Here is a 113,503-nt window from a genome sequence, read left to right on the forward strand (position 1 = left end):
GGCGTTTGCCCGTCTACTTCGAAGCCGCGATCTGACAGTTGCCGCTGGCCGCCACCTTGTAGTACGCCCGTGCGCTCTGGCAGGATTTCATCGCCATGGCCTCTGCCGCCTTTTGCGACGAGGCGTTGTAGTGGGCGCCACACAGGACGTAACCGTCCCTGACCCGCACGAAAGACGTCGTGGCGTATGCCGAATGGTCGCTTGCAGCGACATAGGCCTTGTAGGCCTTGGTGCACTCGTCCTTGGCGCTGCCAGGCAGAAGTGGTGAAAAGCGCTTGTCGCCTTCGCTTCCGGCCAGCGATCCCGCCGCGCCAGTGCCTGGCGCAACTAATATAAGTAACCCCGAAAGTATTGCGGCAGTAGTTTTCTGGAAAAGTTGCTGTTTCACCTTCGCCCAAGCCCCATTGACGTTGAAAAACAGCTATAGCCGCAATTTTTCTGTATGGCCAGTTGGATGACTGAAAATGGGTCTGCAGATTTCTCATGGCTGTGGATCACGCTTTGCCGAGTGCGGCAACGACCCGCTGATACAATTCGGCCGTCGGCTCGTCGAAGCAGCAGAAAATGACGGTTTCCGGAACGATGTTCTGGCCGATGAAGGCGCTCACGGTCCCGACAGCAATTTGCGTCGCCTGATCCTTTGGGTAGCGGTAGGCCCCGGTCGAGATCGCTGGAAACGCCACCGTCCGGCAGTCCTTTGCGGCGGCGATTTCGAGCGACCGGCGATAGCAGGAGGCGAGCAGTTCGGCTTCTCCTTTGCTGCCACCTTGCCAGACCGGCCCGACCGTATGAATGACGTAGCGCGCGGGCAGCCTGTAGCCCTTGGTGATTTTTGCGTCTCCGACCTTGCAGCCATGCAAGGTCCGGCATTCTGCCACAAGCTCGGGGCCGGCCGCGCGGTGGATAGCGCCGTCGACGCCGCCGCCTCCGAGAAGAGAGGTGTTGGCGGCGTTGACGATGGCATCGACCGCCAGCTTCGTGATGTCGCCGGTTTGAATGCGAATCCTCTGGCCGATTTCGCTCATCTCACATCCTGAACACGCCGAACCTTGTCTCTTCGATCTCGGCGTTGAGCGCGGCCGAAAGGCTGAGCGCCAGCACCTCGCGGGTCTTGGCCGGGTCGATGATGCCGTCGTCCCAGAGCCTTGCCGACGAATAGAGCGGGTGGCCTTCATGCTCGTATTTCATCAGGATCGGCTTCTTGAATTTCGCCTCCTCCTCGGCGCTCCATTCCCCGCCCTTGCGCTCGATGCCTTCGCGCTTGACCACGGCCAGCACCGTTGCAGCCTGCTCGCCGCCCATCACCGAAATGCGGGCATTCGGCCACATCCACAGGAAGCGTGGCGAATAGGCGCGTCCGCACATACCGTAATTGCCGGCGCCGAACGAGCCGCCGATGATCACGGTCATCTTCGGCACCTTGGCCGTTGCGACCGCCATGACCAGCTTGGCGCCGTCCTTGGCGATGCCGCCGGCCTCGTATTTCCGCCCGACCATGAAGCCGGTGATGTTCTGCAGGAAAATCAGCGGGATCCTGCGCTGGCAGCACAGCTCGATGAAATGCGCGCCCTTTAGCGCGCTTTCCGAAAACAGCACGCCATTGTTGGCGATGATGCCGACCGGCATGCCGCTGAGATGGGCAAAACCGGTGACCAGCGTGGTGCCATAATTCTGCTTGAACTCATCGAATTCGGAGCCGTCGACTGTGCGGGCGATTACCTCGCGTACGTCGTAGGGCTGGCGCAGATCCGTCGGCACGATGCCGTAGAGTTCATGTGGATCGTGAAGCGGCGGAACCGATTTCTGTAAGGCAAGGCTTACAGTCTTGTTCCGATTCAGGTTTTTGACGATACGCCGGCATATGGCCAGCGCATGCTCGTCGTCGAGCGTATAGTGGTCGGCAACGCCGGAAAGCCTTGTGTGCACGTCGGCGCCACCGAGGTCCTCGGCGGTGACGTCCTCGCCGGTGGCCGCCTTCACCAGCGGCGGGCCGCCGAGAAAGATGGTTGCCTGGTTGCGCACCATGATTGTCTCGTCCGACATCGCAGGCACATAGGCGCCGCCGGCAGTGCACGACCCCATGACGCAGGCGATCTGCGGAATGCCGGCGGCCGACATGTTGGCCTGGTTATAGAAGATGCGGCCGAAATGATCGCGGTCGGGAAACACCTCGTCCTGATTGGGCAGATTGGCGCCGCCGCTGTCGACCAGATAGACGCAAGGCAGATTGTTCTGCAGCGCGATTTCCTGTGCACGCAGATGCTTCTTCACTGTCAGCGGATAATAGGTGCCGCCCTTCACCGTGGCGTCGTTGACGACGACCATCACTTCGGTGCCTTCGACGCGCCCGATGCCGGCGATGAGACCGGCCGACGGGATGTCCTCGCCATACATCGACCATGCCGCGAACTGGCCGATTTCGAGGAAGGGCGAGCCGGTATCGAGCAATTGGGCGAGGCGTTGCCGCGGCAGGAGCTTGCCGCGGGAGACGTGCCGCTCGCGCGCCTCTTCCGAGCCGCCGCGTTCGACCGTGGCCGCTTTCTCAGCAATATCGGCGACCAGCGCCCGCATGCGCTCGGCATTGGCGCGGAAAATATCGGAGGCGGGCGAGATCTGCGAGGTGAGGGGGGCCATGGCGCTACCGGATCAGCTCGATCTTGCAGCCGACATCGAGGTCGCTCCAATCGCGATCAGCGGTGACGGCAATGGCGTTCTCGCGAATAGCCAGCGCGAGGCAGGCCCGATCGCCCAACGACAGGCCGCGATGCCGCGTCAGTTGGCGAAGCTGCCCGGCGGCGATGCCCATCGCTTCGTCGAAAACGGCGATCGGCATGCCGAGACTGGCGAGGTCGTCCGCGGCCTGTTCCATGCTGCGTCCCTTGTCGATCAGCTTGGCAATGATTTCGGCCGCATTGACCGAACTGCATTGTGCATCCGGCGCGAACCCCAAAGCACTATCGGTGCCTTGCTCGTTGAGCAGGATTGCGAGTGCCGCCGAACTGTCCATGACGTAGGGCTTCATTTCGCCCGCTTTCCTGTCGTCCCTTCGGCGTGAAGCCGGTCGAGACGCTTGTCGCTTCGACGCTGCTCTTCCCGCCGCTCCTTCAGAAATTCGTCGACGACGCTTTCACCGGGCTGTTTCAGCGCCGACAATTCGGCCTGGACGCGCCGCAGATTCTGCAGCCACGATCTTACCCGCAGCTCGCCGTTTTCGACATGCAGGATCATCTCCTCGCCAGGCTTCACGCCCATCTCCTCGCGCATCGCAGCAGGGATGACGAAGCGCCCGCCCTCGCCAAGCTTGACACGCTCGCGTTTCGCCGGAACCCTAAGCGGCGTTTTGCGAGCGCTGGCATCGAACTGTGCTTGCTGATCTTCGTCAAATCCGGACTTTCCCGTTCTGCCCGCCATGGTTCGTCTCGCTAGGATTGTGGCACATAGTCCGAAATATGCCACATCGCATGGCTTCTGGCAAAAGTTCAAAAGGATGCCATTAGGCGCTCTCCGCCATGATTTCCCGCCCGATCAGCCAACGGCGGATTTCGCTGGTGCCGGCGCCGATCTCGTAGAGCTTGGCGTCGCGCAGCAGCCGGCCGGTCGGGTAGTCGTTGATGTAGCCATTGCCGCCCAAAAGCTGGATGGCCTCGAGCGCCATCAGCGTCGCCTTTTCGGCGGCGAAGAGAATACAGGCGGCAGCATCCTTGCGGGCCGTCTCACCGCGATCGCAGGCGGCGGCCACGGCATAGACGTAGGCGCGCGCCGCGTTCATCGTCGCATACATGTCGGCGAGCTTGCCTTGCACGAGCTGGAATTCGCCGATTGGCTGGCCGAACTGCTTGCGCTCGTGCACGTAAGGTATCGCTACATCGAGGCACGCAGCCATCAGCCCGATCGGCCCGCCGGCCAGCACGGCGCGTTCGTAGTCGAGGCCCGACATCAGCACCTCGACACCGCGCCCTTCCTCGTGCAGCACATTGTCGAACGGCACTTCGACATTCTCAAACACCAGCTCGCCGGTGTTCGAGCCGCGCATGCCGAGCTTGTCGAGCTTTTGCGCCACGGAAAAACCGGCAAAGGCTTTTTCGACGATGAAGGCGGTGATGCCGCGCGAATTGAGTTCCGGATCGGTCTTGGCGTAGACGACCAGCGTCTCGGCATCCGGTCCGTTGGTGATCCACATTTTGGTGCCGTTGAGCACATAGCGGTCGTTGCGCTTTTCGGCGCGCAGGCGCAGCGACACCACATCGGAACCGGCACCCGATTCCGACATCGCCAGTGCGCCGACCTTTTCGCCGCTGCAGAGCGAAGGCAGATATTTTTCCTTCTGCGCCTGCGTCGCCCAGCGATTGATCTGGTTGACGCAGAGGTTGGAATGGGCGCCGTAGGAGAGGCCGACCGAGGCCGAGGCGCGCGAAATCTCCTCCATCGCCACAACATGGGCGAGATAGCCCATGCCGCTGCCGCCGAAATCAGGATCGGCGGTGATGCCGAGCAGGCCGAGCCCGCCGAGCTCCACCCACAAATGCGCCGGGAATTCGTTCGTGCGGTCGATCTCGGCGGCGATTGGCGCGATTTTCTCCTGGGCGAAGCGCCGCACCAGGTCGCGCAGCGCCTCGATGTCTTCGTCAAACCCGAAGTTGAGCGTATGCGTGTACATGCCGTTCCTCCCGGCGCACGACCCCGAAAATCGGGATCATGCGCGAAATCAAAGTGCTAGAGCGTCCTTTGCGCGCTCGAATGGACGCACAGTGCCGTGGCTCGTCCTCGCGCCATCGCTCTTTGCTCCGACAAGCCGCATTGTCATTGCTAGATATGTAGCGGTGACTTCGGCGATCGACAGCCGTTCGCCCGGCCGGAACCAGACGATGACGCCGGTCATCATCTGGATCAACGCCATGGCGGTGAGCCCGGTGTCTTCGATGCTGAACAGGCCCGCTTCGACGCCGTCGCGCAGGATGGTGCGCAGTTCCTTCTCGTAGGCCGTGCGCATGCGCAGGATCTGCGTGAGTTTTTCGTGTGACAGGCTGCGCAGCTCCATGTTCGAAACATGGGTGGAATGGCGGCGTTCGATATGGAAAGCGATGTGGTTTTCGACATAGGCGGCGAGCCGCGCTGCCGGATCGGCGCCGACAGGGCGTGTTGCGCGCCACGCCTCGATCAAGCCTTCCATATGCTCATGCATCAGCGTGAACAGAAGATCCTGCTTGGTCGGGAAGTAGCGGTAAAGCGCCGCTGCCTGGACGCCAACCTCGGCCGCCAGCTGGCGCATCGACATCGCCTCGTAGCCGAGACGCGCAATCAGGCTGACCGCCGCCTCGCGGACCGCAGCTTCGGTCTTTTCTCCGTGGGAGCCGGTCGTACGCGCCATGACGCAAAGCAATAAAACAAACGTTCAATTAATTCAAGGGCGGAGGCATGTGCGGCAGTAGCTTCAGGTTTGCTCTATCTGCACCCGGGAATTTTGTGCGATGGAAGCGAATGAGCAGGATCGTGCTTTGCTAGGCAACAATCCTGAATCCCGCGGACGTGTTGCGTGCCTCGAGGTCCTCGACATCGACCTTCGAAACTGCTGCCCCTGGCGGCCCTTGCCAAAGCCGTTCGATCATTGTCGAGACCGCCGCACCGGTCCCGGCAATCAAGGCTGTCACCGAGCCGTCAACTTCGTTGCGCACCCACCCGGCGAGGCCAAGCGCCGACGCCTCGCGCCGCGCCCAGACCCGGTAGCTGACGCCTTGCACCTTGCCATATATGCGTACCTGTACAGTGCGGTCGGTCATCGCGCTCTCCATCCTCTGAGTCGAGTCTGGTGCATCGCCGTGCAAATTCAACCACGCTGCCGCCAGTCAGCCACATAGGGCGAAGGCTCTTCAGTTCCCCCGTGCTGCCGCCAGTGCGCCGGGCAGTTCCTCGGCAAAAATGTCGAGCTCATGGTCGAGGCCGACGCTGACCCGGATGCAGCGATCGAGCACCGGCACCATCGGCTTGCGGATGAACACGTCGCGCGCCAACAGCGCCTGCAGCACCTTCAGCGCGAAAGCACCGTCGCGGCCGCAGTCGATGGTGACGAAATTGGTCGCCGAAGCCAGCGGCTTCAGCCCGTTCGCCTCGGCTATTCCGGCGATGCGCCGGCGGCCGGAGGCGACCCGCGCCACCACGCTTTCCAGCCAGGCCTGATCGGCAAGCGCCTCGACGCCGGCGATCTGCGCCATGCGGCTGACGCCGTAGTGGTTGCGGATCTTTTCGAAGTCGCGAATCACTTGGGCCTCGGCCACTGCATAGCCGCAGCGCATGCCGGCCAGCCCATAGGCCTTGGAGAAGGTGCGCATGCGGATGACGTTCGGCCGCGCGGTATCGATCGGCGGCAGCGCCGAGGCCGGTGCCAATTCGCCATAGGCCTCGTCGAGCACCAGCATTGTGGTTTCCGGCAACGCCTCGATGAAGCGGCCGAGTTCGGCGGCTTCCCACCAGCTGCCCATCGGATTGTCCGGATTGGACAGGTAGACAAGCGGCGCCTTTTCCCTGGCGACCGTCGCCAGCAGGCCGTCGAGGTTTTCCCGATCGTTCTCGTAGGGCACTGCGACCAATCGGCCGCCGACGCCGGCAACATGAAAGTTGAAGGTCGGATAGGCGCCGAGCGAGGTCACCACCGCGTCGCCGGGCGCCACATACATGCGCGCAACCAGGCTGAGCAGCCCGTCTATGCCTTCGCCGATGACGACGTTTTCGGCGCCGACGCCGAGATGCCTGGCTGCGGCTACCTTCAAATCGTGATTGTCGGGGTCGCAATACATCCACATGTCGCCGGCAATCCCGGCCATGCGGGCGACGACGCGCGGCGAGGGACCAAAGCTGCTCTCATTGGCGCCGATGCGGGCGCGGAAGGCGCGGCCGCGATCACGCTCCTGCGCCTCCGGGCCGACAAACGGCACCGTGGAGGGAAGCGCACTGATGATTGGCGTGAGGGGAGGGCGCTGGCGCATGGCAAAGGCTCGTTCGAAAAGGGCCTTCTTGCTAGCGCGGCGCAGTTGGCCGCGCAAGCTCCCGCCTTGGCTGCAACCAGCATGCTGGATTCCCCCCGCTCTTTTTGCTAGCGAGATATTATGAACAATCGACTCCCGCCTGCTTGGTCAAAGCACATCAAGCCGGGACCCGCGCCGAAAGCGAAGGTGCCGATAGCGAAGCCTTTAGCGAGCCCGCAGAAAGGAAACGCCCAATCGCGTGCGCAGGCCGACGACGCGCTGCTGAAACAGGCATATGCCCTTCAGCAGGCTAAGCGGCTCGACGAGGCTCAGGACCTGTGCCTTCGGGTTCTGGCGCGCACGCCGAACCATCCGCTCGCCTTGTACATTTTGGGGACCTTATATCTTGGTTATGATGATGAGAGGGCCTTGCGATGTTTCGCACGGGCGGTCGGCGAGGAGCCTAAAAACCCTTACTACCACCTCAGCCTGGGCGAGGCCTATGCCAAGGTCAGCGAGTATTCGCCCGCAATCAGGCATATGCAGTATGCGTTGGAACTGCAGCCCGGCCTTATCGAAGCACTTTGTGCATTGGGGCGCACTTACACGGCGTTTGACAAACCCGACATGGCTTTACCGCTTTACGAGAAGGCGCTGAAAATCAACCGCGATCATCCCAAGGTGCGAGCCGGGCTGGCCAGCGCGCTCAGCGGCCTGGGGCGTATGGATGAAGCCGCCGTCTATCTGAAAGAAGCGATCGATCGGCGTATTGGGGTGCCGGCTGCCTACAACGACCTTGTACAGACACGAAAGTTCACCGAGGAGCCCGAGGAGCTCCAATCCATCCTTCGTGAACTCGGTAATCCGAAGCTTGGTTCGGAAGGCGCGCAGCAACTCCATCACGCCGCCGGCAAGGTGCTAAACGACCTCAAGCGCTATGATGAAGCATTCGACCATTTCAACAGGGCGAAACAGGCCTCCGGCTACAAATTCGATATCGACTTTTATCGTCGGTGGATCGATTCGATGATTGAAATCTTCACGCCGGACTTTTTGGCTGCCAGGGCCGGCTATGGAAATCCTTCCGAAGTGCCCGTGTTTGTGGTTGGCATGCCCCGCTCGGGGACGACGCTCACCGAGCAGATTTGCGCCAGCCATCCCGATGTCCATGGTGCAGGGGAGCTTAGCAAACTGAGGCGGGTCGCGAATGCGATCGGCCTCAAGACATCATCGGCTGGAGATTTGAACCAGGCAGTGATGTCGATCACGGAAGTCCTGTCCAGAACGCTGGCCGAAGAGCATCTGTCCTATTTGCGGGAGCGGGCGCCTGCCGCGCTTCGCGTCGTGGATAAGACGCCACACAATTTCGAACTGATCGGCCTTATCGGCCTTCTCTTCCCCAACGCACGCATCATTCATTGCCGTCGTGACGCCATCGACAATTGCGTCTCCTGCTTTGTCCTCAACTTCAGCGAGGCACACAGCTATAATACCGACTTGCGAACACTAGGCCTGTACTATCGCGAATATGACCGCCTGATGCGGCATTGGAACGAGATTTTTCCGGGCCTTATCTTCGAAAACCGCTACGAAACGCTGGTTGAGGACCAGGAAGCGCAGTCACGCCGCCTCATAGATTACCTCGGGCTGCCGTGGGATGACGCCTGCTTGCGCTTTTTCGAGAGGAATGGTTCGGTCAACACGCCCAGTCGCTGGCAGGTTCGTCAACCGATTTATAAATCGTCGGTCAAGCGCTGGAAGAATTATGAAAACGAAATTCAGCCGCTGATACAGTCGTTGGGGGATCTTGCAGAGATTTGACTTGAGGATGGCGGTCCGCAGTGCGTGGGCGCGCAAGCGCATAGGCTTAGCCGATCTTCAGCCTGCCGGACATCTCCCCCACGAGGGGGAGATTGGTGTCATTGCGGCTTTCGCCAGTCTCCGACGTTGATGAACAGGCGCTGTCAGCGGAGCTGCCGATCTCTCTCCTTGTGGGGGAGATGCCACCATTTTGGCAAAGAGGGGCAGGACAGAGGGGGGCGCGAAGGATCGCTGCTGCTTTCATTCTGCGCAGCCGATCGGCTTCCAACCTGTCAAAAATCACAGACCGAGATCCAGCACAGAACGACCATGGCCAGCATTGGCGGCGCCATGCATCACTCAGCTTGGCACCCCACCCCCATACGAAAAAACCCGGCGGTTGCCCGCCGGGTTCAATATTGGTCAGGTCGAACTTGTTAGAACGAGCGCTGGAAGCGGAGGAGGCCGCCAATGCTGTCCTTCTTGTCCGCACTGGTCCAGTTGACGTTGGTGTAGCTGGCCGGATCGTTAAACCGCCCGTAGTGGTCCCAGTCAACTTCGGCGGTGATCGTCAGGCCCGGAACGATGTCGTAGGCGATGTTCGCCGCGACGGCATAGTTCTTGTCGTCATCAGCCGAAGCCTGCACGTTGAACGAGGTCTTCTCGTTGATCTTGTAGGTGCCGCCACCCCAAACCGCCCAGTTGCCGCCCCACTGCTTGTAGAAGCCGCGGCCGAAGGCGTCGATGGCGTTACCTGGGTCATTGAGATTGTCGTCGGTGCCGTAGCCGGCCATGATGAACAGCGAAAGCGCGTCGGTCGCGTTCACGTCGAGGCGAACCTTACCGGCAACTTCTTCGTAGTTGCTGTCGTAGGCGATGACGCCGGTGATCGCACCCCAGCCCTGCGTCCACTTCAGGCCGCCGACGACATGCGGAACGTAGCTGTCGATGGTCCCAACGCGGCCCGCGCCCTGCTCGAGCGAAGCCACGGCCGAGAAGCCGTTGCCGAAATCGAAGTAGTACTGGACGACGTTGGTGTCGAAATCACCGTAAGGAACCAGCGTATCCTGGATGACGCTGCCGGCGTAGCCGATGAACGTGTTGAAGGCCGATTCGTCCTTACCGACGCGCAGACCACCGAGCTGAATCCAGGCGAAGTTCAGCGAAACGCCCTTGTTTTCGGCGTCATTGTTGACAGTGACCGTCTCACCTGGCAGCGGGGGCAGCGGACCCGGGCCGTCCGGATCGGGACCGGGGACGTATGTGCTGCTGACGTGTCGGTTCCGGTTGCCGAAGTTGAACCGGGTCTCGGTGTAGGTCTTCAAGGTGCCGAGCTCGGTTTCCTGGCCGGTCCAGGTCTTCAGGTTGAAGCGGGCGTTCTTGGAGTAGGTGTCCTGGATATCGCCATCTTCGTGATCGAAATTCTCAGCACCGTCGAACGAGCCGACGTCGCCGATGCCGATGTCGTAGCGGACATAGCCGCCGATGCGCAGGCAGGTTTCGGTGCCGGGGATGTAGAAGTAGCCAGCGCCGTAGACGTCGCAGATCTTGACGTATTCTGCGGGTTCCGGCTCGGCGACGACGACGGCGTCGGCGGCGCGAGCACCGGATACTGCGATCAGCGCCGCAGCGGAGCCGAGAAGCAGGCTCTTGATGTTCATTTTCTGACCTCCAGTCAAAAGTTAAAAAACGGGTCTGGGTATTCTTTGCTGAAGGACAGCGTTCCCTGCCCCATCCCCACTACCGAAAAAGATGCGCACCGCGCCGCTCCTTCAAACCCGACATTACCCATGAGGCGGCGTCGTTCAACCACGATCGTACCGGCAAAAGGTTTGTGGTGGCGCTATCGCCGAGCGTTGTTGCACAAATGACACGATTTGGCCTCACTCCGAAAGCTCCCATTAACTATCAGGCCCCATGCAACCCCGCATTCCAGCCAATTCCGGCAATGGCCCGCCCAAACTGTGACCATGGACCGACTCAACAGCCAGGGAATTGCCGCAGAATCGCCTCAAGCCACAGGTGGCACTTTGGCGGAGGCCCGATTTTTCGACGATAGTGACACCAGCTTGTTGATTGTGGCGGCGCTTTTCTTTATCCACCGGCGCAACGGAGAGGTGGCCGAGTGGTCGAAGGCGCTCCCCTGCTAAGGGAGTAGAGGTCAAAAGCTTCTCGTGGGTTCGAATCCCATCCTCTCCGCCATCGCTCAACTCGGTGCAGCACTGCCCAATAAATTCCTCAGTTCTCGAGCGTTACTTCGCGCCAGTCCCGCCGCTCCGCCCGATCGAAAAAAACCAGCGATGCTGCCCGGCAGGCTGCCGGTCTCCAGAAACGGTGCATGCCCCTGGCCGTCGGCAGTGATCGTCTCGATATCGGTATGGCGCGTCTGCATCTGCTCGAGCGTTTCGGCGGACAGCAGCTTCGAGTTGGCGCCGCGTATCACGAGCATCGGGACCGCCGCCAGCGCGTCGAACTGCGGCCACAGATCGGGCAGCGGCCGGCTGGGATCGAGGCCCGTTAGCGTCTCGACCAGTTTCGGATCAAAATCGGGCAAAAACCCCTCCTTGGTCTCGCGGTAGAGGGCTGACGCCATCCGCTCCCAATCCGCATCGGTCAGCGCCGGAAAATCCGCGCCATGGGTGCCGCGCAGGCTGCGGACCACCTCTGCGTACGCCCTTGGCCTGGGCGTGGGGTCGAGATAGGAGCGGATATGGGCGAGACCTTGCGCCTCGATCACCGGGCCGATGTCGTTGAGGACGATGGCCTTCAGCACGGCCGGCCGCATCGCCGCGAGCACATGGATGATCAGTCCGCCGCGCGACGTGCCGATGAAGGCAGCCTCCTCGATGCTCAGCGCCGCCAGCCCGGCGAGAATATCACCCGCTTCGATGCCGACATTGTAGTGGCCGATATCGGCATCGTAGGCGGACTGCCCGCGCCCGCGATAGTCGAAAGCGACGACCTTGCGCTTCGCCTGCACTGATAGAAAAAGCGCCAGCTCATGAAAATCACGGCAATTGCGGGTCAGGCCGGGCAGGCAAACGACTGGCCAATGGCCGGAATTCGCTTCGCCGTAGATGCGGGCGTGCAGGGACAGCCCGTCCGGCGCGGCGTAGAAGAAATCGGAAAAACCCTGCTCGATTGCCATATGGACCGCTTCCTCGCAGTTGCCGGATCGTTCCCGACTGCTACAGGCGAGGGCAGAGACGGTCAAATCGAAGCGTCGGCGCTGAGAATCTTCGAGATGTCGGCGGGACAGCGCCCCCTCTGTCCTGCCGGACAGCGCCCCCTCTGTCCTGCCGGACATCTCCCCCTCAAAGGACCCTCAAAGGGGGGAGATCGGCCATCATCTCCGTTTTCGATAACATCCCAAGTTGCAGAAAAGTACCCCTCAGCGAAGCTGCCAATCTCCCTACTAGAGGGGGAGATGTCCGGCAGGACAGAGGGGGGCGCGAAGGATCGCAGCCTGACTTGGCTTGAAGCCCGGCCGTCACCCCCGGCCGTTCACCAGATCCCCGACAATGTCGTATTTGCCGGAAATGCGCATCTTGTAAACCTCGTAATTCTCCATCACGCGCTGGACGTAACTTCTTGTTTCCGTATAGGGAATTCGCTCGATCCAGTCGACGATGGCGTCGACGTCCTTGCCGCGCGGATCGCCGTATTTCGCCACCCACTGGGCGGCGCGGGTGGGGCCGGCATTGTAGCCTGCGAAGGTCAGCACGTAGGAGCCATCGAAACGGCCGAGCTGCTCGCCGAGAAAGGCAGCGCCCAGCGTTGCATTGTAGCCGGCATCGGTGGTCAGCCGGGCCTGAGAAAATGTCATCCCGGCCTTCTTCGCCAATTGCTTGGCGGTGCCCGGCATCAGCTGCAGCAGTCCGCGCGCGCCGGCGCTGGAGACGGCGCCGATGTTGAATTCGCTTTCCTGCCGGGCAATCGCATAGGCCAGCGCCTTGCCCGAGCCGGAGACGTTGGCGGTGTCGGGAATTACGCCGAGCGGATGTGACAGCGCGCCGACGTCGATGCCGCGGGCGCCGGCGATCTTGCCGACCTTCAGCGCCATGAAATGGTTGCCTTGTCTTTCCGCCAGCGCCGCAAGCAGCGCAAGTTCGCCGGGGCTGTTCAGCTGCCCGGCAAGGTCGCGGTAGAGCGTTTCGGCGTAGCGGTCATAGCCGGCCTCCTGCAGCCGCTTGATGGCGCTGACCGCCTCGCGGGTGGCAAAATTCCGGCGGTCGGCGGCACTTGGCTGGGGGTAGACGATGTTGAGGGTCTGCCGACCGACGCGCTCGCCGGCGAGCTGGCCGTAAAAGGTCGTGCCGTAGCTGGCGGCGCGGCTGAAATAATCCTTGGCATTGCCGGGCCCGCCGACTTCAGCGGCGCGGCCGAGCCAGTAATAGGCGCGCGACAGCGACATCGGCCCCTGGGCGAGCTCCGCGATTCGCGCAAAATGCTTGGCGGCGGTGCCGGGATCGTTGAGGCCGCGCAGCGCGTACCAGCCGGCGTGGAATTCCGCCTCGGCGGCATTGGCGGCACTTTCGGCGGCGTGCGCGGCGACTATTCTGTAGGCGGTCTTCATGTCGCCCTGGTCGACCAGCTCGCGCGACAGCACCCGGCGCTCGACCCACCAGGCGTCCGGATCGACCAGCGCGTCACGGTCGCCCGGCGCTTTCATCACCAGCGCGGCGGCGTCGGAAAATTTCTGCTGCTTGCGCAGATATTCGGCTTCGGCAAAGAGATAGCCGGCCGCCCGCTGCGCTGTCGGCACCGCCTTCAGCAGCTTGGCCGCGTTCTTGTCGCCTTTGGTGACTGCCGCCCAGGCGTCGGCCAATTGCTGGGCGCCGGCGAGACCGGCGACGCGCAGCGCCGAAGCGACCCGGTCGGCATAGAACATGCGCTCCATGCGGAAGCGATGGTCGGCGGCCGGGATCAGCGCGCCGAACTCGCGGATGACCGCCGCCTCGTCCCTGGCTTCGAGCTTTTCGGTGCGCCAGAATGGCGACAGCACCGAGCGCGCCGCCTTCGTATCGCCCAGCGCTACATAGGAGCGGGCCAGGATCACCACGCCCTCGAAGGTCAGCGGCTGGCTGCCATCGAACGCCCGCACCACGACATGTGGCGCGGGGTTCTCGCGATAGAGCGCGCGCTCGCTGTTCTTGCGCAAGGCGATCGTGCCTGGCCAGTTCGGCAGCATCTTCGCGGCATCGGCGATGTCGCCGCTCGGCACCTGGTCGCCACCATAGAGCGCTATCGCCCAGGCAAGGATGTGCCGATCGAGCGATTTGGCCGGCAGCGCCTCGCGCACCTGGCGCGCGCGCTGAATGTCGTTTGCCGCCAGCGCGTCGAGACCGCTCTTCAGCACCGCAACGCTGGCGGAGGGCGACGGGGACTGCGGCAGCGCATCGTTGTCCGGCGCCGTCATCGGGATCGCCGACGTGACCCGCATATCGACGCTGCCGCCGATCGCCGCGCCGGGTATCAGCGCGACGATCGCGCCGAAAAGCGCGAAAAGATGAGGCCGCCTGGCCGGCATGGATCTGGTCATTTCCTGTTCTTCGACGTTACAACAGGCACAGTTGAACCGAAGCCTATTCGTCGGTGGTGAAGGGCCCGTAAAGAAACTTTGTCGAGGTCGTTCGAATTGCGATTGCCGGCGCAATGCTTGCCGCGCAACAATGTCGAGACTATGGTGCGCCGCTTCGCTTTCGGCTAGAAGGCGCGCACGACAAAACCCGAAAGGCCCCAAGGAGTTGGACGACATGCTGAGAGGCTCGCTGACCGCGCTCGTTACACCGTTCGAAAAGAGCGGCCGTTTCGACGAGAAAGCCTTTCGCGCGTTCATCGCGTGGCAGATCGCCGAAGGCACGACGGGCGTGGTCCCGGTCGGCACCACCGGCGAGTCGCCGACGCTGTCGCATGACGAGCACCGCCAAGTCGTCAAGGTTTGCATCGAGGTCGCCAAGGGCCGGGTTCCGGTCGTCGCCGGCGCCGGCTCCAACAACACCGAAGAGGCGGTCGGCCTGGTTCAGTATGCCGAGAAGGCGGGCGCCGACGCGGCCCTTGTCGTCACGCCCTATTACAACAGGCCGACGCAGCGCGGCCTCTATGCGCATTTCGCCGCCGTCGCCAAGGCGACCAGCCTGCCGATCATCATCTACAACATTCCACCGCGCTCGGTGGTCGACATGAGCCCGGAGACGATGGGGCAATTGGTACACGACTTCAAGAACATCGTCGGCGTCAAGGATGCTACCGGCAAGGTCGAGCGGGTTTCAGAGCAGCGCGCCACTTGCGGTAAGGATTTCATCCAGCTCTCCGGCGAAGACGCCTCGGCACTCGGCTTCAACGCGCATGGCGGTGTCGGTTGCATCTCGGTGACAGCAAATGTCGCGCCCAGGCTCTGCGCCGAATTCCAGGAGGCAACGCTTTCCGGCGACAGCGCCAAGGCGCTCGACCTGCAGGACCGTCTGTTACCGCTGCATAAGGCGATTTTCATGGAGCCCGGCGTTTCCGGCGCGAAATATGCGCTGTCGAAGCTGGGCAAGGTCGAAAACGTGCTGCGCTCGCCGCTAATGACGGTCGAGCCGTCGACCGCCGAGAAGATCGACGCGGCGATGAAGCACGCCGGCTTGATAAACTAGGGATGAGGCGCCACCTCTCCGCATCATGAATCAAGTCAGAAAAGCCGATCCCAACAACAAGACCGTTGCGGAAAACCGCAAGGCGCGGTTTTCCTATGAGGTGCTCGACACGATCGAGGCCGGCCTGGTGCTGACCGGTACCGAAGTGAAATCGCTGCGCCAGGGCCAGGCCAACATCCAGGACAGCTACGCCTCGGTCGAGGGCGGCGAGATCTGGCTGATCAACTCCTATCTGCCGGAATACCTGCAGGCCAACCGCTTCAACCACGAGCCACGCCGCCGCCGCAAACTCCTGCTCAACAAGCGCGAGATGGCCAAGCTGTCGCAGAGCGTCGACCGCGAAGGCATGACGCTGGTGCCGCTGAAGATCTACTTCAACGACCAGGGCCGTGCCAAGCTGCTGCTCGCCGTTGGCCGTGGCAAGAAATTGCACGACAAGCGCGAGACCGAAAAGCAGCGCGACTGGTCGCGCGAGAAGGGCCGGCTGCTGAAAGAGCGAGGGTGAGGGGCGGTCCGAAGCGGAGGAAAGCCAATGATTTGGCTTTTCGAGCGACGAACGCCCGGAGCCATAGCGGCGGGCAGGGCGGACCAATGGGGATAGGTCTCTGTTGAAAAACCGGATCGTCTTGTGGGGTGCTGCCGGTCTGCTCATGGCGGGCCTCATCCTGGCCGGCGGCTATACCTACTTTCAGACGTTTTCTCCGGATCGCGGCAAATATCCGATCAGGGGCATCGACGTTTCCCACCATCAGCGGCAGATCGACTGGCGGCGTGTTGCCGCCGACGATGTCGCCTTCGCCGTTATCAAGGCAACTGAAGGCGGCGACCATGTCGATGATGCCTTCGCGGGCAATTTGCGTGCGGCCCGCGCCGCCGGCCTTGCCGTCGGCGCCTATCACTTTTTCACCTTCTGCAGGCCCGGTGCCGATCAGGCACGCAACTTCATCTCGGTGGTGCCGCGCGATCAGCCTTTGCTGCCGCCGGTGGTAGACATCGAGTTCGGCGGCAATTGCCCGCAGCGCCCAACTCCCGAACAGCTGAGCGCCGAACTCTCAGCCTTCCTCGGCCCGGTCGAAGCAGCGTTCGGCAAGACGGCGATCCTCTATGTGACCGACGAGGCCGCGCAAGCCTATGCCGGGCAGGTAGCCGGCCGCCCGCGCTGGCTGCGTTCGCTGGCGCTGCGGCCAGGCCATGACGACTGGATTTACTGGCAGTACCACAACCGGGGCCGCGTCGACGGGATCAGCGGCGACGTCGACCTGAATGTCCTCCAAGGCGGGCCGGCGACGCTGGCCGCGTTGTTTGCCGCAGAGCCTGAAGCGACGGCATCGGATTGACGCTATTCCTGTCCGCCCGAAAGCACCCTCAAAGGCGCGATGACGGGAACGACGAAGCCTTCGCCAATTCATATCGCAGGTGGCGCTGTGCTAAGTACATTTGATGCCGGAGCGCCCTTCATCAACCAATGACAGCAACGCCCCGCCTGCTGCGACGGACGGCGGCGATCCCCGCCTGGCATTTGTCTACGCGGAGGCAGTGCGTGGCCTCCAACACCAGCAGGGCGTGGCTGAAAGTCTCAATACGCGCGCCGGCAATCTGATTTTTGCAACTGCGTTCGCGAGTTCTCTCCTTGGAGGCAGGGCGCTCCTGGATGGCGTAGGGCCTTGGGACTGGCTGGCACTGACATTGCTTTTTCTTATCGGACTGCTGGTCGCGATTATGGTGTGGCCGTATTATAACTATACGTTCCGTTTCGATCCAGAGAAGCTGCTCCACGACTTCGTCGATCAGCACCCTCCCGCAACCCTGGACGGGATGCACCGAGCGCTTGCGCCGCGCATCAAATCCGACATGGCCAGCAATTGGCGGATCATCCAACGCCTGCGCGTCGCGCTGCAGCTCGCACTGTTTCTGTGGTTGCTGGATCTCCTGGCCTGGTTGTTCGCGATCGCCCGAATCTAGGGCTCGTGCTCTGGCAGGCGTCGTCCGACTCTATGTCTTCAGAAAAGCTTCTATCTCACTGAAGACGTCGACGAACATCGCTTCCGTCAACACGCCGGTATTGGTGTTGTAGCGCGAGCAATGATAGCTGGAAAACAGCGTGATGCCATTGGCCTGCTGCTGCCCACCATGCCGGAACGGATAGGCGGCAACGCGTTGGCCGAGCGCCCGCACGGTCGACTGGTGCGCGATCGAGCCCAGCGCCAGCACAGCGCGCAGATTTGGAAACCGCGCGATCGTCGGCACCAGGAACGTCCGGCAGGTCGCTATCTCGGCGCCAACCGGCTTGTTATCCGGCGGCACGCAGCGCACCGCATTGGTAATCGCCGTACCGACAAGCTCCAGCCCGTCATCTGGTCGCGCTTTGAATTCGCCGCGCGCAAAGCCGTGCGCGATCAGCGTGTTGTAGAGCAGGTCGCCGGCAAAATCGCCGGTGAAGGGGCGCCCCGTCCTGTTCGCCCCGCGCAAGCCAGGCGCCAGGCCGACGATCAGCAAGCGCACCGCGTCCTCGCCCTCCGGCGGCAAAAAGGTCGGCACCGGCGCGTTGAACCAGGACGGCTCGCGCCGCCGCCACTCGGCGATGAAGTCGTGCAGCCGCGGGCAGAGCGGGCAATCGCGATCGGGTTCGGGCGAGACGACCAGGGGCGCGGTCAAGGCAACGACCGTCAATAGTCTTCCTCGTCGACTTCGGCCGGTTCGGGCCGACGCACCGGCCGCTCCGACGGATCGCGGCCGACTTCGTTCTTGAGTGTCATCAGGTCAATGAAATGGTCGGCCTGGCGGCGCAGATCGTCGGAGATCATCGGCGGCTGCGAAGCCATCGTCGAGACGATCGACACCTTGCGCCCGCGCCGCTGCAGCGCCTCGACCAGCGTACGGAAATCGCCGTCGCCTGAGAAGATGACATAATGATCGACGACGTCGGCAAGCTCCAGCGCATCGACGGTCAGCTCGATATCCATATTGCCCTTGATCTTGCGCCGGCCGGTCGAGTCGGTGAATTCCTTGGCCGGCTTGGTCACCACCTTGAAGCCGTTATAATCGAGCCAGTCGATCAGCGGACGTATCGAGGAGTATTCCTGATCCTCGACCAGCGCGGTGTAGTAATAGGCGCGCAGCAGATAGCCGCGTTTCTGGAAGCTCGACAAAAGTTTGCGGTAGTCGATGTCAAAGCCCAGCGCGCGCGAGGTCGCGTAGAGATTTGCACCGTCGATAAAGAGAGCGATTTTTTCACGAGGATCGAACATGGAAAAATGTCCTTTTTCGAAATAAGCGATCGTCTAAATGCGTGGCGACTATCGGCCGGTCTGATAATAGACCTGTTGGCCTTCATCGTTCGAGATAACGCCAGTTTTACGGCAATCCAAGGCACCATGCCGCACTGCAAGCAATTGTGATCGGCGCTGTGTCGTCGCAGGCGGCCCGCGTCGGAGCTGCGCACCGCCATAAAAGCTTGTATTTTGGCGGCGTTCGGGTTATGGACCGCGCCTGTTTTCCATCAAATCCAGGCATGAAAGGGGCAACTCATGGCCCGCGTAACCGTTGAAGATTGCATCGACAAGGTCGACAACCGCTTCGAGCTGGTGCTCCTGGCCGGCCACCGCGCCCGTCAGATCAGCCAGGGCGCGCAGATCACCGTGCCGCGCGACAACGACAAGAACCCGGTCGTTGCGCTCCGCGAAATCGCCGAAGAGACGCTGTCGCCGGACGACCTCAAGGAAGATCTCATCCATTCGCTGCAGAAGCATGTCGAGGTCGATGAGCCGGAAGCCGATGGCGAGGCGATTGCCGACCAGACCGGCAGCGCCGTTGCGGCCACCGATGCCGACGACGCCGAGGACAACGTCACCTTCGATCGCATGACCGAAGAAGACCTGTTGGCCGGCATCGAAGGTCTGGTGCCGCCGGAAAAAAGCGACGATTATTGATCTTAGCGACAACTGCCGACACTTTCCCGTCGGCGGTTTCGTGGCTATCTATGACATGCGCCGTACGCCAGTGCGGCGCATGATTCATTTCAGCATTGCGAGATCCCGCCCATGATGCGTCAGTATGAGCTTGTCGAGCGCGTCCAGCGCTACAAGCCTGACGTCAACGAGGCGCTGCTCAACAAGGCCTATGTCTACGCCATGCAGAAGCATGGCCACCAGAAGCGCGCTTCCGGCGACCCCTATTTCTCGCATCCGCTCGAAGTCGCCGCCATCCTCACCGAAATGCATATGGACGAGGCGACGATCGCCGTTGCCTTGCTGCATGACACGATCGAGGACACCACGGCGACCAGGGCCGAGATCGACGAATTGTTCGGCCCGGAAATGGGCAAGCTGGTCGAAGGCTTGACCAAGCTGAAGAAGCTCGACCTCGTCTCCAAAAAGGCCGAGCAGGCGGAGAACCTACGTAAGCTGTTGCTGGCGATCTCGGAAGACGTTCGCGTGCTGCTCGTCAAGCTCGCCGACCGCCTGCACAACATGCGCACGCTCGACCATGTGCCGGAAGCCAAGCGCCTGCGCATCGCCGAGGAAACGATGGATATCTATGCGCCGCTGGCCGGGCGCATGGGCATGCAAGGCATGCGCGAGGAGCTCGAGGAGATCGCCTTCCGCTTCATCAATCCGGAAGCCTACCGCGCCGTCACCGCACGGCTGGCCGAAATTTTCGAGCGCAACAAGGGCGTGCTGTCCGAAATCGAGAAGGCGCTCTCCACGCTGTTCGACAAATATTCGATCAAGGCCGAGGTCAAGAGCCGGCAGAAGAAGCCGTGGTCGGTGTTCCGCAAGATGGAAGCCAAGGCGTTGTCGTTCGAGCAGCTGTCCGACATCTTCGGCTTTCGCGTCGTCGTCGATACGGTCGAGGACTGCTACCGGGCGCTCGGCGCCATCCACACCACCTGGTCGATGGTGCCCGGCCGCTTCAAGGACTACATCTCCACGCCGAAGCAGAACGACTACCGCTCGATCCACACCACCATCGTCGGCCCGTCGCGCCAGCGCGTCGAATTGCAGATCCGCACCTACCAGATGAACAAGATCGCCGAATACGGCGTCGCCGCTCATTCGATCTATAAGGATACCGGCGGCAAGATGAATGGTGCCGCCCATGCGATCTCGAAGGAAACCAATGCCTATGCCTGGCTGCGGCGCACCATCGAGCAGCTTGCCGAAGGCGACAACCCCGAGGACTTCCTCGAAAACACCAAGCTGGAACTGTTCCAGGACCAGGTGTTCTGCTTTACGCCGAAGGGCATGCTGATCGCGCTGCCGCGCGGCGCCACGCCGATCGACTTTGCCTATGCCGTCCACACCGATGTCGGCGACACTTGCGTCGGCGCCAAGGTCAATGGCCGCATCATGCCGCTGATGACGGAGCTGAAGAACGGCGACGAGGTCGAGATCATCCGCTCGAAGGCGCAGGTGCCGCCTGCGGCATGGGAATCGGTGGTGGTTACCGGCAAGGCGCGGTCGGCCATCCGCCGCGCCACCAAGAACGCTATTCGAAAGCAATATTCAGGTCTCGGTATCCGCATTCTGGAGCGCGCCTTCGAACGGTCCGGCAAGACCTTCACCAAGGAAAGCCTGAAGCCGGTGCTGCACCGGCTGGCGCGCAAGGACATCGAAGATGTGCTGGCCGCGGTCGGCCGAGGCGAAGTTGCCTCCACCGATGTCATGAAGGCGGTGTTTCCCGACTACAAGGACGAGCGCGTCACGCTGGTCGCGCCCAAGCAGCGCGAGGAGGGCTGGTCGAAGATCCGCAACGCCGCCGGCATGCTGTTCCAGATTCCGGGCCGCGCCGCGCGCAAGGACAAGAACCAGCCGCGCGACGATGCGGTGCCGATCCGCGGCGTGCGCGGCGATTTGCCGGTGCGCTTCGCGCCGGAAGGGGCAGTGCCAGGCGATCGCATCGTCGGCATCGTGCAGCCGGGAACCGGTATCACCATCTATCCGATCCAGTCGCCGGCATTGCAGGCCTTTGACGACCAGCCCGAGCGCTGGATCGACGTGCGCTGGGATATTGACGAGCGCACCAAGGAGCGGTTCCCGGCGCGCGTCTCGGTCACCGCCATCAACGCGCCGGGTTCGCTAGCCGACATTGCGCAAGTCGTCGCATCCAACGATGCCAACATCCACACTTTGTCGATGGTGCGCACCGCGCCCGATTTCACCGAAATGCTGATCGATCTCGAAGTATGGGACCTCAAGCACTTGAACCGGCTGCTGTCGCAGCTAAAGGACAATTCGAGCGTCAGCGACGCGCGACGCGTCAACGGCTAGACCACCAACTTTGTTGGAAGAGGCAGAAGATGAACACCGACGAAGTGCTGGGCATTTTCCGCGAGGCCGGCGCCGTTCTTGAAGGGCATTTCATCCTGACGTCCGGCCTGCGCAGCCCGGTCTTCCTGCAGAAGGCGCGCGTTTTCATGCATGCCGACAAGACCGAGCGCTTGTGCAAGGCGCTCGCCGAAAAGATCCGCACTGGCGTGCCCGGCAGGATCGACTACGTCGTCGGCCCGGCGATCGGCGGGCTGATCCCGGCCTATGAGACCTCGCGCCATCTTGGTGTGCCGGCGATCTGGGTCGAGCGGGAAGGGGGCGAATTCAGGCTGCGCCGCTTCGAGATCGCCAAGGGATCGCGCGTCGTCATTGTCGAGGACATCGTCACCACCGGCCTGTCGATCCGCGAGACCATCGACTGTCTGCGCGCACTTGGCACCAATGTCGTTGCCGCTGCGTGCATCATCGACCGCTCGGCCGGTAAGAGCGATGTCGGCGTGCCGTTGATCGCGCTCGCCGAATACGAGGTTCCGGCCTATCCGGCCGACAGGCTGCCGCCCGAGCTTGCCGCCATACCGGCGATCAAGCCGGGCAGCCGCAATATCTAATGCATGTCGCCCAAAGCTTGTCCTCGGGCTTGAACCGAGGATGTGCAGCGGTTTTGGGACAAAGAAATGCATAAAACAAGTCAAGAGGCGCTGCCGTGATTGCCGGTATCGACCATTTCGTGCTGACGGTTCGCTCCGTTGAAGACACCTGCGCCTTCTATCAGCGCGTGCTCGGCTTCAAGCGCCTCGACGAGCCGAACCGGCCGACGGCGCTGCTGTTTGGAACGCAAAAGATCAATGTGCATGAGGTCGGGCACACCTTCGAGCCGAAGGCCAAGGCGCCGACGCCGGGCTCCGGGGATTTCTGCTTGATTGCCGCCCGGCCGCTCGCCGAGATATGTGCCAACCTCGCCGCCAATGGCGTGGTGATAGAGGTCGGCCCGGTCGAGCGTGCCGGCGCTCGTGGCGCGATGATGTCGGTCTATTTTCGTGACCCGGACGGCAACCTCGTCGAGGTCAGCGAATATCGACCCTAAGTGGCGCTCCTTAAATTCGCCGCGATCATGCCCTGTTCAGAACGGCGATGCCCAAGGCTGGCGCGACCGGCCACCGAGCGGATGCCCTCGGCCTCGTTGTTCTTCGGCCAGCGCATCGCTATATCAAAGTCGTAGTTGCTTTTCGGCGACCGCAGAGCGCAGCATGGGGCTGTCGCGCCCGGCTGGAGGCGTGAAGCTATTGACGGAACTAGGAACAGGAACAGAGTGCTTTTTCGACGGCGCAAGCCTGATGGTTTCTTAGAGCGGGTGCGTACTTATTTGTGGCCGCGCCGCTCGTTCTCGCGCTCGCTGCGGTATTTTTCCAAGCGCATCCTGCGGCTTAGAGCCACGCCGCATGCCGTGGCCGCCGGTGTTGCGGCGGGCGTATTCGCGTCGTTTTTCCCGCTTGGCTTCCACTTCATCATTGCCGCCATCCTGTGCTGGCTGATCGCCGGCAATCTGGTTGCCGCAGCACTCGGCACGGTCTTCGGCAACCCCCTTACCTTTCCGCTGCTATGGGCCGCCTCCTGGGAGGTCGGCAAGCTGATCCTGCATGAACACCTGCCGGCACACGGACCGCCTGCCCATCTCGGCGACATGCTGCACAATCTTTCCTTCGCGCAATTGTGGGGACCGGTGCTGAAGCCGATGACGGTTGGCGCAATACCGCTCGGCCTGGTTTTCGGGCTGCTGTTTTACGGCATCACCCGCTGGGGCATGGTCACTTTCCAGGAGCAGCGCCGCAAGCGTCTGGCCGAAAGAGCGGCAAAGGCTGGAAAAACCGGGCCGGAAGTTCCTGCCGAATGATTATCGGTATCGGCAGCGATCTCATCGACATCAGACGCATCGAGAAGTCGTTGGAACGTCACGGTCAGCGCTTCATCCAACGCATCTACACCGAGATCGAACAGGCGCGCTCCGAAAACCGCGCGGCGCGTGCGGCCTCCTACGCCAAGCGTTTCGCCGCCAAGGAGGCCTGCGCCAAGGCGTTGGGCACCGGTCTTGCGCAGGGTGTGTTCTGGCGTGACATGGGGGTCGTCAACCTGGCCAGCGGCAAGCCGACCATGGCGCTCACCAACGGGGCGGCAGCGCGGCTGGACGAAATCCTGCCTGAAAGGCACCGAGCCGTGATCCACCTCACCATAACCGATGATTTTCCGCTCGCTCAAGCCTTTGTGATCATTGAAGCGTTGCCGGTCGAAGAAGCGCCACATTGATTGCATCTGACCACCGGCATGACGTTGCCCAGCGCGCGCCGAGACTCTATACCATCCAACCCACAATCGAGGACGACATGAGCGTGGCTGAAAAAACCCAGAAGAAATCCGGTGGACTTGGCGAAACCGTCAGCGTCATCGTCCAGGCGCTGCTGCTTGCGCTGGTCATCCGCACGCTCCTGTTCCAGCCGTTCTCGATCCCGTCCGGGTCGATGCGGCCGACTTTGCTCGAAGGCGACTATCTCTTCGTAACCAAATGGTCCTACGGCTTCTCCCGCTATTCACTGCCATTCGGGCCGAACATCTTTTCGGGCCGCATCTGGGGCTCAGAGCCGAAGCGCGGCGACGTGGTGGTGTTCAAGTTTCCGCCGGATCCTTCTGTCGATTATATCAAGCGCGTCGTCGGCCTGCCGGGCGACAAGATCCAGGTCAAGGATGGCCAGCTCTTCATCAACGACGTGGGCGTGCCGCGCGTCAAGGTCGGGCAGATCGACAACCGCGACATCACCGAGGAGAACGGGCCGGTCGATGTCTATCGCGAGACGCTGCCGAACGGCGTCAGCTACGACACGCTCGACCTGACGCAGGCTTCGATCGGCGACAATACCAAAGAGTTCAAGGTGCCGCCCGGTCACTATTTCATGATGGGCGACAATCGCGACAACTCGTCGGACAGCCGCTTCACCGTCGGCTTCGTGCCGGACGAGAATTTGGTCGGCCGCGCCAACCTCATTTTCTTCTCGATCGGCGGCAGCGCCAGCCCGCTCGAAATCTGGAAATGGCCGTCGCAGATGCGCGCCTCGCGCCTGTTCCATTTCGTCAATTAGGACCATGGCGGCGACGAAACGGCTGACCGCCGATGCGCTCGCCGAGGCGCTCAAGGAGCGCACCGGCCACAGTTTTGGCGACCACCAGCGCCTGCAGCGGGCGCTGACCCATGCCAGTGCTCGCGGCAGTCATGCCGGCGTCGACTACGAACGTTTCGAATTCCTGGGCGACCGTGTTCTCGGCCTTGTCGTTGCCGATATGCTGCTGGCGGCATTTCCCGACGCTGCCGAGGGTGAGCTGTCGCTCAGACTGAACGCCCTGGTCAACGCCGAGGCCCTGGCGGAAATCGCCGATGAGATCGGCCTGCCGGAACTCATTCGCGCCGGTTCGGACGTACGCGGCCTCGATGGGCGCAAGCGCGTCAATCTGCGCGCCGATGCATTGGAATCGCTGATCGCCGTGCTCTATCTCGACGGCGGGTTGGAAGCGGCCCGTGCCTTTATCCACAGATACTGGCAGCCGCGCTCGCAAGCCATTGACGCCGCCCGTCGCGATGCGAAAACCGAACTTCAGGAATGGGCGCATCAGGCGGCGGGCGCAGTGCCGGTTTACATAATCGACAGCCGCGAGGGACCGGACCACGATCCGCTGTTCACCGTCAGTGTGAAGGTCGGCGCCTATCCGCCGGCGACCGGTAGCGGGCGCTCCAAGCGCGAAGCGGAGCAGGCTGCAGCCGCGGCACTTCTGCAGCGGGAAGGCGTCTGGCTCGATCAAGGGAGTGCCGCATGACCGCCACCGAAGCTCCCGCAACAGAAGCGCCCGCTACCCGCTCCGGCTTCGTCGCGCTGATTGGCGCGCCCAATGCGGGGAAATCGACGCTGGTCAACCAATTGGTCGGCGCCAAGGTGTCGATCGTGACACACAAGGTGCAGACCACGCGCGCCATCGTGCGCGGCATTGCCACCCACAACAACGCGCAAATCGTCTTCGTCGACACGCCGGGCATATTCAAGCCGAAGCGCCGGCTGGACACCGCGATGGTGACCACAGCCTGGGGCGGTGCCAAGGACGCCGATATCGTGCTGCTCTTGATCGATGCCGAGCGCGGCATCCGGGGCGATGCAGATGCCATCCTCGAGCGGCTGAAGGATGTCCGGCAGCCGATGGTGTTGATCCTCAACAAGGTCGATCGGGTCAAGCACGAGACGTTGCTTGCATTGTCGGCGGCAGCCAACGAAAGGGTGCCGTTCAAGCGCACCTTCATGGTTTCGGCGCTGACGGGGTCCGGCTGCAAGGACCTGCTCGACTATCTCGCCGAGACCCTGCCGGCCGGACCCTGGTACTACCCTGAAGACCAGATCTCCGACCTTCCGATGCGCCAGCTCGCAGCCGAGATCACCCGCGAAAAGCTCTACCTCAGGCTGCATCAGGAACTGCCTTATTCCTCCCACATCGAGACAGAGAAATGGGAAGAGAAGAAGGACGGGTCGGTGCGCATCGACCAGACAATCTATGTCGAGCGCGACAGCCAGAAGAAGATCGTGCTCGGCCATAAGGGCGAGACGATCCGCGCCATCGGCCAGGCCGCGCGTATGGAGATCGCAGGCATCCTCGAGCAGAAGGTGCACCTCTTCCTGTTCGTCAAGGTGCGCGAGAACTGGGGCGACGATCCCGAGCGCTACCGCGAGATGGGGCTCGAATTTCCGCACTGAGCTATCCAAAGATTTGGCCGATCGGTCGAGCTGTCTGTTGGTCGTCTCAGGATTCTGAGCGGTCCCCAAGTGCCAACGACACACCGTTGGCAAGATGCTCGGCGTCGGACGCGTTTTCGAACGGGATGCCCGTTCTTGCATAGTCGAGCGGTGAGAAATCGGAGCCGTCGGCGTTGATCAGCGCAGCCTGGCGCCTTGCCGCCTGCATGTCGCCGAACTGAGCGTAACAGGCGGCAAGCCGGGTGCGGATCCACGGCGTCGGTAACGTCGCCAGCTCCAGCGCCTCGGCAGCCGTGCGGTATTCGCCCAGCATGTATAGCGCGAGCGCGCGATCGTACTGATACCAATGAGGGTGCAGCGGGTTGATGCGGATAGCGCGCGCCAGCCAGGCGAGCGCGTCGAGCGGCCGGCCGCGCATCGTCAACAGATGCCCCATCTGCTCGATACAGTCTGCGTCGCCCGGATTGAGCTCGAGCGCGATGCGCAAATGATGCTCGGCCGCCTCGTGGTCGCGCATATTGAGCCGCACCAGCGACTGGATGCGGTGTGCCGTTGCCTGGTCCGGCGACAATGCGATGCCCCGGTCGGCCAGGTCGCGGGCCTTCGTCAGCACGGCGTCGCTGCTCGGTCCGAATTCGCTGTTAAGCACATGCGACAGCGCCAGATAGGTGTAGGCGAGGCCATAGGCCGGGTCCCTGACGATAGCAGCCTCGAAAAACGCTGCTGCTTGTTTCAGTTCGCTTTGCGCCGGATCGCGCAGCAAGGCGACGCCGCGCAGCACCAGTTCATGGGCGGCGAGGCTGGCTACCGGCTGCCGCGAGGCACGTTGCAGGCCGGCATTGTTCACCCGAACCACCAGCCGGCCGACGATCTTTTCGACGATCTCCTGCTGGATGGCGGACAGCCCGGCGTAATCGGCCTGGTAGCGATCGCCCCAGAGCTGGGAAGCGCTGGCTGCGTCAACGAGATTGACCGCACAGACGATGCTGTCTGCCTGCCGCCGGACCGAGCCCTCGACGACATAGTCGGCGCCGATGCATGAACGCACGACAGGCCATTCGCCAGGCGAATAGGAGGCAAACGAGAAGCTCGAGTTGCGCGCCAGCACCGTCAACGTGCCGAAGCGGGCGAGGCCATTGATAATGTCTTCGGCAATACCATCGACGATCACTTCGTCGGCCGGATCGGCGCCGTCATTGCGGAATCTGAGCACCGCCACGATCGGCTGGGCGCCGAGTTCGGGCACCGGCTCGATTTCAGGGATCAGCATGTAGCCGCGCTTCGATACGGTCCGTATCGTTTCCTCGCCGAGCACCTTGCGGATCTCGCGAATCGACTGCGTCAGCGAATCCTCGGTGACGAAAACACCCGGCCAGACCGCATCCATCAATTCCGACTTCGGCACCACACGGCCGATGTGGCGGGCGAGATGCGTCAGCAATGCGTAGGCTTTCGGCCGCAGGAAGGCCGGCTGTCCGGCCCGGCCGAGCGTACCTTTGCCCAGATCGAGCGTGAAACCGCCAAACTGAAAAACCTGCTCAGTGGCCGAAACCGCCATCGAAACGGCCCGCTCCCTGCAGCCGTGCCTGTATTGGCCTACGGCTGGAGGGCTTGGTCAAGGTCTGTCGCCGCCGAAAGCGGCGCTTTGGATTTGGACGGCGCCAGCAAGGGCGGGCTGCGTTGCCGGCCTGCGGACGAAGCTCTCGGTGCCGTAGACGGCAACGATCGCGATCGCAGCCACCGCCCAGATCGCAACACCGGTCCATTGCTGCTGCACATGGTCGGCGTCGATGAACGCCTTGCCCAGGAAGCGCACGCTGTTCTGATGGGTGACATGCATCAGAATGGCGAGAAGCACACTGCCGGTGTTCTGATAGAGCCAGGTGAACACCACTGCCGCCAGCACGACGTTGATCGTGCTGTAGAGGCTGAGATCGCCGACCAGGCCGAGCGGAAAATGCCAGATCGCCCAGATCGCGCCGAGGATCAGGCTTCCGACCAGCGCCGAATGCCTTGGCCAACAGACGCGGTGTCGCAAAGCCGCGCCATCCCGGCTCTTCGCCAAGCGGGCCGCTGAAGACCGCATAGAGCGCGATGATCGGCAGTATCTCAGTGACGGCTGGAATGTTGCCCCAGGCCGGCGTCGCCGAGCCGAACAGCGGATTGACCAGGATCGAGGCAAGCTGCGTGCCCAATGGCAGGCCGAATGCCACCAGATACCAGAGCGGAGATACCCGCCACTTCACCATGGAAGCGAGAATGGCCTTGACCGAAGCCCAGCCTCCGGAAAGGGCTGCGATGACGAATCCGGACGCCATCGGGCCGAAGGTAAACCAGGGAATGCTATCGCCATTCGACAGGTAGAATGGGATGAAGGCAAACCAGGTCAGGGCAAGCGCCAACGAAAAGAAGGCAGCCAACTGATGCTGCCGCACCAGGCGCAGGAAAGAAGTCATGTCGGGCCTCTCACGGGCAGATGACAATGAGAGGTCGCCGGGCTGCCCAATCGGTCGACTTGCATTTTGAACAGCCGGCCGAATCATTCCGGGAGGCTATGCGCCGACCACCTCGGTCGACCCGTTTCTTATTGGCACCGGCGCTACGCGAAATCCTGAGCGGGTTCTGAGAAATTTCCGATATTTCATGCAGAACCGGCCAGTCAGACCGGTTGGAACGCCTGCCGACACTGCGGTCGTCCAGCGTTCCCGTTCGTCGTCTCTCCGTCATACACCCTGCCTATAGGCTGTGCGAAGACCCGCTTCCGAGCAAAACCGGGACGGGTAGGCAAACAGCCAGATCAGGACATGACCGGGACTTGGAATCGCATCGACCCCATCCGTCAGGCCGAGTTTGCAAATGCCGTCGCCGTTGAGATCGAGCGCGTGCTGGCGCGGCAAGGCAAGGTCGCGAACAGCGATGCGATCGTAGCGGCAGGTAAGGTCGCCGCCGCCGTTGCCGCCGCCGTCGCTTTGCTTGCGCCGACTGACATCAGGGCAATCGACACCATGCAGGAGACATTGCCCGGCATCGCGTCGCAGTTCGTGCGGATATTGGCTGCCGAAGCTGCGGAACGCAGTGCCCGGACGCGTCTGTCGAGCGCGCACGGAGGCCAAAGGACGGACGTCCAGCCGGCTGGAAGCGGCGACCTCGACGCGATGCGGGTCGAGGACTGGGCCGGTCGGGTCGCCGGGTCGACGTTCCTGCAGCAAAATCTCGGCATATCGCGTTCGACCCTGCATCGCTGGCAGCGGAGCGGCACGGTCGTTGCGTTGCGCACCGGTGGCCGCAAACATGTATTTCCTTTGGCGCAGTTCGTCGACGGCAGGCCCGCGCCGGGTATCAAGGAGGTGTCGTCCGCGATGCCCGATCCGCGGCGTGCCTGGGCGTGGCTGATCGGCCCCGCGCCCGGCCTCGCCGGACGTATTCCCATTGAACTGCTCAAACAGGATCTGGTGTCGGAAGTCGTTCTTGCCGCACAGAACGCAGCGATGGCGAAGTTGGCTTGATCTAGCTGCCAAACGTTAGAAGTCTATTCCAAAAAAGAACACGTAAAAGGAATGTCTGTCGGATTTTCGATCGGTTTGCCGGCTAACGGCATAAGTATATTTTCGTACAATTGTGACAATGTCTCGTTTGTGCCGAGGGAAAATGTGAAGAAAATATGAAGTGATGTTTGTGCAACATTGATTTATTCTGTTATGCAAACATCGATTATTTTTGGAAATGGTCATTGAGACTGGAATGCAGATGAGTATGTTCGCCGCCTGAAGAGGGGGTGCGGTGCGCGCCTTTTTCGACGTGGGTGAGGCGTTCAGCCGTTCAACCATGAATCCAAGCCATTTTAACTTTGACTGGAGAGGTCAGAAAATGAATATCAAGAGCCTTCTTCTCGGCTCAGCCGCGGCATTCGTCGCGGTCTCCGGCGCGCGCGCCGCCGACGCCGTTGTCGTCGCCGAGCCGGAACCCGCTGAATACGTCAAAATTTGCGACGTCTACGGCGCCGGCTACTTCTATATCCCGGGCACCGAGACCTGCCTGCGCATCGGCGGCTATGTCCGCTATGATATCGGCGTCGGCGATGCCGGCTCGCTCGATGGCGTCAACCATGTCCCTGACCATCAAGGCGACGACACTCATTCGACCTACTACAAGAACGCCCGCTTTACGCTGAAGACCTGGACCGGTCAGGAGACTGAGTTCGGTACGCTCAAGACCTACACCGAGACCCGCTTCAACTTCGGCAACAGCAGCGGCGACTACCTTAATCAAAAAGCCTCCAGTGCCAACGACTGGCAGGGCCGCAACAAGTCTCTTTCGCTGCGTTACGCCTGGATTCAGCTCGGCGGCCTGCGTGTCGGCAAGGACGATACGGCTTTCGATACGTTCATCGGTTATGCCGGCGCCGTCATCCAGGATACGCTGATTCCGTATGGCGGCCAGGAGAGCAACGTCGTTCAGTATTACTTCGACGCGGGCAACGGCTTCTCGGGGTTGGTCTCGCTCGAAGAAGGCGCCGGCAGCGTCGGCACCATCGACAGCTATATTCCGCATGTCGTCGGCGGCTTGAAGTACAAGGGCGACTGGGGTGCGATCACCGGCGTCGTCGCTTATGACAGCAATTACGAGGAAGTGGCCGGCAAAGTTCGTTTGGACGTAAAGGCCACCGACGAACTGTCGCTGTTCATCATGGGTGGTTACGGCACGGACGACAACCTCAACGACAATGCAGGCAACGCCATTGATGCGAGCGGTCGTGGCTTCTACAAGCAGTGGGGCGGCAATTGGGCAGTCTGGGGCGGCGGCACCTACAAGTTCAACGAAAAGACTTCGTTCAACGCCCAGGTCTCTTACGACGACTGGAAGAACCTCGGCATCGCCGCTAACGTTGCTTATACCGTTGTGCCCGGCTTTACGGTCACGGCTGAAGTCGATTACCTCAATGCTGGAAAGTTCGACGACGCAGACTTCAACAACTGGACCAAGGCCAACAAGAAGAGCAGCGTCGGCGGCATTCTCCGCTTCCAGCGCTCGTTCTGATCAGCTGAAGATTTGACAGGCGGCCCGCGGCGCAAATGCTGCGGGCCATTCTGTTTTCTGGCAGGACGATTCGGGCATCTGACGACCTAATCTTGATTTCGCCATCCAACCGGTGACAAGCTCTCGTCATGGAATGGCGCGACGAGGGAATCATTCTGGGCACCCGCAAGCATGGCGAAACCAGCGCCATTCTCGAGGTGATGACGCGCGTGCATGGCCGCCATCTCGGCCTCGTGCGCGGCGGCCGTTCGCGCAAACAGCAGCCGGTCTTGCAGCCCGGCAATCGCGTCGACCTGTTGTGGCGGGCGCGGCTCGACGAGCATCTCGGCACCTTCCAGGTCGAGGCGATCGAGATGAACGCCGCCCGGTTGATGGACAGCGCCGTTGCCGTCTACGGCCTGCAGACGATGGCCGCACATCTGCGTCTTCTGCCCGAGCGTGACGCCCATGGCGGCCTTTACGAGACGCTTGCGGTGATGATCGCTCATCTCGACGATGCCGATGCCGCCGGCGAGTTGGTGGCCCGCTTCGAGCTGCTGGTCCTCGACGAACTCGGTTTTGGCCTCGATCTCAGCCAGTGTGCGGCGACCGGCACCAGGCAGGACCTTGCCTATGTCTCGCCGAAATCCGGCCGCGCCGTGTCGCGCGCGGCGGGCGCGCCGTGGCGCGACAAGATGCTGGCGCTGCCTGCCTTCCTGCAGCGCGGCTCCGGGTTGCGCGCCGATCCGGCGGCGATCGAGGACGCCTTCCGGCTGACCGGCTTCTTTTTGACCCGCCATGTCTACGAACCGCGCGGCATCGAGCCTCCCGGCGCCCGCGCCGGGTTTCTCGCCGCCTTGCGCAGGCATCAATCACCCGGCCATGAATCCGGCAAGGCGAGCGCCGCAGAAACCGCCGGGGAGACCACCAGATGAGCGACGTTGAACCTTGTCCCGGCAACGTTTCGCCGCTCGGCCTTGGCACAAGGGCGGCACGCTGGCGGTTTCGGAAGCGGCGCTGAAGGATGTCAACGGCAAGCTGCTGGCTTTGGGCGCTGAAACATGCTCGATCTTTCCGGCGGCCAATCTGGTGGCACGTTGAATGGACCGGCCGTTTGGCCGCCGCATTTGAATGTCACTGAACATTGAGTGTCAGTGACAACTGGCCTGGTTTGGGGGAACCGCCATGTTTGAAAGCCTGATTGGCCTCGTCGCCATCATCGCGCTGTTCGTCATCATTTCACGCCAGCAGAGCCGTATCGGCCTGATCGAGCGCGAGCTTGGCGCCTTGCGCAGCCTTGTGCTTTCGGGCACGCCTGCGCTGCCGCCGCAAGCCAAGGAACCGGCTGCAAACGACAGCAAACCGGCGGATGCCGCAATACCGCTTGCGGCCGCAGCCGACCTGGCATCGCCAGGGACCGCAGCGGTCGCATCAGCCACAGAGGCCGAGGCCGATACCGCGGCGCCATCCGCGCCGGAGTCGGCGCAACCGGCGGCCGCGGCGAAGCCAGCTCGCCAGTCCGACGTCGAAACGGCTCTCGGTACTCGCTGGGCGGTCTGGGTCGGCGGCATCGCGCTGGCGCTGGGCGGCCTGTTCCTGATCCGCTACACCATCGAGGCCGGCATTTTCGGGCCACGCGTGCGGCTCGCCATGGCGGCGGCACTCGGGCTGGTGCTGGTCGCCGGCGGCGAGTTCATCCGGCGCACCGGCTTCAGGGTGCCGGTGCAAGGTGCCGCCGGTGCCTATATCCCGGCAATCCTGACGGCGGCCGGCGCCTTCATTTTGTTCGGTACCGTCTACGCCGCGTACAGCATTTACGGCTTTATCGGCCCGACGCTCGCTTTCACGCTGCTCGGCGCCATCGGGGTGGCGACGATCGCGGCAAGCCTGGTTCACGGTCAGGCGCTGGCCGGCGTCGGCCTGCTCGGTGCCATGGTGACGCCGCTGCTGGTCGCCTCGCAGGCGCCCAATCCGTGGGCGCTGTTCGGCTATCTGGCGATCGTGCTCGTCACCGCCGGCGTCATCGCCCGTATCCGCGACTGGAGGCTTTTGATGGCCGCAGCCTTCGTCGCCACCGGCATCTGGACCATCTTCTACATGACCGAAGCACCGGGGACGAACCTTTCCGTCATCCTTTTTATCGACGGGGTGACACTGGCCGTGCTCGCCTTCGTCTGGCTTGGCCGCCGCGACGAAGCGGTCGCCGGCAGCGGCTTCGATTGGCCGTCGATCGCGCCGGGCTTCTTCGTCGGGCTTTCGGCGCTGGCCCTGTTCGTCGATCCGGCCTTCGCCGCCATCCGCGGTGCATTGCCGGGTGCCGCCCTTGTCGCAGCCCTGGTGGCGGTGGCGCTCTATCGGCCGCGGGCGCTGGCACTGCTGCACGCCGCCGGGCTGGCGACTGTGCTGGTCTATCTCGGCATCATTCCGCCGACCACGATCGCTTCCGATTTTTCGGGCGGCGCTCTTAGCGTCGACGGCATGCCGGTTGTGGCGTCCGATGCCTTGATGCTCAGGGTCGGCATCGTTCTCGGCCTGGTCTTCATCGGCATCGGCTTTTGGGCAGCGCGCCGTTTTGCGGCCCATGGCTGGCTGCGCGCCGCCACGTGGGCGGCCTGGAGCGCTGTCGCGCCACTGGTCATCCTGCTGGCGCTCTGGTCTACCTTCGGCAATCTCGACCGTGACCTTGCTTATGCGGCGGTTGCAGCCGTATTGGTCGGGGTCTTCGCTGCCGGCGGCGAATGGATAGCACGCGGCGAAGCGCCGCCGCTGACCGGCGGCGCTGCCGTCTCCTTCGCGCTCGGCGGGGCGGCGATTGCCGGCCTGCTGATGCTGCACATGGCCTTTGGTTCGGGCTGGACAACCATCCTGCTCGGAGCAGCCGCCGCCGTGCCAGCGCTGGCGACGCGCTGGCGTAGCTATCCGGTGCTTGGATGGATTTCCGTTGGTGCGGTGATTGCAGTGCTTGGTCGCGCTGCCTTCGACCCGACCATCGTCGGTGCCGAGTTCCTGTCGAAGACGCCGGTGTTCAACTGGCTGCTGCTTGGATATGGGGTGCCGGCGCTCGCTTTCGGTTTTGCCGCCTGGCAGCTTGCCCGAACCACCAATGGCCGACCGCGCCTTGCCATGGAGGCCGGCGCCGCGCTGTTTTGCCTGCTCACCGTCGCCATGCTGGTGCGCCATGCCATGCATGGCGGCGTCATCGATACGGCTGCTGCGACGCTGGCCGAACAGGCGATCTACACGCTGATCGCCATCGGTGCCGGTGCCATCCTGGTCGCTATCGACATGCGCTCGCCAAGTCAGGTGCTGCGTTACGGCTCGATTGCAGCGGGCGTGGTCTCGGTCGCCTTCATCGTCCTCCAGCATTTTCTGGCGTTGAACCCGTTGCTGACCGATGAATCGACCGGCAGCATTCCGGTGTTCAACCTTCTGTTCCTCGCCTACCTCTTGCCGGCGGTCGCGGCAGGCGCACTGGCACTCCATTGCCGTGACAAGCGGCCGCAATGGTATGCGGCGATGCTGGCGGTGGTGGCGGCGGTGCTCGCTTTTGCCTATGCCACGCTGTCGGTCAGGCGCCTGTTCAAGGGTGAGTTCATCGGGCTGTGGAGCGGTCTCGGCCAGCTTGAGACCTATACCTATTCGGCACTGTGGCTGGTAATCGGCGTGGTGCTGCTCACCGCCGGTGTCTGGCTGAAGTCCCAGGTGCTGCGCATAGCGTCGGCAGCGCTGATCTCGATCGCCGTGCTCAAAGTCTTCATCTTCGACATGTCGGAACTGGAAGGCGTGTTGCGGGCGCTGTCCTTCATCGGCCTCGGCGCGGTGCTCATCGGCATCGGCCTGTTTTATCAGCGGCTGCTGACAAGGGCGGCGAGAGAGGTAAATTAGGTCGTCCACTGCAAGAAGGTCCAGCCTGGAGGACAGCGCGTTGCTCATAAACGACATAGCTACGATCGGCATCATCACGGCAGGCCCTGGGGGACCAATCGAAGGCTTCAAGGAGGGGCTGAGAGAACTGGGATTTGCCGAAGGCCGGAGCATTCGGTTTGAGCAGCGATCGGCCAATGGTGATTTGGGCAGGCTTCCCACCCTGGCGACGGAACTGGTTAGGCTGAACGTCGACCTTATCGCCGTGATCGGGGCGGTGACCGCGCGTGCGGTCCAAAAGGCGACAACGGAGCTCCCCGTCGTTTATTCTGTCGTCGTCGATCCGGTCAGTGATGGCCTCGCCGCAAGCCTGGAGAAGCCCGGCGGCAACATGACAGGAGTAACCAGCTTCGATCCAAACCAGGCGCGGACGCATGTCGAGTTGTTGCGAGCCGTCTTACCAGCGCTCTCCCGCATCGCGATCTTGAGCGATCAGGGGGTGTCCGATTGCCTGTCAGCCTCCAATGCTGGGGCAATACAAGAATTTGGGCTGAACCCGCAGGTTCTCCGCATTATAGGGCCTCAGCCCGATCTTGACGGCGCTTTTGCAGCGATGGATCGCGAGCTGGTCGAAGCGCTCATCGTCCTCGAGGAGCCGATCATTGCAGCACTCCGCGCAAGAATCGCGGAGCTTGCCCTTGCGCGTCGCTTGCCAACCATCTTCGCGCGGGAGCAGATCGATGCGGGAGGTCTGTTCTGCTACGGCACCAGCTTGCGAAGCGCAACATATCACATGGCGCTGTGCGCGAAGAAGATTCTTGATGGCAAGAGCCCCCGCGACATACCAATTCAGACTTTGTCCCAGCACGAATTGGTGGTGAACTTGCAGACCGCGAGAAAGCTCGGTCTAACGGTGCCTTCAAATATAGTAAATAGAGCGGTGCGTGTGATTGAATAGTACTGCGGCCGCTGACCCGCAGCAAGGGAGACATAGGATCAAATGGCACTCTATATACGAGGCCCCGAAGTGGATGCTTCAGCGACTATGTTGCAGCGCCAGACGGACGCTCCAAGCAAAACGGAGGCGGTGCGGACCGCGCTTTGCACGAACTCGAACGCAGTCGCACCAATGTGTCGCTTCGCGACCGGATTGCCAGGCTGCAAGCCGAGGCGGTGAGGATGGGCCTGCCCAATCCTGACTTCGATATGAAGAAATTCACAGCCGAGATGCGGGAAGACTGACGTTTGTCGACGCGCCGCTATTCGTCACCACGCATTTCTTTCAACTTTCGGATGCAACCCGGGAATAAACCTGCCACCGGCAGCGTTATTCAGTTGCTTGGGTGACCGGGGCGGCGGACCGCTTCGCGCTGGCCGCTTGCGCCGCGCTGCAAAGGCGCGTTCAATCACCACGGACAGGGGCTCCAGAACCAGCGGTCATGGACGAAAAGAAGGCAGCAATCCTGGGTGAAATACCGCGTCTGCGCCGCTATGCACGCTCGCTGTTGCGCGACCGCGATTCCGCCGACGATCTCGTCCAGGATTGTCTCGAGCGGGCGCTTGTGCGGCTCGACAATTGGCAGACAGGAGAAAGCCCCAGGAGGTGGCTGTTTACGATCATGCACCATTTGTTCATCGACCAGATGCGCAAGGTGAACCGGCGCGGCGAGGCGGCGATGCTGCCGCTCGAGACAAGCGAGGCGCAGGCAGCACCCGCCGAGCAGGTCGAGAGCATCGCCTCGCGCGAGATCGTCGACGCGCTGCAGGCGATCAGCCCTGACCGGCGCGCGGCACTTGTGATGGTCGCCATCGAAGGGTTTTCCTATGCCGAAGCCGCCAACATCCTTGGAGTGCCCGCCGGCACTTTGATGTCGCGCATCGCGCGCGGACGTGACGAACTGCGAGCGCTGCTGGATGATACCGCGCGCCGCCGCTCGATAAGGATCGTTGAGAAATGAGCCGGCGCGATTTCTCCGAACGCGACATCCACATGGCTCTCGATGGCGAGTTGCCGGGCGACGAGCGGACGGCCTATGAGGCATGGCTCGAGGCCAATGCCGAGATGAAGGCCAAGAGCGCACGCTACGCCGCCGACCGGGAAGCGTTGCGCGCAGCCTTTAATGGCGTGCTGGACGAACCCGTGCCGGTGCGGTTGAGCAAGGTGGTGCTTGGCGAGGCGCCGGTGGTCAGAGTATCGCCGTCGCGCTCGCGTTGGTGGCTTGCGGCCGCGGCTGCCGCCATCCTGGCGATTGGCGGTGCTGGCGGCTACCTTGCCGGCATCGGCCGCCTCGGCCTGGAAAATACCGCCGAGGACCAGCTTGCCGAAGAGGCGATCGCCGCCCACGTCATCTATGCCGCCGAAACGCGGCATGCGGTGGAAGTGCCGGCAAGCGACAAGGATCATTTGCAGAGTTGGTTGTCGAACCAGGTGGGTCTGAAGCTCGTCGCGCCGGATCTGGCGGCGCAAGGATTCCAACTGGTCGGTGGCCGGCTGCTGCCCGCCGGCCAGGGCAAGGCCGCGATGCTGCTTTACGAGGACGTCAAGGGCGAGCGCATATCGCTCTTCGTCACCGCCGAATCGGCAGCCAAGGCCAAGGGCACCTATGGGGAGGACGATGGTCCTGAGGCCGTCTATTGGCTGGACAAGGGTTATGGCTGCGCCGTCGTCGGCTCGCTGCCGCGCGAGCAACTGGCCGCAGTGGCCAAGAGCGCCTATAGCCAGCTTTTGGCGGGCTTGCAAAGCTGAGCAGGCTCTCGCTCTTCCGGAGCCGCGCCGTTGCCTAAACACGGAGGTCGTTCAAAGCCTTTGCGCGACCTGCCTGCCGTCAAAACTGTCACAATTCGGCCCTAATCGAGGTGCGATAGCGCTTGCTGAATGCTGGCACTTCGGCTGGTGTGACCGATGTTTAGACTAGGGCCGTTTCCACAACCCAATCGAGGTTTTCTGAGCCCGCATGCCTGCCGAGATTCGCAAGGCCCGCGCGTCCGACGTCGATGACCTCGCCGCCATCGAAAAAGCCGTTTTCTCGAGCGATCGCATTTCTCGCCGCTCCTTTCGCCAACTGATCGAACGCGACACCGCCGAGCTGCTGGTTGGCGAAAGCGATGGCCGCGTCGCCGGCTATGCAGTCGTGCTGTTTCGCAAGGGCAGCGGCGTCGCGAGGCTTTATTCGATCGCCGTTGGTCCATTTTTCGGCGGCCGTGGCGTTGGCCGGCTGCTGCTGGAAGAGGCCGAGGCCGCCGCTTTCGAGCACGGCCGCATGATGCTTCGTTTGGAAGTCCGCGAGGACAACCCGCGCGCGATCCAGATCTACGAGCAGAGCGGCTACCGCAAGATCGGCCGCGAGCCGGACTATTACGAGGATGGCGCCACGGCGCTGCGCTATGAAAAGACCTTGCGCGGCGACATTCCGGTGGCCACCGAAGTGCCGTTTTATCAGCAAACTTGCGAATTCACTTGCGGACCATGCTGCCTGATGATGGCGATGGCTTACTTCGGCCCCGGATTCGTGCCGGATCCGGTGATGGAAATCAGGCTGTGGCGTGAGGCGACGACCGTTTTCATGATGTCGGGGCCGGGCGGCTGCGAACCGTTCGGGCTTGCCGTCGCCGGCTATGAGAGCGGGCTTGCTGCTGAGATCTATGTCTCCTTCTACGGCGCGCTGTTCCTGCAGTCGGTGCGCAGCGAGGACAAGCGCCGCGTCATGGAGCTGGCGCAGGTCGACTTTCGCCGCCGCGCGGAACTTTACAGCATCCCGGTGAATTACCGTTCATTCGGGCTTGACGACATTCGCACCGCGATCGCAGAGGGAAAACTGGTGCTGGTCCTGATCAGCGGCTTCCTGATGTTCGGCAAGAAGGTTCCGCACTGGGTATTGGCCATCGGTGACGACGGCGATCATATCCTGATCCACGACCCCTGGGTCGAGGACGAGCGGCAGGAGACGATCCTCGATGCTGCCAACATTCCCGTGCCTTACGGCATCTTCATGAACATGGCGCAATTCGGCCGCGACGGATTGCGCGCCGCCATCACTCTCGGAAAGCGCGATAGCCAATGACCTGGGTCATCCTTACCGGCCGGCAGAACGATCTCGACCAAGTGGCGACGCCGCACAAGATCATCACCAATCGCGACTACCTTGCCCATCCGGCACTGTTTCGCGGTCAGCGGCCGAAGGTCATCAACCTGTCGAACAATTACGGCTACCAGAGCCGCGGCTATTACGCGTCGCTGCTTGCTGGTTCGCGCGGCCATAAGGTCATCCCGACGGTCGAAACGATGATCGACCTGTCGGAGCGCAAGCTCTATGAGCACGCGTTGCCGGAACTCGAACTCGCACTCAACAAGTGCCGCAAGGACCTGGGTGGCGCTTTTCCCCAGAAGGTCTGCATCTTCTTCGGCATCGGACCATCCAGGATCTGGGACCGCTTCGCAAAACTTCTGTTCGACTGGTTCCGTGCCCCGGCGCTCGAGGTCCACATCAGGGACAGCGCCGAATGGGCCTCGATCCGCAAGATCGGGTTCCATCCCCTGGCCAGGATGACCGAGGACGAGGAAACGCACTTTCTCCAGTGCCTGGAGACCTACACCAACCGCGAGTGGCGCGACACCAAGGGCCGCACGCCGGCGCGCTACACTTTCGCCACTCTGGTCGATCCGCATGAGGAACTGCCACCGTCGGAGATTTCGTCGCTGCGCCACTGGGCCAAGATCGCTGAAAAGATGGGCGTCGAAATCGAGCCGATCACCAAGCGGGATCTGGCCAAGCTCGCCAACTACGACGCGCTGTTCATCCGCGAGACCACCTCGATCTCCAACCACACCTACCGCTTTGCCCGCCGCGCCCAGCAGGAAGGCATGCCGGTCATCGACGATCCGCTGTCGATGATCCGCTGCACCAACAAGGTCTATCTCAACGAGCTGATGACCTACAACAAGGTACCGGTGCCGCCAACGGTGATGATAGCCGGCACCTCGGACCTGGAACTTGCGGCGCAGACGCTGGGCTTCCCGCTGGTGCTGAAGATCCCGGACTCCTCGTTTTCGCGCGGCGTCAAGAAATGCGGCACTTTCGAAGAGTTGAAGTCGCTTGCAACCGAATGGCTGGAGGATTCCGACCTCCTGATCGCGCAAAAATTCATTCCGACGGAATATGACTGGCGCGTCGGCGTCCTCGGCGGCCAGCCCTTGTTTGCCGTCCATTATCTGATGGCCAAGAAACATTGGCAGATCGTCAATCACAAGGCCAACGGCAAGCCCGACCAGGGCGGCATCAAGACCTTCACCCTGAAGGAAGCGCCGGCCCATGTCGTCGAGACGGCGGTGAGCGCGGCGCGTTGCATCGGCGACGGCCTCTACGGCGTCGACCTCAAGGAAACCAGGGACGGCGTCTTCGTCATCGAGGTCAACGACAACCCCAACCTCGACCACGGCTGGGAAGACTCCGGCGAAAAGGACGAGGTCTGGGTGCGGCTGACGCAGTGGTTCCTGGAGCGGCTGGACCGGCCGGGCCGATAATATCCGAACTGAGGGGAAAAAGATGCTGTTCTTCGTAACCGAGGATTTTCGCGGCTGCGACCGCAAGGAGATCTACCGCCGTTTCCGCGACCAGGGCCGCCTGAAGCCGGACGCGCTTCTCGTGCACCACAGCTGGATCGCAGCGGATATGAGCCGCTGCTTCCTGCTGGTGGAGGCCGATGACATCACGCTCCTGCAGCGGTGGGTTATCGAATGGGCCGATCTGGTCGAATTCGAGATTGTTCCTGTGGCGACGAACAAGGATATGGTTGAGGCTTTGAGCGGGCACCTCTGACCCGGCAAGGAACCTCCTGGTTCGCCACACCTGAATGCCGCCTTCTCTATCAAGGAATTAACACGCGAATCGAGCGTCATCTCAAGGAGATCTAAGCCGGTTGCCCGCGCTTCCGCGAGACTGTCGCACTTAGCCGGACTGCCGGATCGTCGCGCTCGACTTCAGCAGCCGATTGATGTCCGACGCCTTTGACGGCACGCCGATCAAATAGCCCTGGGCCTCGACACAACCCTCCTTTTGCAGGAATTCAAGCTGCGCTTCGGTCTCGACACCTTCGGCGGTGACGGTGATGCCCAGCTGTGCGCCAAGCCCGATGATGGTGCGCACGATCGCCGCGGTATCGCGACTGTCGATGTCACGGGTGAAAGAGCGATCGATCTTGATCTTGTCGACGGGAAAGCGCCTGAGGTAGCCCAACGACGAATAGCCGGTGCCGAAATCGTCCAGCGCGATGCGGACGCCCAGATCGCGTAGCTGCCTGAGTGTCTTGAGCACCAGATCGCTCTCGTCCATCAGCACCGTTTCGGTGATTTCCAGTTCAAGTCGGTTGGCCGGCACGCCCGAGAATGCCAGTGCCGAAATGACGCTGCGGGCAAAGATACCGCTTTTGATCTGCACGGCGGAGACATTGACTGCGATGCGCCAAGCCGCCCAGCCTGCCGCGGTCGTGCAGGCTTTTCGTAGCGCCCATTCTCCGAGCGGCACGATCAGCCCGGTCTCCTCGGCGGCCGGAATGAAGTCGTCCGGCCGCACCAGGCCGCGCACCGGCGATCGCCAGCGCATCAAGGCTTCGGCACCGACGATTTCGCCGGAGGCGATGTTCATGATCGGCTGGAAATCCAGCTCGAATTCCCGGCGCGACAGCGCTGCCCTGAGATCGATTTCGAGCGCCCGGCGGGCCCGCACCATCGCGTCCATGGCCGGTTCGAAGAAGCGGTAGAGGTTGCGCCCTTCGCTCTTTGCCCGATAGAGCGCCATATCGGCATTTTTCAGCAAAGTCTCGGCGTCCTTGCCGTCATTTGGAAACAGCGCGATGCCGAGACTGATGCCGACACGCATGTCGTGTCTTTTGTCGCGAAACGGCTTTCCGATGATCTCGACGATGCGTTTGGCCAGCTTTTCCGCGTCGCCCGGGCTTTTGAGATTGAACAGGATGATGACGAATTCGTCGCCGCCGAAGCGGGAGACAACGTCCGTTTCATTGCGCAGGCACCGTTGCAGCCGTTCGGCCACGCATTTCAGCAGCCAGTCGCCGGCGGGGTGACCCCAAGTATCATTGACTGCCTTGAAGTGATCGAGGTCGAGCGAGAATATCGCCAGCGATCCGTCTCTCGTCTCGCTCAGGGCTTGGTCGAGCCGTTCGCGAAGCATCGAGCGATTGGGCAGGTTGGTGAGTGTGTCGTGGTGCGCAAGATGGGTCATGCGCTCTTCCACACGCCTGCGCTCGGTGACGTCGTCGAACGTCGCGACCCAGCCGCCGCCGCTCATCGGCCGGCGCGCAACCAGCAGCGTCCTGCCGTCGGCGAGATGACGATGCGTTACGTGTGTTTTCCCCGCCCGCAGGCAGGCTTCGATTTGCGAGATTTCGCTGTCGGGGTCGAGCTTTGTATAAATGCCCAGTTCCAGCAGCCGCTTGAACGCATCACGGTGGCTCATACCGAGCGGGAAGTCGGCGGGCCTGACATGATAAAGTTCCAGGAAACGTTCGTTGCGCACGATCAGCTTGCCGTCCGCATCGTACATCAAAAGGCCTTGCGACATGTTGGCAAGTGCTGCGTCGAAACGGCGGTGCTGCTCTTTCAACTCCTGCTCGGCGCGCCGTTGCTCGGTGATGTCCTCGTAGATCGAGACCCAGCCACCTGACGCCAGCGGCCGGTGCGAAATGTTGACGATGCGCCCGTCTGCAAGCGTTTCCTCATAGGTGGAAGGCTTTGCCTGGTCGATATAGGGCTTGCGGATGGCATAGAGTTGCTCGGCGCTTTGCGAGGCGATGCCGATATCCACGCTGTGCTGGAGGATGTCGAAAAACCGGATGCCGGGCCGCACCACTTCGGCGTCGAGGCGAAAGATGCTGATGTAGTTCCTGTTGCAGATGATCATCCGCTCATCGGCATCGAACATGCACAGGCCATGCGACATGTTCTCGATCGCTGCCGAAAAACGCTCGTTCTGTTCGCGCAGCTCGTCTTCGATCCGTCGCGGCAGACCAACGCCTTTGGCCCTCCGTCCGCGGACGGATGAACCAGCCTTGATACCGGCAACGGGCATGAGGCAAGCCTATGGACCATGGTTAACCACGGCACTGTTGTCCCTGCCGGTTAATTTACCGTTTTCAGCCGGCTGGAACGGCAGTCTGGCGTCGCGACTTTTCGATTGCCGCAAACCGTTTGAGAAAGGCATTCTGCGCCCAGGTCACCGAGCGCGGCGTGACATCGAAGCGCTCGGCGTTGAAACCGCGCGGCCTGCCGAAGAACTCGGTCGCCTCTGCCGTCGAAAAACCCGCAAGCAGCGTTGCTTCGAAATAAGCGGCGATCTGATCCGCTCGCTTGATTTCCTTGCGCAGCCCCGCGTCGAGTTCGGCCGGCAGTGAAAAGCGCAGATGGATGGCGCGCTGCAGCCTGATCTCGCAATCCCTGTAGCTGCCGCCCATCACGGATTTGAACGGCGAGATCATATCGCCGATGACGTATTCCGGCGCGTCGTGCAGCAGCGCCGCCAACCGCGCGTCGGCGTCGGCATCCGGCATCAGTTCGCCGACAAGTGTTTCGACCAGCAGTGAATGCTGGGCGACCGAAAAGGCGTGATCGCCTCTGGTCTGGCCGTTCCAGCGTGCGACGCGGGCAAGGCCATGGGCAATATCGGAGATCTCGATGTCGAGCGGCGAGGGATCGAGCAGGTCGAGCCGGCGGCCGGACAGCATACGTTGCCAGGCACGCGGCGGCGCCCCGGCGCGGTCGGCCGCCATCAGGCGTCCTCCGCGCCAACGGCTTCCTGCGGAAAGCTGAATTTCGCCCAGGACGGGATGGCGAGCGACACGGCGACGTCGTCAGCCAGGATCGGCAGGCCGGCGTCGAGCGCTGCCTTGACCCGGTCGATGCGGGCAATGGCAAGGCCTGTCGTGCCGGCGGTCGAGCCAAGCGTGCCGACTGGTCGCCCCGCCACGGCCAACTCTGCGCGCGAAGTGGGCAGGGGGCGTTCGGCCGAGACGATCAACACCCGGCGCCTGGCAGTGCCGCGATGCTGCATGCGCGAGACGACCTCCTGGCCGACGTAGCAGCCTTTCTTGAAGCCGACGCCACCGATCTCGTCGAGCAGCACATCATGCGGAAACGCGTCGCCGAGCTGATAGTCGCTGCCGCTTTCGGCAATGCCATTGGCGATGCGAAAGGCTTGCCATGCGGCAAGGTCGCCGCTGTCTGCGGCGCCACCATAGAAGCGCGTGACGATAGCATCGACAAACCGCGCATCGGCAAACGGTGCGGATTCAAATTGCGAGGCAGTTGAATGGCTTTCCCATACGACGGTCACAACCGACCGATCTGCCTTGGCAATTTCGACTTTGGCGCGCAACTTGTAGAGCGTCAGCCGGCGCATGAAGTCATCGATGGTCTCAGCACGGCATTCGAGCCGGAAAATATTTTCGTCAGCGCGCGAGATCAGGAAGTCGAAAAGGATCTTGCCTTGCGGCGTCAGTAAGGCGCCGGGCTTTGCTTCGCCGCGGCCGAGCGCGTCTAGGTCGGTGGTCAGGATGTTCTGCAAAAAGTGTTCGGCATCCGGTCCGGATACGGAAACGAGTGCGCGATCTCTGAGCGAGGCAAAGGGCATGGTGGGAAAACGAGCCTGATCTTGCAAAACTATCGGTCATTACGTAAGCCGCTGGCACTTCCCCCGCAAGAGACCGGATCCGCATGGCCCCCCTCTACGATCTCATCCTGACAGGCGGCACCGTGGTCAATCACGACGGCGAGGGTTTTCGCGACGTCGGTATCAATGGTGGGCGCATCGCTGCCATCGGCGACCTCCGCCAGGCATCGGCGGGCGAGACGATCGACTGCCACGGGCTCCATATCCTGCCGGGCGTCGTCGACAGTCAGGTGCATTTCCGCGAGCCGGGACTGGAGCACAAGGAAGATTTGGAGACGGGCTCCCGCGCAGCGGTGCTTGGCGGCGTCACCGCCGTCTTCGAGATGCCGAACACCAATCCGCTGACCACCAGCGAGACAACCCTTGTCGACAAGGTGCGGCGTGCCACCGGCCGCATGCATTGCGACTTTGCCTTCTGGGTCGGCGGGACCCGCGACAATGCAAAAGACGTTGGCGATCTCGAGCGGCTGCCGGGTGCGGCCGGCATAAAAGTGTTCATGGGCTCGTCCACCGGCGACCTGCTGGTCGAGGACGACGAAGGCGTTGCCTCGATCCTGAGGAACACACGCCGCCGCGCCGCCTTTCATTCCGAGGACGAGTTCCGGCTGCGCGAGCGGCTTGGCGAGCGTATCGCGGGCGATCCGTCCTCACATCCGGTGTGGCGCGACGAGATCGCTGCATTGCGCTGCACAGAGCGCCTTGTGCGTATCGCGCGCCAGGTTCGCGCCCGGATCCATGTGCTGCACATCTCGACCGCCGAGGAGATAGGCTTCCTCGAACAGCATAAGGATGTCGCGACCTGCGAGGCGACGCCGCATCATTTGACGCTGAGCGCCGATGACTATGCGCAGCTCGGTACGTTGATCCAGATGAACCCGCCGGTGCGCGCCACGCGTCATCGCGAGGGGATCTGGCAGGGCATTGCGCAAGGCGTTGTCGATGTCCTCGGCTCCGACCATGCGCCGCACACGCTGGCCGAGAAGGCAAAACCTTATCCGGCGTCGCCGTCCGGTATGACCGGCGTGCAGACTTTGGTGCCGATCATGCTGGACCATCTCAACGCCGGCCGGCTGACCTTGCAGCGCTTTGTCGACCTGACCAGCCACGGCCCGCAGCGTATTTTCGGCATCGCCAGGAAAGGCCGTATTGCCGCCGGCTACGATGCCGATCTGACCATCGTCGATCTGAAGCGCCGCGAGACCATCGCCAACGCCCAGCAAGGCTCCAAGGCCGGCTGGACGCCTTATGACGGCAGGCAGGTGACCGGCTGGCCGGTCGGCACCATCGTTCGCGGCCGGCGCGTGATGTGGGAAGGCGAGATCGTCGCGCCGAGCCAGGGCAGGGCGGTGGAGTTTTGCGAGGCGTTGGCGGGCTAAGCTCCCTGCCTCATAAGGGCCAGGCTAAGCCACTCAATCCCCAGCAACGAAGAACGTCCATTGTCCGGTCGGCGTGATGCCGACTCGATAGAAGATGTACGCACCGAACTGCTTCATATCGTCATAGTCGCTGGCGGTGACGATCTTGAACAGCTCGACCCGCTGCCTGGCATCGAGTTTGTCCAGCGGCAGGGCGAAGAAATAGGGCCAGACATAGAGATCCTGCGGCGTGCCGGCATCGACATGGACATAACCGGCACTGAGCACCTCTTCCAGGATGGCGAGGATCTCCTGGCCTTCCGTATCGCCCGAAAGGCCCTTCAGGAAGGCGATCGGGTCGCCCTCGATGTCACCCAGCGACAATTGGGTCATCATGTCTCCCGTGCCGATCAGCGGCCGAAGCTTTTCGATGTCGCCGCTTTTGCACGCCTCGACGATCAGATCGTGCATGCGCCTCACCGGTTCCGGCAACTTGGCCAGGTCGTAGACGACTTCGGGCACAGGCGCGTCCGGATCGACATGCGGATTGGCCATCCCGCCATCGTCCGTTGGCCCTTTCGGTTCGGTTTGCTCTGGCTCCTCGGACGGAGTCGGCTGGCGGGCTGGAGGTGGTACCGTGCCGAGTGGGCCGGGCATCGGGACGGTACTTCCAGACGGCGACATGTCGCCGTCCGGCGGCGGCGTCACCGGCGAGGGCAGGTCTTCGCGTTTGATCTCGCTGAGGGCGTGAGCGGGACTGCTCGCAAGAAACAGTGCAAGGGGAATTGTGGCGCAGGAAGCAGTAAGCCAAATGCCGAGGACCAGGCCGCGTGGCTTGCCTGATATCGAAAAATTCACCGCCTGCTACTCCCTGGTTCCAGCCCATCCATGTGCCCGGACATGATGTCCGGCGGCGCGCCGTCGTCAAAGAACCGGGATCAGTGCCGCAGTCTTTCGGGCTCGAAGGCCCCGGCAATCACCTTTTCACGCATGCGATCGAGCAGGGCAAGCGCCGAGGTCTCGCCATTGGCGCGCAGCATTTCGCCGAATGCCGTTTCGAGGGCTGCCTCGGCGATGATTTCAGGCTCGATCCCCGCCGACAATCCTTCTGCCCAGGCTTCGCTGTGGCTTTCCACGGCAGTCAGGCGCTTTTCTTCCCTGACCAGCGCGTCGATGTCGTTGACGCCATGTTCCATTGCGATGTCCACCCTTTCAAGCGGTGATCCGTTGGACAGGGATCAAGCTTGAGTTGTCCCTTTTACACGCAGGCGCAAGTAAGTATCTGTAAATGCGACATTTTTTTGGTCGCTGTCTACAAATTCCGTCGCGTCTAGCAAACCTGCATCCGATCCGTCTCAAACTTAGCCGATTAGGTCGGCCAAGGGGACGGAAACCTTCAGTTTGAGTTAATTTCACATCTGCGCGCTAACGTTTCGTTAACATAGTTGCAAAAGTGCAACATTAGGTTTGCACCAAGACCTCAGTCGAGGCAAGCGGGGAAGTGTCGAACGCGTCCACCGCGACGGCGCCGACCCTTGATGCGGCTTTTCCGGAAAGCGGCTGCCGTCGTCAGTTTCCGTAGCGCGAAGCGATGTCGCGAGACAGCGTCTCGCCTTCCTTCATGTAGCGGCTGATGGCTTCCGTCGCCGAGGCGGTGCATTGCGTATAAGTGCCGCCGAACGACCGGTAGCCGCGGTTGAAGCTGGCGATGAAGCGGGCGCGCCGCTCCGGGTTCGGATTTTCCGATGCGATCAGTTTTTCCATCTCGGCTCGCCACCGATCGCCCTTCTCGCCACACAGATTACGCAGGAAATGCAGCGAGCCGAGCACTTCCGCCAGCCGCATCAGCCCGGGCTCGAACGGTGCTTCGGCGGCAATCGCCGGGCGCGCACCGACGACCACACTGACGGCGAGGCATGCGGCGAGAAACGAAGACGTGCGGCTCATGAGGCTTTGTGCTGGAACAATTTGTCGCCTGCAAGGCGATTCTCTGGCTCACGTCTCGCCGTCTTTTTTGGGACCGAGTAGATCGTCGGCAATTTCAAACACTGCATCGGCGAGCGGCATCGCCATCATTTCGGCCAGCGTATAGAAAGCCGCGGTTTCGGCGTCGTCGCTGGCAACCGCCTCGCCGCCGGCATAATCGGCCCCAAACACCGTCAGCCAGTAGTCGACCGGATGTCCGTCCCCGCTGCCGTCGATGTGGATTTCCCGCAGCGGCCGGTAGCTGCGCGCCTGCAATCCGGTCTCTTCCAGCAATTCGCGCCGTGCTGCCTGTTCCAGCGTCTCGCCGGCTTCGACCTTGCCGCCGGGAAAGGCATAGAGGCCTTGCGAGGGCGGCCTGGCCCGCTTGACCAGCAGCACCGTGTTCTCGCGCACGACGCAGGCCGAGACTGCCGGAATGATCTTGCGTGCTTCCATGGCTCCGGATCGCTCGATTGGCACAGCCCGTTGTGGACCGACCGTCGGCGAACAGCTTTAGCGGTTGCGAAAGGCAGGTTCCATGGCCACTTTCATACGCCACCAATCGAAAGCTGAATTCATGTGCGGACGCTTTGCTTTGACAGCCACTCCGGACCAGACCGCCGCCTTTCTCGGCCTGGCGGAACTTGAGGAGTTTCCGGCCCGCTACAATATCGCGCCGACGCAGCCGGTGCTGATGGCGCTCGCCGGATTGACGCAGGCGCCGGGCTCGAACCTGCCCGACCGCCGCTCGATTCTGGTGCGCTGGGGCCTGATCCCTGCTTGGGTGAAGGATACGCGTAACTTCCCGCTGCTGTTCAACGCGCGTTCCGAGGGGGCTTCGGAAAAGGTGTTGTTTCGCGCTGCCATGCGCCATCGCCGCGCCCTGGTGCCGGCTTCGGGATTCTACGAATGGCACCAGACCGGTGGCAGAAGAGGGCAGCCCTATTGGGTGCGGCCAAGACAGGGCGGGCTTGTCGCCTTCGCCGGGCTGATTGAGACCTATGCCGAGCCGGGCGGCTCGGAAATGGACACCGGCGCCATTCTGACCGCCCACGCCAACGCCGATACTGCCCATATCCACGACCGCATGCCGGTAGTGATCCATCCCGAGGATTTCGCACGCTGGCTGGATTGCCGTACGCTCGAGCCGCGCGACGTGGCCGATCTGCTGAGACCCGCCCAGCCCGATTTCTTCGAGGCGATCCCGGTTTCCGACCTCGTCAATAAGGTCGCCAATACCGGGCCGGAGATTCACGAGAAGGGGGTCATCGAGCCTGAGCTCGAGAAGGTCAAGCGCCAGAAGTCCGGCGCGAACGACAATCAGATGAGTTTATTTTAGCAAAAGCTACTGTTACTGGCTCGCCGTGAGCGCCTCAATCTTCACCCGACCGCATTCTCAGGCAGCGCGCGGCGAGACGATCTTCTGTGCCGGCTTCTTCTTCTTCGCGGTGTGCAGAAGAGCGGCGACGATTGCTGCCGGGCCGATCGCTCGGTAATAGCTGGCGAGCGCCGGTTGCTTGGCACGGCTGGGTTCCTGCTTGGGCATTCTTCTCTTCCCTAGTAACGTCTTCGTGTCTGCGTTTGCTGGCCGAATCCGACCAAATCGTGACGCTTGCTGATCTAGCCGGCGAATGTTTCATGACAGTGCCGACATGTTTAATAAAATGTTTCAGTGCCGCATTTCCTGTGATCCAACGATATTTTTGGCGAAGGTAGCGACTTGACGGCAACACCGGGCAAGGCGATAAAGCCGGCCATGAAAACGCCTTTCGCCATTTGTGGCATTTGCATTATCGGCTAGCCTCGCGCTGGTCCTGGACGTTTTCGCCTCATCTCCTCCAAGATTGGACAAACGCCCCGGCCAGCAGGCTGGAGCCCGATTTGCGCCTCGGCGTAACTGGCTTCATCCAGAGCACGATCCCAAAGATCATGCTCAACCAAAGTAACGCACCGGGAACGCACGTATGTCTGACGCATCGAAGAGCCTGCGCCTCTACAATACGCTAACGCGGAGCAAGGAGGATTTCTTCCCGATCGATCCGCGCAACGTGCGCATGTATGTCTGCGGCCCGACGGTCTATGACTTCGCCCATATCGGCAATGCGCGGCCGGTGATCGTCTTCGACGTGCTGTTCCGTTTGCTACGCCATCTCTACGGGGAAGCGCACGTCACCTATGTCCGCAACATTACGGACGTCGACGACAAGATCAACGCTCGCGCGCTGCGCGATTTCGGCGGCGAAATTGCATCGGGCAAGCTGTCGCTGAACGAAGCGATCAGGCGGGTCACCGAAAAGACCGCCGATCAGTTCCACAAGGACGTTGCGGCGCTCGGTTGCCTGGAACCGACGGTCGAGCCGCGCGCCACCGAGTTCGTCGAGCCCAGGCCCGACGGCAAAGTCGACATGATCTTCTTGATTCAACGCTTGATCGAACGCGGCCATGCCTATGTCGCGGCTGGAGAAGTCTTGTTCGACACCGCTTCCATGCCGGATTATGGGCAGTTGTCGAAGCGCAATCTCGATGAGCAGCAGGCCGGCGCCCGCGTCGCCGTCGATGCGCATAAGAAGAACCCGCAGGATTTCGTGCTGTGGAAATTGTCTTCGCCCGAGGAGCCGGGCTGGGACAGCCCGTGGGGCAGGGGTCGGCCGGGCTGGCACATCGAGTGCTCGGCGATGTCGGCCGCCTATCTCGGCGAGGTGTTCGACATCCATGGCGGTGGTCTCGACCTGATCTTTCCGCACCACGAGAACGAGATCGCGCAATCGCGTTGCGCCCACGGCACCGAAACGATGGCCAAGGTTTGGATGCACAACGGTTTCCTGCAGGTCGAAGGGCAGAAGATGTCCAAGAGCCTGGGCAATTTCTATTCGATCACCGAATTGCTGGAGACGGATACCTTTGGCGGCCGCAAATGGCCGGGCGAGGTGCTCAGGCTGGCGATGCTGATGACGCATTATCGCGAGCCGATCGACTTTTCCGTGCGCAAGCTGGAAGAGGCGGAAAGGCTGCTTACGAAACTCTACCGTCGATTTGATGAAATCTGGCCCGTGAACCCAACCACACCGGAACCTCGAATTTTGGAGCATTTGCTCGACGATTTGCAGACATACGATGCGTTCCGCACCGCTTCTTCATCTGAGTACGGAGCTGGGGATGATGCGGGCCGAGTCTTGGCTGGTCTAAAACTTCTGGGTCTTATGCAGCACACCCCAGATGAATTCTTACGTGGCGTCCCAGCTGTGACTGAGACCAAGGCCGTCGCCCACGCAAGCATTCCGGAGGAGGACGACACCCTCGACGCATACGGCTCTGTTGGTCCCACCAAGGATCGTATCAGAGCGCGTATAGACGAAAGACTCGGTCTTATTCGCGAAAAGAACTGGGCCGAGGCCGACCGCATCCGCGACGAGCTTCTGGCGCAAGGCGTGCAATTGAAGGACGGAAAGGACCCGGTCACCGGCGCCCGCATCACCACCTGGGAGGTAAAGCGGTGAGGGTGGAGGTCGAAATGCGTGCAAGGCTGGCGAAGGCTTTTGTGATGGCCGATCTCCCCCCTTGCGGGGGAGATGTCCGGCAGGACAGAGGGGGGTGGGAAGGATCGCCGACTTTCGACGTAACCCATTCGCACCCCGGAACCTGCTTGAGGGCGTGGCTGCCATCGGTTGACAGGCCGGAGGGACAGTACCCCCCTCTGTCCTGCCGGACATCTCCCCCGCAAGGGGGGAGATTGGCTGTCGTCGATGATTTCGCCAATCGCGAAGGCGAGGGTGCTTGATGGGTCACGACCTCGTTCCATCGCGTCAGCGAAAGAATGCAAAATCTATGCGCCGTTGCATGACCGATGCCGAGTTGAAGCTTTGGAACGAATTGCGCGCCCATCGGCTGATGGGGATGAGCTTTCGCCGGCAGGTGCCGATCGGACCTTACATCATCGACTTTGCTTGCTCGACACACAGCTTGATCATTGAGGTTGACGGCAGCCAGCACGCGGATCCCGAAAGCGTCCAGCGTGACGAGGCACGAAGCGCGTACTTGAATGCCAGCGGCTGGACCATCCTGCGCTTTTGGAACGACGACGTCGTTCGCGATATTGACAATGTCTGCCAGCACATCGTGATCGTGGCCGGCCTGACTGGCGCCGACGTGTTGGCAGGCGAGCCAGCAACGGAGGTAGTTCCATGATCGATCATCTCGGCATCACTGTTTCGGATTTCGATGCGTCGAAGGCTTTTTACGACAGGGCGATGGCGCCGCTCGGCGCCTCGCTGCTTTACATGGTGCCGCAGGAATATACCGGCGGCGCCAAGGTCGGCGGCTACGGCCGCGACCGGCCGGTGTTTTGGCTGCACGCGGGCAAGGACAAGTCGAAGCATCATCAGCATGTCGCTTTCACCGCGCGCAGCCGCGCCGAGGTCGATGCCTTTCACGCCGCGGCAATCGCCGCCGGCGGCAAAGACAATGGCGGGCCTGGCCTGCGCACGCACTACCATCCGAACTATTATGGCGCCTTCGTCCTCGATCCCGACGGCAACAATGTCGAGGCGGTCTGCCATGCTCCGGAGTAGTGCGCGATGAGCCTCGACAATAGACCGGTGTATACAGGCGGCTGCCAGTGCGGCGCGGTGCGCTTCCGTGTCGAAGGCACGCTCGGCGATGCTTCCGTCTGCCATTGCCGCATGTGCCAGAAGGCGAGCGGCAATTTCTACCTGCCGCTGGTCTCGGTGCGCGGCGCTAGGCTGGACTGGACGCGCGGTGAGCCCAAACGCTTCCGCTCGTCCAACGCGGCTTTGCGCGGTTTCTGCGCCGAATGCGGCACGCCGCTGACCTTCGAAGCGCCCGATGGCGTGGCGCTCGCCATCGCCGCATTCGACCACCCCGAGGAGATTGCGCCGACGATCCAATGGGGTGTCGAAGCCAAGCTCCCCTATGTGGATCATGTTCACGAATTACCCGGTGAGGAAACGATGGCCGACGTCTCGTCTGCCTCCTATCTCGCCGACCTCGTCTCCTACCAACATCCCGACCACGACACCGAACAATGGCCGCCGGAGGAAAAATCATGACCGAAACCGTTCGTACCGGCGGCTGCCAGTGCGGCGCCGTGCGCTTCCGCATCCACGGGGCGCTCGGCCGCCCGTCCATTTGTCATTGCCGCATGTGCCAGAAACAGTTCGGGTCGTTTTTCGGCGCGCTGGTGACAGTGCCGAGCGACGGCGTCGAATGGGTGCGCGAGGAGCCGAGTTACTTTCAGTCGTCGGTCAACATCGATCGCGGCTTCTGCGCCCGCTGCGGCACACCGCTGACCTACCGCCAGCCCGGCGCGCTGGAGATCGCCATCGGCGCCTTCGACGACCGTTCCGATCTGGCGCCGCAGATCCAGGTCAACTACGCCGCCAGGCTGCCTTGGGTCGAGACGATCTTCGACGCGCCGATCCATGACGACCCGGATTTCTACGCGCGACAGGAATCCATCATCTCCTTCCAGCATCCCGATCACGAGACGGCCAACTGGCCGCAGCAGGGCCTGAAATTATGAGCAGCGAATTCCGTACCCTCTATCCCGAGATCCAGGCCTTCGAGTCCGGCATGCTCGACGTTGGCGATGGCCATCAGGTCTATTGGGAGCGCTCCGGCACCAAGGGGGCCAAGCCGGCTGTATTCCTGCATGGCGGGCCGGGCGGCACCATTTCGCCAAAGCACCGGCGGCTGTTCGACCCGAAGCTCTACGACCTCGTTCTGTTCGACCAGCGCGGCTGCGGAAAATCGACGCCCAATGCGTCGCTCGAAGCCAACACCACCTGGCACCTGGTCGCCGACATCGAGCGCCTGCGAAAAATGTGCGGCTTCGACAAATGGCTGGTGTTCGGCGGCTCGTGGGGTTCGACGTTGGCGCTGGCCTATGCCGAGACCCACCCCGAGCAGGTCAGCGAACTGGTCGTGCGCGGCATCTACACGCTGACCCGCGCCGAACTCGAATGGTACTACCAGTTCGGCGTGTCGGAGATGTTCCCCGACAAGTGGGAGCGGTTTTTGGCACCCATTCCGGAGGCTGAGCGCGCCGACATGATGGCCGCCTACCGCAAACGGCTGGTCGGCAACGATCCTGTGGCGCGGGTCGAGGCCGCCCGCGCCTGGAGCCTGTGGGAGGGCGAGACGATCACGCTGCTGCCGGAACCGGAAACCAGCGGTCCCTTCGGCCAGGATGATTATGCCCTGGCTTTCGCCCGCATCGAGAACCACTATTTCGTCCATGCCGGCTGGCTGGAAGAGGGACAGCTGCTGCGCGATGCATGGAAGCTTAAGGATATCCCGGGTACCATCGTTCACGGCCGCTACGACATGCCGTGCCCGGCGCGCTATGCCTGGGCGTTGCACAAGGCGTGGCCGAAAGCGGACTTCCATCTGATCGAAGGCGCCGGCCACGGCTATTCGGAGCCGGGCATCCTCGACAGGCTGATCCGCGCAACGGACATGTTTGCCGGGAAATGACCATGGCTCGCGAGCGCCTTTATCTGTTCGACACCACGCTGCGCGATGGTCAGCAGACACCGGGTATCGACTTTTCCGTCGAGGACAAGATCGCCATCGCCAAGCTGCTGGACGAGTTCGGCATCGACTACGTCGAGGGCGGCTACCCCGGCGCCAATCCAACCGACACCGCCTTCTTTGCCGAGCGTCGCACGGCCGATGCCAAATTCGTTGCCTTTGGCATGACCAAACGGGCAGGAGTGTCGATCTCGAACGATCCTGGGCTTGCGGCGCTGGTCCAGTCGAAATCGGACGCCATCTGCTTCGTCGCCAAGAGCTGGGACTACCACGTCCGCGTCGCGCTCGGCTGCACCAATGAGGAGAACGTCGAGGCGATCAGGACCTCGGTCGAGGCGGCGCTCACTGCCGGCAAGGAGGCGATGGTCGACTGCGAGCATTTCTTCGATGGCTTCAAGGCCAACCCCGATTATGCGCTGGCCTGCGCCAGAACGGCTTATGAAGCCGGCGCGCGCTGGGTGGTTTTGTGCGACACCAATGGCGGCACCCAGCCCTCTGAGGTGCGTGCCATCGTCGAAAAGGTGATCGCCGCCGGCATACCGGGTGACCATCTCGGCATCCACGCCCATGACGACACCGGCCAGGCGGTGGCGAATTCGCTTGCCGCAGTGGAGGCCGGCGTGCGCCAGATCCAGGGCACGCTGAATGGCATCGGCGAGCGCTGCGGCAACGCCAATCTGATCTCGATCGTGCCGACATTGGCGCTGAAGCCGGCCTTTTCGGGCCGCTTTGCTACAGGCATTTCGGCAGAGGCGTTGACCGGTATATCGCGTCTGTCCCGCGCCTTCGACGAGTTGCTGAACCGCGCGCCCGAAGCGCAGGCGCCCTATGTCGGCGCCTCCGCTTTCGCCACCAAGGCCGGCATCCATGCTTCGGCGCTGGCCAAGGAGCCGGCGACCTACGAGCATGTGCCGCCAGAGACTGTCGGCAACCGCCGCCGCGTCATGGTTTCCGACCAAGGTGGGAAGGCCAATTTCCTCGCCGAGCTGAAGCGGCGCGGCATCGACGTGCCCCGGGATGACCATCGCCTCGACGCTCTGATCGCCGTGGTCAAGGAACGTGAGGCGGAGGGTTACGCTTACGAAGGCGCCGACGCCAGTTTCGAGCTTCTGGCGCGCAAGATGCTGCATGGCCTGCCGGAATTCTTCCGCGTCACCTCGTTCCGCTGTATGGTCGAGCGCCGCTTCGACGCCAACGGCCAGCTGAAGACGGTCTCGGAGGCGATTGTGAAAGTGCTGGTCGAGGGCGAGGAGAAGATGTCGGTCGCCGAAGGCCATGGCCCGGTCAACGCGCTCGACATTGCACTGCGCAAGGATCTCGGCAAATTCCAGAGCGAGATCGCCGATCTCGAGCTGGCCGACTTCAAGGTGCGTATCCTCAATGGCGGCACCGAGGCGATCACCCGCGTGCTGATCGAATCGCATGACGGCACCGGCGCGCGCTGGTGGACGGTCGGCGTCTCCGAAAACATCATCGATGCTTCGTTCCAGGCGCTGATGGATTCGATCGTCTACAAGCTGATGAAGAACCGGGAGATGGCGGGACTGGTGGCGGCGGAGTAGGGAGATGGGCTTCTCGATAAGCTGGCTTGGTTTTCGTGGTTATGAAATAAAGGAAGCTGCGGCCTTGTTCGGGCGCGAAATTGGCGATTCATCGGAGATTTTCGAAGCGCCAGTGAATGCCTATGCCAGCGAAAAGAACTGGGCGATTATCATTCTCGATCCCTGCAGCTTCCCAAACCCACCTCAACAATATCTGGCGGCGATCTCGCAAGGGCGGGAAGTGGTTATCGCGCACATAGAAGAGCATGTCATGTTCGCCCGCGTCGAGCTCTGGCGCAACGGAAGGAACATTTGGAAAGTCTGGCACAGCGGTGACAAGACTGTGAGGGACTTGCATGTCACGGGTGATCTCCCCGCTTCTTTCGAAGCGCTGAAGCAGCAGTGTTTTTCCAAACAGGATGAAGAAGATACCAAGGGTTCCGAGGTCGATTTTGTTTTTGACCTTCCCCTCGATCTTGCGGCAGAGCTGACGGGCTTCAGGCACGATGAGGGTTCGCCCGACAGCGTCTTTTTCGAACTTAACGAGAAACCAGCTCAGCGTTGAGACCGCATGTCGTGTTGGTCGGGCCTTTTACCCTCTCGTACACGGCGCGATTGTTCAATGTTTGGTGGTCGGGTTGAACCATCAGCGAGACTCCATTGATCCATCAGCAATTTGCGATGGTTTTGGGCAAGCCGCTGGCGCATAGCCTTCGCCCATGACTACCCAAGCACTTCACATCGAGGCCGACACCAAAGCCCGTCGCGGCTTCCTGCTGGCGCTCGGCGCCTACCTGCTTTGGGGGCTGCTGCCCTTCTACATGAAGGCTGTCGCACATCTGCCGCTGGCCGAAGTCATCGCCCACCGCATCGTCTGGTCGGTGCCGATCGCGGCAGCTGTCCTGGTCTGGGCCGGTCGCACTGCCGATTTCAAAGCGGCAGTTCGTTCGTCGCGCATCATTTCGATGGCGGTGCTGACGGCGGCGCTGATCTCGGTCAACTGGGGCAGCTATGTCTGGGCGATCGCGGTCGACCGCACCATCGAGACCGCGCTTGGCTACTACATCAACCCGCTGGTCAGCGTCGTTGTCGGCGCGCTGCTGCTCGGCGAACGGCTCGACCGCCTGCAGGTCGTGGCGGTGGTGCTCGCGGCAATCGCCGTCGCGGTGCTGACCATCGACGCCGGCAAGCTGCCTTGGGTGTCGCTGGTGCTGGCCTTTTCCTTTGCCGCCTATGCCTTCTTCCGCAAGACGCTGCCAATCGGCCCGAGCCAGGGCTTCCTGCTTGAAGTGCTGCTGCTGTCGGTGCCGGCGCTCGGCTACATCATCTTCCTGATCGCCACAGGACAGGATCATTTCGTCTCCAGCTCGTTGAACGACACCGCCTTGCTGATCGGCTGCGGGCCGGTCACCGCCGTGCCGCTGCTGTTGTTTGCGTTCGGCGCCAGGCTGCTGCGCCTCTCCACCATCGGCATCATGCAATATATCGCGCCGACCATCGTCTTTTTGATCGCGGTGCTGATTTTCGGCGAACCCTTCGGCAGCGTTCAGGCCATAGCCTTCGGGCTGATCTGGGCGGCGCTGGCGATGTACTCCTGGTCGATGTTTTCGTCGGTGCGCAAGACCGTCGCCGCATCCGCTCGAGCCGCGTAACGAAGAAAGGCGGCTGGCCGGTTATTGCGGATTTAAGGAAGGCAGCAGGGAAAGGGGTGAATAGTGAATAGTCAGTAGTGGATAGACAGGCGCGGTCTGGAACGTCTTGTGTTTCACTATTCACTATTCACTCTACATCTTATCAATCACCGACTGTACGCCCTCCGTCGGAGCGTCGACGGATGATCCCGCCACCATGATGGCGGCGACGATTGCTTCCGGATCCTCGACCACCAGCGGCTTTACCCGTTGCGCCGTGTGGATGAAGCCTTCCGTTGCCATGTGGTCGAGCAGCGCTAGCATCGGATCCCAGAACCCTCCGACGTTACCGAAGACGATCGGCTTGCGGTGGTGGCCGAGTTGCGCCCAAGTCATGATCTCGACGATCTCCTCGACCGTGCCGATGCCGCCGGGCAACGCCACAAAGGCGTCGGATTTCTCGAACATCCTATGTTTGCGCTCATGCATATTGTCGGTGATGACGAGCTCGTCGAGCCGGTTAAGCGCGGTTTCGGTCGCCTCCCGGTTGATCAGAAAACGTGGAATTATGCCGGTTACCTTGCCGCCGGCCTTTAATGCCCCTTCAGCGACGGCACCCATGATCCCTTTAGTGCCACCGCCATAAATCAGACGCAGGCCGGACTTGGCGATCGAGCGGCCAAGCAAATGTCCGGCCTTGATATAAGTTTCATCTCGGCCCGGGGACGAGCCGCAATAGACGCAGACAGATCGAATCGTGTTCATGTTATGATTGGTGATAGGGACTATTGGCATGGTCAAGCCCTGGGGCGGGCTTTTTCTTGTCGGATTTGGTAAAACAGGCTAGACCGAATTAGGTGGCTAAGGGGCAGGGAAACATGGCAATTAATCCGTTGAAGGCGTTTTTGTTCGCGGCTGGCGGCTCTGTCGCCGCGGCGGGAACCGCCTATCTATCGGGCGCGCTCGACCCGTATCTCAATTCTACCCGGCCTGCGGAGGTCGCGGCGCTGACGCCGCCGGCTTCGAAACCGGTCGCTCCGGCGACCGAGGGGCGGCTGCCGCCTGCGCCCGCGGCGTCCACCGATGCGGCAGCGCCCGCTGCGCCGACCGCAGCAGGTGCAATCGTGCCGACCTTCGACATCGTGCGCGTCGAAAGCAACGGCTCGATCGTCGTCGCCGGCAATGCGGCGCCCAACGCCAAGGTCGAGATTCTCAACGGTTCGACTGTGCTCGGCTCGACGGTCGCCGGTCCCGACGGCGCCTTTGCCATTATTCTCGACGATCCGCTGAAGCCCGGCGACTACACGATCACGCTGCGCTCGACGGCTGGCAATGTCGTGACCGCCTCGGCGCAGACCGCCGTCGTTTCGATCCCCCAGAATTCCACCGGCCAAGTGCTGGCAATGGTCGAGGAGCCGGGCAAGCCGTCCGAACTGCTCACTGTTCCAGCCCCTGAGGCAAAATCTGATGCCGCGCTGCCTGCCACTGGCGCCGAACTGCCGGCCGCCGCCGCGCCGGCCGCCATTGAAGCCGCACCGGCTCCGGTGGCGCCCGCCACACCGGCAGCGCCTGCTGCTCCCGCGGCGGAGCCCAAGATCGTCGTCGAAGCCGTCGAAATCGACGGCAACAAGATTTTCATTGCCGGCGTCACTGATCCCGGCCGCAAGGTGCGCGCCTATGCCAACGATATCCTGCTCGGCGACGCGAAGACCTCGCCCGACCGCCACTTCCTGGTCGAAGCGACACGTGACATCCCGGTCGGCACCTACACCATCCATGTCGACGCGCTCGACGCCGACGGCGTGAGGGTGGTGGCCCGTGCCGCCGTGCCGTTCGAGCGCGAGCCAGGCGAGGCGGTTGCCGCCGTCGCACCCGCCGAGCCTAAGCCTGCCGAGATAAAACCAGCCGAGCCGAATGCTCCGGCGACCAAAGCCGCGCCGGCTACACCGGCAACAGCCGCCGAAACGCCCGCAACCCCCACTCCCGCCACCGAGGCCCCGGCCGAAATGGCCGCGACAACGCCTTCGGGCGAAACTCCCGAGACCGTCGCTCCTAAGCTCGAACATGCCGATGGCGCAGTCATTATCCGCCGCCATGACACGCTGTGGCGGATTTCGCGGCGAGTCTATGGCCAAGGCATGCGCTACTCGACCATCTATCTCGCCAACCAGGACCAGATCAGCAATCCGAACCGAATCTGGCCGGGGCAGGTGTTCAAGGTGCCGGAGAAATCGAAGGAAGGCGAGCCCGCCGATCTCAAGGCAATGGGCGACCAGATGACGACGGCGCCAGTCAAGACCGAGTAGCCGTTCTGCCCATCAGGATAGCTTGCGACAGGGCCAGTCATCGTTTATCGCCGATGCACGATGATCGAATCTCCCCCCGTAATGGACCGACGCCAGGCGGCAGATGAACGCGCGCCGGCCAACTGCACGCCGGCCAAATGCACGCCGGATAGCCGCGCTGTCGCTGTCCGGCTCGCGGCCCTTTCGCATCCGGCGCGGATCGAAATTCTCAAACACCTTTCCGCCAGCCGTTCGTGCTGCTGTCGCGAGGTCGTCGAGCATCTCGATCTGGCGCAGTCCACCGTTTCCCAGCATTTGAAGATCCTGGTCGAGGCCGGGCTGATCCGCTTCGAGCCTGACCGCCAGCGCTCGCGCTATGAGCTCGACCGCGCCGCGCTCGCCGATGTTTCGGCATCGCTGGCCGCGCTGGTCGATTCCTGCTGCTCCGGCCGCTAAGATATAAAAGGTAAACAAGAATGGCCGAGAAAACCGTTTCCGCCGATTCCGGCTCGACCTTCAGAACGTTGCGCAATCTCTGGCCCTACATGTGGCCGGCCGACCGCGCCGACCTGAGGGCCCGGGTGGTGTGGGCCACCGTGCTGCTGGTCGTTGCCAAGCTGACCCTGGTGGCCGGACCCTATTTCTTCAAATGGGCGACCGACGCACTGGCCGGCGATAGCAAATCGCCGCCGCCGCTGCCGGCCTTCCTGCTGGCGCCGGTCATGCTGGTCGTCGCCTACAATACCGTGCGGCTGGTGCAGCTCGGCTTCAACCAGTTGCGCGACGCCCTGTTTGCACGGGTCGGCCAGCATGCCGTGCGCCGGCTCGCCTTCCGTACCTTCGTGCACATGCACGAATTATCGCTGCGCTTCCACCTCGAACGGCGCACCGGCGGACTGTCGCGCGTCATCGAGCGCGGCACTAAAGGCATCGAGACGATCGTCCGGTTCACCATGCTGGCGACTGCGCCGACGATCGTGGAATTCGCGCTCACCGCCGGCATCTTTGCCGTCACCTATGGCTGGCTATACGTCTTGGTGATCGCGGTCACGGTCTGGCTCTATGTCTGGTTCACCGTCAGGGCGAGCGATTGGCGTATTTCGATCCGCCGCGAGATGAACGACAGCGACAATGAAGCCAGCACGAAGGCGATCGATTCGCTGCTCAACTACGAAACAGTCAAATATTTCAACAACGAAGCCATGGAGGCCGAGCGCTTCGACCGTTCCACGGCGCGCTATGAGGTGGCTGCGACCAGGACCTGGACTTCGCTTGGTTGGCTGAACTTCGGCCAAGGCGTGATCTTCGGCATCGGCATGACCGTCGTCATGGTGCTGTCGGCACTCGAGGTGAAGGCAGGCACACAGAGCGTCGGCGATTTCGTCTTCGTCAACGCCATGCTCATGCAGCTTTCGGTGCCGCTGAATTTCATCGGCATGATCTACCGCGAAATCCGCCAGGGCCTGACCGACATCGAAAACATGTTCGATCTGCTCGACGTCAAGCGCGAGATCGTCGATCCACCGGGCGCCAAGCCACTGGTCGTCAGCGCCGGCAATGTCGAGTTCCGTGACGTGCATTTTTCCTACGACCCCAACCGCAAAATCCTGAAGGGTATCAGCTTCGAGGTGCCAGCAGGCAAGACGGTGGCCATTGTCGGTCCCTCCGGAGCCGGAAAGTCGACCATTTCGCGGCTTTTGTTTCGTTTCTACGACATCCAGCGCGGCAAGGTTCTGATCGACGGCCAGGACATTCGCGACGTGACGCAGGAGAGCTTACGCGCCGCCATCGGCATGGTGCCGCAGGACACGGTGCTGTTCAACGACACCATCGCCTACAACATCCGCTACGGCCGCATCGGTGCCAGCGAGGAGGATGTGCGCAAGGCAGCAGAACTGGCCCAGATCGGACCGTTCATCGAGCGGCTGCCCGACGGCTATCGCTCAATGGTGGGCGAGCGCGGGCTGAAACTCTCCGGCGGCGAGAAGCAGCGGGTGGCGATTGCCCGCACCATCTTGAAGGCTCCGCCGATCCTGATGCTCGACGAGGCGACCTCGGCGCTGGACAGCCACACCGAGCAGGAGATCCAGGCGGCACTCGACCTGGTCAGCCAGGGCCGCACCACCCTCGTCATCGCCCATCGGCTGTCTACAGTGATTTCGGCCGACGAAATCATCGTCCTGCAGGACGGCCAGATCGCCGAGCGCGGCACCCATGCCGCCTTGATGGCCAAGCGCGGCCTTTATGCATCGATGTGGGACCGCCAGCGCGAGGCAAGCGAGGCCGAGGAGCGGCTGCGCATTGCCCGCGAAAGTGACGAGTTCGGCGTCGTCGTTCGCCGCCGCACCTCGGAGGTGAGCTGAAAATCGTGCTTGACCTCAACTTAAGTTGAGATCGTAGGCCGTTTTGGATCGCAGCAAGATGCGTCGTTCAAAAACGGAGACAATCGACATGAATGGGATAAATCAGGCAGTTAGCGGCGGCAGCGTATTCCGGGTGGACAAGTTTGTCGTTCCGGCCAACGCCCGCGAGGAGATTCTTGCCAAGGTCCGAATGACGCATGAATTGCTGCGCCAGCAGCAAGGGTTCGTCCAGGATTTCCTGCTTGAGCAATTCTCGGGGCCGGGCGAGTTCAACCTCGTGACCATTGTCGAATGGGAAGGGCAGGCCGCTGTCGACAAGGTGGTGCCGATCATCAAGGCTGCGCATGAGCGCAGCGGCTTCAATCCTCAGGAGACCATTGCGCGACTTGGCGTCAAGGCCGATATTGCCAACTATCAGCGGATTCCCGGGATGTAAGCTCTTTACGGCCAGCCGGCGCCCGGCGCAGTAGCGTCGACGCTGAGCACTTGGCCGGTACGGGCATCGCTGATCATATGTTCGAAGCCGCGCCATTCGGCGGCAACGATGAACAGCGTTTTTCCCTCGCTGCCGCCGAGCATGCAGGCAAAGCAGCCGCGGTCGACATCGACGCTTTCGAGCATCGCGCCGCCCTCGCGCACCCGCACGCAATGCCGGTTCGGAACATCGGCATACCAGGCCGCACCTTCGGCATCGAGGCAGATGCCGTCGGGAAAACCGTTGCCGAGATTGGCCCAGATCCTGCGGTTGGAAAGGCCGCCATCGGCAGCGATGTCGAAGGCGGTCAGCCGGTTGGCGTGGGACTCGGCAACGATCAGCGTCTTGTTGTCAGGCGTCACCGCCATGCCATTGGCGAAGGCGAGGTTCTCAGCCACCTGCCGAACCGAGCCGTCAGGCGCTACCAGCACGATGGCACCGGGGCCGAAATGCTGGCCGGGACCCGGAGCAGGCCCACCACCATTGACATAGATGTTGCCGCGCCTATCGACGACGATCTCGTTCCACGGGCTCTTTGATAGTTGTCTCAGATCGGCATGGGTGACCAATGTCCCGTCTGCCTCCTGCCTGAGGATCAGCCCTTCGCGGCCGGACACGACAAGCAGGCGCCCGTCCGGCAGCCAGTCAATGGAATAGGGCAGGGTGGCCGGCACGGTGAGCACGATCTCGCTGTTGCCTAGGACGTCAACGGCGATGATCTGGCCCGTACCCCAGTTGCAGAACCACAGCCGGCCATCGTGCCAGCGCGGTGACTCGCCGAAAGCCAAGCCGTTCATCACCACTTGCACTTGCCTAGCTGCTGATTTCTGCATGGGCCGAGAACCTCCGGGTTGCGCAAATCGTCATGGCCGAAAAGGCCGATGAGAGGCGCTGTCTTGCCAAGGACGGGCGAGAGTGCTGCGTTCCGACAATGAGGATGGCGACGGCGTCGTTTATATTTGACCTGAGTAGCCGCACGGAACCGCGCGATGCGCCGTGCGCCTTCACTCATTCTTCTTCAATGAAGTATAACCGGCCGGTGCTTGCGGACGGGAAAGTCAAATGCAAGAATCACGTTGGCCCGCAGAATCCTGTTGTGGCAAGCAGGGAGGGCGTTTGGCGTGTTTGAAAGATTTTCCGGCTGGGCTAAGAAGAAATTTCAGCGATCAGCGACCATTTCACCGACTCGGTCCAAACAGTCATCCCCAGGCAAGCCATCATCTTCGGTGATCGTGCCGCGCTCAGTCGTGGAAGACGCGGCCGACAATCCTTTCGGTCTCATTGTAGCCGTCAGAGAATTCGTCGAAGCCATGGTCGCGCAAGGCCTTTACCGTTCCACGGAAATCAGCCCCAAGGCAATGCAGGCCTGTCATGCCGATGACTATTTGGCTGAGGTCAACAATGGCGGCCATAGCCAGTTCATCTATAATTCTGGCGAAGAACTCGACACCGTCATTGCCGACGCACGCACTGCCCTCGCTGAGATGGGCGCGCACGGACAACTGGCGACTTTGGACCAAATGGCTGCCTGGGTCGCGGAGCACCCCGAGGAGACTGAGGAACAGACAGGCTTCGAAGGAGGTACTGACGATAAGCTCAGTACTCTCGACCGTCTATTCTACCAAGCCGATCAGGCCGCATCGATGCTCGCTCTATCGGCGCGCTGGATAAACTCGTGGCCTGAACTCGCAATCGTTGAGGATGCCGACTACCGAGAAGCCATCCATCAACTGGCCATGGCCAATCCCCGGCGCGAGCCGAGGCTACTCCATCGTTCTGTTGGCAAGCTGGTCAATCAAATGACGGGCTGGCGTGATGTCGGCGTCGGCCTTGCATGCGCCGAGGCGCCTAGGCCGGAGGTCAAGCTGGCGCTCGGCATGGCAAGGGTGCTGGACGTCGAGGGCGAAAAACTGTTGGCTTTTCAGCTGCGCACCAATGCCAAGGAGCCGCGTCTAGCCGTCGCCACGCCCACGCATGCGGCCGTCTATGAATATATCGCCCCGAAGGATCCGTCCGTCGCGCGTCCGGGCGAGAATCCATTCGCTGCCGGCGCCCCGCGCGTCGGCAAGAGACTTGCCCGTGTTGAAGCGCAGGCAATAGAAACGGTGCTCGAATTGGCCGCAGCCTATCATGCGCCGGTCGCTGTCGACCTCTTGCTACGCAGGGCCGGGTTCGATCCGACCGATGCTGTCGTCTCGGCGAACTCGGTGGTGCCTAGGGAAGGCGGCGCAGTTGTGAACTGGGTGGTTATGGCCGACGGGCATGTATTCTTCCTCCAGTCGACCCCGAAAGGCGGCGCGCTGCGCGGCAGCCACGAAGAGAGCCTGGCGGAGGCCGATCGGCGCGAGCTCGAGGAGTATTTCGACCAAGCGGCAGCAGCGGGTGCCTGAGTGGATTCCGCTTGGCCGTTCTGAGACGGCGGCGACCGCCACCCCCGAGCGCTCCCATTGTCGCGTTGCGACCGCGGGGTGTTTCCGCTATTGAGGCCGGACTTGGAACCAAGGTTGTCCTGATCCCATGAGCCTCGTCGACACGATCAAGAATGCGTTCGTTCCGATCCATCGCGAGGGTTATCCCTTTATCGCTGCGTTCGGCGCGGCGACGCTCTTTCTTGGCTATTTCTCCTCGACCCTGTTCTGGATCGGTCTCATCCTGACGGCCTGGTGCGCCTATTTCTTCCGCGATCCCGAGCGTGTCACGCCGATCGACGACCGGCTGGTTGTCAGCCCGGCCGACGGCATCGTCTCGGCGGTTGGCCCGGCCGTGCCGCCGCGCGAGCTTAACCTCGGCGGCGGCGAAATGACCCGCATCTCGGTATTCATGAACGTCTTTTCCTGCCACGTTAACCGCTCTCCGGTGCGTGGCCGCATTTCCAGGATCGAGCATCGGCCAGGAAAATTCCTCAACGCCGAACTCGACAAGGCAAGCACCGAGAACGAGCGCAACGGGCTGGTCATCGAAAGCCCCAATGGAACGGTCGCCGCGGTGCAGATTGCCGGCCTGGTGGCGCGGCGCATCGTCTGCTGGGCCGAGCCTGGCGGCGCCATCGGCACCGGCGAGCGCTTCGGGCTGATCCGCTTTGGCTCGCGCGTCGATGTATTCCTGCCCTCGACCGCGACGCCGCGTGTCGCCGTCGGCCAGACCGCGGTTGGCGGTGAGACGGTGCTGGCGGAATTCGGCGGCGTTGCTGCAACGCCGCTCGTGCGGGTGTCCTGACCGGTGGCGCCGCCGTTCAAGAAATTCGAGGCGCATGGCGGCGGAGGGCCGCGCATTCGCGAAATCCCGATGCGCATGGTGCTGCCCAATCTTGTCACGGTGCTTGCCATCTGCGCTGGCCTGTCCGGTATTCGCTTCGGCTTCGAGGGCCGCTTCGAGCCAGCGGTGGTGATGGTGCTGCTCGCCGCCTTCCTCGATGGTATCGACGGCCGTCTGGCGCGAATGCTGAAGGCGACTTCCAAATTCGGCGCCCAGATGGATTCGCTGGCCGATATCGTCAATTTCGGCGTGGCACCGGCGCTGGTGCTCTATGCCTTTCTACTCGACAGGGCAGGTTCGCCGGGCTGGATCGCCGCACTGCTGTTCACCATCGCCTGTGGGATGAGGCTTGCCCGTTTCAACGTGCTCGACGAAGAGCTCGACCGTCCGCAGTGGCAGACCGAATATTTCGTCGGCGTGCCGGCGCCGGCGGGTGCGGTGTTGGTGATGCTGCCGCTCTATCTGTTCTTCCTCAGGCTTGGGCTTGAACCCAGCCGCCTGGCGGCCTTCATTGCCACCGGCTTTACAATCTTGGTGGCGTTCCTGCTGGTCAGCAGACTGCCCGTCTATTCCGGCAAGAGCGTCAGGATACCGGGCGACAGGGTGCTGCCGATCATTCTCGCAGTCGTTCTCTACGTCCTGCTTTTGATGACCTATCCCTGGTATACGCTGACGGCCTCGGTTGCCGGCTACCTGGTCTTCTTGCCGTTCAGCGTGCGCGCCTATTCGAGACGCGCCAAGCGCGAAGGCGAGAAGGTGCCGTCGTCGGACATTGGCTGACGGATTTTGACTTGGGAGCGGCTCGCAGAGCACGCGGCGCTGTGGAACGCACCTCAAAAACCCGTTTTCGGAACTTGCTGGGCGGCCAGACCGTTTGTGTTGGTAGGTCCGTTTGAGCGGCTGGTCGTGATACGTCGTCAACGTCGCGCAAGCTGCCGCATTGGGCGCAAAACCATCGGAAACGAGGAGAAATGGCTGTCATCCTCATCGGCGCGTTACTGACTGTCGCCGGCCTCGTCTATATGGCGGTTGCGGCCATCATGCGCGGGCGGCTTAGTGAGCCGGCCGCTGTCTCCACCGCGCCGGATAGTCCGACCCCCAATCTCGCAACACCAGGTCCGACTCTGGAGCCGCGACGACGCGGGCTCCGTTTTCTCGGCCTGTCGCAGAACTGGCCGGGCCTGCTGATGATGGCCGTCGGCGTCATTCTGCTGTTGTCGGTGGTGGTCCTCTAGAGTTTTCGACAGCAAACCTCAGGCGGCTGCGCTCAGTCCCAGCCTCTCGAGCGCCAGCTTTCTAGTCGAGACATAGTCGGTCTTGCCGGAGCCCAGCACCGGGATCTCTTCGACCTTGACGATGTCGTTCGGCACCATCAGTTCGGCCGCCCCGGCTTTTTTGCCGAATTCGCGCAATTCGTCGGGATCCGCATTGGCGGCGGTGGTGACCAGAACGAGGCGCTCGCCGCGCCGCTTGTCCGGCACTGCCACCACGGCGTGATGCTCTTCTGGCCACAGCGACTGCACCAGCATCTCGACCGCACCAAGTGATACCATCTCGCCGGCTATCTTGGCGAAGCGCTTGGCGCGGCCGCGAATGGTGATGAAGCCTTCGCGATCGACCGAAACGATATCGCCGGTGTCGTGCCAGCCTTCGAGCGGCTGCAGCTCGCCCGGCCTATCGGCGGTCATGTAGCCCATCATCAGGTTCGGCCCGTCGAGCCACAGCCGGCCGGCGTCGCTAATGCCTTCGACCGGTTCGAGTTTCATGCGCATGGCCGGCAGCAGCCGCCCGACCGTTCCGTCGCGGCCGTGGATGGCAGTGTTGACGGCAACCACCGGTGCGGCCTCGGTCAAGCCAAAACCTTCGATGATCTCGGCCTGGAAGCGCTCGCGGTAAACCCGGCGCGTCTCCGGCTTCACCGCCTCGGCACCGGCCACGACGAAGCGCAGGCTGGAAAAATCGTCGTCCTTGGCGGTGCGGGCATAGTTGGCGAGGAACGTGTCGGTGCCGAACATCACCGTTGGCCGGACCTTGCGCGCCACCTCCGGAATAAGTTTGTAGTGGAGCGGTGACGGGTAGAGGAACAGCTTTACTCCGGTGACCAGCGGCAGGATGGTGCCGCCGGTTAACCCGAACGAGTGGAACACCGGCAGCACGTTGAGCAGGATGTCGGCAGGCGAGATGGTGATGCGGGCTTCCGCCTGCATCGCATTGGCAAGAAGGTTCCGGTGCGACAGCACCACGGCCTTGGGCGTGCCTTCCGAGCCGGAGGTGAACAGGATCACCGCCGGCTTGGCCGCATCCTGGCGCTGCAGCGGCCAGCGCCACAGCAAGGCGGCTGCGGCCTTGTCCAGCACGGTCACGCTTGCGCGAACATCCTCCAGCCACAACAGTTTCGCCCCGCCTTTTTCCACCGCCTCGACGATGTCGGCGAGGTTGGCCTTTTCGACAAAGGCGCGTGAGGAGACCACGGTGCGGATCATCGCCGTGCGGACGGCGGCGGTGACGCTGGCCGGGCCGGCGGTATAGTTGATCATTGCTGCCACCCGCGCAGCCGACAAAAGTCCGACGAACGACAGCACGACCCCATTGGCGTTGGGCAGGAGCAGCCCAACCGCTTCGCCCGGCGCTGTTATTGCCTCGAAGCGGTGGCCCAAAACCCTGGCGCCGATGAACATTTTCCGGTAGCTCAGCGCGCCACCAATGACGTCCTCGACAATTGGATGCGAAGCGCCAACCCGGTCGGCGGCATCGCGCATGGCAAGAAACAGGCCGCGATCGAGATCGTTGCCGAAAAGCCTGGCCTCAGCGAAGCGATCGAACAACGCATTTGTGTTGGAGGCCTGATCGGGATTCCGCGCCACCAGCTCGGCAATGGTCATCGGCTCCAGCACGCTGATCGACAGCTGCGGAAACCAGTGGCGGGGCGCCTTGTCCGCCGGCGTCAGTGAAGCCGGCAGGCTGCGTGCGCCGGCAACGAAGATCGGCACGATGCGCGCGTCGGCCTGCATGGCGATACGGGTGATGGCGCGAAACAACCGAAACGACTTGACGTCGGGCTCGACCGCATCCGGCAGGTAAACGGCGAGCCGGCCCTTGCCCTTCAGCACCCGCACCAATCTGCGGCTGACGAAGACATGCTCGGCGTTGAAGGCGATGGTGCGGCCGAGCTCACGCCACGGCTCCAGCCACGGCGACCTGGCCGAAGCCTGGTCGAGGATGTGCAGCGTGTCCTCCGGCAGCAGCGACAGCATCAGCGCCGGCTCGATGCGTGACTGATGCCAAACGACGTAGATGACCGGGGCCGCCGACTTGCGGGCAATCTTGATGCGCTCGTCGCTGATCCGGTAGGCGAGCTTGAACGGCACGTAGAGCAGCGCCTGGCTCAAACGCAGGCCGAGGCGGAACGTCTCCACCACGCCGATCAGCAGCCAGGCCGCGACAAGACCCGCAAGCAGCGCCAGTGTCAGGATCATCGCCGCATCTCCCAACAATCTCACGTCACGGCTCTTCAGTGGCCGCTTCGGGTGAGAACCTAGCCGAAGTTGGATCAACGTCAATGCGGCTCCATTTTCCTTTTCTCCTGTCATCACTGGATTCGGCTGCCTATCGCAGCTACGCCGCTTTCATCCTTCCGCTGATGAAGCGGAATTCCTGCGTCTTGCCGCCAAAGCCATAGGCGGCCGCAGGCACTTCATGCACGAGGGCGTAGCTTTCCTCATGCACCTTGCCCAGAAGCCGGCCGAATGCGGCAAAAATTGCCTGCAGATACGCCTCCAGCTCGAGCTTGGTGTTGGTGCCGTCGACAACCTTGATGTCGAGCCAAGCCGTGTTGGCGCCATGCTCGGCCAGCGACTTGCCGCCGGCGAACCAGTGCTCGGGGTCGTGATAGGAAATGGCAACAGCTGTAATCGTTGCATCTTTGCGCAGATGCATGGCCGTCAGTTCGGTCACCTCCTTGGCAATGGCGGCTGACAAACCGGCATCGGGTTTGCCGGTGACGCTGACATTGATGATCGGCATGTTTCTTCTCCTCGGCTTCAAGCGGCGTTTCTCGCCGTCGATAAAATCGTGCCATCATTACTAAATCAAAAAAATCGAATTGTTTTTGATAAACACTTTGATAGTGTCGAATTATGCAGATGTTCGATCCCGACCTCCTCAAGACTTTCCTCGCTTTCGTCGATGGCGGTTCCCTGGCGCGGGCCGCGTCGATCGTCGGCCGCTCCCCGTCCGCAGTGACCGCGCAGATGCAGCGGCTGGAGGATGTTGTCGGCGAAGCGCTGCTGGTGCCGCAGGGGCGAGGGCGCGGTCTGACGCCGGCAGGCGAGGATCTGGTCGGCCACGCGCGTCGCATCCTTGCCGCGCACCGCGAGGCGTGGCTGGCCCTCAAAGGGGCGCGTGCCGACGGGCGCGTCGCCATCGGCACCACGCAGGACTTCGCCGACAGCGGCTTGCCGCAGCTTCTCAGGGCTTTCGCTGTCAGCCATCCGCGCGTCAGGATCGAATTGCGCGTCGGCCGTTCCGCTGAACTGGCGCAGGCTTTGCAGGCCGGCACCCTTGATCTGGCCATTGCCATGCGGCAGGTGGCGACACGCGACGAAGTCGGCGTGCTCAAGGAACCGATGATCTGGCTTTGCTCACAGAATGGGCTGGCCACCCGCCATGACGAACTGCCCTTGGCACTGCTCGATCCTCATTGCGGGTTTCGGGAAGCGGCGACCAGTGCACTCGATGCGGCCGGCCGTCGCTACCGCATTGCTGCCGGCAGTGCCAGCCTTGCCGGCCTGCGCACGGCAGTGCACGCCGGCATCGCCTTGACGTTGAGGACTGCGCGCTTCGCTCATTCCGGCATCGTCGAGGCGCCGCGCGATCTTGATCTGCCGCCAGTGCCGGTCGCCGAATTCGCCATCCGCTTGCGTGAGGATGCCGATCGGCCAGCGCAGGATCTGGCCGCGTTGTTCAGCGGCAACCTAGCCTTGGCCAACTGAGCCAGCAAAGAAAAAGCCGACCTTGCGGTCGGCTCTGAGTAGGACGGGCCGAGGGGTTTGGGGGGACTTGGGGTGGCCCGTCGCAGCCATAATGACTGAGCCCTATGATGGTTCCATGACTTTTCAAATTTATTTTGAGGAACGGACTTCTCGTGATCGGACCGCCAACTCGCCCTCGGACGCGGCGAGGATCGGTCCTGCATCCTCTGCGCGCTGCCTAGCCATGAGCCAGTCTCGGCCGGCGTGAGCGAACACCGCGCAAAGCACGATGGCCCCGCCGAGCATGCTGGCTGCCGGCGGGATCTCCGCGAGGAACAGGAAGGCAAACAGGATCGCGAATGGCACTTCGGCCGAGCCCAGCAATCCGGACTCGGCCGCCGGAATAAGCCGGGTGCCCTCCGTCCACAAGATCGAGGCCAGCGCGAACGAGGCGCCGAAGGTGGCTAGAAGCACAGCATCCCAGGCCGAGACGGCCAGCGGCTCGGCGATGAGCCAGCCGAGCACGAACAGGAGGAACGCCGACACGGCACCCGCCCACACCACCGGCGTGTCGCGGAAGGCCCGCACCATGATCATGTAGAGGGCACTGCCGATCGTCATCAGCAGCGCCAACCCGTCGCCGAACAGATGGCCGGTGCCGAAGCCGGACCAGACCATGATCGCCACACCGCACAGTGACACGGCGGCGGCGGCAAGCGTCTGCAGCCGGAACGGCTCGCGGACCAGCATGAAGGCAAGCAGCGCGGTGACGAAGGGTGCGGTGGCGTAGATGATCGCGACATTGGCGACAAAGGTGAACTTGAACGCCGAGATGAAGGCGATGCTGGCGAGCGCGCCCTCGATCGCCAGCAGCCAGCCGCGCCAGCCGAGCCGCAGGCTGTCGCGACCGCCGGAGCGCTGGCGACGCCATAGCACATAAAGGCTGATCAGGATCGAGCCGACGAAGCCGCGCCAGCAGGTGATGGTCAGCGGGTCGGCATGGATCGATTTGGTCAGCACGCCGGTGAGGCCGAAGACGGCCGCCGATGCCGAGACCAGGATGATGCCGAGGGTACGTTCGCGGGCGCTTTCCACTGTGCCTGACATGTCCAGCGATTCCGTCATTTCACCAGCTTACGCTGCCCCGTCCTGACACCATAGTGTCAGCTTGATCGAGGCGTCGTGCATCGAAACAGCAGACGGCAGCGCCGTTGAACAGGATGCCCGCAAGAACCCTTTCGCGGGTTTCCAGGGTGGCGATATCGGCCATATGTCCGGCGGCCTTACGAATGTGTTGCGAGAGAGGGTGTGAAGGCGTTGGATGTCGGGCATCCGTATCGTCCGGCTATACGGGCGAAACCCTGCCAAGCGCTACGCCAGCGGGGACTTGCGTTTGGGGCAGGCGACACCGCCGTTAAGCGGCGAAGCCAGACAACTATGGGAGAGAAATGAAATGGACGCGATCGCATTAAGGCCATGCAGGCGCCGCTGAAGGAGGCCTATCGCGACGACGCCTCGCGCGCGCTGATTACCCTCAAGGCCAAGGGCTCGATCGACGACCAATCGATCGCCTGCAAGGTCGAGACGGGCAGGGCGATTGCCATTGCAGGGCTGCATCCGGCGACCGGCGGCACCGGGCTCGAACTCTGCTCCGGCGACATGCTTCTGGAAGCGCTGGTGGCTTGCGCCGGTGTCACGCTGAAGGCAGTGGCGACGGCGCTGGAATTCAAGCTTGGGGCCGCCACGGTGGAAGCCGAAGGCGATCTCGACTTTCGCGGCACGCTTGGCGTGGCGAGGGATGCGCCGGTTGGCTTCCGCGCCATCCGGCTGACATTTGGGCTCGACACCGACGAACCGCAGGAGCGCATCGATGCGCTGCTCAAGCTGACCGAGCGCTACTGCGTGGTGTTTCAGACCATCAGCCAGAAGCCGGAGCTGACGGTCAGCGCGCGACGCTGACGATCTCCCCCTTGAGGGTCCCTCAGGGGGAGATGTCGCCGAAGGCGACAGAGGGGTTGTCTCGCGTGAAGTGCCAACCGCTGCAGCAGGCCGAGCGCGGTCGGACCAGCCTGGCCTGTCGGCCATGTCCCCCCAAGGGTCCCTCAAGGGGGGAGATCACGTTCTCCTACTGCGCCGACGGCTCCTCGGCGTCGCCCTCGTCGGCGAAGGGCGAGGCGCTCGGCACGCACTGCACCGACCAGCCGGCCGGCGTCGGTTGCTTCTGGTATTCGGTTATGGCGAAGGCGCACTGTTCGCGGGTGTCGAATGTGCTGGGCAGCACGACCATGCCGCCTTGCGGGCCGGCGATCACCAGATACCAGACTAACGCTACGCTCGGTGCCGCCATGAGTATTTCCTCGCTCTGCTTGTTTGGGAGTCGCACGATCCTAGCAACTCCGGCCCAGCGGCGAAAGCTGGGCCAAAGCGCGGCGTTAAGCCACGGCATCACAGCCGCGTGATGTCGGTCGTTTTCCGGCTGTGGTTCAGTTCACCGCAAAACAATAGAACAGGCCGTCGCCGCCGGTGCCCTTCAGCGCCTCCTGGCTGCAGCCACCGCGTGACGCATGCGAGGAATTCCACGATTTGGCGGCTGCCGAATCATCGAGGCCGGTACGATCGTGATGACCCATCATCGCCACACCTTCTGCTCCGCTCAGCGTCCAGTCGCCGCAGGTCTGGTCGGCTATTTTCGTGCCATCCGGCTTGGAGCCGGTCAACACGTCGTGCCGGTTGGGCGTGTCGCCGCGGCCGTTGACCATTTGGCCCTTTTCGTCGAGTGCCGTCTTTTTGGTGATGGCGTTGGCATCGCTATGCAAGGAAGCGACATCATCGGCGATCTTGACGCCCTTGGCGTTGAACCACGGGCCTTTGCCGATACGGTCGCGTGCATCGGTATCGCTGGTCGAGAGATAAGCGCGCCATGTCTTGCCGGTAACGCCCGCGGCTTCGGCCAGTGAACTACAATGGGCGTCGGCGCCGGCCACACCGCCGAGATCGGCGCCTTTGCCGGAGCCGACGCTGGTGACGAAAAAGCTCATCGTTGCCTCCTGCGACGACGTGGCGCCGATAACTGCAAGCAGCGCGGTGGCAGTCAAGAGAAGCAGTCTCCGCATATGGTCCTCCGTTCCTCGAATTGTGGCACCCGAACAACGTTGGTGCCGGCGCAATTCTTCCGGCAAAATGCGATGTGTGGCTACTCCGGCTGCCGGTAGGCGACAAAGCGATTGTGCTTGGCCTGGAAGATCAGCCCGGTCTCCTTGAGCATAGGGCTGGCCAGCGGCACGATACGCTTGGCGATCTCCGAAGGGTGCGGCAGTGTTTCAGGATCCTCGCCGGGTACGGCCTGCGCCCGCATCGCGGTGCGCGTTGCCCCGGGATCGGCGGCATTGACCCTGAGCGGCAGGTTTTCGGTCTCATGCGCCCATGAACGCGTCATGGCCTCGACCGCCGCCTTCGACGCCGCATAAGGCGCCCAGAAGGCGCGTGCGGAGTGGGCAAGGCTGGAGGAAAGCACGATAGCACGGCCGGCATCGGAAAGCCTGAGCAGCGGGTCGACCGAGCGGATCAGCCGCCATGTTGCGGTGACGTTGATGGTCATCACCTTCTCGAAGGTCTTGGCCTCGACATGGCCGATCGGGGCGATGACGCCGAGCACAGCGGCGTTGGCGACCAGTATATCGAGCTTGCCCCAGCGCTCGTGGATGGCGCCGCCCAGCCGGTCGATCCCCGCCATGTCGGCAAGATCGAGCGGGGCCAGCGTCGCCTGTCCGCCACCTGCCTTGATCTGGTCGTCGAGTTCTTCCAAGCCGCCGACGGTGCGAGCAACCGCAATCACATGCGCACCGGCCGCGGCAAGCTCCCTGGCGATGAAATAGCCGATACCGCGCGACGCGCCGGTGACGACCGCAACGCGGCCGGAGAGGTCAAGGCTCATACGATGATTCCGACAGGCAAGGTGAAGCCGCCGTAAGGGGCCAAGGGGACGGAGACAAACGGACCGGCAAGGCCTACGACCCGCCGGCCGCTAACAGCGACAGCGTGCGCACATTGTCGGAGCCTTCGAAATCGGCAAGCCGGGTCGGATACTGACCGGTGAAGCAGGCGTCGCAGAATTGCGGCTGCTCGTTGTCGCGGCCGGCTTCGCCGACGGCGCGATAGAGCCCGTCTATCGAGAGGAAGCCGAGCGAATCGACGCGGATGAACTCGGCCATCTCCTCCACCGACATGCGCGATGCCAGCAGCTTCGATTTCTCCGGCGTGTCGACGCCGTAAAAGCAGGAGGCGCGCGTCGGCGGCGAGGCAATGCGCATATGCACTTCCTTCGCGCCGGCATCGCGCACCATCTGCACGATCTTCTGGCTGGTGGTGCCGCGCACAATGGAATCGTCAACCAACACCACACGCTTGCCTTCGATCATGCGGCGATTGGCGTTGTGCTTCAGCTTGACGCCCATGTGGCGGATCGAATCGCCGGGCTGAATGAAGGTACGACCGACATAGTGGTTGCGGATGATGCCGAGCTCGAACGGAATGCCCGCGGCCTGCGAGAAGCCGATCGCCGCCGGCGTGCCCGAATCCGGTACCGGCACGACGATGTCCGCCTCGACCGGGCTTTCCAGCGCCAGCTCGGCGCCGATGCGCTTGCGTACTTCGTAGACATTCCGGCCTTCGACAGACGAATCCGGCCGCGCGAAATAGACATATTCGAAAATGCAGAAGCGGGTCTTCTGCGGCTCGAACGGGAACAGGCTTTCGATCCCCTTGCTGGTGACGACGACCATTTCGCCGGGCTTCAGGTCACGCACGAAACGCGCCCCGATGATATCGAGCGCACAGGTTTCCGAGGCGAGGATCCAGGCACCGTCGAGATCGCCGAGTACCAGCGGGCGGATGCCGAGCGGGTCGCGGCAGCCGATCATCTTCTTGGACGTCATCGCCACCAGCGAGAAGGCGCCTTCGACCTGGCGCACCGCATCGATAAAGCGCGAATTCAGGTCGCGCTCCTTGCTGGTGGCAACCAGATGCAAAAGCGTCTCGGTATCGGAGGTGGAAGAGAAGATGGCGCCTTGCTTCTGCAGCGCGCGCTGCACGGTCATGGCGTTGGTGAGATTGCCGTTGTGGGCGACGGCAAAGCCGCCATCGGCAAGTTCGGCGAAGAAAGGCTGGATGTTGCGCAGGCCGGAGCCGCCGGTGGTGGCGTAGCGCGTGTGGCCGATGGCACGGTTGCCTTGCAGGCTGTCGATGACACGCTGCTTGGTGAAGGTGTCGCCGATCAGGCCGACATGGCGTTCGACATGGAATTGGGTGCCGTCGTAGGAAACGATGCCGGCCGCTTCCTGGCCTCGATGCTGCAACGCATGCAGGCCGAGGGTTACGATGGCTGCGGCGTCCTGCCGGCCGAAAATGCCGAACACGCCGCATTCGTCGTGGAAATGGTCGTCGGCTTCGGCGGAAAGCACGTCGTCTGCGTCTGCCATTGGGGGCTCAAGCTCCGCTAAAGTCGCCATATAAGGTCATAGCGCATCGAAAGCAACGCACGTCGTGCGGCGTTCACATGATCGTCAGTCTTGATGCCTCGCCAAGTCTGCAGATTGGCAAGTCTGTCGAAATCAGTTTGCCGGCGCCGGGTTTGCAGGTGCCGGCGTCGCGGGCGCATTGTCGGCCGGTGGCGCGTCGCTGTCATCGGGTGCCGGAGCGGTGGCGTCGTCGCCGGCGGCAGGTGCTTCCGCTGCAGGCGCGTCTGGGGCCAGAGGCGTCTCGGTGGCTGGCTGATTCGGATTGAGCTTGTTGAGGATAGCGTTTTCCGGATCCTCGGGCAGCAGGCTTTCGAGCTTGGCGCCGATCGATTCGAGCAGCGGCTTTGACTTGGCGTTGGCAATCCAGCCTGGGGCCTTGGCGCCGGCCAGCCAATTGAAGAAAAGCAGCGCAACAGCGACGACCAGGATACCGCGCGCCGCGCCATAGAGGAAGCCAAGTGTACGATCGAGCGCGCCGATCCTGGAATCGATGATCCAGTCGGCGAGCTTCATGGTGATGACCGAAACGACGATCAGCGCGACAATGAAGACGATACCGGCGGCCGCTGCCATGGCGGCCTTTTCGTTGTCGATATAGGGCTGAATGTAAGGCAGCACCGGCTTGTAGAAGAAGAAGGCGGCCGCTGCAGCGGCTGCCCAGGAGATGATCGACAGGATCTCGCGCGAAAAGCCTCGAACCATGGCGAGCATCGCCGAGACCAGGGTGAAGCCGACGAGAATTCCGTCAAGCAGCGTAATCGGCATGTTTTCGCCCCACTCCGATCTCTTTTTCGCGGCTCGACGAGCCGCATCACTCTCGCTCGTCGACGCGGCTGCGCCGTGAGCCGGCTATGCGCGCCACGAGATCGGCAAGCTCGGTGGGCTGGAAAGCGCCGGCTCCGATCCCCCCGACCCCATTACCACCGACAAGTTCCTCGCTGCCCAAGGGCAGAACCGCGCTTCCGAAACCCAGCTTTTCGGCTTCCTTGAGGCGCTGCTGCGCGTGCGCAACCGGCCTCACCGCACCCGAAAGGCTGATTTCGCCGAAATAGACGCAATCGGCGGGAAGGGCAAGACCGGTGAGCGAGGAAACCAGTGCCGCCGCCACTGCCAGGTCGGCCGCCGGCTCCGAAATGCGGTAGCCGCCGGCAACGTTGAGATAGACGTCGTGGGTGCCGAAGCGGACGCCGCAATGAGCTTCCAGAACCGCCAGGATCATCGATAGCCGGGCACCGTCCCAGCCGACGACGGCGCGGCGCGGCGTGCCCAGCGTCGACGGCGCCACCAGCGCCTGGATCTCGACCAGCACCGGCCGTGTGCCCTCCATGCCGGCGAAAACCGCGGCACCCGGCGACTTCGCATGGCGCTCGCCGAGGAAAAGCTCGGACGGGTTGGCGACTTCCCGCAAGCCCTTGTCCGACATTTCGAAGACGCCGATCTCGTCGGTTGGCCCGAATCGATTCTTGACCGTGCGCAGGATACGGAAGTGGTGGCCGCCTTCGCCCTCGAAATAGAGCACCGCGTCGACCATGTGCTCGACGACGCGTGGGCCGGCGATCTGGCCCTCCTTGGTGACATGGCCGACCAGAACGATCGCCGCCCCTGTGGATTTTGCGTAGCGGATCATCGCCTGGGCCGCAGCACGCACCTGGGTCACCGTGCCGGGCGCCGAATCGGCCATGTCGGTCCACAGCGTCTGGATCGAATCGAGAATGACCAGATCCGGCCGCTTGCCATCGGCGACGGTGGCGAGGATGTCCTCGACATTGGTCTCGGCGGCGAGCTCGACCGGGGTGTCGGCGACGCCGAGCCGCTGGGCGCGCAGCCTGATCTGGGCGACCGCCTCTTCACCCGAGACGTAGACGATGCGGTGGCCCTTTGCCGCCAGCGCGGCCGCGGCCTGGGTGAGCAGCGTCGACTTGCCGATGCCGGGATCGCCGCCGACCAGCAGCGCCGAGCCGCGCACGAAGCCGCCGCCTGTGGCGCGGTCGAGCTCGCCGATGCCGGAGACAATGCGCGGCGCATCCTCGATGTCGCCGGACAGCGTCGTCAGCACCACGGCGCGGCCCTTGCGCGCATTGCGGGTGTTGGCCGGACCCGAGCCTATGCCGCCGGACGTGCCTTCCTCGACCAGCGTATTCCACTCGCCGCAGGCATCGCATTTGCCGGCCCAGCGCTGATGCACCGAACCACAATTCTGGCAAATGAACTGGACGCGGGACTTGGCCATCAGCGTCGCGTCGCTTGCCAATTGCCGAGGCTCGGCGATCCGGCCCACCCCCCTCTGTCCTGCCGGACATCTCCCCCGCAAGGGGGGAGATTGGCTGTCATCGACGCTGTCGCCAATCTCTGATGTCGCAGGAAGAGAGCCGGCGGCAAAACTGCCGATCTCCCCCCTTGCGGGGGAGATGGCCGGCAGGCCAGAGGGGGGTGTGACGGAGCGCGACGGTTGGTCAAAAAGCTACTCGAACCGATCCGGCAAATGATGCTCCTCGGCAAGATCCGAGAAGCGGGTGAACTCGCCCTGGAAGGCGAGGCTGACCGACCCCGTTGGGCCGTGGCGCTGCTTGGCGACGATGACTTCGGCCTTGCCGCGCATTTCGTTCATCTCGTGTTCCCATTTGATGTATTCGTCGGTGCCCGGCTTCGGCTCGCGGTTCTTCAGGTAGTATTCCTCGCGGTAGACGAACAGCACCACGTCGGCGTCCTGCTCGATCGAACCGGATTCGCGCAGATCCGAAAGCTGCGGGCGCTTGTCGTCGCGACTCTCGACCTGGCGCGACAGCTGCGACAGCGCAATGATCGGCACCGCCAGCTCCTTGGCCAGCGCCTTGAGCCCGGTGGTGATCTCGGTGATCTCCTGGACGCGGTTTTGCGATGATTTCGCGCTCGACCCCTGCATCAGCTGGATATAGTCGATGACGATGACGTCGAGGCCGCGCTGGCGCTTCAGGCGACGTGCCCGGGCAGACAGCTGAGCAATGGAAATGCCGCCGGTCTGATCGATGAACAGCGGGATTTTCTGCATCGTCTGCGAGCACGCGACGAGCTTTTCGAAATCCATCTCGCTTATCTCGCCGCGGCGGATTTTCGACGACGGGATTTCGGTCTGTTCGGAGATGATGCGGGTGGCCAGCTGTTCGGACGACATTTCGAGCGAAAAGAAGCCGACGACGCCGCCATTGGCCGCTTTGAACGACCCGTCGGCCTGCTGCGCCGGGACGTAGGCCTCGGCGATATTGAAGGCGATATTGGTGGCGAGCGAGGTCTTGCCCATGCCGGGGCGCCCCGCAATGATGATCAGGTCGGACGACTGCAGGCCGCCCATGCGGCGGTCGAGGTCGCGCAAGCCGGTGGCGACGCCCGACAGATGCCCGTCGCGCATATAGGCGGCATTGGCCATGTCGACGGCGGTCTTGACGGCGTCGGTGAAGCTCTCGAAGCCGCCATCATAGCGGCCGGTCTCGGCCAACTCGAACAGGCGCCGCTCGGCATCCTCGATCTGGTCGGAGGGCGACATGTCGACCGGCGCGTCATAGGCGATGTTGACCATGTCCTCGCCGACGGTGATCAGCGCGCGCCGCGTGGCCAGATCGTAGATGGCGCGGCCATAGTCGGTGGCGTTGACGACCGTGACGGCCTCGACCGCCAACCGCACGACATATTGCGCCACTGTCATGTCGCCGACCTTCTCGTCGGCCGGCAGGAAGGTCTTCAGCGTGATTGGCGTCGCGATCTTGCCCATGCGGATGAGCTCGGCCGCGACCTCGAAGATCTTTCTATGCAGCGGCTCGTAGAAATGGCCGGGCTTCAGGAAGTCGGAGACGCGGTAGAAGGCATCGTTGTTGACCAGTATGGCGCCGAGCAGCGCCTGCTCGGCCTCGATGTTGTTCGGCGCCTCGCGATAGAGCGGTGTTTCCGCCACGCCGAATTTTCGTGCTGCCTCTGCCATGATGTCCCCGGTCCTGATCCCCGGTCTCTCGATATCAGAACGAGACAAGTCGGTGATGACTTATCTGCATCAGTCCCCAACCAACCAACTTTGATGCCCGCGATTCACAGCCAGGTTCTTTCGGTGGAAAGAATCTCAATTGACTCGAATCAAGATGGCGAGCCTAGCCGTTCTTGGGCGCGAACAAAACAGGAAAATAGCTGCCGGTCATTCCGGCAAGGCATCACCCCACTCCAGTCGCCGTGCGGCCTTGAACGTCTCGCCATCGCGCTTGGTGAACAGTCGCTCGGCAGCACTTCCATCCTGTTGGCAAAGCTTCAGCAAGACCTTGCCGGAGCCCGACTTCGGCGGTGCGATCACTCGCGCTCGAGGCGGAGTGGCCGGATGGCGGGAAGCCGCGACAAAGATGAATTTCTCGTCCTCCCACGGCACCTCGGCATCCTTGGCCAGACGGTGCAGGCGCGAGCGGGCGACCCGGCGGGCGAAATGGCACCAGTCGGGAGCGACGAGCGGGCAGGGCGCCTCATGCGGGCAGGGCGCAAGCACGTGCGCCCCCGCCTCGATCAGCTGCCGCCGCACGGTAAGAATACGCTGCCAGCCGGCCGGCGTGCCCGGCTCGACCACCAGCAGCGTGTCGGCGGTCAGCTGCCAGAGCCGGTCGACGAGTTTTGCCAGCGATGCCGGCGCGATCTCATCCAGCACATAGGCTGAAGTCACAAGCTCGGCCGGCTCCAGATCGACCAGGTCGACAGTGACGTCGCCGGTCCGCCAGGCGGTCCTGGCCGTGATCGCATCCGCGGCAAGTGCTTCGCCGACCCTTCGCACGGCGGCGCCGGCCTCGAGCAGCACCGCCTGTTGGAGATCCGGCCAGAGATTGATTGTGGCCCAAAGCACCGTGCCAGGGCCGGCGCCGACATCGAGCAGGGTTCTCGGAGCATAATCGGGCCGCGCCTCGCTTACCGCGTCGAGGCTGGCGCGGACGGCAGCATAGGTCGCCGGCAGCCGCGTTGCCAGATAGGCCTTCACCGCCATGTCTTCGGCCATGTGCAGGCGACCGTCGCGCAACTCTGCGCGGTAGCGGTCCGACAGCGTCTTTGCCGCTTGCTTAAGCACCGGCAACGGCACCTGTTCGAGAAGGCGGTCGACGCCTTGTCTAAGCGGGACGGGCAGTTCCATCGCTTAGACGGTCCGAGGTGAGAGCAGAATGACCGAGGCGCCAACGATGCAGATCGCGGCACCGGCAAGGTCCCAGCGGTCGGGGTGCACGCCTTCCGCCAGCCACAGCCAGGCCAGCGAGGCGGCAATGTAGATGCCGCCATAGGCGGCGTAGGCCCGGCCCGCCGCGCTGGTGTCGACCAGCGCCAACAGCCACGCGAATAGCACCAGCGAGACGAGACCGGGCGCCAACCACAGCGGCGATTTTTCCAGCCGCCACCATGTCCAGAACGAAAAGCAGCCGGCGATCTCGGCAAGTGCGGCAGCGACGTAGAGGAGGTAGGTCATAAAAAAGGTCCCGCGTTGACGGGAGCCTTTTCAGCGTGCCAACCGGCAATGGCAAGCGGCAATGGCGCGATCGCCGGCCGTCTATTCCGGATCCACCATTTTGCGGCGGCGAGCGGGCTTGGCCGCCGCAGCCTTTTCACGACGTCCAAGATCGCGCATCTCCAGCGCCTTCTCACAATTGGCCATGTAGTCGCGCGTCATCGGCAGCGTGTCGTTCTTCTTGGCAATCTGGATCTGGAAGATCACCAGATCCTGCCAGCGGAAGGCAGCTTCCGAGGCGGCAAGATAGAACTCCCACATACGGCAGAAGCGCTCGTCATAAATCGCCTTGGCCTTGTCGCGGTTGGCGGCGAAGCGTTCGCCCCAATGCTTTAGCGTCTCGGCATAATGCAGCCGCAGAACCTCGATGTCGGTGACGACGAGCCCCGATTTTTCGATGGCCGGCATCACTTCTGAGAGCGACGGAATATAGCCGCCCGGGAAGATGTATTTGCGGATGAAGGCGCTGGTCGCCCACGGCACGCCGGAGCGGCCGATCGTATGCAGCAGCATGACGCCGTCCGGCTTCAGCAGCGTCGCCGACTTGTCGAAGAAGGTGCGGAAATGATTGACGCCGACATGCTCGAACATGCCGACCGAGACGATGCGATCGAAACGTTCATTGAGTTCGCGATAGTCCTTGATGTCGAAATGAACCCGGTTTTGCAGGCCTTGCGCATGGGCGCGGTCGGTGGCGACGCCGTGCTGCTCGGTCGACAGCGTCACGCCCTGTACGTCGACGTCGAACGCCTTGGCGAGATAAAGGCCAAGCCCACCCCAGCCGGAGCCGATATCGAGCACCGTCTGGCCGGCCTTCAGCCTGAGCTTGGCGGCAATATGGCGCTTCTTGGCCGCTTGTGCCTCGTCGAGGGTCATATCCGGCTGCTCGAAATAAGCGCAGGAATATTGCATGTCCTCATCGAGGAAGAGGCGGTAGAGGTCGCCCGACAGATCGTAATGGCGCTGCACGTTGCGGCGCGCCCGCGACGCCGTGTTGATCTGCTGCAGGCGCCGGAAGGCGTGGCGCAGACCTTCGATCGCTTTCGACCAGGTGGCATCGATACCGCCGCTGCCCATGTTCTGGAAGGCAATCCGCATCACCCCCAGCACGCCGCCCTCGAGAATGTCGAGTTCACCGTCCATGTAGGCTTCCGGCACCGCCAGCATCGGATCGAAAGTGATGGCGCGCTCGGCATGCCTGGTCTTGATGTGCATGTGCACCGGTTCACCGCTGCCGTCACCGAAAGTCACCATCGAGCCTTGCGGCCCTGTCACCTTGAGATTGCCTGTGCGGACCAGGCGGTCGAGAATGCGTTTAAGCAGAATATTCATGACCAAATGTCCCCTCTCGGTCAGACAGGCTGTCTTATTCTGCATCAAGATATAGGGGTTCGAAAAGTTCCATTTGGCATAAAAATGCCCGGGTACGAGGCCCGGGCATTGGTCCAGAATAGCGATTAGCCGGCGAATGCCGACGAATGACGATCAGCCGTTGTCTTCGCCGCCCTCGAACTCCGCATTCGGATCGAAGAAGTTTTCCGGCCGCGCATTATCGTTGATGTCCTCGCCGTAGATGGCTTCGGCGGTGGTCAGCGTTTCGCCCTTGGCCTGGCGCTCGGCTTCGTCGGCCGTGCGGGCAATGTTGAGCGTGATGGTAACCTCGACCTCCGGGTGCAGCGCGATCGCCACATTGGTGACGCCAATGGTCTTGATCGGCTGGTTGAGCAGGATCTGGTTGCGGTTGACCGAAAAACCTTCCGCCGTCACCAACTCGGCGATGTCGCGTGTCGAGACCGAACCATAAAGCTGACCGGTCTCGCCGGCCGAGCGCACGGCGATGAAGCTCTTGCCGTCGAGTTTTTCCGCAATCTGCGCGGCCTCGGACTTGCGCTCCAGGTTGCGGGCTTCCAGTTGCGCCCGCTGTCCCTCGAACTTCTTCTTGTTAGCTTCGTTGGCGCGCAGCGCCTTGCCCTGCGGCAACAGGAAATTGCGGGCGAATCCGTCCTTGACCTTGACGGTGTCGCCCATCTGGCCGAGGCGGGAAACGCGTTCGAGAAGAATGACTTCCATGGTTTTGTTCCTTCGCTTGGGCGCTATCCTCAGGATCGGCGCCGAGTTGTCTGGAACAGGTCAGGAAGCTGGGCGTCGCCGCCTGTGTCGCTGTCCTGCCTGTCGCGGCAGTTAGGATCTCTTGTCGAAATCCAACCCGGGATTTGGTGTTCGATCCGGCTACGCCCGTCGTGGCCGGTGACAAAAAGCGGGCGGCGAACCGCCCGCGTAGATTTAGCGGACCACGTAGGGCAGCAGGCCGAGGAAGCGGGCACGCTTGATCGCCTTGGCGAGTTCGCGCTGCTTCTTCTGGCTGACGGCAGTGATGCGCGATGGCACGATCTTGCCGCGCTCGGAGATGTAGCGCTGCAGAAGCCGCACGTCCTTGTAGTCGATCTTCGGCGCGTTGGCGCCAGAGAACGGGCAAGTCTTGCGGCGGCGGTGGAAGGGGCGCCGGGTTGGGATCTGGTTGATGTCGACCATTATTCTGCCGCTCCTTCAAAGCCTTCGCGCGGACGGCGCGGGCCACGATCGGCACCGCCATCGCCGAAGCTGCGCGGCGGACGATCACCGCGGTCACCGCGATCGCGGTCGCCGAATGAGCGCGGGCCACGGTCGCGGTCGCCGAAGCCGCCGCGTTCCGACCGCTCTTCGCGCTTCTGCATCATTGCCGACGGACCTTCCTCATGCGCATCGACCTTGATGGTCAGGAAACGCAGTACGTCCTCGGACAGACCCATCTGGCGCTCCATTTCGTTGAGCGCGGCCGGCGGGCAGGTGATGTCCATGAGTGTATAATATGCCTTCCGGTTCTTGTTGACCCGGTAGGTGAGGGACTTCAGTCCCCAGTTCTCGACCCGGCCGACGGACCCGCCATTCGCGGTGATGACGCCCTTGTACTGTTCGACAAGCGCATCGACCTGCTGCTGCGAGAGGTCCTGCCGAGCAAGAAACACATGTTCGTATAGAGCCATAGTGTTCGTGCCTTTCTTCGTTTCTCTCCCGGTTCCCGGCGGCAAAAGCCTCTGCAACTTCTCTGACCCGCAATCCTTGCGAAGGCGGGGAAGAAAGGAGCATGACGAGACGGTCGAGAGCGGAGACACGGGAGGCGGAAGCGCTTCTGGCTTCACGCGAAGGTTTCGAAAAACCTCCGGCCCTCCGTTCAGCCCCCAGCAAGGACCGGCAGATTGCGGGCGTCTATACAGGAATTTGGCTGCAAGGCAAGGGCAAACGACGTGTCGTAAGCAGATGAGTTGCACGCGAGTTGTCCGGTTTTATTGGGCTGCTGGCCTCATTCGCAAGGTCTTATGGATTTCCTGCCCGGACCCAAGAATGTTTTCCGGCATTTCGCCTGACAAAACAAACCGGATGCCCTGTTCGTATAATCGCGGGAGGCGATCGAGGTAACGCCAACAAATCGAACAGCTCTACGCAGTCGGCAGTCAGCTGCAACAATTCCCGTCTCTCGACGACACGATCGGAGTTCGCGCATCACACTGCAACTTCAGCTGCCTCAGCTCGTGTGCGCAGCCACTTTGCCTGTGGTTTCGGGGAAGAAATCGGGCGCCGCATGGCGCTTGCCGAACATCATGTCGTATTGCAGCAGACGGAAGTCGCGGATTGCCGGGTCGATCTCTTTCTTACGCGACCAATCGGGGGTGGCGTCGCCTCCCGGTGCCAACAGCAAATTACGGTCGATGACGCGGTAGCGCTCTCGCAACTGGCCGAGGAAGCCGGTGTAGTACGGATGGCTGATGCCGGCCGTTTTCAGGATATGGTAGGGCAGGAAGGCCGGGCTGACGGCGCCCAGATCCTCGGCCGGGCCGCTGCGGTTCGACCAGACGATCAATGGCGTCTGGTGGTGCTGCAGCATCTGGTCGGCCGCCTCCTTGCGCGGCGCGACATTGTCCTTCAGGAAACCGGTCTCGACGTAGACCGGCCCAAGCGGCGGCAGGTGATCGCCGAAGAATGCGATGACGGTCGGCCGCTCGCGTTTCTTCGCCCATTCGATCAGCCGCTCGAGGCCGCGGTCCGCATCGGAAGAGCCTTCGGCGTAGCTCAACAGCGATTCACGTGCCCATTGGCTGATCGGCGCCTGCACCTTGTGGGTCGGATTGTTATAGCGATACGGCTCATACGGCCCGTGGTTCTGCAGGCTGACGGCGAAAAAGAAGACCGGCTCGGCGCTGGTATCGGCTTCGCGGATGATCTCGTCGGTCATCGCTGCGTCCGACGCGAGCGGTCCGCGCTTCTGCATGGGCGGCAACGTCTCCTCGGACTTGAAGTCGTTGAAGCCGAAATCGGCATAGACGGCCCCCCGGTTCCAGAACCAGTTGGTGCCGGGATGGATGGCGCGTGCCCGGTAGCCCTGACTTTTCAGGAAGGTCGCCAGCGAGGGAGTCGGTGTCCGCACATATTGCTGGTAGGGAATGCTGCCCGCCGGCAGGAAGGCGTTGGAAAAGCCGGTCAGGGCCTCGAACTCGATGTTGGCCGTCATGCCGCCGAACTCGGGCGAGAACATGTAGCCCGTGCGCAGGGCCCGCACATTGGGGATAGGGTCGGGTGTGATGGTGACGCCGGGCAGCTTGGTCGGATCCCAGAAGGATTCGCTCATCACGACGATGATGTCGGGCTTCTCGGCAGGTACCGAGGCGGTCACCTGCGGTTTGCCGATCGCTTCGATCGCCTTGTCGGAATAGCCGGGCGGCGCCGAGACATGCGCCATCGGGACGTTCAGCGCGAAGGCGAGCGCAAAACCGTTCGAGGCATAGTTTTCCTTCTGGTCCCACATAATCGGGATGATCTGCAGCCGGTCGCGCGTCCACGAGAAGGTGGCATAGTCCATGATGGAGACGAAGAAAGCGATCAGCGGCACCGTCAGCGTCAGCCGGGCAAGGCGGCCCTTGTGGCTGAGCGCCGGAACGCGGCGGCGCCATAACCGCCAGCCATAGACGAGCAGCGACAGCCCGCCGACGATGCCGATCGCCAGGGCAATGGCGGTTCCCGGGCGGTCGCGGACCAGGAGCGGCATCAGTGCCACGATCTGCCGGGAATAGAGGAAATCGGTCGGATAGAGCGGATCGCCGAGATAGAGCGACTTCTGGTGGCCGACGAACGCCAGCGACAATGTCAGCGGCGCGACGATCATCAGGCTCTGATGGCTGCGGCCGAGCACGGCGTCGAGACCGATGAGGATCAGCGCAAAAATGATGATCGTGGTCCAGCCGGGTTTGAAAGGCTGCAGAAAGAAATCAATGGTGCCGGCAAAGTTGCCGCGCACGATCAGTTCGATGGCAAACACCAGGATGGCCGCAGCCAGCAAGCTGATAAGGCCATAGCGGATGACAGGCCATCTGCGCGCCGGCAGATAGCCAGTCGACGGATCGCCTTCAAGAAACTGTGGCGCCGCCTCGGCTGCGCTCTGCTTGGTCTTTGCCACTTCAATAGTTCCCCGGCCCGCAACAAAGGCGTCACTCGATTGTCATCGAACTGTCACGCAAAGCCTAGCGCCTGCGGCGGAAATAAGAAGAGCCAACAAACAAATCGTGAGCGGTTTTCATCATGAGTGATCGCCAAAAAGCCTGCCGAAACAGGCACTCGGCCGACGCTGAGCGGTCAAGGTTGGACTTGACTTGGGCGCACGCCTTGCGTCACAGGCAGCGAGAACCAGCAGCTGGGAGCCGACCATGGCCATCGCATTCACCTTTCCGGGGCAGGGCAGCCAGGCCGTCGGCATGGGCAAGGACCTCGCCGATACTTTTGTGGAATCGCGGCGGATCTTCGAGGAAGTCGACGACGCGCTCGGTGAAAAACTATCGCAGCTGATCTGGGAAGGCCCGGAAGAGACGCTGACGCTGACCGCCAATGCTCAGCCGGCGCTGATGGCGGTGTCACTCGCCGCAGTCCGGGCGCTGGAGGCGCGCGGCTTCTCCCTGAACGGCAAGGTCACCTATGTCGCCGGCCATTCGCTCGGTGAATATTCGGCACTTGCGGCCGCTGGTTTCGTTTCGGTCGCCGACGCCGCCCGGCTGCTGCGTATCCGCGGCAATGCCATGCAGGCGGCTGTACCGGCCGGCGGGGGCGCGATGGCGGCGATCATCGGGCTGGAACAGGCCGACGTCGAGGCCGCTTGCGCAGAGGCCGCCCAAGGCACCGCCAAAGATCCCGCGCAAGCCTTGGTGTGCCAGATCGCCAACGACAATGGCGGCGGCCAGCTGGTGATCTCCGGCGCCAGGCCGGCGGTCGAACTGGCGGCGAAGCTATGCACGGAGAAGGGCGCCAAGCGGGCGCTGATGCTGCAGGTTTCGGCGCCCTTCCATTCGGCATTGATGAAGCCTGCGGCCGAGATCATGCGGGAGGCGCTGGCCGCCGTGACTAAGAGTGCGCCCGCCGTGCCGCTGGTCTCCAACGTTACGGTGACCCCGACGAGCGATCCCGACGAGATTGCCCGCCGCCTCGTCGAACAGGTGGTCGGGCGCGTGCGCTGGCGCGAAACGGTGGAGTGGTTCGGCAGCAACGGCGTTGCGACGCTTTACGAAGTGGGCGCCGGCAAGGTGCTGTCGGGGCTGGCCCGCCGCATCAACCGCGATATTGCCACCACTGCCATCGGATCCGCGGCGGATGTCGAGGCGGCGCTGGGGGCGCTTGCATAATCAACTGGCGATTTGACCCCGCTCCATGCAAAGGGTGTTCGCTCAGATCAGGAGGCAAGAATGTTCGAATTGACCGGCCGCAAGGCGCTCGTCACCGGCGCATCTGGAGGTATCGGCGAGGCGATCGCCCGCGTGCTGCACGGCCAGGGCGCCATCGTCGGCCTGCATGGCACACGTATCGAGAAATTGGAGGCGCTGGCCGCCGAACTGGGCGACCGGGTCAAGCTTTTCCCGGCCAATCTTTCCAACCGCGACGACGTCAAGGCGCTCGGCCAGAAGGCGGAGGCCGACCTCGAAGGCGTCGACATCCTCGTCAACAATGCCGGCATCACCAAGGACGGGTTGTTCGTGCGCATGGCTGACGCCGACTGGGATAGCGTGCTCGAGGTCAACCTGACCGCCGTGTTCCGGCTGACCCGCGAGCTTACCCATCCGATGATGCGCCGCCGCCATGGCCGCATCATCAACATCACTTCAGTGGTTGGCGTCACTGGCAATCCCGGCCAGACCAATTACTGCGCCTCCAAAGCCGGTATGATCGGCTTTACCAAATCGCTGGCGCAGGAGATCGCCACCCGCAATATCACCGTCAACTGCGTCGCCCCGGGCTTCATCGAATCAGCGATGACCGCCAAGCTCAACGACAAGCAGAAAGAGGCGATCATGGCGGCGATCCCGACCCGGCGCATGGGCACGGGCGCCGAAATCGCCTCTGCCGTCGCCTACCTAGCTTCCAACGAGGCAGCCTACGTCACCGGCCAGACCATTCATGTCAATGGCGGCATGGCAATGATCTAACACTTGGGAAAACGCTTCATTCCGTCTTGGATGCACGGGATTTTTCGTGTAATGCCGCCCGCAACCCGGCGGTTCGGGCAAAAACCGGTCCTGTTCCGCTGCGTTTCCGGCAGGACCATCTTTCAGCTTGATTAGCGGCATTCTGCCCGCTAACGAAGACAGACAACCAAAAGACGAGGATGCCCAAATGAGTGACACCGCAGAGCGCGTCAAGAAGATCGTCATCGAGCACCTTGGCGTCGATGCCGACAAGGTGACGGAGCAGGCGAGCTTCATCGATGATCTGGGCGCGGACAGCCTCGACACGGTCGAACTTGTCATGGCGTTCGAGGAAGAGTTCGGTGTCGAGATCCCGGACGACGCCGCCGAGACCATCCTGACTGTTGGCGATGCGGTGAAATACATCGACAAGGCCTCGGCCTGACGCTATTTGCAGTCATCACCGAGGAGGACCTGCGATGAGGCGTGTCGTCGTCACGGGCCTTGGGCTGCTTTCGCCGTTCGGCATGGGCTTCGAGCACAGCTGGAAGGAGCTTCTAACCGGCCGCAGCGCAGCCAAGCGCATCACCGAATTCGAGGTGGAAGACCTTGCCTGCAAGGTCGCCCACGTCATTCCGCGCGGTGACGGCTCCAACGCCACTTTCAATCCTGAAGCCGTTCTCGAGCCGAAGGAACTGCGTAAGATCGGCGATTTTATCCTGTACGGAATCGCGGCCGCCGACGAGGCACTCAAGGATTCCGGCTGGCAGCCGAAGACGCACGAGGAACAGTGCGCCACCGGCGTGCTGATCGGTTCGGGCATCGGCGGCATCGAAGGCATCGCCGAGAATGCGATGATCCTCAAGGAACGCGGCCCGCGCCGCATCAGCCCATTCTTCATCCCCGGCCAGATCATCAATCTCGTCTCCGGCCAGGTCTCGATCCGGCATGGGCTGAAAGGCCCAAACCACGCCGTCGTCACCGCTTGCTCGACCGGTGCCCACGCTATCGGCGACGCCGCCCGCCTGATCATCTGGGGCGATGCAGACGTTATGGTCGCAGGCGGCGCCGAAGCGCCGGTGACGAGACTCTCGGTCGCCGGGTTCGCCGCTTGCCGCGCGCTCTCCACCGAGCGCAACGACGCGCCGCAAACGGCCTCGCGTCCGTATGATCGCGATCGCGACGGCTTCGTCATGGGTGAGGGCGCCGGTGTTGTCGTGCTCGAGGAACTCGAACACGCCAAGGCCCGCGGCGCCAAGATCTATGCCGAGGTCACCGGCTACGGTCTGACCGGTGACGCCTATCACATCACCGCGCCTGCCGAGGATGGCGACGGCGCTTTCCGTTGCATGACAGCGGCGCTAAACCGGGCGAAGCTGACGCCCGCAGATGTCGACTACATCAACGCGCACGGCACATCGACCATGGCCGACACGATCGAACTCGGCGCCGTCGAGCGGCTGGTCGGCAACGCCGCCTCTAAGATATCGATGTCGTCGACCAAATCGTCGATTGGCCACCTGCTGGGCGCGGCTGGTGCTGCCGAGGCGATCTTTTCGATCCTCGCCATTCGCGACAACATCGCGCCGCCGACCATCAATCTCGACAATCCGGAGCGCGAAACGGCGATCGACCTGGTGCCGCACAAGCCGCGAGCCCGGCAGATCGACGTGGCGCTGTCCAACTCCTTCGGCTTCGGTGGCACCAACGCCTCGCTCGTCTTCCAGCGCTACAATGGCTGACCGCTCTGCCGGTTTTCGTCTGCCGTCAATTTTGCCATATTCGCCCCTACTCTGCCCGAGGGGATTCGTCGCAAGATCAGATGGTAGGGCGCTATGAACACAAATCCGGCCGATAACGGGGAATTCGGGCAACGGCCAGCAACGTCCGGCCCGATCGTGCCGAAAACGGCCAGCGAGGCGTTGCGGCCCGAGGCCGGCACGCCGCCGCCGAAGCGCTCGCGTGCCTCGCGCAGCCAGTTCGTCGTGTTCATGAACTTCGTCATCTCTTCGGTGATGCTGATGGTTCTGGCGGCGGGCGTTGCGCTGTATTTCGGCAAGCAGGAGTTCAACGAGCCCGGCCCGTCGGCCAATGGGGACACTTTCCTGGTCAAGCCGAATAGCGGCGTCCAGGAGATCGCCGACCAGCTTGAGCGGCGAGGACTGATCAGCGACGCCCGCATTTTCCGCCTTGGCGTGCGCGCCTTCGGCAATGATTCCGCCCTGAAGGCCGGCGAATACGAGATCAAGCCGCAGGCGTCGATGCACGACATCATGGAACTGCTGAAGAGCGGCAAGTCGGTGATGTATTCGCTGACTATCCCCGAGGGGCTGACGGTGGAGCAGGCGCTGCAACGGATCGCCGAGCAGGACGCGCTGACCGGCGATATGCCGTCGACCACTCCACCTGAGGGCAGCCTCGCCACCGACACGCTGCGCTTCACCCGCGGCGCAACACGCCAGCAGATGGTCGACAAGCTTCTGGCCGACCAGAAGAAGCTGGTCGACGAGGTCTGGCAGCGCCGAGCGCCGGATCTGCCGATCGCCAATGTTGAGGATTTTGTCACCCTGGCCTCGATCGTCGAGAAGGAGACCGGCAAGGGCGATGAACGCTCGCGCGTAGCCGCCGTCTTCCTCAATCGGCTGGCCAAGGGTATGCGGCTGCAATCGGACCCGACCATCATCTACGGCCTCTTCGGCGGCAAGGGCAAACCCATCGATCGCCCGATCTATCAGTCGGACATCCAGAAGCCGACGCCCTACAACACCTATCTGATCAACGGTTTGCCGCCGACGCCGATCGCCAATCCCGGCCGTGCGGCGCTGGAGGCCGTCGCCAATCCGTCGAAGACCAGCGATCTCTACTTCGTCGCCGACGGCAGCGGCGGCCACGTCTTTGCCTCGACGCTCGATGAGCATAACGAGAATGTCGCTCGCTACCGGGCACTGCTGAAAAAGCAGGCGCAGGACGCCGCCAAGGCCGGGGCAACCAATACCGGAGCCGACACGCCGGCGGGAGCCATCGTTGACGATGCGGGCGCCACCGCCGCCCAGTAGGGCCGGACGCCATCAGGTTGGCCCTGTGCATGTCCGGGTGGATGTGCAAGGGCTGCTATGGCATTGAAATTCACATGATCCTGCCCGGAGAAAATCGCTCCGGCTTGAGGGCATTCGGCAAAGGGACGCACGGCTACATGAACTTGCAGAGCATGACCGGTTTTGCGCGCAGTGTCGCCGAACACGACGGCACTTCGATTGCCTGGGAAGCCAAGTCCGTCAACGGCAAAAGCGTCGAGGTCAGGTTGCGGCTGCCGCAAGGTTTCGACCGGCTGGAGCCGGCCGTCCGGCAGACGGTGCAAAAGCGTTTTGCGCGCGGCAATTTCCAGATGACGCTGACCATTGGCCGCGCCGCCGGCGCGCAAGCGCAACCCGTGGTCAACGAGGCTTTCCTGAAGGATCTGGCGGGCTTGGCCAAGCGGCTGCAGGAGCAGTTCGGAGTAGCCCCTGCGGCGGCCGACGGCCTGCTTGCGCTGCGCGGCGTCCTCGACATTCCCGAAACCATCGAAACCGAAGAGGCGCGCAGTGCGCTCGATACCGCGATACTGTCGGCGCTGGAAGCAGCACTGAACGGGCTGCAGCAGGCGCGCCAGGGCGAAGGTGCCGCACTTCGTGCCCTGCTGTCCGGCCATATCGATGCCATCGAGGCGCTGACGCTGCGGGCCGAGGCCGATCCATCACGCGAGCCGGCCACGATCCGCGAAAGGCTCGCCGAGCAGATCCGCTTGTTGATGGACGCGTCCGCCAATCTGGACGCCAGCCGGCTGCATATGGAAGCGGCGTTTCTGGCCACCAAGGCCGACATACGCGAGGAAATCGACAGGCTGAAGACGCACGTGGCGTCGGGGCGGGCGCTGCTCGCCGGCGGTGGCGCCATCGGCCGCAAGCTCGATTTCCTGGCACAGGAATTCAACCGCGAATCGAATACGCTGTGTTCCAAGTCGAATGCTGCCGCGGTCACCGCCATCGGGCTGGAGCTGAAGGCGGTCGTCGACCAGTTTCGCGAACAGGTCCAGAATCTGGAATGATCCCGATGCCAAGCCACATGACTGCCAAGCCCCATGACCGCTAGGGATTTGGGTTCCCGCATTCGGCGCCGCGGGCTGATGCTGGTCTTGTCGTCGCCCTCAGGCGCCGGCAAGTCGACGATTGCGCGCAATCTGCTGGAGAGCGATTCCAGTCTAGAATTGTCGGTCTCGGTCACCACGCGGCCACGCCGCGGCAGCGAGATAGAGGGCGTCCATTACCACTTCCGCACCATGCGCGAGTTCGAGCGGCTACGCGATTCCGATGCGCTGCTCGAATGGGCGGAGGTGCACGGCAATTGCTACGCGACCCCGCGCGAGCCGGCCGAACAGGCGCTGGCCGAAGGCCGCGACATGCTGTTCGACATCGACTGGCAAGGCGCTCAGCAGCTCAAGGAGAAGATGCGCGCCGACATCGTCTCGATCTTCATCCTGCCGCCATCGATGAAGGAATTGAAGGCGCGGCTGAAGCGTCGCGCCGAGGACCAGGAAGCGGTGATCGAGACGCGGCTCAAGAACGCCCGCAACGAGATCGAGCACTGGAAGGAGTATGATTTCGTCATCGTCAACGACGATCTCGACCGCGCTTTCGCCGAGGTGCGCGGCATCGTTACGGCCGAACGGCTCAGACGCGATCGCCGGCCGGGCCTGTTCGATTTCGTCTCGGGGCTGCTCGATGAGAAGACGGATTGATCAAGGCGCTGTCCCCGCGACCAGGATCAGATTGCGGCTGAGCGCGGCGTCGCGCAGTTCCAATGCCGCGGCATATTCGGCGGAGCGGTACCAACGCCGCGCCGTGTCCATGTCGGGGAATTCCACGATGATCAGCGGCCCGGGAGACCAGTCGCCTTCCAACCTTTCCACCTCGCCGCCGCGTACCAGATAGCGCCCGCCATGCTGGGCGATGGAGGCAGCCGCGCGGGCGCGGTAGGCTTCGATAGCCTCGGCGTCACGGATCGTGACGTCGGAAATGACATAGGCGGCCACTGTTGTCTCCGGGCAGGGTTTGTCCGGCTATCTATGCCATGAGAGCGGAAATTCAACGCGGACGCTTCCCGGCATCACACCGCGTTGGTCAGGCGAACGAATTCCTCGACGCTGAGCGTCTCCGCACGCCTGGTCGGATCAATGCCGGCGCGGGTGAGCAGTGCCTCGCCGCCGAGGCTTTTCACGCTCTGCCGCAGCATTTTCCGGCGCTGGCCGAATGCCGCTTCGGTGACGCGGCTAAGCCGTTTGACCTCTGCCGGCAAGGGGCTGGCGCGCGGCACTAGATGCACCACCGAGGACGTCACCTTGGGTGGCGGCGTGAACGCCTGGGGCGGCACGTCGAAGACAATCCTCGCCTCCGTCCGCCAGCCTGCAAGCACGCCGAGCCGGCCATAGGCCTCGCTGCCGGGGCTGGCTGCAATGCGTTCGGCGACCTCGCGCTGGAACATCAGCGTCATCGACGCGTAGAAAGGCGGCCACTCGGTCACGGTCAGCCAGCGGATCAGCAATTCGGTGCCGATATTATAAGGCAGGTTGGCAACGATTTTCACCGACCCGCCGCTTCCCGGTATTCCTTTGGCAAGCGCTGCAAAATCAGTTTTCAGCGCATCGCCGGCCACGATCTCGAGCCGACCCGGATAGTGGTTCGCGATCTCGGCCAAGGCCGCCAGGCAGCGCTCATCGCGCTCGATCGCGACGACCCGGCGGGCGCCGTTGAGGAGCAGGGCCCGAGTCAGCCCGCCCGGACCGGGACCGACCTCGATAACCGTAACGTTGCTCAGGTCGCCGGCGGTCCGCGCAATCTTGCTTGTCAAGTTAAGGTCGAGCAGAAAATTCTGGCCGAGTGCCTTGTTCGCCTGCAGCCCATAGCGCTCGATCACCTCGCGCAGTGCCGGCAGGCCGTCTATGCTCATCGGGTTGGGCTCATCGGGCTGGGCTCGTCGGGTTAAGGCCATCGAATTGGGCTCATTGGGCCCAGTGGCCTACGGCCTTTTCCCGGTATCGGCAAGCAGGCGAGCGAGTTTCAGCGCCGCAATCAGGCTGTCGGCACGGGCAATGCCCTTGCCGGCGATGTCGAAGGCGGTGCCGTGGTCGGGCGAGGTGCGGATGAAGGGCAGGCCGAGCGTGACGTTGACTGCCTCGTCAAACGCCAGCGCCTTGGCGGGGATCAGCGCCTGGTCATGATACATGCAGAGCACCACGTCATAGCCGGCGCGGGCGCGAGCGTGAAACAGGGTGTCGGCCGGCAATGGCCCGAAGGCTTCTATTCCTTCCTGCCTCAGCCTGTCGATCGCCGGGCGCACGATCCGCTCGTCTTCGGTGCCTATCGCGCCGCCTTCGCCGGCATGAGGGTTGAGGCCGGCGATGGCGAGCCGCGGCTTGGCAATTCCGAAGCGGTTTGCAAGGTCGGCGGCGGTAATGCGGCCGGTGGCGACGATCAGGTCGGTCGTCAGCGCCTTCGGCACCTCGGCCAGTGCGATGTGAATGGTGACCGGCACGGTGCGCAGGTCCGGACCGGCAAGCAGCATCACCGGCGTCACTTCGGTGCCGGTGTGAAGTGATGCCAGATGCGCCAGATATTCGGTGTGGCCGGGAAAGCGAAAGCCGGCATCGTAGAGCGGCTTCTTGGCAATCGGGCAGGTGACGACCGCGGCAGCGCGGCCGGCCAGGCAGTCGGCAACGGCGCGGTCGATCGCCTCGATGATTCCGGCGGCGTTGGCTGGATCCGGGCGGCCGGGACTGTCGACGAAACGGGCGGAAAGCGCCACCACCGGCAGCGCGCGCGAAAACACACTAGGCGCTAGCGCCGGCGTCGTCTCGGCAATCGCGATATCGGTGCCGAGCCCGTGCGCCCGCGCGGCAATCAGCGCCGGATCGGCAAGGAGATAAAAAGACGGAACGCCGGCGCTGTCGCGGGCCTGCCAAGCGGCGATGGCGATGTCCGGCCCCACGCCGGACGGATCGCCGACGCTCAACGCCAGCGGAAGCTCTGCGTCAGGCATGGCGATCGCGACTTCAGCGCTCGATGATGCGGGCTTTCTTCCGCAACTCCTCGACGTATTTCTTTGAGAGCTCATCGGCGTTCTTGTCGCTCGAGCCCTCGCTCTGGAACACCATCTGCGCGACTTTGTCGTCCGACACTTCGCGCGAGGAGCAGATGCCGACGAATTCGACGCCGCGGTCGGTCTCGCGCGTCGCGGTGGCGCCGCCGACCTTGGTGGCCTTGATCTGCTCGGCCCAGTCCGGCGGCAGTTGCGGCGCCAGCACCCGGCCGAGGTCGCGAACGGTGACATCGATCAGGCCCTTGGCGAATTCGCGGGTGGTGTTGCAGCCGTTGAAGCGGGCGCGCATGGCATCGGCTTCGCGCTTGCGCTTGGCCAGCGTCGCGCTGCGCTCGGCTGCCGGCACCACGAAGATGACCTGCTGCAGCATGTATTCGGTGGCGCTCGGCTTGCTGCCGCCTTTTTCGAGCATGCGCTTGACGACGTCCTGCTCGCTTATGGCGCCGCCCCCGTCGGCGGAGCGGTAGCGCGCGGACAGCGCCTGGTTCCAGGCCATCTGCGCTCGGATGAATTCCTTGAAGTGCTCCTTGGTGACGCCTGATTGCGCCATCACACCATCAAGCTGCTTGAGCTGCATCTTGTTGTTCGTGGCGAAACGCTGATAGGCGGCATCGACCTGCGCATCGCTGATGCGGATGCCTAGGCGCCGGGCCTCGGCCGAGCGCAGCGTCTGATCTATCATTTCCTGGCCGGCATCGCCCTTTCTGCGCTGCAGGCGCAGGAAAGCGGCCCGATGCTGGATGTCGCCTGTGGTGATCGGTACGTTGTTGACGACGTATTTGATCTCGGTGGCGAAAGCCGGCGGCGTCACTGCGGTGGTCGAGAACGCCACCAGCAGCGCGAACCCTGCCGAAAAGAGGTATTTCCTCATCGAAAGCATCCCAGTTCCATCCCGATTCGACCCAACCCATCCCAGTTCAGGTCGCCGAAATCCGTGCCTGCTCTATGCGGCGAAACAATGTCGTCCGCCAGCCGCCCCGTTGCCGACTGCCGTTATTGGATGGTGTCGATGGAGCGTTGCGACGAACCGAAATCGCCGAGCGTGCGGAACGACAGGTTGAAGCCGACGTTCTGCGACACTTCCCTGGTGTTAAGGTCACGTCTTTCCGAAAACGTCATCAAATAGGTAAAGCACGAATCACTATAGGCAAACCCGACGCCGTCCTTGACCAGCACGCTCTGCTCAAGATCATATGTGCCGGTGCCAAAGACGCGCCAGTTCTCGGCAAGATGCGTCGAGGCGCCGAGCGTGACCTCATGGCGATCCGTGGAGAAGCCATAGAGCGGCTGCGCCTGGATGAAGGCGTATTTGGCGCTCAGCGATACCGGCAGGCCTGAAAAGGCGGCCTTTACCTCAGCGCGGCGGATCTCGAAGCTTTGCTCGTCGAAACGGCCGCTGACCGAGCCGGAAAATCCGCTGGGGCTGTTGAAGCCGACAAGGCCGACATAGTCGGAGGTTGCAGTTTCAAGACCCGAATAGGCACCGACGTTGACCAGATCCGGCGTGCCGAACGAGTTCTGGCCGCCGAGCTGGTAGGATTGGCCGAACACCGCATTGGTGCCCCAGCCATTGTCGTATGCGCCGGAATAGCGGAGCCCGACATTGGCGCGTGTGCCGCCTTCCATGCGGTCATAGCCCGAGAATTTGTCGCGCTCAAACAGCGTCGTGGCGTCGAAGACGAAGCTCTGGGCGTCCTCGTTGGGAACCGCCAGCCCGCCGACATATTGCTCGTTCGGACGCATGAATACTTGCGCCATCGGCTCGAAGACATGGCTGGAACTGGTCATCGAGAACAGCACCGGCCAGCGCATCTCAAGGCCGGCGGTCGCCATGTAGCGGGCAAGCGATGAACGCATATCGTCTTCGACGCCGAGATTGGTCGCCATCTGGTTGATGGCGTCGAGCGAGGCCGAGGAGGCGTTGACGTAGCCGGCGTCGCCGCGCAGCGCCAAGAGCGGTGTGAGCAGCAGCCCGCCATCGGTGGTGAAGGTGCGCTTCCATTCGGCTTCCGCGGTAAGGCGGCCGGATTGACCGTCGATGCCGCGAACGTTGTTGACGGACGAAGGGATGCCCGAATCTGCAAGAGCCGTATCGAGCCTGTCGCGGTCTATGACCCGCGCGTTGACGTCGAACGACAGCTGTCCGCCGGCCACCGGCATGTCGGGGATATAGGCGTAGTCGAGCGAGGGCAGCACCCAGGGCTGCTTGGCGGCGCGTGCGGTCGGATCGCTGGCGAGAGTGTCTTCCTGAACGTCGAAGTGCATGGCGCGCACATCGAAGTAATTGCGATCGTTGAGTCCCGTCAGATACACCTCGGAGCGGTGCACGCTGTCGTTGAAGCCATCGATGTCGTAAGTGCGCGCGAAATTCTTGTCGCTCTGCAGCAGGATGTCCCAACCGAAGTCCCAGCGCGTGTTGATGGCGAACTGGCCCTGGGTGCCCATCATGCCGCGGAACCTGTTCGGGTCGCCTTCGGTACCCGAATTGACGTTGTGGCCATTGTCGTCGATGAAGGCGTCGGGATTCTCCTGCCGGATGCCTGCAATTTTCAGGCTGTACTGACCGTTGTTGAAGCGCTGCCGCCACTCGGCCTCACCGAGGAAACCTTGCTTGGTATAGCCGCTGCCGGTGACAGTGAGATCGTAGGTCGGCGAGAGCGCGAAATAGTAAGGGACCTTAACACCGACGCCGAGGTCGCTCTTGTAGGCGACGCCGGGAATCAGGAAGCCGCTCTTGCGCTTGACCGTTGGGTCGGCGATCTCGAAAGCCGGCAGATAGGCCAGCGGAAAGCCGAAGAACTCGAAGTTCGAGTTTTCGAAGCGAACCGTCTTCTTTTCGCCGTTCCAGATGATCTTCCTGGCCTTGATACGCCAGGTCGGCGCTTTGTCGGGCTTGTCCTCGCACGGCTCGCACGCGGTATAGACGCCATTGTGGAACGTCGTCAGCACGCCGCCCATGCGCTCCGCGCTTTCGGCGGCGAAGTACGCCTTGTCTATGGTCTCGACCCGCAACGCGTTGACGAAGCCGTCGGCGAAATCGTCGGTGATGTCCGCATGCTGCGAATAGATCTTGGTGCCGTCGCTATTGACGAGTTCGACATTGCCGCTGGCGACGAGGCGTTTGGTGTTGCGGTTGTATTCGACCCGCTGGGCGACGAGACGGTTGCCGCCATAGTCGATCTGGACGCCGCCGACGGCCGTCACGGTCTGCTTGTCGTTGTCGTAAACCAGCGTATCGGCTGCCAGCAGCATCTGCGTGCCACTCGGAACCTTCGTCGCCAGGTCACTGACGTCCTGGGCAAAAGCCGGAGCAGCCGGGGCGACGGTGGCAAGCAGGCATGCCAAGGCGCTCGCCGCAGAGAGGCGTGCCAAACCGGCGTGCCTATGGCTGCGCAAAACCGCCTCCCTCACTAGCCGTCTTCCTTGTATAGCAGGAATGTCACCCCGAAGAACATAGCCACGACAACCGGGACCCAAGCCGCTACGGCTGTGGGTACGAATCCCGCTACGCCGAATGCCTTGACCAGCACCGAAACGACATAAAGCAGAAAGCCGGCCACGATGCCACCCAGAATCATCGTCGCCGACTGCCCCATCCTCGCAAATCGCATTGATACCGTTGCCGCAATCAGCGTCATCGCCACGAGCAGGAAGGGCAGCGCCACCAGGGAATCGAACTGCATGGCGAAGGCATTTGCCTTGAGGCCGAAGGAGCGGGCCACCTCGACTTTGCCGGGCAAGTCGTAGAAGGGGATAGTCTCAGGGCGCGCCAACCGCTCTTGCACGAATTCCGGCTTGAGATTGGTCGGTAGCCGATCGCTGGGTAACGACTGGATGGTGCCGTCCCGGAATATCTTGACGTCCTGCAATTCCCAGTAGCCGTCCCGCAAAAAGGCGCGCGCCGCATCCTTGCGCTCGATGATATCGCCTTGCGGACTGAAGCTGAAGAAGACCGCGTCGGCCATCTCCAGGCCTTGATCGAGAATGGCGCGCGCTCCGATGATGGTATCGCCGGAACTGGTTTTCTGCCTGATCCAGGGGGCGGCATCGGCCGAGACCGTATTCGACTTGCCCGAACGGAGCTGGGTCTCGATCTGCTCGGACCAGGAATAGGCGTGGGCGGCTATCGGATTGATGACGCCAACCGACAAGGCACCAAACAGCAGCGCCCCGATGCAGCATGGCAGCAGGAACTGCCATGCCGAAACCCCGGCGGAACGGGCGATTACCAATTCATATTTGCGGTTGAGCGACACCAGGGTTGCCATCGCCGAGAACAGGCCGACGAACGGCACCGTCTGCAGCATGATCATCGGCATCCTGAGCCCGGAAATGGCGAAGGCAGTTCCGTACGTGAAGCCTGGCACGCCGGTCGTGCGGCCGGAAAGCTCGGTGAAATCGATCAGGAACACCAGCGCCAAAAGACCGATGAAGAACCAGATGGTGATCGTCACATAGCGAAAGAAGAAGTATCGACCCAGAGTCCAGCCCATCAGCCGGCTCCCTGTCCGGAAGCGCCGCGCCCAGCAAAACGGAGCTTGATGGCGCTCCAGCCCTCACTGAAGCGGCCGGCAAGATTGGTCACCCAGTCGGCCCAGGCAACAGGCAGTTCCATGGTCCGGTTGGAAACAATGAACCAGATGGCGATCGCCGATGTCACGATCGGGACGCCGTAGACCATATAGGCATATTGCGGCACCTTGTCGGCCTTGCCGGCGGCAAAGAACCCGAGCCAGCGCACGAACAGCGCGATCGCGATTGCCGTGATCAGCGGGTGCACACGCGCCTCACGATGCGAGCGTGCATCTCCGGCGACGGCGAGCGCGATCAGCGCGAAGACGAGCGAATAGGACCACTCGGAAAAACGCTGGTCGAGCTCGGCCAGGTACCTGTTCGGCTTTTGCTGGTACATCTTGTCGTTCGGACTGGGATTGAGCAGATACTGGGTCGTCCGGTCCTTCGGCAAAAGCAGGATGTCGGATGATGCCGACATGAAAGCGGACAAATCGAAGGCATAGGAGGTGAACCGGATCACCGAGAGGTCGCCGGTCATGGTTTTGCGATGGATCACCCCGTCATTCATCATCAGCACCTTCTCGTCGCCGCGTTCGATGATGCTGCCGGACTTGGCATAATAGACGAGATTGATGCCTTCTTCGCGCGAATCGGCGACGAAGATGCCGCCGAGGCGATTGTCGGGAAGCCGTTCGCCAACCTGCAGGAACAGGCCGTCATCGATCTTGCGGAAGGTGCCTTCCTGGATGATCAACGACAACAGATCCGCACGCGAAGATGCTATCAGCTCGCGGTTCTTCTGGCGCGCGTAGGGGTCGACGCCATTGTCGACGGCGAACGAAAAAACGCTGGCTGCGAGTGCCAGAAGCATGATCGGCCTGACGATTGTCCAGCGTGAAGCGCCGGCGGCATTGATGACGGCGAGCTCCGAATCCGAATTCATCACGCTGAGGATCTGGGCGACCGCGACCACCAGGGCGAACGGTACGACGATCGGAACGATCGTCGGGATGATCAGCGCTGCGACTTCGAAGAAGGTGAGGGCCGACTGACCGCTATCGGTGACGAGGTCGATGCGGGCGAGGACCTGAGTCGTCCAGACGATCGCCAGCGTCCAGACGAGCGCCAGCGCGAATACCGCGAAGGCACGGCGCATGATGTAACGTTCAACGACCTTCATGAAGGCTTTTCTCGGCGACTTCGAACGGCATCATGCCTTGGAACAAGGTAGTCGTCCGGCGCCGGCTGCACAACTGGCTCAGTTTGGCGGTTCGATCCGGGTTCTGTCCCGTATCATACATTCCGCTGGGCCGGAGTGTCGGCGGCAATGGATAAGAAAGGGCGAACATTGTTGGTTAACAACAGGTTGCGGCGGGAAGCGGGGCCGTGCCGCGACGAATCGTGGGTGGTTCGATATCGCATATGGGAGCGATTTCGGCCAAAGTCTTGTCAAATGCGGCAAAACGACCAAATGTCGCGCCGGTCGCGACCGCCGCGGCGTGATAAGACGGGTCAGGATCTGTTGAGCCCCAGCATGGAAGCGGAAAAATTGCGCAGTCAAACCGGTCGGGAAACCGTCTTTGACGGCGCGATCGTGGTCGGCGCCGGCGCGGCCGGCCTTGCCGCCGCCCACGCCTTGATGAAGGCCGGCGTACCGACGCTCGTCCTGGAAAAGGAGAGCCGGCTTGCCGAACCCTGGCATCGGCGCCACCAGCGGCTGCACCTCAATACCCATCGCGATCTCTCGACGCTCCCCGGTGTCGGCTATCCCGCAGGCACCCCGGCTTTTCCGCATAAATCGGCCGTCATTCGCCATCTGAATGATTTCAGCCAGACGCATGGTCTGCCGGTCGCGTTCAGCGTTGCCGTTGAAGAGGTCACGTTCGACGGCGATCACTGGACCGTGCGGACGAACGCCGGACGTCGTCTGGCGCGCCATGTCGTCGTCGCCACCGGGCGCGACCGGCAGCCGTTTATTCCCGCGTGGAAAGGCATGAAGGATTTTGCAGGCCGGATTATCCATTCGGCCGATTTTGGCGATGCGAAGGACTACGCCGGCAAAAGGGTGCTGGTGGTCGGTGCCGGCAATTCGGGTTTCGACGCACTCAATCATCTGGCGAATGCAGACGCCCAAAGCATCTGGCTGTCGGCCCGCAACGGCCCCTCTCTGCTGCCGAAACGCATCGGCAAGGTCGCCGTCCACAGGCTTTCACCGTTAATGGCGAGCTTGCCGGTGCGGCTGGCCGATGCGGTGATGGCGACAACCCAGCGCCTGGTTTTCGGCGACCTGACGAAATTTGGGCTTCCGCTGGCGCCCACAGGCGGTGCGAGCCGTCTGAGCGCCGACTATACCGCGATCGCAGCCGACGACGGCGCGGTTCGCGCCATCAAGGCAGGCACGATCGTGGTGATGCCATCATTGCGGGAATTTACCCAGGACGGCGTCGTGTTGAATGACGGCAGGTTGATCACGCCCGATATCGTCATTGCAGCGACCGGCTATCGCACCGGTCTGGAGCAGATGGTTGGCAAGCTCGGCGTTCTCGACGGCAAGGGCGTTCCGCTTTTCAACGGCGGCGATGCCGATCCGAAATTGCCCGGCCTGTGGTTTACCGGCATGCGGCCGAGCATTCGCGGTTGTTTCGCCAATGCCCGCATTCAGGCCAGGGCGATAGCGGCGCGGATTGTCAAGCAGCGATAGTGAGCAGGACTATGCCGATTGTTCCGCCCGCAATAGACACGCCTTGTTGGAGCGTGCCCGAACCGAAAGGTCAATGATCATGACGCCAGTCAGCATTCGCTACATGGTCGATGATGTCGCCACCTCGATCGATTTCTACTGTGGACAACTGGGCTTTACCGTCGAACAGGACGCGCGACCGGCTTTTGCTTCCGTCACGCGCGGCGCGTTACGGCTCCTTCTGAGCGGGCCTGGCAGTTCGGGCGCACGATCTATGCCGGATGGCCGGCAGCCGGTGCCGGGAGGCTGGAACCGCATCCAGTTGGTGGTGCCGGACCTGAAAGAAGAGGTTGCGCGCCTCAAGAGTGCTGGACTTGTCTTTCGCAACGATATCATAACGGGCGTCGGTGGTTCCCAGACCCTGCTCGAAGACCCATCGGGCAATGTCATCGAGCTGTTTCAACCCGCCACTCACTGACGCAACAACACGGGACCTTTCGGTCCGACCAATCGAACGCCTCTCGCGATAATCCAACGCACTTCCCGAAAGCAGGACATCATGAATTCGAGACCCTCGATTGCCTTCGCCAAAATCGCCGCGCCCAAAAAGGGCAGCGTTTTCGTTCTGGTGGCCGACGAGGGCGACCTCAGCGATGCCGCCAGGGCTTGTGATCCGGCAAAGACCCTCGATCGGGCTTTTCCGGTCGCCGACTTCACTGGCAAATTCGCTAGCCTGGTCGAAGTGTTGGCACCGGAAGGGACATCGCTCGAGCGGCTGGTAGCGGTCGGTGCCGGCAAGGGCTCCAATCTCGATGATTATGGTTGGCTGAAGCTCGGTGGCACGATTGCCGCGTCCTTTCGCAAGGCAACCGAAGTGGCCGTCGTGCTCGATCTTCCCGGTGCCGCCATCAGCGGCAGGCAAGCCGTTCAGCTCGCAGCAGGCATCCTGCTGCGCAGCTATTCCTTCGACAAGTATAAGACCAAAAAGAACAATGGTGACGACAAGCGCGAGCCAAAAAAGCCGGTCAAGGTAACTATTCACACCGCCGATCCGGCAGCTGCAAAGAAGGCCTTCGCCGATGAAGCGGCGGTGATCGACGGTGTCTTGCTGGCGCGCGATTTGGTCAATGAACCGGCCAATGTTCTGGGGCCGGTGGAATTCGCCACCCGCATCGCCGAACTGGAGGCGCTCGGCGTCACGGTCGAGATCCTGGCCGAGAAGGAGATGAAGAAGCTCGGCATGGGTTCGCTGCTGGGCGTAGCGCAGGGCTCGCCGCGTGGCGCCCGCATCGCGGTCATGCGGTGGGACGGCGGCAAGGCCAAGGAAAGCCCGGTCGCCTTCGTCGGCAAGGGCGTCACCTTCGACACCGGCGGCAATTCGATCAAGCCGGCCTCGGGCATGGAGGACATGAAGGGGGATATGGGCGGCGCTGCTGCCGTCACCGGGCTGATGCACGCGCTAGCCGCGCGCAAGGCGAAGGTCAATGTCGTCGGTATTGTCGGACTGGTCGAAAACGCCGTCGATGGCCACGCTCAGCGACCGGGCGACATCGTCACCTCGATGTCGGGCCAGACCATCGAAGTGCTCAATACCGACGCCGAGGGCCGCTTGGTGCTGGCCGATGCGCTGTGGTACTGCAACGACCGCTTCCAGCCGAAATTCATGATCAATCTGGCGACGCTGACCGGCGCCATCATGGTCGCGCTCGGCCAGCATTATGCCGGCCTGTTTTCCAACAATGACGAGTTGGCGGACCGGCTGACGGCGGCTGGACAGGCGACGCAGGAGCGGGTGTGGCGCATGCCGCTCGGTGCCGAATACGACAAGCTGATCGATTCCAAGAATGCCGACATGAAGAACATCGGCGGCCGCCACGGCGGCGCCATCATCGCCGCGCAGTTCCTGCAGCGTTTCGTCAAGGACACGCCCTGGGCGCATCTCGACATTGCCGGCACCGCTATGGGCGCGCCCTCCAACGAGATCAACCAGTCATGGGCTTCCGGCTTCGGCGTCAGGCTGCTCGACCGGCTGCTGCGCGATCATTACGAGCAATGAGCGGCTGGGGCGGGATTCCGAAAATGTAGACTGAGCCATGGCCGAGATTCTGTTTTATCACCTGACCGAATCGACGCTGGAGGATGCGCTGCCCGGCCTCCTGGAGCGCAGTATCGATCGCGGCTGGCGCGCCGTGGTACAGACCGGCACCGAGGAACGGCGCGACGCGCTGGACCAGCATCTGTGGACTTTCCGGGACGATTCATTCCTGGCCCACGCAACGGACCGCGAAGCCCGTCCCGCCGAGCAGCCGGTGCTTCTGACCGTCGGCCCTGACAATCCGAACCAGGCGCAGATACGCTTCCTGGTCGATGGGGCGGTGCCGCCGGAGCTTGGCGGCTACCAGCGCGCCGTGTTCCTGTTCGACGGTCACGATGCAGCCCAGCTAGAGGCGGCACGCACGCACTGGAAGACAATGAAGGAGGCTGGCCACACCGTGACCTACTGGCAGCAAACGCCCGACCGGCGCTGGGAACGCAAGGCTTAGGGAATTTGCCGCCTAGTGGAATCACTGGCGCCGCAAGAATGCGACGCCAAAAAGATGGACTGCCGGCTATTCAAAAGACCTGAGCAAGCCCGATGCCGCCCGATGAACGAACACCAGGCATGCCGATAGATGCCGCACTTGTTCGCCGGCTGATTGCCGCGCAGTTCCCCAAATGGGCGGACCTGCCGGTAGAGCCGGTCGAGCCTGGCGGCTGGGACAACCGCACGTTCCGACTGGGCGATCGCATGTCGGTGCGGCTGCCGAGCGCTGCCGCCTATGTCGCCCAGGTCGAGAAGGAGCATCGCTGGCTGCCCCGCCTGGCGCCTCACCTGCCTCTGCCCATACCCGTGCCGCTGGCCAAAGGCGCGCCCGGGGAAGGCTATCCATGGCCTTGGTCCGTCTATCGCTGGCTTGGCGGCAGACCGGCGGCTGGTGGACTGATTGCCGATCTTACTGAGTTCGCCCGTTCGCTGGCCGGCTTTCTGGTTGCGCTCTACCGGATCGACGCTGCCGATGGGCCACCGGCAGGGCGGCATAATTTCCACCGCGGTGGCCGGCTTTCGGTCTACGACGCCGAGACCCGAGCCGCGCTCTCGGCGCTCGGCGGCCGCATCGACAAGGCCGCAGCCGAAGCCGTGTGGGCGACAGCCCTTGCCTCGCGATGGCAAGGGCCGCCGGTCTGGGTCCATGGCGACGTCGCCTCGGGCAATCTGCTCGTCGAAGATGGCAAGCTGTGCGCGGTGGTCGATTTCGGTAGTTCGGCTATCGGCGATCCTGCCTGTGATCTGGTGATCGCGTGGACGGAATTTTACGGCGAGAGCCGTCAGGCGTTCCGCGATGCCATTGCCCTTGACGAGCACAGCTGGGCGCGCGCTCGGGGCTGGGCGTTGTGGAAGGCGCTGATCGTCGCTTCGGGACATGACGGCAATCAGCGCGAGGCGGAAAAATCGTGGCGGGTCATCAATGAGGTGCTGGCGGATCACACAAACAGTCAGAGCGGGAGGGCCAATTCAGTTTGAACGGATCCCGCTCTAATGACGAGCGCATTACTGGCCGCCCATCTCCTTCTTGAATGTATCGAAATCGACCTGCATGCCGTTGAAGATGGTGCTCCAATGGCGGGTCAGCGCTGAAACGGCGACCGCCTCCTGGATCTCCTCGTCGGTGGCGCCGGCCCGCTTGGCGTCCTGCGTGTCCGACCAGATACAGTAGTTGCACGGGATTTGCGCCGCCACCGCCAGCGAGATCAGCGACTTGACCTTCGGCGGCAGCGCCGTCTTGTCGCTGAGCTGGATAGCCTTGACCTCGGCCCATGCACCGGGCAGACCGGCTTTCGGGAACTGCTTTACGAAACCGGGCACCCCGCCCATGGTCGACTGGATGTCCTTGACGGTTGCGTCATACTCATCGGCATAAGAAGGAGTTGCAGCCAGCGTCAGCACACAGGCGGCGGCGAGCAGGCAGGCACGGCGGATGGAAGAATGCGTTGATGAAAAAGTACGATAGACAGACATGACGTTCTCCTCTGGCGTTTGTAGACCTTACGGTGTAAGGTAATGTCGAAAATGAACCTTACAGTGTAAGTTGTCAAGCGGCACCATGGACACATCGATCAAAAAAAAGCGACCGCGCGGCAGACTGTCTCGCGAGATGATCGAGGCTGCCGCTTTGAAGGTGATCGAGAGCGAGGGCCTCGCCGGTTTTTCGATGCGCAAGCTAGCGACTGCACTCGGCTGCGAGGCGATGAGCATCTATCACCACTTTCCTTCGGTGGCGCATCTCTTCGAAGCCTTGGTGGACCGGCTGATCGGCTCCCTCGAAATGCCCGACACGGACCTACCTTGGCGACAAAGGTTGCGCATCGCCGTGCAGGATTTCCGCCGCGTCGCGCGTGAGCACCCGGCTTTCGCCAGCTTCTTCGTTACCTACCGGATGAACTCGCCGACCTGCCTTGCGTGGCTGAACGGCATCCTCGGCCTGTTCGAGGCCGGCGGCTTCGGACCGGAACTTGGTGCGCGGCTGTTCCGTACCACCGGCTATTATCTGATGGGTGCCATCCTCGACGAGACTGCCGGCTATGCGAAGGGGCCTTCGGCCGTGACCACGGTCAGCGATGAGCAACTGGCGCAGGATTTTCCAAAAGTAGCTGCGGCCGGGCGTTATTTCGGCACCGCCGAATTTGACCGGACGTTTGATCTCGGCCTTGACATGCTCCTGGACGAAATGGAGCGCGCCCGCGACGGCACCAGCACGCCGAATACCGGGTCTTGACCTCATGCGCTCTCTGTTCGCCCTGATACTGCTCATCGGTACCGGCATCGGCGTCGTCTATCCCTGGGCGATGACCAATTTCTCCGGCCGTGAGATCGGCACCTGGAGGGTTTACGACCAGGGCCGGTTCAAGCCAGTGACGGTGGCCCTTAGCGCACGCGACGGGCCGCTACGCGTGCTGGTCGACCTTACGGCAAGAGCCGAGCGTATCGTCTCGCAGCAGCGCACCGTGTTGACCCTTACTGCCGCCACCGCCGGCAGGACGGTGCTCGCCTCGACGCTGCAGTTCAACCATTCCGACAATCCTCGGCAGGTCAGTCCGCAACTGCCGGACAGGATCTTTCGCGACGAGGCCGGCCTGATCCCGACCGTTACCACCGGCCCCTACATTTTCACCGTTGGTCCAGGCGACGCCGAGGGCATTCCGATGCGGGCCGTCGATCTCGTCCTGCGCTCGGCTGCCGGCGAGGTCGACCGCCGGGCGCGACCGGTCGGTTTTTCCCTGATGGCGGCCGGCCTGGCCGGGCTGGTGCTGGCATTCCGTTTCGGCCGCCGGCCGGAAAATCCGAACTCGCAGCCGCCACCGCCTCGCTGGGGCAGGGGCTCCAATTGAACTATCGCCACGCCTACCATGCCGGAAACTTCGCCGATGTCGTCAAGCATGTCGTGCTCAGCCGGCTGATCGAATATCTGAAGCAGAAGGACAAGGCGTTTCGGGTCATCGACACCCATGCCGGGATCGGCCGTTACGATCTGTCCTCGACCGAAGCGCAAAAGACCGGCGAATGGCAAGGCGGCATCGGCCGGCTGGTCGATGCGGCCCTCGATGCGCCGGCGGCAGCACTGCTGGCGCCGTATCTTGAAGCCGTCCGCTCGCTCAATCCGGACGGCGGCGTGACAAAATACCCGGGTTCGCCGCTGATCGCCCGGCACCTGATGCGCAAGCAGGACCGGCTGTCGGCGGTCGAGTTGCATCCCAAGGATGCCGCCAGGCTGAAGTCGCTGTTCGACGGCGACTTCCAGACCCGGGTGATCGAGCTCGACGGCTGGCTGGCGCTCGGCGCGCATCTGCCGCCAAAGGAGAAGCGCGGTCTCGTCCTCATCGATCCGCCTTTCGAGGAAGAGGGCGAGTTCGGTCGCTTGGTCGACGGGCTGCAAAGAGCCCATCGGCGCTGGCCAGGAGGGATTTACGCGCTCTGGTATCCGCTCAAGGACCGCAAGGCGGTCGCCGCCTTCCGCAAGGCGCTGAAGCAGACGGGCGTTCCCAGGCTGCTCGACATCGGTTTTGAGATCAGGCCGGCCTCCGTCGAGCCGAGCCTCGATGGCTGCGGCATGGTGGTGGTCAATCCGCCCTTCACCCTGGAGGGCGAGTTGCGGACGCTGCTGCCGGCGCTGCACCGGCTGCTTGCTGTCGAGCAGCCATCGCATTGGACGCTGGACTGGCTGGCGGGAGAGTAGTTTGAGATGCGGTCCTTGCCGTTCCCTCAGTGCAACCGCGTCACCACAACCATAGTCGCTACAACCGCTTGACCGCGCGTCAGCGAATCCGCACAGTGCGCGCAGTCGACCTTGAGAGGCTGCCATGACTCGCTTCGCCCAATCCGCCCTTGCCGTACTGCTCGCCGTTTGCACGCCGCTGGCTGCGCCTCTCGGCGTTACTCAGGCGGTGCAGGCCGCCGACCTTGCAATCTATACCGACGAGGACAGCGGCGTGTGCGGCGAGGCCTGGGTGCTGAACAAAATCACCGACCGCTTCTCCTATCAGGTGCATCACGTGCCGCATTTGCCGGATGTGCAGATCGTCGACTTCCAGCGCATCCACCAGCATCGCTATCTGCCGGCCGACGACATCTGGCCGATCGGTCGCCGTTATTGCGGAGCCACCGTCAGCCTCTCCGATGGCCGCGCCCGCACCATCTGGTACCTGATCGAGGAAGGCCAGGGCTTTGCGTCGATCGGCGACAATGTCGAATTCTGCGTGTCGGGCTTCGACCGCTGGATGGTCTACAACGGCCGCTGCCGCGTCCTGCGCTGATCGCGCACTCGCTGATTCCGACTTTTTAGCACCGGCCACCTGATCGACCGTCACCGTTTCCATGCGGCGCAGCATTCGCGGGATGCGCGATCTGCTGTCACGAGTTTGCGGGGAAACAGCACCACATGGATTTGCTTGTTTATACTGTTGCTCTCGGCGCGGTCGTTGCTGGCTTCGTCCAGGGGCTTTCCGGGTTCGCTTTCAGCCTGGTTGCCATGTCGATTTGGGTTTGGACCGTGGAACCCCAACTGGCTGCTGCCATGGCGGTCTTTGGGGCGCTCACCGGTCAGATCATCGCTGCCGTCACCGTCCGCCGGGGTTTCGATCTCAGGCTTCTGCTGCCCTTCCTGATCGGCGGGACCATAGGGATTCCGGTCGGTGTCGCCATCCTGCCCTTGCTGGATGTGCAGTTGTTCAAGCTTGTCTTCGGCGCGCTGCTGGTCGTTTGGTGTCCCTTGATGCTCTTTGCGCGTCGCCTCCCTCCCATCACGGTCGGGGGTCCTGTTGCAGACGGTGCAATAGGTCTGGTCGGCGGCATCATGGGTGGACTTGGCGGCTTCACCGGCCCGGTTCCAACGCTGTGGTGCGTGCTGCGCCAATGGGAAAAGGACAGGCAGCGTATTGTCATCCAGAATTTCAACCTTGTGACCCTCTCCATGACGATGGCCGCCTATCTTGCGGCCGGAAAGATCAAGCTCGAAATGCTGCCGATGTTTGCCGTCGTCGCGCCGGCGATGTTGATACCGACACTCCTTGGCGCGAGACTCTACATCGGCATCGGCGAGGCGACTTTTCGAAAGATCGTCCTCACACTCTTGACCGCATCAGGTGCGGCATTGTTGGCATCGTCCCTGCCGCACCTCACAAGCCGGGTTTGAACGACACACAGAAATCCCGATTTTCGCCGTGCCATGCGCTATCGACCGGTACGGCCCGCTCCCGATAGATAGGCGCAGATCAGTTCGACGAGTTGCTTTTGCAGCTCCGGCGCGGCGAGCATGTTCCGGCGTGCCGCGTTGTGGATCACACCTTCGATCGCTGACGACAGCACCCGCGCCACGGACTCCGTGTCGGCGCCTTTCCTTGGCTTGCGATAACTGGCGACAGCAGTCGCATAGTGATTGAGGTATTGTGCCTGGAACGAAGCATGGGCGGCCCTGGAGCCACGATCGCCAGGCGCCTCGTCGAGCAGCACCTGGTGTAGTGTCGGGTGAATGCTGTGTGCCGCGATCATGCCGCGCACCAGCTCCTGCGCGAATGTCCTGAGCGGCTTTTGGTCTTCCGCCGAATCGCGAATGACCGACAGCACATGATCGAAGTGACGGCGCCGGACGGCTGCGAGCAGGGAGAGCTTGTCGGGAAAATACTGGTAGAGCGTGCCGATGCTTACACCTGCTGTCTCGGCCACTTTGTTGGTGGTGAAGCCGGCCCAGCCCAGCCCGCTCAGAACATGAGCCGCTGCCTCGATGATCGCCTCGACGGTTGCCCTGGAACGCGCCTGGCGCGGCTGCTTGCGCATGCGCGGATGCGGTTTTGCAATGCGAGTAGACACGCCCTCTCATTCTCCTGAAAATATAAACAACATACTCGCATTTCCGGAAAAGGACACCGACCATGAGTGCGCTCGCTCTGCTTCGCAGCCTGTTTGCCTATCAGGCCTGGGCCATGACGAACTGCTGGAAAAGCTCGCGAGTCTCGACCCGCATGTTCACGGCAAGGAACGGCAGGCCGTGATACAGACGCAAGCCATGGCTACTCCGCCGACACCACTGAGGACACGCCGGCGTTCGACGAACTTCGCGCCGCGGTCGCAGCGACCGATCGCTGGTATCTCGATTATCTCGAAACCGTTTCGTCGCGGCAGCTGTCCGAGTCCGTCGCCTTCGTGTTCACCGACGGGGATAAGGCATTGATGTCGCGACAGGAAATGCTGACCCACGTCGTACTGCACGGCGGCTATCATCTCGGTGAAGCGGGGCGCATCCTGGCACAGATTTCCGTCATGCCGCCATGGGATACCTTCGCCGTCCATCTCCACAGGGCCGAGCCTTCGCGCCGGCTGCAGATGAGCCGTGAGCCGCTCGGCACCTGAACGGCCAAGCGCTTTCGATCACGCGGTCGGCTCGACCGGATCTATCGAACGATATCCTGTCCTTCAGAAATGTGAGCTGTCCGCTTACTTTCATCGCGCCGTGCAAGATAGTGCAGCGGCGTGCGCGTCGCGTTGCTTCCTACTTACCTGTAGTTTATCTTTTCAAACAAGACGAGGCGGGCGACCGCCTTCGTTCTGGACAATGTTCGCGCTGAGCGTCGGACGTTGAAGCGCAAAGCTGGTCGAAAAGGTCCTGAGCTTGACGAGAAGACCGGTCGAGATAGAGCGGCCAGAATTTCTGTCGCAGAACTTCACTGCGGGAGACAAAGATTCGCAGCCGGTTTTTGCGCGG

At 62.6% G+C, this 113,503-nt stretch carries 116 protein-coding genes, 1 tRNA gene and 1 pseudogene; 66 read left to right on the top strand and 52 right to left on the bottom strand.

Features of this window, described 5'->3' with window-relative positions:
• Positions 1-13: 13 nt before the first annotated feature.
• The 9 genes from NKH83_RS05100 to NKH83_RS05140 all read right to left on the bottom strand — a co-directional run bounded on the left by NKH83_RS05100 (position 14) and on the right by NKH83_RS05140 (position 6,980).
• On the bottom strand, positions 14-388 hold the full coding sequence (locus NKH83_RS05100; protein WP_352802378.1) for a hypothetical protein: 375 nt from the start codon (positions 386-388) through the stop codon (positions 14-16).
• A gap of 106 nt (positions 389-494) precedes the next feature.
• Positions 495-1,025, bottom strand: coding sequence for an O-acetyl-ADP-ribose deacetylase (locus NKH83_RS05105; protein WP_352480309.1), 531 nt, complete (start codon positions 1,023-1,025; stop codon positions 495-497).
• A 1-nt stretch (position 1,026) separates the two neighbouring features.
• Complete coding sequence (locus NKH83_RS05110; protein WP_352802380.1) at positions 1,027-2,634, bottom strand: carboxyl transferase domain-containing protein; 1,608 nt, start codon at positions 2,632-2,634, stop codon at positions 1,027-1,029.
• A gap of 4 nt (positions 2,635-2,638) precedes the next feature.
• On the bottom strand, positions 2,639-3,022 hold the full coding sequence (locus NKH83_RS05115) for a type II toxin-antitoxin system VapC family toxin (protein ID WP_352480311.1): 384 nt from the start codon (positions 3,020-3,022) through the stop codon (positions 2,639-2,641).
• Positions 3,019-3,411, bottom strand: coding sequence for an AbrB/MazE/SpoVT family DNA-binding domain-containing protein (locus NKH83_RS05120; RefSeq protein ID WP_352802381.1), 393 nt, complete (start codon positions 3,409-3,411; stop codon positions 3,019-3,021). The genes NKH83_RS05115 and NKH83_RS05120 overlap by 4 nt, the downstream gene beginning before the upstream one ends.
• 82 nt (positions 3,412-3,493) lie before the next feature.
• Complete coding sequence (locus tag NKH83_RS05125; protein WP_352480313.1) at positions 3,494-4,657, bottom strand: isovaleryl-CoA dehydrogenase; 1,164 nt, start codon at positions 4,655-4,657, stop codon at positions 3,494-3,496.
• A gap of 48 nt (positions 4,658-4,705) precedes the next feature.
• Positions 4,706-5,368, bottom strand: a complete 663-nt coding sequence (locus NKH83_RS05130) for a TetR/AcrR family transcriptional regulator (RefSeq protein ID WP_352480314.1) — start codon at positions 5,366-5,368, stop codon at positions 4,706-4,708.
• Between the two features lie 130 nt (positions 5,369-5,498).
• Entirely contained in the window at positions 5,499-5,777 is a 279-nt protein-coding gene (locus tag NKH83_RS05135) for an acylphosphatase (RefSeq protein WP_352647285.1), read from the bottom strand.
• Between the two features lie 90 nt (positions 5,778-5,867).
• The gene (locus tag NKH83_RS05140; RefSeq protein WP_352480315.1) at positions 5,868-6,980 is read right to left on the bottom strand and encodes a pyridoxal phosphate-dependent aminotransferase; all 1,113 of its coding nucleotides are present in this window, start codon (positions 6,978-6,980) and stop codon (positions 5,868-5,870) included.
• A gap of 120 nt (positions 6,981-7,100) precedes the next feature.
• Between NKH83_RS05140 and NKH83_RS05145 the strand changes: the two genes are divergently transcribed.
• Positions 7,101-8,780, top strand: coding sequence for a tetratricopeptide repeat-containing sulfotransferase family protein (locus NKH83_RS05145; RefSeq protein WP_352480316.1), 1,680 nt, complete (start codon positions 7,101-7,103; stop codon positions 8,778-8,780).
• A gap of 416 nt (positions 8,781-9,196) precedes the next feature.
• On the opposite strand, the gene NKH83_RS05150 is transcribed toward NKH83_RS05145, so the two are convergent.
• Entirely contained in the window at positions 9,197-10,420 is a 1,224-nt protein-coding gene (locus NKH83_RS05150) for a porin (protein WP_352480317.1), read from the bottom strand.
• Between the two features lie 450 nt (positions 10,421-10,870).
• Here NKH83_RS05150 and NKH83_RS05155 point away from each other — a divergent pair.
• Positions 10,871-10,961, top strand: a tRNA-Ser gene (locus NKH83_RS05155).
• 4 nt (positions 10,962-10,965) lie between these two features.
• Here the strand turns inward: NKH83_RS05155 and NKH83_RS05160 are convergent.
• Positions 10,966-11,907: an alpha/beta fold hydrolase gene (locus NKH83_RS05160; RefSeq protein ID WP_352802384.1), complete on the bottom strand. Its 942-nt coding sequence runs from the start codon at positions 11,905-11,907 to the stop codon at positions 10,966-10,968.
• 342 nt (positions 11,908-12,249) lie between these two features.
• A complete protein-coding gene (locus NKH83_RS05165) occupies positions 12,250-14,289 on the bottom strand; it encodes a lytic transglycosylase domain-containing protein (protein WP_352802741.1) in 2,040 nt (679 codons plus the stop codon).
• Between the two features lie 226 nt (positions 14,290-14,515).
• Here NKH83_RS05165 and dapA point away from each other — a divergent pair, with 226 nt between their 5' ends.
• From dapA to NKH83_RS05185, 4 genes are all read left to right on the top strand, one after another.
• On the top strand, positions 14,516-15,397 hold the full coding sequence (dapA, locus tag NKH83_RS05170; RefSeq protein ID WP_254820184.1) for a 4-hydroxy-tetrahydrodipicolinate synthase: 882 nt from the start codon (positions 14,516-14,518) through the stop codon (positions 15,395-15,397).
• A gap of 25 nt (positions 15,398-15,422) precedes the next feature.
• Positions 15,423-15,902 (top strand): SsrA-binding protein SmpB, encoded by a 480-nt coding sequence (gene smpB / locus NKH83_RS05175; RefSeq protein ID WP_006202221.1) that lies wholly within the window; start codon positions 15,423-15,425, stop codon positions 15,900-15,902.
• A 103-nt stretch (positions 15,903-16,005) separates the two neighbouring features.
• Positions 16,006-16,734, top strand: coding sequence for a GH25 family lysozyme (locus NKH83_RS05180; protein ID WP_352802387.1), 729 nt, complete (start codon positions 16,006-16,008; stop codon positions 16,732-16,734).
• Positions 16,735-16,837: 103 nt separating this feature from the next.
• Positions 16,838-17,359, top strand: a complete 522-nt coding sequence (locus NKH83_RS05185; protein ID WP_352802389.1) for a hypothetical protein — start codon at positions 16,838-16,840, stop codon at positions 17,357-17,359.
• A gap of 30 nt (positions 17,360-17,389) precedes the next feature.
• On the opposite strand, the gene NKH83_RS05190 is transcribed toward NKH83_RS05185, so the two are convergent.
• Positions 17,390-18,067, bottom strand: a complete 678-nt coding sequence (locus NKH83_RS05190) for a uracil-DNA glycosylase (protein WP_352802391.1) — start codon at positions 18,065-18,067, stop codon at positions 17,390-17,392.
• Positions 18,064-18,645, bottom strand: a complete 582-nt coding sequence (locus NKH83_RS05195) for a LabA-like NYN domain-containing protein (protein WP_292657898.1) — start codon at positions 18,643-18,645, stop codon at positions 18,064-18,066. The genes NKH83_RS05190 and NKH83_RS05195 overlap by 4 nt, the downstream gene beginning before the upstream one ends.
• A 279-nt stretch (positions 18,646-18,924) precedes the next feature.
• Here NKH83_RS05195 and rpoZ point away from each other — a divergent pair, with 279 nt between their 5' ends.
• The 9 genes from rpoZ (at position 18,925) to era (ending at position 26,447) form a co-directional block, all read left to right on the top strand.
• Complete coding sequence (rpoZ, locus tag NKH83_RS05200) at positions 18,925-19,326, top strand: DNA-directed RNA polymerase subunit omega (RefSeq protein ID WP_023677773.1); 402 nt, start codon at positions 18,925-18,927, stop codon at positions 19,324-19,326.
• A gap of 111 nt (positions 19,327-19,437) precedes the next feature.
• A complete protein-coding gene (locus NKH83_RS05205; RefSeq protein WP_254820189.1) occupies positions 19,438-21,666 on the top strand; it encodes a RelA/SpoT family protein in 2,229 nt (742 codons plus the stop codon).
• Between the two features lie 29 nt (positions 21,667-21,695).
• Entirely contained in the window at positions 21,696-22,274 is a 579-nt protein-coding gene (gene pyrE, locus NKH83_RS05210) for an orotate phosphoribosyltransferase (protein WP_352802392.1), read from the top strand.
• A gap of 95 nt (positions 22,275-22,369) precedes the next feature.
• Positions 22,370-22,750, top strand: coding sequence for a VOC family protein (locus tag NKH83_RS05215; protein WP_352802394.1), 381 nt, complete (start codon positions 22,370-22,372; stop codon positions 22,748-22,750).
• Positions 22,751-22,975: 225 nt separating this feature from the next.
• Positions 22,976-23,557 carry a DUF2062 domain-containing protein gene (locus NKH83_RS05220; protein ID WP_254820192.1) on the top strand — a complete coding sequence of 194 codons (582 nt, stop codon included), beginning with the start codon at positions 22,976-22,978 and terminating at the stop codon, positions 23,555-23,557.
• Complete coding sequence (acpS, locus tag NKH83_RS05225; RefSeq protein WP_254820193.1) at positions 23,554-23,967, top strand: holo-ACP synthase; 414 nt, start codon at positions 23,554-23,556, stop codon at positions 23,965-23,967. The genes NKH83_RS05220 and acpS overlap by 4 nt, the downstream gene beginning before the upstream one ends.
• A 77-nt stretch (positions 23,968-24,044) precedes the next feature.
• Positions 24,045-24,794, top strand: coding sequence for a signal peptidase I (lepB, locus tag NKH83_RS05230; protein WP_352508500.1), 750 nt, complete (start codon positions 24,045-24,047; stop codon positions 24,792-24,794).
• A 4-nt stretch (positions 24,795-24,798) separates the two neighbouring features.
• A complete protein-coding gene (rnc, locus tag NKH83_RS05235) occupies positions 24,799-25,524 on the top strand; it encodes a ribonuclease III (RefSeq protein ID WP_352802396.1) in 726 nt (241 codons plus the stop codon).
• On the top strand, positions 25,521-26,447 hold the full coding sequence (era, locus tag NKH83_RS05240; RefSeq protein WP_023677765.1) for a GTPase Era: 927 nt from the start codon (positions 25,521-25,523) through the stop codon (positions 26,445-26,447). The genes rnc and era overlap by 4 nt, the downstream gene beginning before the upstream one ends.
• Positions 26,448-26,493: 46 nt before the next feature.
• Here era and NKH83_RS05245 read toward each other — a convergent pair whose 3' ends face one another.
• Positions 26,494-28,005, bottom strand: coding sequence for a winged helix-turn-helix domain-containing tetratricopeptide repeat protein (locus NKH83_RS05245; protein WP_352802398.1), 1,512 nt, complete (start codon positions 28,003-28,005; stop codon positions 26,494-26,496).
• Positions 28,006-28,062: 57 nt separating this feature from the next.
• On the bottom strand, positions 28,063-28,485 hold the full coding sequence (locus NKH83_RS05250; protein WP_352802400.1) for a CPBP family intramembrane glutamic endopeptidase: 423 nt from the start codon (positions 28,483-28,485) through the stop codon (positions 28,063-28,065).
• A gap of 766 nt (positions 28,486-29,251) precedes the next feature.
• Here NKH83_RS05250 and NKH83_RS05255 point away from each other — a divergent pair.
• The 12 genes from NKH83_RS05255 to NKH83_RS05310 all read left to right on the top strand — a co-directional run bounded on the left by NKH83_RS05255 (position 29,252) and on the right by NKH83_RS05310 (position 41,143).
• Positions 29,252-29,953 carry an antitoxin Xre/MbcA/ParS-like domain-containing protein gene (locus NKH83_RS05255; RefSeq protein WP_352802402.1) on the top strand — a complete coding sequence of 234 codons (702 nt, stop codon included), beginning with the start codon at positions 29,252-29,254 and terminating at the stop codon, positions 29,951-29,953.
• A gap of 361 nt (positions 29,954-30,314) precedes the next feature.
• Positions 30,315-31,484, top strand: coding sequence for a porin (locus NKH83_RS05260; protein ID WP_352802743.1), 1,170 nt, complete (start codon positions 30,315-30,317; stop codon positions 31,482-31,484).
• A 128-nt stretch (positions 31,485-31,612) separates the two neighbouring features.
• The gene (gene recO, locus NKH83_RS05265; RefSeq protein ID WP_352480327.1) at positions 31,613-32,398 is read left to right on the top strand and encodes a DNA repair protein RecO; all 786 of its coding nucleotides are present in this window, start codon (positions 31,613-31,615) and stop codon (positions 32,396-32,398) included.
• 13 nt (positions 32,399-32,411) lie between these two features.
• Entirely contained in the window at positions 32,412-32,564 is a 153-nt protein-coding gene (locus NKH83_RS05270) for a hotdog fold domain-containing protein (protein ID WP_254820198.1), read from the top strand.
• Positions 32,565-32,648: 84 nt separating this feature from the next.
• Positions 32,649-35,348 (top strand): DUF2339 domain-containing protein, encoded by a 2,700-nt coding sequence (locus tag NKH83_RS05275; protein WP_352802405.1) that lies wholly within the window; start codon positions 32,649-32,651, stop codon positions 35,346-35,348.
• A gap of 40 nt (positions 35,349-35,388) precedes the next feature.
• Positions 35,389-36,285 carry an ABC transporter substrate-binding protein gene (locus NKH83_RS05280; RefSeq protein WP_352480329.1) on the top strand — a complete coding sequence of 299 codons (897 nt, stop codon included), beginning with the start codon at positions 35,389-35,391 and terminating at the stop codon, positions 36,283-36,285.
• A gap of 143 nt (positions 36,286-36,428) precedes the next feature.
• Entirely contained in the window at positions 36,429-36,569 is a 141-nt protein-coding gene (locus NKH83_RS31595; RefSeq protein WP_502895551.1) for a hypothetical protein, read from the top strand.
• A gap of 197 nt (positions 36,570-36,766) precedes the next feature.
• Positions 36,767-37,285, top strand: coding sequence for a sigma-70 family RNA polymerase sigma factor (locus tag NKH83_RS05290; RefSeq protein WP_254820200.1), 519 nt, complete (start codon positions 36,767-36,769; stop codon positions 37,283-37,285).
• Positions 37,282-38,073 (top strand): anti-sigma factor family protein, encoded by a 792-nt coding sequence (locus tag NKH83_RS05295; protein WP_352480330.1) that lies wholly within the window; start codon positions 37,282-37,284, stop codon positions 38,071-38,073. The genes NKH83_RS05290 and NKH83_RS05295 overlap by 4 nt, the downstream gene beginning before the upstream one ends.
• Positions 38,074-38,281: 208 nt before the next feature.
• Entirely contained in the window at positions 38,282-39,388 is a 1,107-nt protein-coding gene (locus NKH83_RS05300) for a peptidase C39 family protein (RefSeq protein ID WP_254820202.1), read from the top strand.
• A complete protein-coding gene (locus NKH83_RS05305) occupies positions 39,385-40,848 on the top strand; it encodes a RimK family ATP-grasp domain-containing protein (protein WP_254820203.1) in 1,464 nt (487 codons plus the stop codon). The genes NKH83_RS05300 and NKH83_RS05305 overlap by 4 nt, the downstream gene beginning before the upstream one ends.
• Before the next feature lie 22 nt (positions 40,849-40,870).
• Positions 40,871-41,143: a DUF3303 domain-containing protein gene (locus NKH83_RS05310; protein WP_254820204.1), complete on the top strand. Its 273-nt coding sequence runs from the start codon at positions 40,871-40,873 to the stop codon at positions 41,141-41,143.
• A 129-nt stretch (positions 41,144-41,272) separates the two neighbouring features.
• Here the strand turns inward: NKH83_RS05310 and NKH83_RS05315 are convergent, their stop codons facing one another.
• From NKH83_RS05315 to ygfZ, 3 genes are all read right to left on the bottom strand, one after another.
• Positions 41,273-43,411: a putative bifunctional diguanylate cyclase/phosphodiesterase gene (locus tag NKH83_RS05315; protein ID WP_352802408.1), complete on the bottom strand. Its 2,139-nt coding sequence runs from the start codon at positions 43,409-43,411 to the stop codon at positions 41,273-41,275.
• Between the two features lie 64 nt (positions 43,412-43,475).
• On the bottom strand, positions 43,476-44,108 hold the full coding sequence (locus NKH83_RS05320; RefSeq protein WP_023677753.1) for an HD domain-containing protein: 633 nt from the start codon (positions 44,106-44,108) through the stop codon (positions 43,476-43,478).
• On the bottom strand, positions 44,108-44,968 hold the full coding sequence (gene ygfZ, locus NKH83_RS05325) for a CAF17-like 4Fe-4S cluster assembly/insertion protein YgfZ (RefSeq protein WP_352480332.1): 861 nt from the start codon (positions 44,966-44,968) through the stop codon (positions 44,108-44,110). The genes NKH83_RS05320 and ygfZ overlap by 1 nt, the downstream gene beginning before the upstream one ends.
• Before the next feature lie 83 nt (positions 44,969-45,051).
• Here ygfZ and NKH83_RS05330 point away from each other — a divergent pair, with 83 nt between their 5' ends.
• Complete coding sequence (locus NKH83_RS05330; protein ID WP_352480333.1) at positions 45,052-46,383, top strand: dihydroorotase; 1,332 nt, start codon at positions 45,052-45,054, stop codon at positions 46,381-46,383.
• Positions 46,384-46,416: 33 nt separating this feature from the next.
• Here NKH83_RS05330 and NKH83_RS05335 read toward each other — a convergent pair whose 3' ends face one another.
• The 4 genes from NKH83_RS05335 to NKH83_RS05350 form a co-directional block, all read right to left on the bottom strand.
• Entirely contained in the window at positions 46,417-47,220 is an 804-nt protein-coding gene (locus NKH83_RS05335) for a hypothetical protein (RefSeq protein WP_352480334.1), read from the bottom strand.
• 80 nt (positions 47,221-47,300) lie between these two features.
• A complete protein-coding gene (locus NKH83_RS05340; protein WP_008874920.1) occupies positions 47,301-47,558 on the bottom strand; it encodes a hypothetical protein in 258 nt (85 codons plus the stop codon).
• A gap of 373 nt (positions 47,559-47,931) precedes the next feature.
• The gene (locus NKH83_RS05345) at positions 47,932-48,309 is read right to left on the bottom strand and encodes a TIGR02301 family protein (protein ID WP_023677748.1); all 378 of its coding nucleotides are present in this window, start codon (positions 48,307-48,309) and stop codon (positions 47,932-47,934) included.
• Positions 48,310-48,357: 48 nt separating this feature from the next.
• On the bottom strand, positions 48,358-48,783 hold the full coding sequence (locus NKH83_RS05350; protein ID WP_254820209.1) for an NUDIX hydrolase: 426 nt from the start codon (positions 48,781-48,783) through the stop codon (positions 48,358-48,360).
• Between the two features lie 121 nt (positions 48,784-48,904).
• Between NKH83_RS05350 and NKH83_RS05355 the strand changes: the two genes are divergently transcribed.
• Entirely contained in the window at positions 48,905-49,666 is a 762-nt protein-coding gene (locus NKH83_RS05355) for an SOS response-associated peptidase (RefSeq protein ID WP_352802746.1), read from the top strand.
• 57 nt (positions 49,667-49,723) lie between these two features.
• On the opposite strand, the gene NKH83_RS05360 is transcribed toward NKH83_RS05355, so the two are convergent.
• Positions 49,724-49,873 carry a hypothetical protein gene (locus NKH83_RS05360; RefSeq protein ID WP_254820210.1) on the bottom strand — a complete coding sequence of 50 codons (150 nt, stop codon included), beginning with the start codon at positions 49,871-49,873 and terminating at the stop codon, positions 49,724-49,726.
• Positions 49,874-50,291: 418 nt separating this feature from the next.
• On the opposite strand from NKH83_RS05360, the gene cysS reads away from it, so the two are divergent.
• From cysS to rarD, 9 genes are all read left to right on the top strand, one after another.
• Positions 50,292-51,824 (top strand): cysteine--tRNA ligase, encoded by a 1,533-nt coding sequence (cysS, locus tag NKH83_RS05365; protein WP_352480335.1) that lies wholly within the window; start codon positions 50,292-50,294, stop codon positions 51,822-51,824.
• 280 nt (positions 51,825-52,104) lie between these two features.
• Positions 52,105-52,512: an endonuclease domain-containing protein gene (locus NKH83_RS05370; RefSeq protein ID WP_352479205.1), complete on the top strand. Its 408-nt coding sequence runs from the start codon at positions 52,105-52,107 to the stop codon at positions 52,510-52,512.
• The gene (locus NKH83_RS05375) at positions 52,509-52,895 is read left to right on the top strand and encodes a VOC family protein (protein WP_352689572.1); all 387 of its coding nucleotides are present in this window, start codon (positions 52,509-52,511) and stop codon (positions 52,893-52,895) included. Before NKH83_RS05370 ends, NKH83_RS05375 begins: the two co-directional genes overlap by 4 nt.
• A gap of 6 nt (positions 52,896-52,901) precedes the next feature.
• Positions 52,902-53,393 carry a GFA family protein gene (locus NKH83_RS05380; RefSeq protein ID WP_352479207.1) on the top strand — a complete coding sequence of 164 codons (492 nt, stop codon included), beginning with the start codon at positions 52,902-52,904 and terminating at the stop codon, positions 53,391-53,393.
• Positions 53,390-53,866 (top strand): GFA family protein, encoded by a 477-nt coding sequence (locus NKH83_RS05385; RefSeq protein ID WP_352448982.1) that lies wholly within the window; start codon positions 53,390-53,392, stop codon positions 53,864-53,866. Before NKH83_RS05380 ends, NKH83_RS05385 begins: the two co-directional genes overlap by 4 nt.
• On the top strand, positions 53,863-54,819 hold the full coding sequence (gene pip / locus NKH83_RS05390) for a prolyl aminopeptidase (protein WP_352802413.1): 957 nt from the start codon (positions 53,863-53,865) through the stop codon (positions 54,817-54,819). The genes NKH83_RS05385 and pip overlap by 4 nt, the downstream gene beginning before the upstream one ends.
• A complete protein-coding gene (cimA, locus tag NKH83_RS05395; protein WP_352802415.1) occupies positions 54,816-56,438 on the top strand; it encodes a citramalate synthase in 1,623 nt (540 codons plus the stop codon). Before pip ends, cimA begins: the two co-directional genes overlap by 4 nt.
• 4 nt (positions 56,439-56,442) lie before the next feature.
• Positions 56,443-56,982: a hypothetical protein gene (locus NKH83_RS05400; RefSeq protein ID WP_352802417.1), complete on the top strand. Its 540-nt coding sequence runs from the start codon at positions 56,443-56,445 to the stop codon at positions 56,980-56,982.
• Positions 56,983-57,136: 154 nt separating this feature from the next.
• Positions 57,137-58,069 (top strand): EamA family transporter RarD, encoded by a 933-nt coding sequence (gene rarD, locus NKH83_RS05405; RefSeq protein WP_352802419.1) that lies wholly within the window; start codon positions 57,137-57,139, stop codon positions 58,067-58,069.
• A gap of 132 nt (positions 58,070-58,201) precedes the next feature.
• Here the strand turns inward: rarD and NKH83_RS05410 are convergent, their stop codons facing one another.
• Complete coding sequence (locus NKH83_RS05410) at positions 58,202-58,813, bottom strand: LOG family protein (RefSeq protein WP_254820219.1); 612 nt, start codon at positions 58,811-58,813, stop codon at positions 58,202-58,204.
• A gap of 113 nt (positions 58,814-58,926) precedes the next feature.
• Between NKH83_RS05410 and NKH83_RS05415 the strand changes: the two genes are divergently transcribed.
• The 4 genes from NKH83_RS05415 (at position 58,927) to NKH83_RS05430 (ending at position 63,132) form a co-directional block, all read left to right on the top strand.
• Positions 58,927-60,354: a LysM peptidoglycan-binding domain-containing protein gene (locus NKH83_RS05415; protein ID WP_352802421.1), complete on the top strand. Its 1,428-nt coding sequence runs from the start codon at positions 58,927-58,929 to the stop codon at positions 60,352-60,354.
• Positions 60,355-60,435: 81 nt separating this feature from the next.
• On the top strand, positions 60,436-60,789 hold the full coding sequence (locus NKH83_RS05420; RefSeq protein ID WP_352479323.1) for an ArsR/SmtB family transcription factor: 354 nt from the start codon (positions 60,436-60,438) through the stop codon (positions 60,787-60,789).
• A gap of 20 nt (positions 60,790-60,809) precedes the next feature.
• A complete protein-coding gene (locus NKH83_RS05425; protein WP_352802423.1) occupies positions 60,810-62,696 on the top strand; it encodes an ABCB family ABC transporter ATP-binding protein/permease in 1,887 nt (628 codons plus the stop codon).
• 88 nt (positions 62,697-62,784) lie between these two features.
• Positions 62,785-63,132 (top strand): antibiotic biosynthesis monooxygenase, encoded by a 348-nt coding sequence (locus tag NKH83_RS05430; protein ID WP_254820223.1) that lies wholly within the window; start codon positions 62,785-62,787, stop codon positions 63,130-63,132.
• A gap of 5 nt (positions 63,133-63,137) precedes the next feature.
• On the opposite strand, the gene NKH83_RS05435 is transcribed toward NKH83_RS05430, so the two are convergent.
• Positions 63,138-64,004, bottom strand: a complete 867-nt coding sequence (locus NKH83_RS05435; RefSeq protein ID WP_352479214.1) for an SMP-30/gluconolactonase/LRE family protein — start codon at positions 64,002-64,004, stop codon at positions 63,138-63,140.
• Positions 64,005-64,214: 210 nt separating this feature from the next.
• Between NKH83_RS05435 and NKH83_RS05440 the strand changes: the two genes are divergently transcribed.
• From NKH83_RS05440 to NKH83_RS05455, 4 genes are all read left to right on the top strand, one after another.
• A complete protein-coding gene (locus tag NKH83_RS05440; RefSeq protein WP_352479215.1) occupies positions 64,215-65,561 on the top strand; it encodes a DMP19 family protein in 1,347 nt (448 codons plus the stop codon).
• A gap of 127 nt (positions 65,562-65,688) precedes the next feature.
• The gene (locus NKH83_RS05445; RefSeq protein ID WP_352479216.1) at positions 65,689-66,387 is read left to right on the top strand and encodes a phosphatidylserine decarboxylase; all 699 of its coding nucleotides are present in this window, start codon (positions 65,689-65,691) and stop codon (positions 66,385-66,387) included.
• 3 nt (positions 66,388-66,390) lie between these two features.
• Positions 66,391-67,206, top strand: coding sequence for a CDP-alcohol phosphatidyltransferase family protein (locus NKH83_RS05450; RefSeq protein ID WP_023677728.1), 816 nt, complete (start codon positions 66,391-66,393; stop codon positions 67,204-67,206).
• A 191-nt stretch (positions 67,207-67,397) separates the two neighbouring features.
• Positions 67,398-67,661, top strand: a complete 264-nt coding sequence (locus tag NKH83_RS05455) for a hypothetical protein (RefSeq protein ID WP_352479217.1) — start codon at positions 67,398-67,400, stop codon at positions 67,659-67,661.
• Positions 67,662-67,679: 18 nt separating this feature from the next.
• Here the strand turns inward: NKH83_RS05455 and NKH83_RS05460 are convergent, their stop codons facing one another.
• The gene (locus NKH83_RS05460; protein WP_352479218.1) at positions 67,680-69,902 is read right to left on the bottom strand and encodes an AMP-binding protein; all 2,223 of its coding nucleotides are present in this window, start codon (positions 69,900-69,902) and stop codon (positions 67,680-67,682) included.
• A 139-nt stretch (positions 69,903-70,041) separates the two neighbouring features.
• Entirely contained in the window at positions 70,042-70,449 is a 408-nt protein-coding gene (locus NKH83_RS05465) for a tautomerase family protein (protein WP_352479219.1), read from the bottom strand.
• A gap of 113 nt (positions 70,450-70,562) precedes the next feature.
• On the opposite strand from NKH83_RS05465, the gene NKH83_RS05470 reads away from it, so the two are divergent.
• A complete protein-coding gene (locus tag NKH83_RS05470; protein WP_352479220.1) occupies positions 70,563-71,417 on the top strand; it encodes a LysR substrate-binding domain-containing protein in 855 nt (284 codons plus the stop codon).
• A 129-nt stretch (positions 71,418-71,546) separates the two neighbouring features.
• Here NKH83_RS05470 and NKH83_RS05475 read toward each other — a convergent pair whose 3' ends face one another.
• On the bottom strand, positions 71,547-72,521 hold the full coding sequence (locus NKH83_RS05475) for a DMT family transporter (RefSeq protein WP_352802427.1): 975 nt from the start codon (positions 72,519-72,521) through the stop codon (positions 71,547-71,549).
• Between the two features lie 351 nt (positions 72,522-72,872).
• Between NKH83_RS05475 and NKH83_RS05480 the strand changes: the two genes are divergently transcribed.
• On the top strand, positions 72,873-73,355 hold the full coding sequence (locus NKH83_RS05480) for an OsmC family protein (protein WP_352802429.1): 483 nt from the start codon (positions 72,873-72,875) through the stop codon (positions 73,353-73,355).
• A gap of 166 nt (positions 73,356-73,521) precedes the next feature.
• Here the strand turns inward: NKH83_RS05480 and NKH83_RS05485 are convergent, their stop codons facing one another.
• From NKH83_RS05485 to NKH83_RS05550, 14 genes are all read right to left on the bottom strand, one after another.
• Positions 73,522-73,743: a hypothetical protein gene (locus NKH83_RS05485; RefSeq protein ID WP_254820234.1), complete on the bottom strand. Its 222-nt coding sequence runs from the start codon at positions 73,741-73,743 to the stop codon at positions 73,522-73,524.
• A gap of 136 nt (positions 73,744-73,879) precedes the next feature.
• Positions 73,880-74,509 carry a hypothetical protein gene (locus NKH83_RS05490; protein ID WP_352479224.1) on the bottom strand — a complete coding sequence of 210 codons (630 nt, stop codon included), beginning with the start codon at positions 74,507-74,509 and terminating at the stop codon, positions 73,880-73,882.
• A gap of 80 nt (positions 74,510-74,589) precedes the next feature.
• Positions 74,590-75,330: an SDR family NAD(P)-dependent oxidoreductase gene (locus NKH83_RS05495; protein ID WP_352479225.1), complete on the bottom strand. Its 741-nt coding sequence runs from the start codon at positions 75,328-75,330 to the stop codon at positions 74,590-74,592.
• A gap of 73 nt (positions 75,331-75,403) precedes the next feature.
• Positions 75,404-76,873 (bottom strand): amidophosphoribosyltransferase, encoded by a 1,470-nt coding sequence (gene purF, locus NKH83_RS05500; protein ID WP_352479226.1) that lies wholly within the window; start codon positions 76,871-76,873, stop codon positions 75,404-75,406.
• A gap of 132 nt (positions 76,874-77,005) precedes the next feature.
• Positions 77,006-77,677: a CvpA family protein gene (locus NKH83_RS05505; protein WP_254820238.1), complete on the bottom strand. Its 672-nt coding sequence runs from the start codon at positions 77,675-77,677 to the stop codon at positions 77,006-77,008.
• Between the two features lie 46 nt (positions 77,678-77,723).
• Positions 77,724-79,142, bottom strand: coding sequence for a DNA repair protein RadA (radA, locus tag NKH83_RS05510; RefSeq protein ID WP_352802432.1), 1,419 nt, complete (start codon positions 79,140-79,142; stop codon positions 77,724-77,726).
• Positions 79,143-79,373: 231 nt separating this feature from the next.
• On the bottom strand, positions 79,374-80,864 hold the full coding sequence (locus tag NKH83_RS05515) for a replicative DNA helicase (protein ID WP_023677714.1): 1,491 nt from the start codon (positions 80,862-80,864) through the stop codon (positions 79,374-79,376).
• A 207-nt stretch (positions 80,865-81,071) separates the two neighbouring features.
• A complete protein-coding gene (locus tag NKH83_RS05520; RefSeq protein WP_352802434.1) occupies positions 81,072-82,040 on the bottom strand; it encodes a small ribosomal subunit Rsm22 family protein in 969 nt (322 codons plus the stop codon).
• Between the two features lie 3 nt (positions 82,041-82,043).
• Entirely contained in the window at positions 82,044-82,367 is a 324-nt protein-coding gene (locus tag NKH83_RS05525) for a YnfA family protein (protein WP_352507938.1), read from the bottom strand.
• An 81-nt stretch (positions 82,368-82,448) separates the two neighbouring features.
• On the bottom strand, positions 82,449-83,738 hold the full coding sequence (locus NKH83_RS05530; RefSeq protein ID WP_352802436.1) for a cyclopropane fatty acid synthase: 1,290 nt from the start codon (positions 83,736-83,738) through the stop codon (positions 82,449-82,451).
• 153 nt (positions 83,739-83,891) lie between these two features.
• The gene (rplI, locus tag NKH83_RS05535; RefSeq protein WP_254820243.1) at positions 83,892-84,476 is read right to left on the bottom strand and encodes a 50S ribosomal protein L9; all 585 of its coding nucleotides are present in this window, start codon (positions 84,474-84,476) and stop codon (positions 83,892-83,894) included.
• 213 nt (positions 84,477-84,689) lie between these two features.
• Entirely contained in the window at positions 84,690-84,938 is a 249-nt protein-coding gene (gene rpsR / locus NKH83_RS05540; RefSeq protein ID WP_006203718.1) for a 30S ribosomal protein S18, read from the bottom strand.
• Complete coding sequence (gene rpsF, locus NKH83_RS05545; protein WP_254820244.1) at positions 84,938-85,429, bottom strand: 30S ribosomal protein S6; 492 nt, start codon at positions 85,427-85,429, stop codon at positions 84,938-84,940. Before rpsF ends, rpsR begins: the two co-directional genes overlap by 1 nt.
• 539 nt (positions 85,430-85,968) lie before the next feature.
• Positions 85,969-87,894 carry an LTA synthase family protein gene (locus NKH83_RS05550; RefSeq protein WP_352802439.1) on the bottom strand — a complete coding sequence of 642 codons (1,926 nt, stop codon included), beginning with the start codon at positions 87,892-87,894 and terminating at the stop codon, positions 85,969-85,971.
• A 247-nt stretch (positions 87,895-88,141) separates the two neighbouring features.
• Between NKH83_RS05550 and fabD the strand changes: the two genes are divergently transcribed.
• From fabD to gmk, 7 genes are all read left to right on the top strand, one after another.
• Entirely contained in the window at positions 88,142-89,107 is a 966-nt protein-coding gene (fabD, locus tag NKH83_RS05555) for an ACP S-malonyltransferase (protein WP_352802441.1), read from the top strand.
• 60 nt (positions 89,108-89,167) lie between these two features.
• A complete protein-coding gene (gene fabG, locus NKH83_RS05560; protein ID WP_254820315.1) occupies positions 89,168-89,905 on the top strand; it encodes a 3-oxoacyl-[acyl-carrier-protein] reductase in 738 nt (245 codons plus the stop codon).
• A 187-nt stretch (positions 89,906-90,092) separates the two neighbouring features.
• Positions 90,093-90,329, top strand: coding sequence for an acyl carrier protein (locus tag NKH83_RS05565; protein WP_006203723.1), 237 nt, complete (start codon positions 90,093-90,095; stop codon positions 90,327-90,329).
• A gap of 34 nt (positions 90,330-90,363) precedes the next feature.
• Positions 90,364-91,626: a beta-ketoacyl-ACP synthase II gene (gene fabF, locus NKH83_RS05570; RefSeq protein ID WP_352454402.1), complete on the top strand. Its 1,263-nt coding sequence runs from the start codon at positions 90,364-90,366 to the stop codon at positions 91,624-91,626.
• Between the two features lie 93 nt (positions 91,627-91,719).
• Complete coding sequence (mltG, locus tag NKH83_RS05575) at positions 91,720-92,940, top strand: endolytic transglycosylase MltG (protein ID WP_352479235.1); 1,221 nt, start codon at positions 91,720-91,722, stop codon at positions 92,938-92,940.
• 137 nt (positions 92,941-93,077) lie between these two features.
• A complete protein-coding gene (locus tag NKH83_RS05580) occupies positions 93,078-93,968 on the top strand; it encodes a YicC/YloC family endoribonuclease (RefSeq protein WP_352479325.1) in 891 nt (296 codons plus the stop codon).
• Between the two features lie 33 nt (positions 93,969-94,001).
• Positions 94,002-94,658 (top strand): guanylate kinase, encoded by a 657-nt coding sequence (gmk, locus tag NKH83_RS05585; protein ID WP_254820312.1) that lies wholly within the window; start codon positions 94,002-94,004, stop codon positions 94,656-94,658.
• On the opposite strand, the gene NKH83_RS05590 is transcribed toward gmk, so the two are convergent.
• From NKH83_RS05590 to lptF, 7 genes are all read right to left on the bottom strand, one after another.
• The gene (locus NKH83_RS05590) at positions 94,659-94,952 is read right to left on the bottom strand and encodes a DUF1330 domain-containing protein (protein ID WP_352479236.1); all 294 of its coding nucleotides are present in this window, start codon (positions 94,950-94,952) and stop codon (positions 94,659-94,661) included.
• 74 nt (positions 94,953-95,026) lie between these two features.
• Entirely contained in the window at positions 95,027-95,866 is an 840-nt protein-coding gene (gene rsmA / locus NKH83_RS05595) for a 16S rRNA (adenine(1518)-N(6)/adenine(1519)-N(6))-dimethyltransferase RsmA (RefSeq protein ID WP_352802445.1), read from the bottom strand.
• Positions 95,867-95,935: 69 nt separating this feature from the next.
• Entirely contained in the window at positions 95,936-96,955 is a 1,020-nt protein-coding gene (gene pdxA / locus NKH83_RS05600) for a 4-hydroxythreonine-4-phosphate dehydrogenase PdxA (RefSeq protein ID WP_352802448.1), read from the bottom strand.
• Positions 96,956-96,968: 13 nt separating this feature from the next.
• On the bottom strand, positions 96,969-97,895 hold the full coding sequence (locus tag NKH83_RS05605; protein WP_352479239.1) for a peptidylprolyl isomerase: 927 nt from the start codon (positions 97,893-97,895) through the stop codon (positions 96,969-96,971).
• Positions 97,896-98,008: 113 nt separating this feature from the next.
• On the bottom strand, positions 98,009-100,426 hold the full coding sequence (locus NKH83_RS05610; protein ID WP_352802451.1) for an LPS-assembly protein LptD: 2,418 nt from the start codon (positions 100,424-100,426) through the stop codon (positions 98,009-98,011).
• On the bottom strand, positions 100,426-101,511 hold the full coding sequence (gene lptG / locus NKH83_RS05615) for an LPS export ABC transporter permease LptG (protein WP_352647431.1): 1,086 nt from the start codon (positions 101,509-101,511) through the stop codon (positions 100,426-100,428). Before lptG ends, NKH83_RS05610 begins: the two co-directional genes overlap by 1 nt.
• The gene (gene lptF / locus NKH83_RS05620; protein WP_352802453.1) at positions 101,508-102,710 is read right to left on the bottom strand and encodes an LPS export ABC transporter permease LptF; all 1,203 of its coding nucleotides are present in this window, start codon (positions 102,708-102,710) and stop codon (positions 101,508-101,510) included. The genes lptG and lptF overlap by 4 nt, the downstream gene beginning before the upstream one ends.
• 354 nt (positions 102,711-103,064) lie before the next feature.
• Between lptF and NKH83_RS05625 the strand changes: the two genes are divergently transcribed.
• The 5 genes from NKH83_RS05625 to NKH83_RS05645 all read left to right on the top strand — a co-directional run bounded on the left by NKH83_RS05625 (position 103,065) and on the right by NKH83_RS05645 (position 107,772).
• Complete coding sequence (locus NKH83_RS05625) at positions 103,065-104,231, top strand: flavin-containing monooxygenase (protein ID WP_352802456.1); 1,167 nt, start codon at positions 103,065-103,067, stop codon at positions 104,229-104,231.
• 73 nt (positions 104,232-104,304) lie between these two features.
• Positions 104,305-104,688, top strand: a complete 384-nt coding sequence (locus NKH83_RS05630; protein ID WP_352802459.1) for a VOC family protein — start codon at positions 104,305-104,307, stop codon at positions 104,686-104,688.
• 81 nt (positions 104,689-104,769) lie between these two features.
• Entirely contained in the window at positions 104,770-106,266 is a 1,497-nt protein-coding gene (locus tag NKH83_RS05635; protein WP_352802461.1) for a leucyl aminopeptidase, read from the top strand.
• 37 nt (positions 106,267-106,303) lie between these two features.
• A complete protein-coding gene (locus tag NKH83_RS05640; protein ID WP_352647401.1) occupies positions 106,304-106,753 on the top strand; it encodes a DNA polymerase III subunit chi in 450 nt (149 codons plus the stop codon).
• 119 nt (positions 106,754-106,872) lie between these two features.
• Positions 106,873-107,772 (top strand): aminoglycoside phosphotransferase family protein, encoded by a 900-nt coding sequence (locus tag NKH83_RS05645; RefSeq protein ID WP_352802464.1) that lies wholly within the window; start codon positions 106,873-106,875, stop codon positions 107,770-107,772.
• A 27-nt stretch (positions 107,773-107,799) separates the two neighbouring features.
• Here NKH83_RS05645 and NKH83_RS05650 read toward each other — a convergent pair whose 3' ends face one another.
• Positions 107,800-108,267, bottom strand: a complete 468-nt coding sequence (locus tag NKH83_RS05650; RefSeq protein ID WP_352802466.1) for a carboxymuconolactone decarboxylase family protein — start codon at positions 108,265-108,267, stop codon at positions 107,800-107,802.
• 85 nt (positions 108,268-108,352) lie between these two features.
• On the opposite strand from NKH83_RS05650, the gene NKH83_RS05655 reads away from it, so the two are divergent.
• The 5 genes from NKH83_RS05655 (at position 108,353) to NKH83_RS05675 (ending at position 111,937) form a co-directional block, all read left to right on the top strand.
• Positions 108,353-109,024, top strand: coding sequence for a TetR/AcrR family transcriptional regulator (locus NKH83_RS05655; RefSeq protein WP_352802469.1), 672 nt, complete (start codon positions 108,353-108,355; stop codon positions 109,022-109,024).
• A gap of 4 nt (positions 109,025-109,028) precedes the next feature.
• On the top strand, positions 109,029-109,637 hold the full coding sequence (locus tag NKH83_RS05660) for a hypothetical protein (RefSeq protein WP_352802471.1): 609 nt from the start codon (positions 109,029-109,031) through the stop codon (positions 109,635-109,637).
• A complete protein-coding gene (locus NKH83_RS05665; protein ID WP_352802474.1) occupies positions 109,634-110,482 on the top strand; it encodes a 23S rRNA (adenine(2030)-N(6))-methyltransferase RlmJ in 849 nt (282 codons plus the stop codon). Before NKH83_RS05660 ends, NKH83_RS05665 begins: the two co-directional genes overlap by 4 nt.
• A 124-nt stretch (positions 110,483-110,606) precedes the next feature.
• A complete protein-coding gene (locus NKH83_RS05670) occupies positions 110,607-111,059 on the top strand; it encodes a hypothetical protein (protein WP_352651252.1) in 453 nt (150 codons plus the stop codon).
• 125 nt (positions 111,060-111,184) lie between these two features.
• Complete coding sequence (locus tag NKH83_RS05675) at positions 111,185-111,937, top strand: sulfite exporter TauE/SafE family protein (protein ID WP_352802477.1); 753 nt, start codon at positions 111,185-111,187, stop codon at positions 111,935-111,937.
• 38 nt (positions 111,938-111,975) lie between these two features.
• Here the strand turns inward: NKH83_RS05675 and NKH83_RS05680 are convergent, their stop codons facing one another.
• Complete coding sequence (locus NKH83_RS05680) at positions 111,976-112,611, bottom strand: TetR/AcrR family transcriptional regulator (protein WP_352802480.1); 636 nt, start codon at positions 112,609-112,611, stop codon at positions 111,976-111,978.
• Between the two features lie 276 nt (positions 112,612-112,887).
• Here NKH83_RS05680 and NKH83_RS05685 point away from each other — a divergent pair.
• Positions 112,888-113,151 (top strand): annotated as a pseudogene (locus NKH83_RS05685) (DinB family protein); the annotation flags it as partial.
• Positions 113,152-113,503 lie beyond the last annotated feature (352 nt).

This window comes from Mesorhizobium sp. M0909, from assembly GCF_040319515.1.
Classification (GTDB): domain Bacteria; phylum Pseudomonadota; class Alphaproteobacteria; order Rhizobiales; family Rhizobiaceae; genus Mesorhizobium.

Coding starts and splice junctions, on each gene's coding strand:
- NKH83_RS05105 (WP_352480309.1), bottom strand. CDS start 1,025: ATGAGCGAAATCGGCCAGAGGATTCGCATTCAAACCGGCGACATCACG.
- NKH83_RS05110 (WP_352802380.1), bottom strand. CDS start 2,634: ATGGCCCCCCTCACCTCGCAGATCTCGCCCGCCTCCGATATTTTCCGC.
- NKH83_RS05115 (WP_352480311.1), bottom strand. CDS start 3,022: ATGAAGCCCTACGTCATGGACAGTTCGGCGGCACTCGCAATCCTGCTC.
- NKH83_RS05120 (WP_352802381.1), bottom strand. CDS start 3,411: ATGGCGGGCAGAACGGGAAAGTCCGGATTTGACGAAGATCAGCAAGCA.
- NKH83_RS05125 (WP_352480313.1), bottom strand. CDS start 4,657: ATGTACACGCATACGCTCAACTTCGGGTTTGACGAAGACATCGAGGCG.
- NKH83_RS05130 (WP_352480314.1), bottom strand. CDS start 5,368: ATGGCGCGTACGACCGGCTCCCACGGAGAAAAGACCGAAGCTGCGGTC.
- NKH83_RS05135 (WP_352647285.1), bottom strand. CDS start 5,777: ATGACCGACCGCACTGTACAGGTACGCATATATGGCAAGGTGCAAGGC.
- NKH83_RS05140 (WP_352480315.1), bottom strand. CDS start 6,980: ATGCGCCAGCGCCCTCCCCTCACGCCAATCATCAGTGCGCTTCCCTCC.
- NKH83_RS05145 (WP_352480316.1), top strand. CDS start 7,101: ATGAACAATCGACTCCCGCCTGCTTGGTCAAAGCACATCAAGCCGGGA.
- NKH83_RS05150 (WP_352480317.1), bottom strand. CDS start 10,420: ATGAACATCAAGAGCCTGCTTCTCGGCTCCGCTGCGGCGCTGATCGCA.
- NKH83_RS05160 (WP_352802384.1), bottom strand. CDS start 11,907: ATGGCAATCGAGCAGGGTTTTTCCGATTTCTTCTACGCCGCGCCGGAC.
- NKH83_RS05165 (WP_352802741.1), bottom strand. CDS start 14,289: ATGCCGGCCAGGCGGCCTCATCTTTTCGCGCTTTTCGGCGCGATCGTC.
- dapA (WP_254820184.1), top strand. CDS start 14,516: ATGCTGAGAGGCTCGCTGACCGCGCTCGTTACACCGTTCGAAAAGAGC.
- smpB (WP_006202221.1), top strand. CDS start 15,423: ATGAATCAAGTCAGAAAAGCCGATCCCAACAACAAGACCGTTGCGGAA.
- NKH83_RS05185 (WP_352802389.1), top strand. CDS start 16,838: ATGCCGGAGCGCCCTTCATCAACCAATGACAGCAACGCCCCGCCTGCT.
- NKH83_RS05195 (WP_292657898.1), bottom strand. CDS start 18,645: ATGTTCGATCCTCGTGAAAAAATCGCTCTCTTTATCGACGGTGCAAAT.
- rpoZ (WP_023677773.1), top strand. CDS start 18,925: ATGGCCCGCGTAACCGTTGAAGATTGCATCGACAAGGTCGACAACCGC.
- NKH83_RS05205 (WP_254820189.1), top strand. CDS start 19,438: ATGATGCGTCAGTATGAGCTTGTCGAGCGCGTCCAGCGCTACAAGCCT.
- pyrE (WP_352802392.1), top strand. CDS start 21,696: ATGAACACCGACGAAGTGCTGGGCATTTTCCGCGAGGCCGGCGCCGTT.
- acpS (WP_254820193.1), top strand. CDS start 23,554: ATGATTATCGGTATCGGCAGCGATCTCATCGACATCAGACGCATCGAG.
- lepB (WP_352508500.1), top strand. CDS start 24,045: ATGAGCGTGGCTGAAAAAACCCAGAAGAAATCCGGTGGACTTGGCGAA.
- rnc (WP_352802396.1), top strand. CDS start 24,799: ATGGCGGCGACGAAACGGCTGACCGCCGATGCGCTCGCCGAGGCGCTC.
- era (WP_023677765.1), top strand. CDS start 25,521: ATGACCGCCACCGAAGCTCCCGCAACAGAAGCGCCCGCTACCCGCTCC.
- NKH83_RS05245 (WP_352802398.1), bottom strand. CDS start 28,005: ATGGCGGTTTCGGCCACTGAGCAGGTTTTTCAGTTTGGCGGTTTCACG.
- NKH83_RS05255 (WP_352802402.1), top strand. CDS start 29,252: ATGACCGGGACTTGGAATCGCATCGACCCCATCCGTCAGGCCGAGTTT.
- NKH83_RS05260 (WP_352802743.1), top strand. CDS start 30,315: ATGAATATCAAGAGCCTTCTTCTCGGCTCAGCCGCGGCATTCGTCGCG.
- recO (WP_352480327.1), top strand. CDS start 31,613: ATGGAATGGCGCGACGAGGGAATCATTCTGGGCACCCGCAAGCATGGC.
- NKH83_RS05275 (WP_352802405.1), top strand. CDS start 32,649: ATGTTTGAAAGCCTGATTGGCCTCGTCGCCATCATCGCGCTGTTCGTC.
- NKH83_RS05290 (WP_254820200.1), top strand. CDS start 36,767: ATGGACGAAAAGAAGGCAGCAATCCTGGGTGAAATACCGCGTCTGCGC.
- NKH83_RS05295 (WP_352480330.1), top strand. CDS start 37,282: ATGAGCCGGCGCGATTTCTCCGAACGCGACATCCACATGGCTCTCGAT.
- NKH83_RS05300 (WP_254820202.1), top strand. CDS start 38,282: ATGCCTGCCGAGATTCGCAAGGCCCGCGCGTCCGACGTCGATGACCTC.
- NKH83_RS05305 (WP_254820203.1), top strand. CDS start 39,385: ATGACCTGGGTCATCCTTACCGGCCGGCAGAACGATCTCGACCAAGTG.
- NKH83_RS05310 (WP_254820204.1), top strand. CDS start 40,871: ATGCTGTTCTTCGTAACCGAGGATTTTCGCGGCTGCGACCGCAAGGAG.
- NKH83_RS05315 (WP_352802408.1), bottom strand. CDS start 43,411: ATGCCCGTTGCCGGTATCAAGGCTGGTTCATCCGTCCGCGGACGGAGG.
- NKH83_RS05320 (WP_023677753.1), bottom strand. CDS start 44,108: ATGGCGGCCGACCGCGCCGGGGCGCCGCCGCGTGCCTGGCAACGTATG.
- ygfZ (WP_352480332.1), bottom strand. CDS start 44,968: ATGCCCTTTGCCTCGCTCAGAGATCGCGCACTCGTTTCCGTATCCGGA.
- NKH83_RS05330 (WP_352480333.1), top strand. CDS start 45,052: ATGGCCCCCCTCTACGATCTCATCCTGACAGGCGGCACCGTGGTCAAT.
- NKH83_RS05340 (WP_008874920.1), bottom strand. CDS start 47,558: ATGGAACATGGCGTCAACGACATCGACGCGCTGGTCAGGGAAGAAAAG.
- NKH83_RS05345 (WP_023677748.1), bottom strand. CDS start 48,309: ATGAGCCGCACGTCTTCGTTTCTCGCCGCATGCCTCGCCGTCAGTGTG.
- NKH83_RS05350 (WP_254820209.1), bottom strand. CDS start 48,783: ATGGAAGCACGCAAGATCATTCCGGCAGTCTCGGCCTGCGTCGTGCGC.
- NKH83_RS05355 (WP_352802746.1), top strand. CDS start 48,905: ATGTGCGGACGCTTTGCTTTGACAGCCACTCCGGACCAGACCGCCGCC.
- NKH83_RS05360 (WP_254820210.1), bottom strand. CDS start 49,873: ATGCCCAAGCAGGAACCCAGCCGTGCCAAGCAACCGGCGCTCGCCAGC.
- cysS (WP_352480335.1), top strand. CDS start 50,292: ATGTCTGACGCATCGAAGAGCCTGCGCCTCTACAATACGCTAACGCGG.
- NKH83_RS05370 (WP_352479205.1), top strand. CDS start 52,105: ATGGGTCACGACCTCGTTCCATCGCGTCAGCGAAAGAATGCAAAATCT.
- NKH83_RS05375 (WP_352689572.1), top strand. CDS start 52,509: ATGATCGATCATCTCGGCATCACTGTTTCGGATTTCGATGCGTCGAAG.
- NKH83_RS05380 (WP_352479207.1), top strand. CDS start 52,902: ATGAGCCTCGACAATAGACCGGTGTATACAGGCGGCTGCCAGTGCGGC.
- NKH83_RS05385 (WP_352448982.1), top strand. CDS start 53,390: ATGACCGAAACCGTTCGTACCGGCGGCTGCCAGTGCGGCGCCGTGCGC.
- pip (WP_352802413.1), top strand. CDS start 53,863: ATGAGCAGCGAATTCCGTACCCTCTATCCCGAGATCCAGGCCTTCGAG.
- cimA (WP_352802415.1), top strand. CDS start 54,816: ATGACCATGGCTCGCGAGCGCCTTTATCTGTTCGACACCACGCTGCGC.
- NKH83_RS05400 (WP_352802417.1), top strand. CDS start 56,443: ATGGGCTTCTCGATAAGCTGGCTTGGTTTTCGTGGTTATGAAATAAAG.
- rarD (WP_352802419.1), top strand. CDS start 57,137: ATGACTACCCAAGCACTTCACATCGAGGCCGACACCAAAGCCCGTCGC.
- NKH83_RS05410 (WP_254820219.1), bottom strand. CDS start 58,813: ATGAACACGATTCGATCTGTCTGCGTCTATTGCGGCTCGTCCCCGGGC.
- NKH83_RS05415 (WP_352802421.1), top strand. CDS start 58,927: ATGGCAATTAATCCGTTGAAGGCGTTTTTGTTCGCGGCTGGCGGCTCT.
- NKH83_RS05420 (WP_352479323.1), top strand. CDS start 60,436: ATGGACCGACGCCAGGCGGCAGATGAACGCGCGCCGGCCAACTGCACG.
- NKH83_RS05425 (WP_352802423.1), top strand. CDS start 60,810: ATGGCCGAGAAAACCGTTTCCGCCGATTCCGGCTCGACCTTCAGAACG.
- NKH83_RS05430 (WP_254820223.1), top strand. CDS start 62,785: ATGAATGGGATAAATCAGGCAGTTAGCGGCGGCAGCGTATTCCGGGTG.
- NKH83_RS05435 (WP_352479214.1), bottom strand. CDS start 64,004: ATGCAGAAATCAGCAGCTAGGCAAGTGCAAGTGGTGATGAACGGCTTG.
- NKH83_RS05445 (WP_352479216.1), top strand. CDS start 65,689: ATGAGCCTCGTCGACACGATCAAGAATGCGTTCGTTCCGATCCATCGC.
- NKH83_RS05455 (WP_352479217.1), top strand. CDS start 67,398: ATGGCTGTCATCCTCATCGGCGCGTTACTGACTGTCGCCGGCCTCGTC.
- NKH83_RS05460 (WP_352479218.1), bottom strand. CDS start 69,902: ATGATCCTGACACTGGCGCTGCTTGCGGGTCTTGTCGCGGCCTGGCTG.
- NKH83_RS05465 (WP_352479219.1), bottom strand. CDS start 70,449: ATGCCGATCATCAATGTCAGCGTCACCGGCAAACCCGATGCCGGTTTG.
- NKH83_RS05470 (WP_352479220.1), top strand. CDS start 70,563: ATGCAGATGTTCGATCCCGACCTCCTCAAGACTTTCCTCGCTTTCGTC.
- NKH83_RS05475 (WP_352802427.1), bottom strand. CDS start 72,521: ATGACGGAATCGCTGGACATGTCAGGCACAGTGGAAAGCGCCCGCGAA.
- NKH83_RS05480 (WP_352802429.1), top strand. CDS start 72,873: ATGCAGGCGCCGCTGAAGGAGGCCTATCGCGACGACGCCTCGCGCGCG.
- NKH83_RS05485 (WP_254820234.1), bottom strand. CDS start 73,743: ATGGCGGCACCGAGCGTAGCGTTAGTCTGGTATCTGGTGATCGCCGGC.
- NKH83_RS05490 (WP_352479224.1), bottom strand. CDS start 74,509: ATGCGGAGACTGCTTCTCTTGACTGCCACCGCGCTGCTTGCAGTTATC.
- NKH83_RS05495 (WP_352479225.1), bottom strand. CDS start 75,330: ATGAGCCTTGACCTCTCCGGCCGCGTTGCGGTCGTCACCGGCGCGTCG.
- purF (WP_352479226.1), bottom strand. CDS start 76,873: ATGGCAGACGCAGACGACGTGCTTTCCGCCGAAGCCGACGACCATTTC.
- NKH83_RS05505 (WP_254820238.1), bottom strand. CDS start 77,677: ATGCCGATTACGCTGCTTGACGGAATTCTCGTCGGCTTCACCCTGGTC.
- radA (WP_352802432.1), bottom strand. CDS start 79,142: ATGGCCAAGTCCCGCGTCCAGTTCATTTGCCAGAATTGTGGTTCGGTG.
- NKH83_RS05515 (WP_023677714.1), bottom strand. CDS start 80,864: ATGGCAGAGGCAGCACGAAAATTCGGCGTGGCGGAAACACCGCTCTAT.
- NKH83_RS05520 (WP_352802434.1), bottom strand. CDS start 82,040: ATGGAACTGCCCGTCCCGCTTAGACAAGGCGTCGACCGCCTTCTCGAA.
- NKH83_RS05525 (WP_352507938.1), bottom strand. CDS start 82,367: ATGACCTACCTCCTCTACGTCGCTGCCGCACTTGCCGAGATCGCCGGC.
- NKH83_RS05530 (WP_352802436.1), bottom strand. CDS start 83,738: ATGAATATTCTGCTTAAACGCATTCTCGACCGCCTGGTCCGCACAGGC.
- rplI (WP_254820243.1), bottom strand. CDS start 84,476: ATGGAAGTCATTCTTCTCGAACGCGTTTCCCGCCTCGGCCAGATGGGC.
- rpsR (WP_006203718.1), bottom strand. CDS start 84,938: ATGGTCGACATCAACCAGATCCCAACCCGGCGCCCCTTCCACCGCCGC.
- rpsF (WP_254820244.1), bottom strand. CDS start 85,429: ATGGCTCTATACGAACATGTGTTTCTTGCTCGGCAGGACCTCTCGCAG.
- fabD (WP_352802441.1), top strand. CDS start 88,142: ATGGCCATCGCATTCACCTTTCCGGGGCAGGGCAGCCAGGCCGTCGGC.
- fabG (WP_254820315.1), top strand. CDS start 89,168: ATGTTCGAATTGACCGGCCGCAAGGCGCTCGTCACCGGCGCATCTGGA.
- NKH83_RS05565 (WP_006203723.1), top strand. CDS start 90,093: ATGAGTGACACCGCAGAGCGCGTCAAGAAGATCGTCATCGAGCACCTT.
- fabF (WP_352454402.1), top strand. CDS start 90,364: ATGAGGCGTGTCGTCGTCACGGGCCTTGGGCTGCTTTCGCCGTTCGGC.
- mltG (WP_352479235.1), top strand. CDS start 91,720: ATGAACACAAATCCGGCCGATAACGGGGAATTCGGGCAACGGCCAGCA.
- NKH83_RS05580 (WP_352479325.1), top strand. CDS start 93,078: ATGAACTTGCAGAGCATGACCGGTTTTGCGCGCAGTGTCGCCGAACAC.
- gmk (WP_254820312.1), top strand. CDS start 94,002: ATGACCGCTAGGGATTTGGGTTCCCGCATTCGGCGCCGCGGGCTGATG.
- rsmA (WP_352802445.1), bottom strand. CDS start 95,866: ATGAGCATAGACGGCCTGCCGGCACTGCGCGAGGTGATCGAGCGCTAT.
- pdxA (WP_352802448.1), bottom strand. CDS start 96,955: ATGCCTGACGCAGAGCTTCCGCTGGCGTTGAGCGTCGGCGATCCGTCC.
- NKH83_RS05605 (WP_352479239.1), bottom strand. CDS start 97,895: ATGCTTTCGATGAGGAAATACCTCTTTTCGGCAGGGTTCGCGCTGCTG.
- lptF (WP_352802453.1), bottom strand. CDS start 102,710: ATGAAGGTCGTTGAACGTTACATCATGCGCCGTGCCTTCGCGGTATTC.
- NKH83_RS05625 (WP_352802456.1), top strand. CDS start 103,065: ATGGAAGCGGAAAAATTGCGCAGTCAAACCGGTCGGGAAACCGTCTTT.
- NKH83_RS05630 (WP_352802459.1), top strand. CDS start 104,305: ATGATCATGACGCCAGTCAGCATTCGCTACATGGTCGATGATGTCGCC.
- NKH83_RS05635 (WP_352802461.1), top strand. CDS start 104,770: ATGAATTCGAGACCCTCGATTGCCTTCGCCAAAATCGCCGCGCCCAAA.
- NKH83_RS05640 (WP_352647401.1), top strand. CDS start 106,304: ATGGCCGAGATTCTGTTTTATCACCTGACCGAATCGACGCTGGAGGAT.
- NKH83_RS05645 (WP_352802464.1), top strand. CDS start 106,873: ATGCCGATAGATGCCGCACTTGTTCGCCGGCTGATTGCCGCGCAGTTC.
- NKH83_RS05650 (WP_352802466.1), bottom strand. CDS start 108,267: ATGTCTGTCTATCGTACTTTTTCATCAACGCATTCTTCCATCCGCCGT.
- NKH83_RS05655 (WP_352802469.1), top strand. CDS start 108,353: ATGGACACATCGATCAAAAAAAAGCGACCGCGCGGCAGACTGTCTCGC.
- NKH83_RS05660 (WP_352802471.1), top strand. CDS start 109,029: ATGCGCTCTCTGTTCGCCCTGATACTGCTCATCGGTACCGGCATCGGC.
- NKH83_RS05670 (WP_352651252.1), top strand. CDS start 110,607: ATGACTCGCTTCGCCCAATCCGCCCTTGCCGTACTGCTCGCCGTTTGC.
- NKH83_RS05675 (WP_352802477.1), top strand. CDS start 111,185: ATGGATTTGCTTGTTTATACTGTTGCTCTCGGCGCGGTCGTTGCTGGC.